Source organism: Natronohydrobacter thiooxidans (genome assembly GCF_001884735.1).
GTDB lineage: Bacteria > Pseudomonadota > Alphaproteobacteria > Rhodobacterales > Rhodobacteraceae > Roseinatronobacter > Roseinatronobacter thiooxidans_A.
Genome location: NZ_MJAP01000012.1, coordinates 225,361 through 310,855, shown reverse-complemented (window position 1 = coordinate 310,855; position 85,495 = coordinate 225,361). Strand labels below are relative to the sequence as shown.

At 61.7% G+C, this 85,495-nt stretch carries 82 protein-coding genes and 1 riboswitch (1 of these 83 cut by a window edge); of the genes, 41 read left to right on the top strand and 41 right to left on the bottom strand.

Annotation, left to right across the window (positions count from 1 at the left end; genetic code table 11):
* Nucleotides 1-46 precede the first annotated feature (46 nt).
* Both BG457_RS09285 and BG457_RS09280 read right to left on the bottom strand, forming a co-directional pair.
* Nucleotides 47-373 (bottom strand): hypothetical protein, encoded by a 327-nt coding sequence (locus BG457_RS09285; RefSeq protein ID WP_071796878.1) that lies wholly within the window; start codon nucleotides 371-373, stop codon nucleotides 47-49.
* A gap of 301 nt (nucleotides 374-674) precedes the next feature.
* On the bottom strand, nucleotides 675-1,661 hold the full coding sequence (locus BG457_RS09280) for a LysR family transcriptional regulator (protein ID WP_245770965.1): 987 nt from the start codon (nucleotides 1,659-1,661) through the stop codon (nucleotides 675-677).
* 45 nt (nucleotides 1,662-1,706) lie between these two features.
* Here BG457_RS09280 and BG457_RS09275 point away from each other — a divergent pair, with 45 nt between their 5' ends.
* The 3 genes from BG457_RS09275 to BG457_RS09265 all read left to right on the top strand — a co-directional run bounded on the left by BG457_RS09275 (nucleotide 1,707) and on the right by BG457_RS09265 (nucleotide 5,075).
* Complete coding sequence (locus tag BG457_RS09275; RefSeq protein WP_071796839.1) at nucleotides 1,707-2,648, top strand: ring-cleaving dioxygenase; 942 nt, start codon at nucleotides 1,707-1,709, stop codon at nucleotides 2,646-2,648.
* A gap of 106 nt (nucleotides 2,649-2,754) precedes the next feature.
* Nucleotides 2,755-4,533: a monovalent cation:proton antiporter-2 (CPA2) family protein gene (locus tag BG457_RS09270; RefSeq protein ID WP_071796838.1), complete on the top strand. Its 1,779-nt coding sequence runs from the start codon at nucleotides 2,755-2,757 to the stop codon at nucleotides 4,531-4,533.
* The gene (locus BG457_RS09265) at nucleotides 4,533-5,075 is read left to right on the top strand and encodes an NADPH-dependent FMN reductase (protein ID WP_071796837.1); all 543 of its coding nucleotides are present in this window, start codon (nucleotides 4,533-4,535) and stop codon (nucleotides 5,073-5,075) included. The genes BG457_RS09270 and BG457_RS09265 overlap by 1 nt, the downstream gene beginning before the upstream one ends.
* A 61-nt stretch (nucleotides 5,076-5,136) precedes the next feature.
* Here the strand turns inward: BG457_RS09265 and BG457_RS09260 are convergent, their stop codons facing one another.
* Nucleotides 5,137-6,669, bottom strand: coding sequence for a VOC family protein (locus BG457_RS09260; RefSeq protein WP_071796836.1), 1,533 nt, complete (start codon nucleotides 6,667-6,669; stop codon nucleotides 5,137-5,139).
* A gap of 177 nt (nucleotides 6,670-6,846) precedes the next feature.
* Here BG457_RS09260 and BG457_RS09255 point away from each other — a divergent pair, with 177 nt between their 5' ends.
* Nucleotides 6,847-7,779, top strand: a complete 933-nt coding sequence (locus BG457_RS09255) for a pirin family protein (RefSeq protein ID WP_071796835.1) — start codon at nucleotides 6,847-6,849, stop codon at nucleotides 7,777-7,779.
* A 120-nt stretch (nucleotides 7,780-7,899) separates the two neighbouring features.
* On the opposite strand, the gene BG457_RS09250 is transcribed toward BG457_RS09255, so the two are convergent.
* The 5 genes from BG457_RS09250 to BG457_RS09230 all read right to left on the bottom strand — a co-directional run bounded on the left by BG457_RS09250 (nucleotide 7,900) and on the right by BG457_RS09230 (nucleotide 13,192).
* On the bottom strand, nucleotides 7,900-9,573 hold the full coding sequence (locus BG457_RS09250; RefSeq protein WP_071796834.1) for an ABC transporter permease: 1,674 nt from the start codon (nucleotides 9,571-9,573) through the stop codon (nucleotides 7,900-7,902).
* Between the two features lie 67 nt (nucleotides 9,574-9,640).
* A complete protein-coding gene (locus BG457_RS09245; RefSeq protein WP_071796833.1) occupies nucleotides 9,641-10,600 on the bottom strand; it encodes an ABC transporter substrate-binding protein in 960 nt (319 codons plus the stop codon).
* A gap of 24 nt (nucleotides 10,601-10,624) precedes the next feature.
* A complete protein-coding gene (locus tag BG457_RS09240) occupies nucleotides 10,625-11,698 on the bottom strand; it encodes an ABC transporter ATP-binding protein (protein ID WP_071796832.1) in 1,074 nt (357 codons plus the stop codon).
* Between the two features lie 355 nt (nucleotides 11,699-12,053).
* The gene (locus BG457_RS09235; protein ID WP_071796831.1) at nucleotides 12,054-12,563 is read right to left on the bottom strand and encodes a ferritin-like domain-containing protein; all 510 of its coding nucleotides are present in this window, start codon (nucleotides 12,561-12,563) and stop codon (nucleotides 12,054-12,056) included.
* A gap of 119 nt (nucleotides 12,564-12,682) precedes the next feature.
* Nucleotides 12,683-13,192, bottom strand: a complete 510-nt coding sequence (locus BG457_RS09230; protein ID WP_084657565.1) for a DUF421 domain-containing protein — start codon at nucleotides 13,190-13,192, stop codon at nucleotides 12,683-12,685.
* A gap of 319 nt (nucleotides 13,193-13,511) precedes the next feature.
* On the opposite strand from BG457_RS09230, the gene BG457_RS09225 reads away from it, so the two are divergent.
* The 4 genes from BG457_RS09225 to BG457_RS09205 all read left to right on the top strand — a co-directional run bounded on the left by BG457_RS09225 (nucleotide 13,512) and on the right by BG457_RS09205 (nucleotide 16,956).
* On the top strand, nucleotides 13,512-13,862 hold the full coding sequence (locus BG457_RS09225) for a hypothetical protein (RefSeq protein ID WP_071796830.1): 351 nt from the start codon (nucleotides 13,512-13,514) through the stop codon (nucleotides 13,860-13,862).
* Nucleotides 13,863-14,070: 208 nt separating this feature from the next.
* Nucleotides 14,071-15,195, top strand: a complete 1,125-nt coding sequence (locus BG457_RS09220) for a baeRF3 domain-containing protein (protein WP_071796829.1) — start codon at nucleotides 14,071-14,073, stop codon at nucleotides 15,193-15,195.
* A 188-nt stretch (nucleotides 15,196-15,383) separates the two neighbouring features.
* The gene (locus tag BG457_RS09215) at nucleotides 15,384-15,569 is read left to right on the top strand and encodes a hypothetical protein (RefSeq protein ID WP_071796828.1); all 186 of its coding nucleotides are present in this window, start codon (nucleotides 15,384-15,386) and stop codon (nucleotides 15,567-15,569) included.
* 286 nt (nucleotides 15,570-15,855) lie between these two features.
* Nucleotides 15,856-16,956, top strand: coding sequence for a PRC-barrel domain-containing protein (locus BG457_RS09205; protein ID WP_139257633.1), 1,101 nt, complete (start codon nucleotides 15,856-15,858; stop codon nucleotides 16,954-16,956).
* Between the two features lie 389 nt (nucleotides 16,957-17,345).
* Here BG457_RS09205 and BG457_RS09200 read toward each other — a convergent pair whose 3' ends face one another.
* Nucleotides 17,346-17,963 carry a hypothetical protein gene (locus tag BG457_RS09200; RefSeq protein WP_071796823.1) on the bottom strand — a complete coding sequence of 206 codons (618 nt, stop codon included), beginning with the start codon at nucleotides 17,961-17,963 and terminating at the stop codon, nucleotides 17,346-17,348.
* 482 nt (nucleotides 17,964-18,445) lie between these two features.
* Between BG457_RS09200 and BG457_RS09195 the strand changes: the two genes are divergently transcribed.
* The 4 genes from BG457_RS09195 (at nucleotide 18,446) to BG457_RS09180 (ending at nucleotide 22,502) form a co-directional block, all read left to right on the top strand.
* Nucleotides 18,446-18,985 carry a sigma-70 family RNA polymerase sigma factor gene (locus tag BG457_RS09195; RefSeq protein ID WP_071796875.1) on the top strand — a complete coding sequence of 180 codons (540 nt, stop codon included), beginning with the start codon at nucleotides 18,446-18,448 and terminating at the stop codon, nucleotides 18,983-18,985.
* Nucleotides 18,986-19,067: 82 nt separating this feature from the next.
* Nucleotides 19,068-20,561 (top strand): NAD(P)H-dependent oxidoreductase, encoded by a 1,494-nt coding sequence (locus BG457_RS20640; RefSeq protein WP_071796822.1) that lies wholly within the window; start codon nucleotides 19,068-19,070, stop codon nucleotides 20,559-20,561.
* A 132-nt stretch (nucleotides 20,562-20,693) separates the two neighbouring features.
* A complete protein-coding gene (locus BG457_RS09185; protein ID WP_071796821.1) occupies nucleotides 20,694-21,092 on the top strand; it encodes a PRC-barrel domain-containing protein in 399 nt (132 codons plus the stop codon).
* A 66-nt stretch (nucleotides 21,093-21,158) separates the two neighbouring features.
* Nucleotides 21,159-22,502 carry a cytochrome P450 gene (locus tag BG457_RS09180; RefSeq protein WP_071796819.1) on the top strand — a complete coding sequence of 448 codons (1,344 nt, stop codon included), beginning with the start codon at nucleotides 21,159-21,161 and terminating at the stop codon, nucleotides 22,500-22,502.
* 20 nt (nucleotides 22,503-22,522) lie between these two features.
* On the opposite strand, the gene BG457_RS09175 is transcribed toward BG457_RS09180, so the two are convergent.
* Nucleotides 22,523-24,637 (bottom strand): catalase, encoded by a 2,115-nt coding sequence (locus tag BG457_RS09175; protein ID WP_071796818.1) that lies wholly within the window; start codon nucleotides 24,635-24,637, stop codon nucleotides 22,523-22,525.
* An 87-nt stretch (nucleotides 24,638-24,724) separates the two neighbouring features.
* Nucleotides 24,725-25,234, bottom strand: a complete 510-nt coding sequence (locus BG457_RS09170) for a superoxide dismutase family protein (protein WP_071796816.1) — start codon at nucleotides 25,232-25,234, stop codon at nucleotides 24,725-24,727.
* A gap of 75 nt (nucleotides 25,235-25,309) precedes the next feature.
* Between BG457_RS09170 and BG457_RS19965 the strand changes: the two genes are divergently transcribed.
* The 3 genes from BG457_RS19965 (at nucleotide 25,310) to BG457_RS09155 (ending at nucleotide 27,232) form a co-directional block, all read left to right on the top strand.
* Nucleotides 25,310-25,705: a hypothetical protein gene (locus BG457_RS19965; RefSeq protein WP_139257631.1), complete on the top strand. Its 396-nt coding sequence runs from the start codon at nucleotides 25,310-25,312 to the stop codon at nucleotides 25,703-25,705.
* 584 nt (nucleotides 25,706-26,289) lie between these two features.
* Entirely contained in the window at nucleotides 26,290-26,916 is a 627-nt protein-coding gene (locus BG457_RS09160; RefSeq protein WP_071796874.1) for an exopolysaccharide biosynthesis protein, read from the top strand.
* 58 nt (nucleotides 26,917-26,974) lie between these two features.
* Nucleotides 26,975-27,232, top strand: a complete 258-nt coding sequence (locus BG457_RS09155; protein ID WP_071796812.1) for a hypothetical protein — start codon at nucleotides 26,975-26,977, stop codon at nucleotides 27,230-27,232.
* 37 nt (nucleotides 27,233-27,269) lie between these two features.
* On the opposite strand, the gene BG457_RS09150 is transcribed toward BG457_RS09155, so the two are convergent.
* On the bottom strand, nucleotides 27,270-27,485 hold the full coding sequence (locus BG457_RS09150; RefSeq protein ID WP_425434917.1) for a hypothetical protein: 216 nt from the start codon (nucleotides 27,483-27,485) through the stop codon (nucleotides 27,270-27,272).
* Nucleotides 27,486-27,867: 382 nt separating this feature from the next.
* On the opposite strand from BG457_RS09150, the gene BG457_RS09145 reads away from it, so the two are divergent.
* Entirely contained in the window at nucleotides 27,868-28,752 is an 885-nt protein-coding gene (locus BG457_RS09145; RefSeq protein ID WP_071796872.1) for an SDR family oxidoreductase, read from the top strand.
* A 316-nt stretch (nucleotides 28,753-29,068) separates the two neighbouring features.
* On the opposite strand, the gene BG457_RS09140 is transcribed toward BG457_RS09145, so the two are convergent.
* Complete coding sequence (locus BG457_RS09140; RefSeq protein ID WP_071796871.1) at nucleotides 29,069-29,377, bottom strand: plasmid stabilization protein; 309 nt, start codon at nucleotides 29,375-29,377, stop codon at nucleotides 29,069-29,071.
* Nucleotides 29,378-29,868: 491 nt separating this feature from the next.
* Entirely contained in the window at nucleotides 29,869-30,081 is a 213-nt protein-coding gene (locus BG457_RS09130; protein ID WP_071796808.1) for a hypothetical protein, read from the bottom strand.
* 199 nt (nucleotides 30,082-30,280) lie between these two features.
* Between BG457_RS09130 and thpD the strand changes: the two genes are divergently transcribed.
* Nucleotides 30,281-31,225, top strand: coding sequence for an ectoine hydroxylase (gene thpD / locus BG457_RS09125; RefSeq protein ID WP_071796806.1), 945 nt, complete (start codon nucleotides 30,281-30,283; stop codon nucleotides 31,223-31,225).
* 5 nt (nucleotides 31,226-31,230) lie between these two features.
* On the opposite strand, the gene BG457_RS09120 is transcribed toward thpD, so the two are convergent.
* The 3 genes from BG457_RS09120 to BG457_RS09110 all read right to left on the bottom strand — a co-directional run bounded on the left by BG457_RS09120 (nucleotide 31,231) and on the right by BG457_RS09110 (nucleotide 32,687).
* A complete protein-coding gene (locus BG457_RS09120; protein ID WP_245770967.1) occupies nucleotides 31,231-31,560 on the bottom strand; it encodes a DUF983 domain-containing protein in 330 nt (109 codons plus the stop codon).
* Between the two features lie 127 nt (nucleotides 31,561-31,687).
* On the bottom strand, nucleotides 31,688-32,059 hold the full coding sequence (locus BG457_RS09115) for a DUF1622 domain-containing protein (RefSeq protein ID WP_071796803.1): 372 nt from the start codon (nucleotides 32,057-32,059) through the stop codon (nucleotides 31,688-31,690).
* 106 nt (nucleotides 32,060-32,165) lie between these two features.
* Nucleotides 32,166-32,687, bottom strand: a complete 522-nt coding sequence (locus tag BG457_RS09110) for a collagen-like triple helix repeat-containing protein (RefSeq protein WP_071796801.1) — start codon at nucleotides 32,685-32,687, stop codon at nucleotides 32,166-32,168.
* 249 nt (nucleotides 32,688-32,936) lie between these two features.
* Between BG457_RS09110 and BG457_RS09105 the strand changes: the two genes are divergently transcribed.
* Together BG457_RS09105 and BG457_RS09100 are read left to right on the top strand one after the other, a co-directional pair.
* The gene (locus tag BG457_RS09105; protein ID WP_071796799.1) at nucleotides 32,937-34,514 is read left to right on the top strand and encodes a sodium:solute symporter family transporter; all 1,578 of its coding nucleotides are present in this window, start codon (nucleotides 32,937-32,939) and stop codon (nucleotides 34,512-34,514) included.
* A 22-nt stretch (nucleotides 34,515-34,536) separates the two neighbouring features.
* A complete protein-coding gene (locus tag BG457_RS09100; RefSeq protein WP_071796797.1) occupies nucleotides 34,537-35,577 on the top strand; it encodes a mechanosensitive ion channel family protein in 1,041 nt (346 codons plus the stop codon).
* Here BG457_RS09100 and BG457_RS09095 read toward each other — a convergent pair.
* Nucleotides 35,517-35,921, bottom strand: a complete 405-nt coding sequence (locus BG457_RS09095) for a hypothetical protein (protein ID WP_139257629.1) — start codon at nucleotides 35,919-35,921, stop codon at nucleotides 35,517-35,519. The genes BG457_RS09100 and BG457_RS09095 overlap by 61 nt on opposite strands.
* A 405-nt stretch (nucleotides 35,922-36,326) precedes the next feature.
* On the opposite strand from BG457_RS09095, the gene BG457_RS09085 reads away from it, so the two are divergent.
* The 4 genes from BG457_RS09085 to BG457_RS09070 all read left to right on the top strand — a co-directional run bounded on the left by BG457_RS09085 (nucleotide 36,327) and on the right by BG457_RS09070 (nucleotide 40,305).
* Nucleotides 36,327-36,524, top strand: coding sequence for a hypothetical protein (locus tag BG457_RS09085; RefSeq protein WP_071796791.1), 198 nt, complete (start codon nucleotides 36,327-36,329; stop codon nucleotides 36,522-36,524).
* Between the two features lie 335 nt (nucleotides 36,525-36,859).
* Nucleotides 36,860-38,233: a cytochrome c gene (locus BG457_RS09080; protein WP_071796789.1), complete on the top strand. Its 1,374-nt coding sequence runs from the start codon at nucleotides 36,860-36,862 to the stop codon at nucleotides 38,231-38,233.
* A 4-nt stretch (nucleotides 38,234-38,237) separates the two neighbouring features.
* A complete protein-coding gene (locus tag BG457_RS09075) occupies nucleotides 38,238-39,839 on the top strand; it encodes a flavin monoamine oxidase family protein (RefSeq protein WP_071796787.1) in 1,602 nt (533 codons plus the stop codon).
* A 1-nt stretch (nucleotide 39,840) separates the two neighbouring features.
* Complete coding sequence (locus BG457_RS09070; RefSeq protein WP_071796785.1) at nucleotides 39,841-40,305, top strand: c-type cytochrome; 465 nt, start codon at nucleotides 39,841-39,843, stop codon at nucleotides 40,303-40,305.
* 4 nt (nucleotides 40,306-40,309) lie between these two features.
* On the opposite strand, the gene BG457_RS09065 is transcribed toward BG457_RS09070, so the two are convergent.
* The 3 genes from BG457_RS09065 to BG457_RS09055 all read right to left on the bottom strand — a co-directional run bounded on the left by BG457_RS09065 (nucleotide 40,310) and on the right by BG457_RS09055 (nucleotide 41,368).
* The gene (locus BG457_RS09065) at nucleotides 40,310-40,675 is read right to left on the bottom strand and encodes a hypothetical protein (RefSeq protein WP_071796783.1); all 366 of its coding nucleotides are present in this window, start codon (nucleotides 40,673-40,675) and stop codon (nucleotides 40,310-40,312) included.
* On the bottom strand, nucleotides 40,675-41,088 hold the full coding sequence (locus BG457_RS09060) for a DUF883 family protein (RefSeq protein ID WP_071796781.1): 414 nt from the start codon (nucleotides 41,086-41,088) through the stop codon (nucleotides 40,675-40,677). The genes BG457_RS09065 and BG457_RS09060 overlap by 1 nt, the downstream gene beginning before the upstream one ends.
* A gap of 82 nt (nucleotides 41,089-41,170) precedes the next feature.
* The gene (locus BG457_RS09055; RefSeq protein ID WP_071796778.1) at nucleotides 41,171-41,368 is read right to left on the bottom strand and encodes a CsbD family protein; all 198 of its coding nucleotides are present in this window, start codon (nucleotides 41,366-41,368) and stop codon (nucleotides 41,171-41,173) included.
* A gap of 247 nt (nucleotides 41,369-41,615) precedes the next feature.
* Between BG457_RS09055 and BG457_RS09050 the strand changes: the two genes are divergently transcribed.
* Genes BG457_RS09050 through BG457_RS09030 form a run of 5 tightly spaced genes read left to right on the top strand, consistent with a single transcriptional unit; the run spans nucleotide 41,616 to nucleotide 47,157 of the window.
* Nucleotides 41,616-41,849 (top strand): hypothetical protein, encoded by a 234-nt coding sequence (locus tag BG457_RS09050; protein WP_071796776.1) that lies wholly within the window; start codon nucleotides 41,616-41,618, stop codon nucleotides 41,847-41,849.
* Nucleotides 41,846-45,037 (top strand): formate dehydrogenase, encoded by a 3,192-nt coding sequence (fdh, locus tag BG457_RS09045; RefSeq protein ID WP_071796774.1) that lies wholly within the window; start codon nucleotides 41,846-41,848, stop codon nucleotides 45,035-45,037. The genes BG457_RS09050 and fdh overlap by 4 nt, the downstream gene beginning before the upstream one ends.
* Complete coding sequence (locus tag BG457_RS09040; protein ID WP_071796772.1) at nucleotides 45,034-45,873, top strand: 4Fe-4S dicluster domain-containing protein; 840 nt, start codon at nucleotides 45,034-45,036, stop codon at nucleotides 45,871-45,873. The genes fdh and BG457_RS09040 overlap by 4 nt, the downstream gene beginning before the upstream one ends.
* Nucleotides 45,870-46,850: an NrfD/PsrC family molybdoenzyme membrane anchor subunit gene (nrfD, locus tag BG457_RS09035; protein ID WP_071796771.1), complete on the top strand. Its 981-nt coding sequence runs from the start codon at nucleotides 45,870-45,872 to the stop codon at nucleotides 46,848-46,850. Before BG457_RS09040 ends, nrfD begins: the two co-directional genes overlap by 4 nt.
* Nucleotides 46,840-47,157, top strand: a complete 318-nt coding sequence (locus BG457_RS09030; protein ID WP_139257625.1) for a hypothetical protein — start codon at nucleotides 46,840-46,842, stop codon at nucleotides 47,155-47,157. Before nrfD ends, BG457_RS09030 begins: the two co-directional genes overlap by 11 nt.
* Nucleotides 47,158-47,277: 120 nt before the next feature.
* On the opposite strand, the gene BG457_RS09025 is transcribed toward BG457_RS09030, so the two are convergent.
* The 3 genes from BG457_RS09025 to BG457_RS09015 all read right to left on the bottom strand — a co-directional run bounded on the left by BG457_RS09025 (nucleotide 47,278) and on the right by BG457_RS09015 (nucleotide 50,290).
* Complete coding sequence (locus tag BG457_RS09025; protein WP_175546772.1) at nucleotides 47,278-48,078, bottom strand: formate/nitrite transporter family protein; 801 nt, start codon at nucleotides 48,076-48,078, stop codon at nucleotides 47,278-47,280.
* A 210-nt stretch (nucleotides 48,079-48,288) separates the two neighbouring features.
* Nucleotides 48,289-49,476 (bottom strand): PQQ-dependent sugar dehydrogenase, encoded by a 1,188-nt coding sequence (locus BG457_RS09020; RefSeq protein WP_084657560.1) that lies wholly within the window; start codon nucleotides 49,474-49,476, stop codon nucleotides 48,289-48,291.
* A gap of 442 nt (nucleotides 49,477-49,918) precedes the next feature.
* A complete protein-coding gene (locus BG457_RS09015) occupies nucleotides 49,919-50,290 on the bottom strand; it encodes a hypothetical protein (protein ID WP_071796763.1) in 372 nt (123 codons plus the stop codon).
* 503 nt (nucleotides 50,291-50,793) lie between these two features.
* On the opposite strand from BG457_RS09015, the gene BG457_RS09010 reads away from it, so the two are divergent.
* Nucleotides 50,794-52,992, top strand: a complete 2,199-nt coding sequence (locus tag BG457_RS09010; RefSeq protein ID WP_084657559.1) for an OmpA family protein — start codon at nucleotides 50,794-50,796, stop codon at nucleotides 52,990-52,992.
* Nucleotides 52,993-53,129: 137 nt separating this feature from the next.
* Here BG457_RS09010 and thiC read toward each other — a convergent pair whose 3' ends face one another.
* Both thiC and BG457_RS09000 read right to left on the bottom strand, forming a co-directional pair.
* Complete coding sequence (gene thiC / locus BG457_RS09005; protein WP_071796870.1) at nucleotides 53,130-54,896, bottom strand: phosphomethylpyrimidine synthase ThiC; 1,767 nt, start codon at nucleotides 54,894-54,896, stop codon at nucleotides 53,130-53,132.
* Nucleotides 54,897-54,984: 88 nt separating this feature from the next.
* Nucleotides 54,985-55,104: riboswitch (TPP riboswitch) on the bottom strand.
* 156 nt (nucleotides 55,105-55,260) lie between these two features.
* On the bottom strand, nucleotides 55,261-55,827 hold the full coding sequence (locus BG457_RS09000) for an Lrp/AsnC ligand binding domain-containing protein (protein ID WP_245770964.1): 567 nt from the start codon (nucleotides 55,825-55,827) through the stop codon (nucleotides 55,261-55,263).
* A 46-nt stretch (nucleotides 55,828-55,873) separates the two neighbouring features.
* Here BG457_RS09000 and BG457_RS08995 point away from each other — a divergent pair, with 46 nt between their 5' ends.
* On the top strand, nucleotides 55,874-56,893 hold the full coding sequence (locus tag BG457_RS08995; RefSeq protein WP_071796758.1) for a 1-aminocyclopropane-1-carboxylate deaminase: 1,020 nt from the start codon (nucleotides 55,874-55,876) through the stop codon (nucleotides 56,891-56,893).
* 106 nt (nucleotides 56,894-56,999) lie between these two features.
* Here BG457_RS08995 and BG457_RS08990 read toward each other — a convergent pair whose 3' ends face one another.
* The 5 genes from BG457_RS08990 to BG457_RS08970 all read right to left on the bottom strand — a co-directional run bounded on the left by BG457_RS08990 (nucleotide 57,000) and on the right by BG457_RS08970 (nucleotide 61,906).
* On the bottom strand, nucleotides 57,000-57,971 hold the full coding sequence (locus BG457_RS08990; protein ID WP_071796756.1) for a DctP family TRAP transporter solute-binding subunit: 972 nt from the start codon (nucleotides 57,969-57,971) through the stop codon (nucleotides 57,000-57,002).
* Between the two features lie 20 nt (nucleotides 57,972-57,991).
* Nucleotides 57,992-59,272: a TRAP transporter large permease subunit gene (locus BG457_RS08985; protein ID WP_071796754.1), complete on the bottom strand. Its 1,281-nt coding sequence runs from the start codon at nucleotides 59,270-59,272 to the stop codon at nucleotides 57,992-57,994.
* On the bottom strand, nucleotides 59,269-59,763 hold the full coding sequence (locus BG457_RS08980) for a TRAP transporter small permease (RefSeq protein ID WP_071796752.1): 495 nt from the start codon (nucleotides 59,761-59,763) through the stop codon (nucleotides 59,269-59,271). The genes BG457_RS08985 and BG457_RS08980 overlap by 4 nt, the downstream gene beginning before the upstream one ends.
* Nucleotides 59,764-59,921: 158 nt before the next feature.
* A complete protein-coding gene (locus BG457_RS08975; RefSeq protein WP_071796750.1) occupies nucleotides 59,922-60,959 on the bottom strand; it encodes an L-idonate 5-dehydrogenase in 1,038 nt (345 codons plus the stop codon).
* On the bottom strand, nucleotides 60,956-61,906 hold the full coding sequence (locus tag BG457_RS08970; protein ID WP_071796748.1) for a 2-hydroxyacid dehydrogenase: 951 nt from the start codon (nucleotides 61,904-61,906) through the stop codon (nucleotides 60,956-60,958). Before BG457_RS08970 ends, BG457_RS08975 begins: the two co-directional genes overlap by 4 nt.
* Nucleotides 61,907-62,027: 121 nt before the next feature.
* Between BG457_RS08970 and BG457_RS08965 the strand changes: the two genes are divergently transcribed.
* From BG457_RS08965 to BG457_RS08930, 8 genes are all read left to right on the top strand, one after another.
* Entirely contained in the window at nucleotides 62,028-62,783 is a 756-nt protein-coding gene (locus BG457_RS08965) for an SDR family oxidoreductase (RefSeq protein WP_071796745.1), read from the top strand.
* A gap of 17 nt (nucleotides 62,784-62,800) precedes the next feature.
* Nucleotides 62,801-63,703 carry an NAD(P)-dependent oxidoreductase gene (locus BG457_RS08960; protein WP_071796743.1) on the top strand — a complete coding sequence of 301 codons (903 nt, stop codon included), beginning with the start codon at nucleotides 62,801-62,803 and terminating at the stop codon, nucleotides 63,701-63,703.
* A 34-nt stretch (nucleotides 63,704-63,737) separates the two neighbouring features.
* Complete coding sequence (locus BG457_RS08955; protein ID WP_071796741.1) at nucleotides 63,738-64,754, top strand: LacI family DNA-binding transcriptional regulator; 1,017 nt, start codon at nucleotides 63,738-63,740, stop codon at nucleotides 64,752-64,754.
* Between the two features lie 95 nt (nucleotides 64,755-64,849).
* Nucleotides 64,850-65,227, top strand: coding sequence for a hypothetical protein (locus tag BG457_RS08950; protein ID WP_071796740.1), 378 nt, complete (start codon nucleotides 64,850-64,852; stop codon nucleotides 65,225-65,227).
* Entirely contained in the window at nucleotides 65,224-65,970 is a 747-nt protein-coding gene (locus BG457_RS08945) for an SDR family oxidoreductase (RefSeq protein WP_071796737.1), read from the top strand. Before BG457_RS08950 ends, BG457_RS08945 begins: the two co-directional genes overlap by 4 nt.
* A gap of 1,019 nt (nucleotides 65,971-66,989) precedes the next feature.
* The gene (gene repA, locus BG457_RS08940) at nucleotides 66,990-68,177 is read left to right on the top strand and encodes a plasmid partitioning protein RepA (protein WP_071796736.1); all 1,188 of its coding nucleotides are present in this window, start codon (nucleotides 66,990-66,992) and stop codon (nucleotides 68,175-68,177) included.
* On the top strand, nucleotides 68,167-69,081 hold the full coding sequence (gene repB / locus BG457_RS08935) for a plasmid partitioning protein RepB (protein ID WP_071796734.1): 915 nt from the start codon (nucleotides 68,167-68,169) through the stop codon (nucleotides 69,079-69,081). Before repA ends, repB begins: the two co-directional genes overlap by 11 nt.
* A gap of 225 nt (nucleotides 69,082-69,306) precedes the next feature.
* Nucleotides 69,307-70,455: a helix-turn-helix domain-containing protein gene (locus BG457_RS08930; protein WP_084657557.1), complete on the top strand. Its 1,149-nt coding sequence runs from the start codon at nucleotides 69,307-69,309 to the stop codon at nucleotides 70,453-70,455.
* A 1,043-nt stretch (nucleotides 70,456-71,498) separates the two neighbouring features.
* On the opposite strand, the gene BG457_RS08925 is transcribed toward BG457_RS08930, so the two are convergent.
* From BG457_RS08925 to BG457_RS08895, 7 genes are all read right to left on the bottom strand, one after another.
* Nucleotides 71,499-72,332: an ABC transporter ATP-binding protein gene (locus tag BG457_RS08925; protein ID WP_084657556.1), complete on the bottom strand. Its 834-nt coding sequence runs from the start codon at nucleotides 72,330-72,332 to the stop codon at nucleotides 71,499-71,501.
* Nucleotides 72,329-73,369: a FecCD family ABC transporter permease gene (locus BG457_RS08920; RefSeq protein WP_071796730.1), complete on the bottom strand. Its 1,041-nt coding sequence runs from the start codon at nucleotides 73,367-73,369 to the stop codon at nucleotides 72,329-72,331. The genes BG457_RS08925 and BG457_RS08920 overlap by 4 nt, the downstream gene beginning before the upstream one ends.
* The gene (locus tag BG457_RS08915; protein WP_071796728.1) at nucleotides 73,366-74,400 is read right to left on the bottom strand and encodes an ABC transporter substrate-binding protein; all 1,035 of its coding nucleotides are present in this window, start codon (nucleotides 74,398-74,400) and stop codon (nucleotides 73,366-73,368) included. The genes BG457_RS08920 and BG457_RS08915 overlap by 4 nt, the downstream gene beginning before the upstream one ends.
* Nucleotides 74,401-74,725: 325 nt before the next feature.
* Nucleotides 74,726-76,168: an ABC transporter ATP-binding protein gene (locus BG457_RS08910; RefSeq protein ID WP_071796726.1), complete on the bottom strand. Its 1,443-nt coding sequence runs from the start codon at nucleotides 76,166-76,168 to the stop codon at nucleotides 74,726-74,728.
* A complete protein-coding gene (locus tag BG457_RS08905) occupies nucleotides 76,165-76,971 on the bottom strand; it encodes an ABC transporter permease (RefSeq protein WP_071796724.1) in 807 nt (268 codons plus the stop codon). Before BG457_RS08905 ends, BG457_RS08910 begins: the two co-directional genes overlap by 4 nt.
* Nucleotides 76,968-77,897, bottom strand: coding sequence for an ABC transporter permease (locus BG457_RS08900; protein WP_071796723.1), 930 nt, complete (start codon nucleotides 77,895-77,897; stop codon nucleotides 76,968-76,970). The genes BG457_RS08905 and BG457_RS08900 overlap by 4 nt, the downstream gene beginning before the upstream one ends.
* Nucleotides 77,894-79,399, bottom strand: coding sequence for an ABC transporter substrate-binding protein (locus tag BG457_RS08895; protein WP_071796722.1), 1,506 nt, complete (start codon nucleotides 79,397-79,399; stop codon nucleotides 77,894-77,896). Before BG457_RS08895 ends, BG457_RS08900 begins: the two co-directional genes overlap by 4 nt.
* A gap of 321 nt (nucleotides 79,400-79,720) precedes the next feature.
* Here BG457_RS08895 and BG457_RS08890 point away from each other — a divergent pair, with 321 nt between their 5' ends.
* Complete coding sequence (locus BG457_RS08890) at nucleotides 79,721-80,512, top strand: hypothetical protein (protein ID WP_071796721.1); 792 nt, start codon at nucleotides 79,721-79,723, stop codon at nucleotides 80,510-80,512.
* Nucleotides 80,439-80,918 (top strand): DUF11 domain-containing protein, encoded by a 480-nt coding sequence (locus BG457_RS08885; RefSeq protein ID WP_071796720.1) that lies wholly within the window; start codon nucleotides 80,439-80,441, stop codon nucleotides 80,916-80,918. The genes BG457_RS08890 and BG457_RS08885 overlap by 74 nt, the downstream gene beginning before the upstream one ends.
* Before the next feature lie 185 nt (nucleotides 80,919-81,103).
* Here BG457_RS08885 and BG457_RS08880 read toward each other — a convergent pair whose 3' ends face one another.
* On the bottom strand, nucleotides 81,104-82,141 hold the full coding sequence (locus tag BG457_RS08880) for an AbrB family transcriptional regulator (RefSeq protein WP_071796719.1): 1,038 nt from the start codon (nucleotides 82,139-82,141) through the stop codon (nucleotides 81,104-81,106).
* Nucleotides 82,142-82,229: 88 nt separating this feature from the next.
* Between BG457_RS08880 and BG457_RS08875 the strand changes: the two genes are divergently transcribed.
* Nucleotides 82,230-82,934 carry a GntR family transcriptional regulator gene (locus tag BG457_RS08875; RefSeq protein ID WP_071796718.1) on the top strand — a complete coding sequence of 235 codons (705 nt, stop codon included), beginning with the start codon at nucleotides 82,230-82,232 and terminating at the stop codon, nucleotides 82,932-82,934.
* Between the two features lie 262 nt (nucleotides 82,935-83,196).
* On the opposite strand, the gene BG457_RS08870 is transcribed toward BG457_RS08875, so the two are convergent.
* Both BG457_RS08870 and BG457_RS08865 read right to left on the bottom strand, forming a co-directional pair.
* Complete coding sequence (locus BG457_RS08870) at nucleotides 83,197-84,294, bottom strand: 4-oxalomesaconate tautomerase (RefSeq protein WP_071796717.1); 1,098 nt, start codon at nucleotides 84,292-84,294, stop codon at nucleotides 83,197-83,199.
* A 9-nt stretch (nucleotides 84,295-84,303) separates the two neighbouring features.
* Nucleotides 84,304-85,495, bottom strand: the 3' portion of a protein-coding gene (locus tag BG457_RS08865) for a tripartite tricarboxylate transporter permease (RefSeq protein ID WP_071796716.1). Its footprint extends 815 nt past the window's final position; 1,192 of the gene's 2,007 nt are visible here — the last part of the coding sequence; its start codon lies off the right edge, out of view; its stop codon occupies nucleotides 84,304-84,306.

Genomic DNA, 85,495 nt, shown 5'->3' with positions numbered 1-85,495 from the left:
GGGGTGGAACCGGGCCGCCCGACTTCCTGACGCAGAGGGTGCCTGCTCAATCCTGTCGCAGAAACCATCGGGATGCGGGCGCTTGATCGCTGCGCGGATTGACCTCGATCCAGTTGGTGCCGCCCGCAACGACGCAGGAAATGCTGTCGGGACGGGTAACAAGGATGGTCCAGCTGTCGGTCTCTGCCGCCACCCAAAGCTCAAGTACCCGGTCCTGCCCGATCATCCCGACTGCGGATCGGCTCTCGCCGAAGCTGGTCATCAACCAGTTGGTGATCGCCGGTCGCGGCCCGCAGATCATTTGCGCCGCCGCAGGGGGCGCAAGCGCGGCCATGCCGAATACCAGTGCCGAGGTAAGAATTCGTTTGAACATATCAGCCTCCGTCGCATGACGCGCGGGGCTTTTCTGGGACGCATCCAGCGCACGGGCACCCCGCGCGGTTGGTTCAGGGCGCTTGCGGACGCAATCGCCTGATCTGAATATAATCATCGCAGCCGCCTGCTGCCAGCAGATTGCCGACAATTTCGCGTCATGATCAGGGCCTGTCCGATAGGAAAAACGCGCTGTTGTCCTGATCTCTGCGCGGCCTCTGGCGCCGGTGCAATGCAATCTGGACACCGACAGGCGGTCCCCGCAAGTGAAGCCGCCGGCTGCCCCGCAACGTTCAGCACATCTATTCCGCCCAAGGACGACCGCCCGCCAGCTCCTGCGCCAGATGATCGACAAGGGCGCGCAATTTCGCGGGCATGGGAGAAATCGGCGGCCATAGCGCAAGGACCGGCATTTTCCGCGTCGCGTAGCCCGGCAACACGGGTTCCAGCCTGCCTGCCGCGATGGGCGACGCCACCAGAAAGCCGGGCAACATGGCCAACCCGATACCTGCCAGAGCAAAATCGCGCATGGCCTCGCCATTGTTCAGGGTCAGGCAACTGCGGACGGGGGCCGAGGTCAATTTCCCGCCTTTCGCAAACTGCCACAGATGCCCATCCGGCAAGTGGCTGTAGCTGAGCACCTGATGGCCCGCCAGATCGGCGGGTGTCGCGGGATGGCCATGACGGGCCAGATAGTCAGGACTGGCACAGGCGACCATCTGGTCGGTGCACAGGGTCCGGCTGATCAGGGCGCTGTCGCGGGCCTCGCCGATGCGCAGAGCCAGATCGAACCCGTCGCGGACCAGATCGCGGGCGCGATCATCATAGTCGATCCGCAATTCCAGCTGCGGGTGCTCAAGCGCGAAGCGCGCAAGGATCGGGCTCAGGAAAAGCGTTCCGAAACTCATGGGCGCGGTGATGGACAGCCGCCCGCGCAGGGGTGCGGCGCCATCCATCCCCCAGGATGCGCTGTCGGTGGCCGCTGTCAGGGCGGCGAGCGCCGGGCGCAATTGTTCCGCCAGCCGCTGCGCCGCTTCGGTCGGAGTGACACGGCCTGCATTGCGCAGAAACAACGCGGCTTGCAGCGCACGCTCCAGATCGGAGATGCGTTTGCTGATCACGGATTTCGACAGGTTCATATGCGCGGCGGCAGCGGTGACTGTGCCAAGTTCCATCACCGTCAGGAAGGTTTCGATTTCGTCTAACGTATAGCGCATTGCCAGAGGGTATACCGCCCCTTGTCGTTCGGCAATCGCGAACACCGGGTTGGTACTGAAAGGGCTGCGCATTCGCGCCGTCTCGTGCCATGTTAAGACAAGAGAAAGGAGGCCCGCATGGACCTGACCGGAATTCACCACCTGACTGCGATTACCGCTGACGCGCCCGGCAACAATCGCTTTTACACTGAAACCCTGGGGCTGAGGCGCGTCAAGAAGACCGTCAATCAGGACGACACATCCGCCTATCACCTGTTTTTCGCCGATGGCGCGGGCAGTCCCGGCACGGATCTGACGTTTTTCGACTGGCCTGTCGGGCGCGAACGGCGCGGCACCCATTCGATCAGCCGCACCGGGTTGCGCGTGGCCGAAGGCAGTCTTGACTATTGGGCTGGCCGCCTGCGCGATGCCGGACTGAGCCGCGGCGTCATCGGACAGACCGATGGCCGCGCCACGCTGGATTTCGAAGACCCGGAAGGCCAGCGCTTTCGTCTGACGGCGGAGGCGCCGGGCGCCGCGCATCCCTGGGCGCGCAGCCCTGTTCCGGCCGAGCACCAGATCCGGGGTCTGGGACCAATCACCATCTCCGTGCCGCAACTGGCCCCGACCGACGCGGTTCTGACCCGCCTGATGAACATGCGGGCCGCGCGCGACTATGCCAGCCCCGATGGGCTGGGCCAGGTGCATGTCTATGAGATGGGCGCGGGCGGGCCAGCCGCCGAAGTACATGTGGCGGTTCAGCCGGACCTGCCCGTGGCGCAGCAGGGCGCGGGTGCGGTGCATCATGTCGCGTTCAGAGTGCCTGACAAAGCCGCCCTCAGCCAATGGGCGGCGCGGTTGAACAGCTTGCGCATGCCCAGTTCCGGCGAAGTGGAGCGCTACTATTTCCGCAGCCTGTATTTTCGGGAATCCGGCGGCAATCTGTTCGAACTGGCGACGGATGGGCCGGGATTCGCGGTGGATGAACCCTTCGAGACGATGGGCGAGGCGTTGTCTCTGCCGCCCTTTCTTGAACCCCGCCGTGCCGCAATCGAAGCCGGGCTGAAACCGCTGGACTAGGCGAACAATCGCCCGCCGCCGGGATGATTTGGCGGCGGGCACCACGATTTTACGCAAGAACTGTCGCTGAGAAACATGGACGGTTCAGTTTGAAGGGGGCAGGCCAATGGCTGTAGAAGGGTTGGGGCCGGTCATTGGCCCGGTCGTGGTGCTGATGGGCGCGGCGGTGGTTGCGGTGCCGCTGTTCCGGCGCCTGGGTCTTGGCTCGGTACTCGGGTATTTTGCCGCCGGGGCGCTGGTCGGGCCATCGGTGCTGGGCCTGTTCACGGATCCTGACACGATCCTGCATTTTGCGGAACTGGGCGTTGTGATGTTTCTGTTCGTCATCGGGCTGGAACTGCGCCCGCAAAAGCTCTGGGCGCTGCGCGGACAGATTTTCGGGCTGGGGCTGGCACAGGTCAGCCTGGCGATTGCCTTGCTGTCGGTGGCGGGGATGGTGGTCTTTGGTCTTTCCCCCGTCACAGCCTTCATCGCAGGGGCCGGTTTCGTGCTGTCCTCAACCGCCGTGATCATGTCCACCTTGCAGGAACGGGGTGAAATCGCCAGCACCGAGGGGCAGAAATCCGTCTCGATCCTGTTATTCGAGGATCTGCTGATCGTGCCTTTGCTGGCGGTTGTGGCTTTCCTGTCGCCCCTCGGACAGGGCGAGGGCGGGCTGGGGGCCGTGGCGCTGGCGCTGGCCGGGCTGGTGACGCTGCTGGTGGCGGGACGCTGGCTGCTCGATCCGTTCTTCGCGCTTCTGGCGCGGGCGCGCACCCGCGAGGTGCTCAGTGCCGGCGCGCTGCTGGTGGTATTGGGCGCGGCGCTTCTGATGGAAGCCGTGGGCCTGTCGATGGCGATGGGGGCGTTTCTGGCCGGGGTCATGCTCTCGGGCTCCAGCTATCGCCACCAGATCGAAAGCGATATCGAGCCATTCAAGGGCCTTCTGATGGGTCTGTTCTTTCTGGCGGTCGGCATGTCACTCAATCTGGGCGTGGTAGCCGCCGAATGGCCGCTGCTCCTGGCCATGCTGGTGGTCTATGTTCTGGTCAAGGCCGCGGCCATCTATGCCATTGCACGGGCCTTTGGCAGTGCCAATCTGACAGCGCTTCGTCGTACCGCCATGTTCGCGCAAGGCGGCGAGTTTGCCTTTGTCCTGTACACCGCCGCGCTGGCGGGCGGGGTGATTGATGCACGTGAGAATGCGATTTTCTCAACGGTCGTGATCCTGTCGATGGCGATTACGCCGCTGATCCTGATTGCGGCCGACCGGTTGCTGCGCGATCCGGGGGCAGCATTGGACGGAGTTGACGCGGCGAAGGGCTTGCGCGGACAGGTGCTGGTGATCGGCTTCGGGCGGTTTGGTCAGATCGCGTTGCAGGTGTTGCTCGCACGCGGCGCAGATGTTTCTGTTATTGACCACAATCCCGACCGCATCCGCGAGGCGGCGCGCTTTGGCTTCAAGGTATTTTACGGCGATGGCACGCGGCTGGATATCCTGCACGCCTCGGGCGCGGCACAGGCGCAGGTGATCATGATATGTGTCGATGACCGCCGCGCCGTCAGCGCCATTGCCGAACTTGTCCAGCATGAATTCCCGCATGCAGCAGTGCTGGCGCGCAGCTATGACCGGGGCCATTCGATGGAACTGATCCGCGCAGGTGTGGGTTTTGAGATACGCGAGACAGTTGCATCAGCCTTGCTGATGGGGGCCGAAGGCTTGCGCAGTCTTGGCTGCGATGAGGCTTCGGTGAGTGAGGCGCTGGAAGAGACCCGCCGCCGCGATGCCCAACGCCTGACCGAGCAGGTACAGGGTGACATCATGTCCGGACGCGACAAGATGCTGACCGAACCCGTGCCTGAACCCCTGACTGCGGCGAAACCAATGTCGAAAGGAGATATCTGATGACGAAAACCATCCTTGGCCTGAGCGGTAGCCTCCGGCGGGCCTCTTTCAATGCAGGCCTGCTGCGCGCGGCGGCAGAACTGGTGCCCGAGGGTACAGGGATCGAGATCGGATCAATCCGTGACGTGCCGCTTTACGATGGCGATCTGGAAAAATCGTCAGGTCTGCCGCCCGCCGTGCAAACGCTGCAAGCCCAGCTACAGGCCGCAGACGGGGTGCTTCTGGTGACGCCTGAATACAATAATGGCATTCCCGGCGTGTTCAAGAATGCCATCGACTGGATGTCACGCGGGCCGGGATTGAAGATGTGGGCGGGCAAGCCTGTCGCCGTGATCGGCGCCTCGCCCGGCGGGTTCGGCACAATGCTGGCGCAAGCCCAGTGGCTGCCGGTGCTGCGCACGCTCAAGGCAGATCTCTGGGCCGATGGGCGGCTGATGGTATCGCGCGCGGGTGATCTGTTTGACAGCGACGGGAACCTGACCGATACCGCCAGCCGCGACCGGCTGGCGGGGTTCATGGACGGGTTTGCCAAAGCGATCTGAGGCGCCATGACGGTCCCCCGCTCCGAGCATGCCGATGCAGGGGGCCGTCATCGCTTTCCCCTCAATCCGCGATGCGCTGGCCCAGCCATGCTTTTGTCACCTCCAGATCCGCCGCGCCAATGTCATGGCCTGCGGGCAGGGTCTGCGCATCAAGGCTGGCACCCGCAGCGCGCAAGGCGGCTTCGAGCGCCGGGGCCATGCGGGCAAAAGGATCATGCGCGCCCGAGAGCAGCAAGACCTCGGTCCCGGCAAGATCGGGGGATGGCGGCTCCTCCAGCGCGGCGATGCCGCGCAGCAGGATCGCGCGCTGCACCAGACCGGGATGCAACAGCATCACCGCGCCCAGAAGGTTCGCGCCGTTGGAATAGCCCAGATAGCTGATGCGCCCGGCATCCAGCCCGTAGCTTTGGACGGCGCTGTCCATGAACCCCTTGAACGCCGCAGCCTCTGACCGGATATCGGCCTGATCATAGGTCACGGCATCGAAACGTCGAAACCAGCGGTTGATGCCTTCCTCATTGGACCGCCCACGCACGCCCAGCAGGGTCGCGCGGGGTGCGATGCGATGGGCGAGTGGCATCAGGTCGGCCTCGTTTCCGCCCGTGCCGTGCAGCAGCACGATGACCGATCCATCAGGATCGTCCGGTCTGTGAAAACGGTGGATGAAGGGCAAATCACGCATCGGAGTCCTTTCTGCGCCGGGGCGGGCGAATTGTGGCAGCATCACACGCAAGTCCTGCGCGCGGGCCGCGTCATGTGGTGGGAAAAACAGCGTCTCCCCAAGGGATTGGTGCGGCTCGTCAATGGCAAATCCGGGACCGTCGGTGGCATATTCGATCAGATGACCGGCAGGGTCACGGACATAGAGGGACAGAAAATAGCGCCGGTCATGCACTTCGGTCAGCCCCTGCGCAGTGCCAAGCGCGCGTCGCATGGCGCGCAGGGCATCCGCATCCGGGGCGCGAAAGGCCACATGGTCGATCATCCCGGTGCCGGGAATGGCCGGCACGAATCCGCTACCATCGCGCAGGTCGATCACATCGCGCTCGGAGACCATGCGTTGCACAGCCCCTTCCGCAGGGCCAGCGCGATACCCGAACTGCGCAAGGAAATCCGCGCTTGCATCGCGTTGGTCACTCAGAAGGGTGACAGCCCGCAGGCGCGTTGGGGCAATGGGATCGGGCAGCGGGGCGGTTGCGGGTAGATCGGCCCCCACCAGCTTGACAATAATCCCGTCGGGATCGCGCAGGCGCAGGACCGGTTCGCCGAATTCGCGCGCAGGCCCGTCGACAGGGATTTGCGCATGCAGGGCGCGGGCCAGCCAGTCGCCGATGCTGGCAGGCGGCACGGCAAGCGCGATCTCGAATACCTGCCCGTGCCCGCTACGGCCACGCGCGCCCGCTTCCCAGACCAGGAAACTGATCAGGCTGCCGGGGCTGCCAGCTGCGTCGCCGTAGAACAGATGCAACTGCTCGCCATCGGCAAAACCGGCGGTCTGCTTGACCAGCCGCAAGCCCAGAAAGCCCGCATAGAAATCGACATTGGCCTGCACCCGCGCAGTGATGGCGGTCACATGGTGAAGTCCGGATGGCATGGGAAATCCTCCGTGCTTAGACGCGAATGCGCCTTGGGGTCGCCTGTCATATAGGAGTCATGGGAATGTATCACGACCGATGCAAGGACGAATGCCGTGTTCGGCGCAGGCGAACAGGCTTTGCTTGCCGGGTGTGCCATGCCGTCCTAAGCTGACATGGAAACAGGAGGATGCACCATGAGCTGGAACCCGACCCTGGACCCCGGTTGCCCCGATGATGTGGGCATTGACGCCATTGAAACGCTGATCGTGCCAAGGGCGCGCGACATTGGCGGGTTCGAGGTGCGCCGCGCCCTGCCCGCCCCCAAGCGGCAGATGGTCGGGCCGTTCATATTCTTTGATCAGGCCGGGCCTGCGGAATTCCTGACCGGCAAAGGGGTCGATGTGCGCCCGCATCCGCATATCGGGCTGGGGACTGTCACTTACCTCTATCAGGGCGAGTTTCATCATCTGGACAGCACCGGCGCCGATCAGGTCATCCGCCCCGGCGCACTGAACTGGATGATGGCGGGCAAAGGCGTCACCCATTCCGAGCGCACACCGCAGGCGACGCGCCAAGGTCCGTCCAGCCTGTTCGGCATCCAGACCTGGATCGCCCTGCCCGAGGATCACGAGGATGACGCGCCGTTTTTCGAGCATCATGGCGCGGAAGCCTTGCCCGAAATCCTGGATACCGGGATCACGGCCCGTCTGATCCTGGGCACGGCTTACGGAGCAAAAGCGCCCGCAACCATGTATTCGGACACATTCTATCTGGACGTTGTGCTGGAGGCTGGCGCGCGTTTTCCGCTGCCGGATGATCACGAGGACAGGGGTCTCTACATCACATCCGGCACGGTCGAGATCGCGGGAGAGGTCTTCGAGGCAGGGCGCATGATGGTGTTCCGGCCCGGCGACAGGATTACTGTGCGCGCGGGCGAACAGGGTGCGCGGCTGATGGCATTGGGCGGCGCCACGCTGAACGGGCCGCGCCATATCTGGTGGAATTTCGTCGCGTCATCGCGCGACCGGATTGAGGCCGCGAAAGAAGAATGGCGCGCCGCCAGATGGGGGCAAGGGCTGTTCGACCTGCCGCCACAGGACCGGGATGAGCATATTCCCTTGCCATAGGGTGCTGCAGAAGGGGCCGCTTCGGCATTCAATCACGGAACTTCTCTGCGATGCAGGAATGGCCGGATCAGGCAAGGGCGCCCAAGCCATCGTCACGCCGAGGCGATCCGTCCTGCGTGCTCAGCCCGAGAATGCGCTGCTGCCCTGACGTGCCAGCCACAGGTTGACCGCCAGCAAGATGCCCGAGGTGATGGCGATTGCGATCACGCTCATGGCCATTCCGGTCTGCACCGAGCCTTGTTCGAACTGGGAAAAGACGAAAGTGCCCACGGTGCGCATGCCTGCCGGTGCCAACATGATCGAGGCCACCAATTCGCGCGAGGCAATCGCAAAGACGAGCATCATTGCCGCGATCAGTGAGGGTGCCATCAGCGGCAGCGTCACATGGCGCAGCGCCTGCATCTGGCCCGCGCCCGCGACCCGCGCGGCATCGTCGAGCGCGCCGGAGATTTGCCGCAAACGCGCCACCGCATAGCGGATCGGATAGGGCAACAGGATGCCGATATAGGCGATCAGCAGTATCGCGGCGGTGCCATAAAGCGAAACGGGCTGATAGGGTGAATTCCAGAACAGGATGATGCCCACCGCCAGCACAATGGCGGGAATCGCATTTGGCAGCACCGAGAGCCCATCCATCACCGCCCTGCCCCGCCCGGTGCCGCGTACCACGATATAGGCAACCAGCCCGCCGATTGCGGCGGTGGCGAAGGCCGTCAGCACCGCAAGCCAGCCAGAGGTGATCAGCGCCTGCCAGGCACGGCTGCCACTTCGGAAAATCGGCTCATAGTGGCGCAGGTCGAAATTCGACCAGCTCAGCCCGCCGGAGATGGTGCCCATGACGGATGTGACTGCAATTGCTGCCAGCGGGATCAGCACGCCGATAATCGCCACCAGCGCGAACACCGCCAGCGCGGGCCAGCGCCATGGCCCCAGATCGGCCTTTTCCAGATCTGCGGGCTTGCCGGTCTGGCTGACATAGGACCGCCGCGTGGCGATCCAGTTTTGCAGCGTGAAAGCTGCCAGCACCATCGCCATCAGCAGGACCGAGCCAAGCGCCGCGCCTGACAGGTCAATCGGCCAGTCCGACAGGCGCGTGTAAATGCCCGTCACCAGAACCTCGAACCCCGTGCGCGAGGCCAGGGCCGCGGGCGTGCCGAATTCCTCGATCGACATGGCGAAGACGATCAGCAGGCTTGCGGCAATCGCCGGGATCGACAGCGGCAGGGTGATCAGGAAAAACGCCTGCAATGGTCGCGCCCCATGCACGCGCGCCGCCGAAGCAAAGCGGCCGCCCACCATCTCCAGCGCGCGCGATACGGCGAAATAGACCAGCGGGAACAGGTTCAATGTCATGACAAAGGCCACGCCAGTGAAGCTGAACAGGAAGCGGCTCATGTCGAAACCGACAAGCTGGAACAGATAGCCGCGCGGCTGCAGCGTCATCATCCAGGCGATGGCGGCGATGAAGGGCGGGATCAGGAAGGGGATCAGGAACACGACATCCCAGACCCGCGCGCCCGGCACGTGAAACAGCCCGCGCAAGATGCCGATGGGCAGGCCGAAGATCAGGCAGCCGATCATCACCGACATTGCCAGCAGCACTGTATTGCGCGCCTGCATCATCAGCCGGTCATTCTCGGTCAGGATGACGAGCTTGGAGAAGGGGGCGGCGAGCGAGCCCCGCGCAAATTCGGGGAAGACGGCCTGCAACAGGATGAACAGCACAGGCAGGCCGACCAGCAGGATCAGCGCTGCGGCGGCCAGCGTGGTCAGAACGGATTGCGCGCGCAACATGTCGGGTCTTTCGGAAAGACCTATGGCCCCGAGCGTTTCGGGGCCATAGGCTGGAATGCATCAAGGATTAACGGTTGCTTACGGTCTCATTGAAGCGCGCGATGATCTCGTCGCGGCGGGCAGAAGCAGCGTCCTCATCGACCTCGATCACGTTCAGATCGGTGATGCCAGGACGCAGCCCTTCGACATCGGCGCGGGCGGGCATCATCCAGGTATCGGCGACGAGTGCCTGACCGGCTTCCGAGAGTACGAAATCTACGAATGCCTTTGCCGCGTCCGCGTTCGAGGTCGACTCCAAAATGAACATCGGACGCGGAGCAATCACGGTGCCGCTTTCGGGCACGATCACCTCTACGCTTTCGCCATCGGCTGCGCGCGCGTAGGAAATGTAGTCGACAGCGCCAAAGACGGCTGCCGCAGCGCCTTGCAAAACGGGGTTGAGTGCCGCGGCATTCGGGCCGGGCACAATCATGCCGTTATCAGCCAGCGCACCAAGCAGGTCCCACGCCGCATCGCCCATCGCGGTTTCAAGCCCGGCAATCAGGTCAAAGGCAGAACCAGACTGCGCCGGATCGGGCATGGTGACGAGGTCGCGGTAATCCTCACTGGCCAGATCGGTCCATTCAGCAGGGCGCGGGGTGCCGCTCTGGGTGTTCCACGCAATCGCAAGCGCCGAAATGCCCTGCGCGACATAATGGCTGTGCTTGAGGAAGTCCGGCACGTTCTCGGCATGGGGCGAGGTGTATTCCATCAAGAGCCCGCGCTCGTGCAGGTCCACGGCAGAGCCCCAGCTTGCCGAGACCACGACATCGGCCTGCGGGTTGGCTTCTTCGGCCTCCAGCCGCGCCATGACCTGCCCGGTGGTGCCTTGGAACACATTGACCGTGATACCGGTCTCGGCCTGAAAGGCTTCGGCCAGCGCATCGGCCAACTCGCCGGGACCAGCGGTGTAGAATGTGAGTGTGTCGGCCTGTGCAAGCGTGCCCATCAGGCCCAGTGATGCAGCGAGAGCGGTCGTGCGGAACATATAGGGATTTCCTTCAGCTTTGGTTCAGAGCGGGAAGACGCGCAGGCGATCAGCATCAATCGCCAGCGGCACTTGACTGTTCACGGGGGCGGGCAGATCCGCCGGGCAGACAAGGCCAGTGCTTTGGCCATCAAGTCCCAGATGCAGCAGATACCGGTCGCCCTGAAACTGGCAGCGCAGCACCTGCGCCGTCAGCGCGCCCTGCGGGTCAGGCCGGATGGCCGTGCGGGGGATCAGGATGCGCGCAGGCCCTTCAGGCGCCCTGCCCGCGAGGGAGGGAAGGCTGAGTTGGGAACGCGTGCAGGTAAAGCCAGTCGAGGCACATAGACGACCATCGACCAGCGCACCGATGTTCAGAAACTGCGCAACCGCAACGGATGCGGGCGCGGTGAACAATGTCTCAGGGCTGTCAATCTGAGCGATCCTGCCGCCCAGCATGACCGCAACGCGGTCGGCGATGGTGAAGGCTTCGGACTGGTCATGCGTCACATAGATTGCCGACAGGCCCAGTTCGCGCAGGAGCGTGCCGATTTCCAGTGCCAGCCCCTCGCGCAATTCACGGTCGAGGTTTGACAATGGCTCGTCGAAAAGCACCAGCGGCGGCTCGGCGACTATCGCGCGCGCCAATGCGACGCGCTGCTGTTGTCCACCCGACAAAGTGCCGGGAAAACGGTCTGCCAGATGCGCCAGTCCCACCCGGTCCAGCGCGCGCCGCGCGCGTGTTTCGCGCTCATTCCGGCCCAGTTTGCGCATGCGCAACGGGAAGGCCACATTGTCCAGCACGCTCAGATGCGGCCAGATGGCATAGTCCTGAAACACCATGCCGATGCCACGCGCCTCTGGCGGCGCATTGAACCCGCTGCCATCGACCACGCGCTGGCCTGCAATCTGCATCTGGCCCGAACTCGCCGAAAGCAGACCTGCGGCAATGCGCAGAAGCGTGGTCTTGCCACACCCCGACGGGCCAAGGAGCGCCACCACTTCGCCCAGACCCAGGCCAAGATCGATATTGCGGAGAACCTGAGTATCGCCAAAGGACTTGGCGATTTGCGTCGCGCACAAGGCGATACGGTCGAGACCTGTCGGGACATCTTTCATAGAGGCCCGATAGCAGTTTCATGTAACAGTTTCTTGTCGGATTGCGGGATTGTGGCCTTTGTTCTGCCAGAGGCCAGCCGCTGCGCGGCGGATCAGGGCGAGATCCGCGCCCCAAGCCTCTGCAGATCCGCGGCGGTCTCGGCCAACTCGTTGGAAAACCCATGACCGGTCAAGGTTTCGGCGATCTTCTGAGACGTGGTGTCACAAGCTCATTGCGCAGCTGGTTGATGATTTCGGTGGGATAAAAACCAAGGCACGAAGATATCCTTGTCGGCATCGTGCATGAAACCACGTGTGGCGGACAGGACCGGGGCTGTGGATATGGCGTCCCGTCCGCCACTGTGAGATCTTGAGACTACCGCTTTGCGACCGCATCTTCGGATTCCACACGTCCGAGAAATGCGGTCGTAATGTTGTGGGTATGCTCTTTCAGCCAGTCGGCCATCGCCTCTTCTTCCTTGCAAAGTTCTTTGCACAGATCAGCGGTCTCATGGTCGCCTTCGGCGGCAGCGGCCTCGGACAAAATGCGGTAGGAGGCAATTTCCATGGACTCGAATGCATAGCTTGCAAGTAATGCCTTGACCACTTCATCCCCCGCAAACACCCCGCTCAGGTTCTGCATCATGGCCGTGAATTGCGCTGAGGCATCTTTTATTCCAGAGGTCGAGATGCCGCGGCGCTCCAGACAGGCTTCAAGGCGCTCGCGCTGGCTTTCGGTTTCCTTCAAATGCGCCTTCATACGCTCGGATAGCTCAGGGTAGTGCTCCAGCCGGTCGATTTGACCTTGGAGAATGGTTTCAGCCTGCTTTTCCATCGCATGCGCGTCACGCAACCACTGGTCGACATATTTCTTTGCATCGGGCATTTTGAATCTCCGTGAAAACTTGGGTTATTCCGACGCTCACCGAACCTGAAAAACGTCGCATTTGTTCCGGTCTGTGCCCGACTGTCTGCATATTCCTGCTATGTGGCGAGGATCGCGCGCTAGTCGCTCTGCAGGATGACGCTGATCTCTCCGTTTCGTTCGAGGCGCGCTTCCTTGACCTTGTTCCAGTCTGAAATCCGCGCCTTGAGGCGCAGGGCCTCACGCAGATCATTCTCGCTGATATTGCCACTTTTCATTTCCGACCAATCCACCTTTCCATCCGAAACAAGAACACGCGAGCGGCCCTTCACCAGCGTACCGAAGCCCTCCCAGCGCACTGCCAGCTGCGAAATAAACCAGTGGAGCGCGAGGATAACGACCACTGCGGTCAGTGTCGGGAAGAAGGGCGACTGTCCGGTAATGGCGCGGCTGATCGTGGATCCAAGCAGGACGCCAAGGATCAGGTCAAAGGCCGTATTTTCGCCAATGAAGCGTTTCTTTCCAAGCCTTACGACCACAATCGAGAAGATGAACACCACCACGGCACGCAGAGCCATGTGGCGGGCTTCAAGCTCGTCTTCATCCAGCCCCAGCCACCCGCGCGCTTCCATCAAGAGATCATCCACCATTTCGTTCAACCGACAGAGAAAAACCAAAGCTCGGTGACGGCATTCCGGCTCTTCTGCTGGCCACACGCCATGCCGCCGCACCTAAATGCGGCGCGAGCCAAAAGCCGAGCATCGTCCGGGCGAAACCGCGAAGGGAAGCATATGTTCCCCACAGCATCAGCGTCAGTGCCTCCCAGCCAGATCCTTGCCGTGGCGCCGTGCGGCCTTGCAGCCTGCGGTCTCGCTGCGCGAGATAGGTCGGGTATTGTTTCGATATCGCGCAGGGCGGGAACAAGTTTTCTGCGCTGTAGTTCGGTTTCCAGACCGGAAGGAACGGACAATGCGCAAGAACCAACAATCTTCCAAGACGCCCTCAAGGCTCCGGCGCGACATTGACGCTGGAGAAGGGCGCGACAAGATCGCCTTTCCTGATCCTGCCGCAGCGCCCCTGGGAACAGATGATGAAGCAGCCGGAGCCCCGGTGACCGACAGGCAGGCGCGGATAGCGCATCAGCACGAAATACAAGATCGTTCTGATCGGGATTTGGGCGAGGCCCAGAGTACCCACTTGGGGCCGCCTGCCCGTCAGGGCCGTGGCAGCAAGCTGCTTCAGCCCCGGCTTGGGCCATTACTTCTCGCGTTGGCCTTGGTCATTGCGATCCTTTTTGTTGTTGTTCTTGTGTTCATGTAGGAAAGCTCGCGTTTTGGCGTGCTCACATCGCTCGACGGTGGTGTCAGCGCATTTGCCGCGCGCAGGAGCGTCTTTCTGGCGAGGAACCTGAACAGGGGGCACAGGCTTATTCTCAGAGGAAAGTTAGAGGTGAGACATGCAAAGACTCAATACAAGCCTGCTTCGGGATCTCGCGGCCTGCGACGCGCCAATTTGTGTCAGCCTTTACATGGAAATGGCCGCAGGTGGCGGTGAGCACGATCACATCCGCATCGCGCTCAAGAATGCCAAATCGCAAGCCCAGAAAGCGATCGCGACGGTCGCCGCAGATGCAGCGGCAATTGCTTCGGTAGAACAGCGCTTGCGGGCTTTGAGCTATGACGATGTTGCTGGCGGGAGTGAACGTCGCGTGGCGGTGTTCATCGCCCCTGATGTGACGCGGGTGGTGGATGCGCGCTTCACCGAAACCAGCGTTCATGTCGGCCCGCGCTTTCGGCTGCTACCTTTGTTGGAGGACCTGAAACAGACACCCGATCACGCGATCCTTGTGGCCAGCCGTGAGCGCGCCTGCCTTTACCGCGCCGTCGGCGGGATACTGAGCGAAGAAAAGATCCCTGATCTGCCCGGCTCTTTGGCCGCAATCAGCAAGTTCACCAATCAGCAAGAGAAAGGCAACATCCACGGACGCGAGGATTCCGGTATCCCCGCGTCATACCGGGGTGGGCTGATGAGCCCGGCAGGGCCAGCAGGGCCGTCAGGTGTTCCGCATCACAGCATGGGCGGGCATGACTGGCGCGAAGACCATGAAGAGGATATGCGCAGTTACGCCAATCTGATCATTAATGCCGTAGCTCAATATCTGAGCGGCACGAACACGCCTCTTGTCCTGATCGCGGATGAGCGATTGTACGGTATGCTGCGCGCAAGCACGGAATATCCGTTTCTTGTTGACAAGGGGATCACGCAGCATCCCGACACACTCGACCAGACAGAAATGCGCGACGCGGCATCACAATGCCTGCAGAGCGCGGTAGAAAAACGCCGCTCTGAAACCTGGGACAAACTGGCGATGTCGCTAGGGCGCGGGGACCGCGAAGCAAGCAAAGATCCTGTCGAGATTGTCACGGCGGCGGCAACGGGTCGCGTGTCACATCTCTTTGTTGACAGTGGACACACTCTCTACGGGCATTTCGACGCCACTAAGCTGACTGCAGAACCTGCCGAGGACGGTGCGGATGACCTGATCGACTGCGCCGTGGTCGAGACACTCAGGAACGGCGGCGATGTCTTCCCATTGGAGGGGCGCGGCAGTGTGGAAACGTGCATCGCGGCGAGCTTCCGCTATCCGGTGTGACGAAAGGGCCTGCGCACGGGCAGATCGTTTTGCGCAGCAGGTCTGATCTTGAGGCGGCTTTCTTACGAAGGCCCGACGTCATCATCGCGGCGTGACCCCAAGCGCGCGCGCTCCGGAATGCATCAGATTCCCAGGGAACAACAGGTGTGGTTTATGCGTTAAGTGGGTGATGAGCTAAGGAATCCCGGATGGCCAAGAAACCCGACAAGAAGCCGAAAGCGTCGCGTGGTATGCCCCGCAGTCTGATCTATGCAATGATTCCAGGGGGTTTCCTGTTGCTGGTGCTGATCCTGGTCCTTGCTGGCCAGACGAGAGAGGACGCCGCAGAAGAGCCGCCCACTGTGGTTGAGCAACCGGCCCAACCTCAGCAATAGCCCCGGCACCCGCTGCTCGACTTATGGCGCGTAGCGCTGGAATGGCTGCGACCTGCCGCCCGAAGGACATCACCTCAGAAATTGCAGAGCCGACATCTGGACCATGCTGGCAGTCGTGCGCGGGCATATGTCTAAGCGGAATTCAGCTTCGCTGCCGAGTGTGACGGGGGTGAATATGTGGCTCGGAGAGGAACAATCTGTCGGATCGGCTGTTTGGGAGGCACTGGGACCGCTTCCGAGCTTTGAGGAGGCGGGACATCAAAAAGTTGAATCAGGAGGTTCAAGAATGAAACGACTTATCACGACCACAGCGCTCGCGCTCATTATGGCCGGACCCGCGCTCGCACAGACAGCCGACGGCACGCAACAGGGCGCGCAGGCAGGGCAACAAGGCGCCCAGCCCGGGAGTGGTACTCATACGGGCCAAATGCAACATAGCGACATTCTTGCCAGCGAACTGATGGATGCGCAGGTATTCGCTCCCGCTCAGGGTCAGCAAGCCCCGCAAGGGCTGGAGGACCGGCCAGGGATGCAGGAACAGCAAGGGTTGCAGGACCAGCCGGACCAGCAAGGACTGCAGGACCAGGCAGGTCAGCAAGGTCTGCAGGACCAGCAAGGCATGCAGGATCAGGCAGGTCAGCAAGGATTGCAGGGCCAGCCAGGCCAACAAGGGATGCAGGGCCAGCAGGTCGGACGCTGGGGGCAGCCAGTGGGCGCCGAACAGCTTGACGGCATGGAAAACATCGGCAATGTCAACGACCTGTTGCTTGATGAGCGTGGCAACGTCCAGGCTATTCTGGTCGATGTGGGCGGATTCCTTGGCATGGGCGCCCGTCAAGTTGCCATCGGTCTGGATCAGGTTCACTTTTCAACCGACACGAACGATCCCTCGCAGGTCTATGTCATAACGATGATGGGCGCCGATATGCTGGAGTCCGCGCCAGAGTTCGACGCGACAGCACAGCAGGATCGTGGCATGCAGTTGCAAGAAGGCATGCAACAGGATCCTGGTCAGCAACAAGCCGCGCAACAGCAGGATGATTGGCTCGGAGGCCGCGATGGTCTGATGCCGCCAGATATCCAGCGTGAGGGCTACCAGCAAGCGGAGGCCAACGAGATCTCGGCCGATGACCTGCTGAATGCCAATCTCTATGACGTCAATGATGACAATGTCGGCAACGTGACCGATGTCGTGCTGGGGCCTGAGGGCGAAGCACAATATATCGTTGCTGACGTTGGCGGATTCCTTGGCCTTGGCGCGCATACCGTCGCCATCGGCTTTGACGAACTGTCGGTGCTGCGCGACGAGGGCCTGACGGATCTGCGCATCTATGTCGATGTTACAGAGGACACGCTGCGCACGATGCCGGAATATGGTGTCAACTGAGTCAGGAGCTGTTTGATCCATTTTGAATGTCCGGCGGCACCTTCGCTTCCCTCCCTCGTGGGTGTCGCGCGTGATATCACAGCTCCCGATGTGCCGGGCGGTCAGATGGCCGCCCGGCATCATTTCATTTGCAATCCGCGATATGCCTTGCCAGCGTAACAGTCCGGCAAGAACCTGTTGTCTCGGCGCAGGAGCATTCGTTGCTGGCAAAACCCTTGGCGTGAATGCGGGCGCATGCGCCACCCGGAAGCAGCGACAAGACGACAAAAGCTCTGGTTGTTTCAGTTCCCGCACTGTCCACGGACTGGCATGAATCCCCGTTCCTTCCGCTATGCCGCCGCGCGCCCTATGGCACGTCCGCGACATTTACCCGGTGCGGAGTTTCCGCATTACTCCTCTGACTGATCATTCATCAGATCGCTGAAAGCAGTTCGTGCACGCCGCGGTCGGATCTGATGTGTGAGCACACTTTGCGGAACAAAGTGGCTGCGGCCGTTCAGGTATTTCGCGTCAAAGGTCTTGCTGGCTCCGACGACCCGCTCCGCCTGGCCCGAGATGGCAATGACCGTGACCTTTACTTGAACCAGTCCATCAATGGACCACCGCTGCCCCAGCCTGATCCATGCGCGATTGAGCACATCTGCCAGTGAACCTACATCAATCGTCTGTCCAGGTTGCAGAGTTCCGCGATTGGTCCGCGCCAAGGGATCCTCCAGATCAGTCTGATCAATTTCCTCGCGTTCGGTGATGGTCACACGCGTGGAACTCTCGTCCCCAAGCAGGTCTGCGACCATCCCCTGCACATAGAGCGGGTTTGAACTCAGGTTGGTGACAAGGCAGCGGGAGCGCTCTCCATCCGCTGCCCCGATATCGATATGGATTACGCTGCGGGCCTGGCGCAAATGGCTGACCAGAAATATCTGAAGATATACTGCCCATATCAGTACCAGCAGCCCGTTCAGGAAGGCGTTCAGTATCTCGATATTCTGGGCGAGGAAATCGTGCATTTGCGGGTGTGAGCCTCGTTGCCGCGCGGTCTGGAAAATTGTGCCTCGCGGCCTTGCGACCACTCCGCAATCAGTGCTCGCTGATCTGAATGCCGCGCGCACCAAGGAGCAGAAGCCTTGCCGCTGTCCCTCTGCAATGCTCCAACACCTGATCTTTGAAGATGTTCCCTGCCCGCCTGCTTTCAGGGTCGGCAAGCAAAGCAGATCCAAGAAACACTCGACTGTCTGTTTCTCCGCCGCGAGACTATCGAGAGCCACGGAAATTGCCGCGCCCGACCGAAGAAAGCCCTGCCCCGTCACAGCCGCGCCCTCGGATGTTCTGACCCCTCGGCGGAAACACGCTCAGATTGAGTGCTCGTGCGTGAGTGCTTCCGCAACGTGGAACCGCCTCCCGCATGACGGGTTGATTGGTGACGGCACAAGAAAATTCTCATTCGCACGGGAGGACCAGGCATATGCCTTTTGAACGGTCGGAAACCAGCATGGCATCCACCGAAGATGACGTGGTGGCCTTGATTCCTGCGCTGCGCGCGTTCGCCCGCACCTTCTATATGAACCAGAGTGATGCGGATGACCTCGTACAGGAAACGCTGAGCAAGGCCCTGAGCAAGATTCATCAGTACACGCCAGGTACGCGGCTCAAATCCTGGCTCTTCACGATCATGCGCAATACATATTATACAAGATACAAGATCGCGACGCGCGAACCGACCGGCAGGAAGCAATGCGTCGCGAGCAATGTCGGCAGCCTGCCGCAGCAGGAATGGTCGCAGCGCAAGCGCGAGCTTATGGAAGCGATACACCGACTTCCACGGTCTCAACGTGAAGTGATCATGATGATCGGTGTGTTGGGCATGAGTTACAAAGAAACCGCATCTGCCTGCGACTGTGAAATCGGCACCGTGAAAAGCCGCCTCTACCGCGCGCGTCTGCGGCTGCTGGAGGACTTGGGCGAGCAGACAGCCGAAGGCTGCACGAAAGATGTCTCTGCGGCCGTCTCTTCGGAAATTCCACTTCTTTGACGAGGGCGATGCGCCAGAGAAATTCCAGCGACGAAAAGCAGCGCGTGACAGCGCAGCGTGATGCCAATTCAATGAGGATTTCATGAACGTGCTCGTAATTCTTGGACATCCACGGAATGAAAGTCTGTGTGGCGCGCTGGCAGAGGCCTATCACGCCGGGGCACTCAGGGCGGGCTGCGCGGTTCGGTCCCTCAAGCTCGGAGAGATGGCTTTTGACACCGATGTGGTCCCACCCTCGCCCGCAGATCAGCCGTTGGAGCCGGATCTCGAACAGGCGCGCGATCTGGTCGACTGGGCGGATCATCTGGTTTTCGTTTTTCCCAACTGGTGGGGGATGATGCCTGCGCGGCTGAAGGGCTTTCTCGACCGCGTGCTGTATCCGGGCTTCGCCTTTCGCGAGGAGGGCGGCCACTATTATGGCCTGCTCGCCCCGCGCACGGCCGAGTTGCTGATCACCATGGATGTCCCGCCGCCGGTCTATCGCTGGGTACAGGGCGCTCCGGGCAAGCGCGCCATGACGCGCGCAACCTTGGGGCTGTGCGGAATCAAGACGCTTGGCGTGCATCACTTCTCACCGCCCAGTCATTCCGACCCAGAGACGCGCGGGCGATGGGTAAAGCAGGCGCGCGCCTTGGGTGAAGGACTGAGTGAGGGGCCGCGCGGACCTTTGCGCAGCCGCCTTCACCTGCTGGGACAATGGTTGCTTGCGGTGCGACCGCAATTCTTTCCGATGAGCGTGCTTGCCTATACGCTCGGTGCATTGCTCCTGCCGCAGCCGCTGAATGCTCTCGCCTTTGGGGCGGGGCTTGTGGCGATGGTCGCGCTCAAGGCCGCGACCGTGCTGACCAATGACATCTTTGATCGTGAAAGTGACGCAGCAAACCAGAATTGGGGGCCGTTCAACGGCGGGGGACGCAGCCTGCACGAGGGCGTACTTTCGCTGCGCGATCTTTGGCGCGGGGTCTGGATGGCGCTGTCGCTCTGCGCCTCGGCAGCTTTGGTGCTTCTCCTCGCGGTGCCCAATCCCGGCGCGGTGGCGCTGGTCCTGGGTATCTTGGCGGTGCTGGCTCTAGCCTATACAGTACCCCCCATCAAGCTCTCCCATCGGGGCATGGGCGAGCTGGATGTGGCGCTGACTCATGGTCCGGGCGTCCTGCTGCTTGGGTTCGTCGCGCAAGGCGGTGATCCGCTGGCGGCCGCGCCATGGGCGCTGGGGCTGACGATCGGTCTGTCGGTGCTGCCTGCCATCCTGCTTGCGGGAATTCCCGACCTTTCCGCAGATAGAATGGCGGGCAAGATAACGCTTGCGGTGCGCTTGGGCGCTGAACGCACCACGCGACTGGCGCAGGGGGTGACGGGGTTGTCGGCCCTCGCGGCCTTGATGCTGGCACTGCTGGTTGCCCCGGTCGGTATCGCGCTGCCGATCGTGGCGATACCCTATGCGGCGCTTCAAATCTGGATGCTGGAGCGCTTCCTGCGCAGAGGCGCCCCCGAAGAGCGCATCGATCTCTTGCTCGTGGTCGCGCTGACCTATGTCGCGTTGTTCGTGCTGCTTCCGCTGATCTCTGTTTGGTAGCGCCGGGGCCTGACAGGCGCTCCCGCGCGGCGCAATCAGCCACAAGCGTCGTTTGCGCGAAATCGCCGGGCATGTCTGGAACACCTGCTTCTTTGGCTGGTTAGGGTGGACATCAACCATAGGGGTAAGACCATGATCGACGACACAAGAGCATCTGAAATCACAGAACATGATCCGGAGATTGACGAAACGCAGCGCCTGATTTCCTCAAGGAAGGTCGAGGGCACCCATGTCTACAACCTTGAAGGCGAACATATCGGAAGCGTCGACAGCTTCATGGTCGACAAGCTCTCGGGCCAGGTATCATATGCAGTGATGTCCTTTGGCGGTTTCCTCGGGATCGGAGAGCGGTATCATGCCCTGCCATGGGATGCCTTGACATTCGACACCAGTGCGGGCGGCTATGTCGTCAATATCACGCGCGAACAGCTGGAGGGTGGACCCAGCTTTGCCCACGGCGACGATCCGTGGACGGACCCTGAATATGGTCGTCTGATTCACAGCCATTACGGGCTGCCTTACCGCATGTGATCCGTTTCCCCGTGGCGGCACCCGAAATGTGTCGCCACGGGGCATTTTTCTGTTGCGAGAGTTGAGATGATTACAAAGAACGACGATCTGCGCGGGCTTGCACGCGGTGGCGTCACGGATCTGCTGGCCCTGGTCTGGGATGTGACCTTGCCAACGCTGTCCAAGGGCGTGTTGCGCCGACGCCCAAGTGTTGTAGGCTTTCTGGAAAGCGCTGGGACGGAAACGCGAGGCATTCGCCGTCTCCAGGCATTGCGGAAAAAGTTCTCCGGCCAGGCCGTGCTGGTCTCGGCATTCGGGCGCAGACATCTGATCCTGACCGAGCCGGCACAAATGCAACATGTGCTGCAGCAAACCCCGGCCTTGTTCCAGAGCAGCAGCAGCGAAAAAGATTCGGCTCTGGCCCATTTCGAACCGGGCGTATCGCTTGTCTCTGACGGGGGCAAGCGAGAGATCCGGCGCGAGTTCAATGCCGAAGTTCTCGACGAGGGCTGCCCGATGCACAGCCTGTCGGACCAGATCCGGCAGGTTGTGAAGCATGAAATCGGCAGCTTGTTGGAGATGTTGCAGGGCGATGATGACCCTGTGCTGACATGGAGCGACTTCGAGCAAGCTTGGAACCGTACGATCCGCCAAATCCTGCTGGGCAAGCTCGCGCGCGATGACGAAGCGCTGACACAGATGCTCAACAAGTTGCGCGATGCAGGCAACTGGGCTTTTCTGCATCCGGGACGCAAGCGCCTGCGGCGCAAATTCCATGCTGCACTTCAGGCGCATCTGGACAATGCTGATCCCACCAGCCTGGCCGGGCGCGCCGCACAGTTTTCTGACCGGAACAAGACGCGGCCATCAGATCAATTCGCCCATTACATGTTCGCTTTCGATCCCGGCGGCATGGCGACCTTCCGCGCCCTCGCGCTTCTGGCCGCACATCCGCGCAGCATGCAGCTTGTCCGCAGGCAGCTTGCTTCAGGTGAAGACCAAGCCGGTCCGCTGTTGCGGGCCACTTTGCTGGAGAGCCTTCGCCTGTGGTCCACCACCCCGGTGATCCTGCGGCAGGCCAGAGAAGATATCGACTGGGCGGGCGATACAGTGCCGGCCAAAACGCAGGTGGTGATCTATGCGCCTTTCTTTCATCGTGACGATCAGACAGTTGCCGAGGCCGACAGTTTTGCCCCCGGCCTGTGGCCCGAAGGCCGTGTGTTGCGCGACACACGTTTTGTTCCGTTCAGCGATGGCGACGGTATTTGCCCTGCCCGCGATCTGGTGCTGATGACCGGCGCAATGGTACTGGGAGAGCTTCTCGCGACGCGTTGCGCGACACTGCATGATCCGGCGCGGCTTGATGCCGCCCGCCCGCTGCCGCCGACACTGGACAATTACTCCCTTGCGTTCCGTCTGACCGAGGCGTGAAGGCGCGGGCGCCTTCACTCTCAGCCGCCCAGACGTTCCCAGCACCGCAACGCGCCACACGCCTCAAGAAAAGCGGGCGCGTCCTGAGGCCCGGACAAGATGTGAATGCCTTGCGCGGTCGGCTCACGGCCCGGAGCATTCAACAGCGACACGGCCTCTGCACTCAGTGCAATGAATTTCCCATGCGCCAGCGCATCGGCGGCAAAGCATCGCGCCGGGTGCATCCCGCCAAGCTCTGCGGCCCCTGCGTCATCGGCAAGAATTGCCACTGCATCAAACAGCACCGAGGGCGCGCCATCGATCTTCTCGTACGCGGCGATGTGCCTGCCCGCTATGGTGGTGATCCCGCCGACCGCGGGCGCGATCAGCACGACCTTGCCGCCCGCCTCTTCGGTTGCGGCGATGAGCGCGTCCAGAAGCGTGTCTTCAATCCTGTCGGTCATCACGACACCCAGAACGCGCCCGCGAAAGCTGCCTGGCCCCTTTCTGATGATCGACAACGCGTCAGAGGGCGGCAGCTCCGTTTTTGGGGCCATGGCTGGCGCATGCGCAGGGGGCATGCTTTGCATCCCCAGCCCATCGGCAACTTTCCGGGCCAGATCCTGATCAATATTGGGCAGATGCGCGACAACCCGTTCGCGGATCGCTATTGCCTCGACCTTGGACAATTCAAAAACCAGCGCATCGGCCAGATGCGCCTGCTCGACGGAAGTCTGGCTGATATAGAACTGGCGTGCCTGACTGTAATGGTCGGCAAAGCTTTCCGGACGGAGTTTGCGCTTGCTGCCCTCGATGGGTTCGGGGAAGCTGCGGTGGCCGCGCGTTGCATCGGCCCGCGGACCACCCTTTGCCCAGCTATTCGGCTCGTAATTCGCGCGCCCCTTGGGGCCGTGCATCTGCATATGCCCGTCCTGCTGGAAATGGTGCATCGGGCAGCGCGGCGCATTGATCGGGATATGCGTGAAATTCGGCCCGCCCAGCCGTTTGAGTTGGGTGTCCAGATAAGAGAAGTTACGCCCCTGCAGGAGCGGGTCATTGGTGAAATCGACGCCTGGAACGATGTTCTGCGTGCAAAAGGCAACCTGCTCGGTTTCGGCAAAGAAGTTATCCACATTGCGGTTCAACACCAGCCTGCCCACCACGCGCAGCGGCACCTCTTCCTCGGGGATGATCTTGGTCGGATCAAGTATGTCGAAATCAAAGCTGTCGGCGAAATCGTCATCGAACAGTTGTACCGCAAGATCCCACTCGGGGTAGTCGCCGGTCTCGATGGCTTTCCACAGATCGCGGCGGTGGTAATCGGGATCGGCGCCGTTGATCTTCACCGCTTCGTCCCAGAGCACCGATTGCAGCCCCTGACGTGGTTTCCAATGGAATTTGACGAAGGTGCTTTTGCCTTCGGCATTAATGAAGCGGAAACTGTGGACGCCAAAACCTTCCATGAACCGGAAGGATCGCGGGATCGTGCGGTCCGACATCTGCCACATCACCATATGCATGGATTCCGGCATCAGCGAGATGAAATCCCAGAAATTGTCATGCGCTGATTGTGCTTGCGGAAAGCCACGATCAGGCTCGTCCTTGACGGAATGGATCAGATCGGGGAACTTGATCGGATCCTGAATGAAGAAGACAGGGATGTTGTTGCCGACGATGTCCCAGTTACCCTCTTCGGTATAGAGCTTGACGGCAAAGCCACGCACATCGCGGGCCAGGTCTGCTGACCCTTTGTTGCCAGCCACCGTGGAGAAGCGCACGAAAGCGGGCACCCGCGTGCCCGCTTTCTGGAACAGATGGGCAGATGTAATTTCTGCCAGCGCATCGGTCACTTCAAAATATCCATGCGCGCCATAGCCGCGGGCATGCACGACCCGTTCCGGTATGCGTTCATGGTCAAAATGAAAGATTTTTTCGCGCATGGCGAAATCTTCCATCAAGGCCGGGCCACGCGCTCCTGCGCGCAAGGTGTTCTGATTGTCCGAGATCGGCGCGCCCTGGGCCGTCGTCAGCGACACGGCCTCCTCGGCCTGCTGGTGCGTTTCTCCGCCAACGCCGCGTTTTGTGTAGCGATCTGTCGTGTCATGGCCGGACTGGGTGTCGGCTGTAGGGCGATAGAGGGGGGTGTCATCAGGCATCGAGGCCTCCGTTTCAGCAGGGGGGAGCGGGTCACGCAGGGCCCCGCAGCAGGCGCTGCGAAGGCGCGTGACGCGCGCGTTCTTAGCTCATTCGATCACGGCACAGGCGATGCGATCGCCCGCGTCCCCGGACGGCTGGCTGGTGTAATCATCAGGCTCCGCATGGAGCATCAGAGTCCGGCCGCGAATATCGGTTTCGCCACCGTTCAGCGTAACCATTGCGTTCAGCACCTGCGCACGCAAGATGCCATCCGCGGGAACATACTGGTTCGGCATGTCACCTTCATGGGGTCCGCCTTCGATCAGGAACCCGTGTTCAGCGCCCGCGACTGCGAAATGTTCACCTGCGCTCTCATGATCATCAGCGGGATCGCATTCCCCGTGCTCGTGGATATGAAAGGCGATCCAGCTTTCTGGTGGCAAGTTCGCGACTTCCAGATCAATCAGCACCCCCGAATTGGTTTGAGTGAGGGTGGCGGTGCCCATCGCGCTTCCGTCCTGGTCAAGGAAAGCAGCAGTGGCGGTCTCGCCCAACTGCGCCGCGACGGTGCTGGCGAAAAAGACGAAGGGGACGGCGGTAGCGAGCTTTGGTGTCATTTCTCAGGCTCCAGTCTTAGTGCAGGGGCCCGACCAAAACTGCGTTGGCGCCAGAATGTTCCGCAGGCGCATCCGGTGAGCAATCTCCTGCTTGCAGGGCGGCCCAGCCAGTGCCGGGCTTCTGAGATCGTGATCAAAGATCTGAACAAGCCATGCTGGAGAATAGCGCAAGATTATTGTCTTGAGGCGCCAGTTCTGACACTCTGGCGAGAAAAATCCCCGCCCCGAGGTGATCCGGACTTTTCACGTAAACGTAGAAAGTCTAACGGCAACAATATGACTGACTCAGAGGATTCTCGAATGCACGGCGGGCACGATGGCGGCGATGAATACGCCTCACTTGAGGAGCAGATGAAAAATCTGCTCAAGAAGATCGAGCGGGAGACAGTGCCCGATGAGTTGCAAGATTTGGCACGAGAATTGAACGCAGCGCTTCAACGCCGCCGCAAGTCCTCAGACTCGCAGGAGTAATCCAAACCACCGCGATGCCTATATGCCTTTCCCCTTCCATCAAGGGAGAAAGGTGCTGTCCGTGAAGCCTGCATCTGCGGCGCCCGGCTCGAAAGGTCAGCCACCGAGGGCATGGCTGGGGCGCATATCAGCCGACATGCGCGGCTGTTCGGTGCTCCGATGCCTGGTCTGCAGCCTCAGGGCGACCTGTAGCTGCATCGCGGAAAGCACAAGCTTCGTCGGCGCTGCGGCCGGTACGAGCATCCCGAGACAAAACTGCGGCGCTCCAGACAGATCCTCTGCGCTTCGCGAGAGGGCCAGTTCTGCAAACAGAGCATTTTCAGCGGCGCGAGTCATTCTCAAACTCCTGGTTCTTGTATCGCCCGGCTTGGCACGCCAGCATCGGGCACAGCCCCCCGACCGAGGGGCGACGTGATGCGAACGGAACTTTCTTGCAGCGAAGATGTTCTAAGCCCGTCAGGAAAATTCGCGGAGCGGTAGATGTTGTGTCTTGAAAGCCACAGTCCGTCAGGGGCCTTCGCGACTGACGGCAGCGCGCCGCGCCGCGCACAGAATGTAGCCTGTTCGTTATGGGTCGCCGCATCATGACCGGACCCGACAAGACAGACTCCGACGCCAATAATGAGATCGGCGAAATTGTTGACCAGCTGCGCGAGGTCGATCAGAAGAAGACTCCGAGTGTGCAAGATTTTGTCGAAGAACTGGGCTCGGCCTCGTTCGGGGCGATGCTGTTGGTCCCGTCATTGATTGTCGCGAGCCCGGCAAGTGGCATCCCCGGCCTGCCAACGGTCGCAGGGCTGATCATTGCATTGATTTCCATCCAGATGGTCTTCGGGCGTGATCACGTCTGGCTGCCTGACTGGATCATGCGGCGCAAGCTGGACGGCGACAGGCTCAATCGTGCTCTCGATGTCATGCGTCGTCCTCTGGATTGGATTGACCATCTGACCCGGCCAAGGCTGACATGGCTGCTGCGCCGACCGACGCTCGTACCGCTGCAACTGCTATGCGTGTTCTGCGGTCTGGCTATGCCCGTCATGGAAATGTTGCCTCTGACAGCTTCGATCGCGGCAGTTGCGGTCTTTCTGATAGCGTTGGGGATCATTGCTGATGACGGGTTGCTAGCGCTGGCCGGGGTTGGTGTTGCCTTGGCCGGCGGTGCGACATTTCTGAAACTGGCGGGCAGCGTCCTTTCGGGACTGTTCGGCTGAGGGCGCGCATGGCTGCGCGCCCTCTTGCTCTCGCCAAACCATTAAGGAGCCATCCCACATGACAGAACAATCTCCCCAGCAGCTTGAAGGGCGGCTGAATGCGCAACATGAAATCCTGGCGATGCTTGTGGCCTGGGCCATCCCTCAGCCGGGTGGTGAGGATCTGCTTCGCGCACTTTCGGAGCGGCTGGCGGTGCAGGACCATGAAGAAGATCCCGGCGTGATCGCGGACACGGCTTTCGCCATTGAAGCTGCCGCTGCCCGTGAAACGCTTTTGTTGCTTGAACGCGCGAAGGCGATCCGTGGCCGCGCCTGAACAACAGTTGCAGATGCTCGCAGGGTGAACTCGTCATCTAGTAGTTGCCCGGCGGATCGCTGGCCGGAAAGGATTCATCGCCGCGCTCGTCCACCATATCCCAGTCTTTGGGCGGCGCCTTCATTTCGCGGCGTCCTGCGTCGCGGATTTTCGTGCGCGCTCCTGCACTGCCGGTCTGGCCAAGGTGGGAAAGAGTGCATTGAACAAGGTAGCCTGCCGCGATCAATAAGGCGATATTTCTGAGCAGCATCATTCTTACTCCATCGGTTTGTCGGGGCATCGGACCCAACTGTATCTCCAAAGCGGAACACCGCCTGGACGGGTTTGTTCCAAACCGGGAAACAGAGCGAAGCCTGCGTCGCGCAAACCCTCGCTGATGCCCCAGGCCTGCGGAACATTCGCTGTGGGCGGCGATTAGGTCACCGCAGTCGAAACAAGGAGTCGCAGAAATGACGTCACCGAAAAACTTCTCACCGCCCGATGATCAGGCGACGATGCCCTCGAATGAAGCTTTGCGCAGAGCGGATCCGCGCGTGGTTGATCAGCGCCAGCAACAGATCGATCCGGCAGGCAAGCATCGCCGCGATGTGAATGCAGGCGCGGGCGAAACAATGAAACAACCCGGAGATGCCGAAATGCGTCAGAAGACTACGCGTTGGTACCCAGAGGGATTCCCGCATCCCCCATTCCCTGAACAGACACAGGAGTTGCCTGGCACTCTGGCGAAGATGGACCCGCAGCCTGATCATGGCGAAGAAACCTGGGACGGGCTTGGCCGTTTGCGCGGTGCCTCTGCGCTTGTCACCGGGGGCGACAGCGGCATCGGCCGCGCTGTGGCTATCGCCTATGCTCGCGAAGGCGCGGATGTCGCGATCTCTTTTCTGGATGAAACCGAAGATGCGAAGGACACTGCACGCCATATCGAAGCCTGTGGCCAGCGCTGCCTGTTGCTGCCGGGCGATATTTCGGACCCGAAGCATTGCCGTCATATTGTTGAAACCGTGGCGGCGGAATTCGGGCGGCTGGATATCTTGGTCAACAACGCCGCCCACCAGCAGACCTTCGGGGAGCTTGACGAAATCGCGGACGAAGAATGGCAACGCACTTTCGCGATCAACATTCATTCGATGTTCTATCTGTCCAAGGCGGCTGTCGGTCAGATGGGCAAGGGGGCATCGATCATCAATACGGCGTCGGTCAATTCCGACATGCCCAATCCCTCGCTGCTGGCCTATGCAACCACGAAAGGCGCGATTCAGAACTTCACCGCCGGATTGGCACAAATGCTGGCAGAAAAAGGCATTCGTGTGAATTGCGTCGCACCCGGCCCGGTCTGGACTCCGCTGATCCCTGGCAGCATGGATGGCGAAACGGTGGCGCAGTTCGGGGCCAACTATCCGATGAAGCGCCCCGCGCAGCCGGTGGAACTGGCCTCAAGCTATGTCATGCTTGCGGACCCGGCGTCGAGCTATGTCTCGGGGGCGACGATCGCAGTGACAGGTGGTAAACCGATGATCTGAAGCGCTGCGGCCTGCAATGCGTAGCACTCTGCGGCTGCAGGCCGCACCATAGCAATCTGGGGTCGCATCGCGACAATGCACCAAGTCTTCCGCCCTATTGAGCGGCAGAGGGCATTTCGCAAGACGTTCTGCCTGCTTCATGCAATATCTTGCCCCTGAATGAGGCAGTTCCCGGTTCGACGGAGCAATATGAAGCGCAGATCGCGCGTGTCGGGGGCGGGCTGGCGCGTCCACTAATTGACGGCTATCGCCGCGCCTCTTTGGGACGAGGAATCTTTCCATTTCGACTTCTTGCCGCGCCAGAAAGCGCGATGCGTCAGGTCTCGCCCTCGTTCTTCTTGCGCGTTTCTGCGGCCTTTTGTGCAGATTTCGAGCGTTCCTCGGCGGGTCGTGAGGCCGCAGCCGCGCCGCCCTTCCTGCCGCCTTTTTTCGCGGCGGGATTGCCGGTATGTGTGCCACGGCCCGAGCCGCTCTTGTTGCCCCCGCCATCATCCTTGTTCACAGTGGCCCAGGCACGTTCCTTGGCCACTTTCGGATCCACACCGCGCTCTTCGTAGCTTTCCGCGATGTGCTCGGCCTTGCGTTTCTGCTTGTCGGTATACTTGTCTTTGTCTCCACGCGGCATTCGCTCCTCCTGTCCGGGGTTGTCGGCAAGAAGCCTGATGAAATCCACCGTGAAATTGCAGAGCGCGTCCAATCGGAGCGTGCTGCAAATTGGTGGAACTCAGGCTTTTTGCAGGTCTCGCTCTATCCAAACAGCCCAAGCAGCAGCCATAGAACCAGAATGGCCACAAGGACACCGATTGCCCAGCGTGCCACCTTCCCAGTCCCCGCACCGGCGGCGGGCTCGGGTGTGCTCCGGTGAGGTGCGGGTCTCTGCGGATTGGTCGTATCTGACACCGGAGGCCGGACACCCGGCGCGGGGCCAATGGCGTGCACTTTTCCGTCGCCTTCCCTGCTGAGAGGTTCCTGGTCGAAGGCACTGTCAGTCGGCTTGTTCTCGGTCTCCAAGTCTGAGGATACCGCCTCATGCTTGCGCCGCTCTTCATTCTCTGCGCGAAGCGCGGCCTCCACGTCTTTCTTGCTATTCCGGTCTTGCATATCAAGGCTCCTCGCTCAGGCTGCAGCTTGCTGCGCGCAATGATCGCAACAATAGGTGGTTCCAGCAGCATCGGTTCCGTGCCCGATCACCTTGCAGCCACAGTGACCGCATTCAGGCGCTAGCTTCTGGATCGCGCATTCGAAACTGTCGAAAGTATAGGTGGCCCCGGCCATCGTGACTTCGAAAGCGTGCGCATAGTCATTTCCGCATTGTGCACATTGGGTCATCTGCCATCTCCTTTCTGACTTACGCCCTTCAAACCTCCTGCCGCGCGGTTTGTTCCCCACCCGCTGCTGAGAGCAGATTGAACTCGTCTTCAACAGCGGCCGGGAACCTTGTCTGTTTTTCATATGTTACGCGAACAGGTGCCCGCACTTGCAGGGCACAGGAGATGCAACATGCAATGATATATGACAGGAGGTTTTGATGAATATCACGCAGCGAACTGAGCAGTTCACCGGAAGGGATAACTACCCTACGCGGCTGAAAGATGCAGAGCGTGTTACCCCGCGTGCAGACCCGGTCCTGTGGCGGGACTGGTCCGACACTGCGCCGATTTCGCAAGCGCAGGCCAGAGATTACGACAGCAACGGGTATCTGATCTGCAACGACCTGTTCAGCAAAGGCGAGATTGACCGGCTGATCGAAGTCTCGGCGGATTTGCGCGCCAATGGTCAGCATATTCGCACCGAGGACGTGGTAACAGAGCCCGGCTCTGATGCAGTACGCACCATTTTCCGGCTGGACGAGCATAGCCCGCTTTTCGCCCGTCTGGCAGCTGACACGCGGCTCATCGATGTCGCGCGCTTCTTGCTGGATGACGAGGTCTATCTGCATCAAAGTCGGCTGAACTATAAGCCCGGCTTTATCGGCAAAGAGTTCTACTGGCATTCGGATTTTGAAACCTGGCACGCGGAAGACGGCCTGCCACGGATGCGTGCGGTATCGGCCTCGATCTTGCTGACAGACAACAGCGCGTTAAACGGCCCGCTACTGCTCATCCCCGGATCGCACCGGCATTTCATCGCCTGTCAGGGCGAAACCCCCGATGCCAATCACAAGACCAGCCTGAAACAGCAGAAAGTCGGCGTGCCTTCGGAGGCAGTGCTGGAACGGCTTACGAAGGAGGCCGGGCTGGAAGCTGCCACCGGACCAGCGGGCACAGTGGTGTTCTTCGAATGCAATACGCTGCATGCCTCGAACAGCAATGTGACACCCTTTCCGCGCTCCAACGCGTTTTTCGTCTATAACGCCATGTCCAACCAACCGGTTGCGCCATTCGCCGCACGCGCTCCACGCCCGGCGTTTCTGGCAAGTCGCGGTGCACCACAGCCCATTGCCCCCGTTCGGGGTGATCTGACCGAGGCGTGAATGCGCTACTGCTCATCCTTGCGAAGATTGTTCAATCCTAGTGTCCAGAGGTAGCCCAGCATGGCGCCCTTGACGACACGAAGCAACAGCAGCGCAAGGATGGTCAGTACCACGATACCAACCAGCGCCAGCGCAAGACTGTCGGGAGGAAAGACCGTCCCTGCGACCCATAGCAGCGGCCCGATGATCAGCCCCAGTAGCGCGACGGTCATGAACGCCGGACCTGCCGCCGGGGCGTGCGCATGAAGGTTCTGATCACAATATGCGCAAGCGGGGCACAGTGTCAGATAACCTTGGAAAATTTGGCCCACCCCGCAATTGGGACACCGGCCCATCGCACCACGACGCAGCGCTGTACCGATGTCGCGTGACTGTTTTCCAGGCATGGAGTCTGTCCTTCTCTCTTTGAACGCTCGTCCCTGATTGCAGAGCGAGGGTTGGCCGCGCCGCGTTTGCGCCCGGCTAGTCATCGTCGTGTCGATTGCGCCCGCGTTGCCACGGCCACCGGCCTTCGATTTCGGCTTCCAGAGTGAAGCTCAGAAAGGTTCGGATCAGCACGATCACCGCCAAGACCCCAAGACTTTCCATTGTGGGATCGATGATCACGGTGCCGACGATATCTGCGGCGATCAGGAACTCCACACCGATCAGGATGCTACGTGCCAGTCTGGTGCGAAAAAGGTCAAAGCTCTTCTCAGCCTCCATCCGCTCGATCAGGTTGCGCGCGGCCTCCACCAACGCAACAGCGGTGCCTGCCACGATCGCCAGCACGCCCATGGTTTCAAGCAGTTGGGCCGCGATTTCAAAATAGGAATTGAGCAGTTCCTGCGCCATTTGGCTAAGCCTTCATACGCCGGGCACGATGCATATGCAAAATACGCAAATGCCCGGGCAGGCGAAAGTGCCTGCCCGGGTTGATGCAAAGGTCGCGCGATCAAGGTTACAGCGTGTCTACGATCTCGCAGAGTTCGGTCATCTCTGGCGCGGTCCCGGCTGTGTCCATTTCACCAAGGGCGCCAGGCTCGTCTGCTGCACCGGGCTCTGCGGGTGCACCAAGATCATCTGCTGCGCCAGGCTCTGCGGGTGCACCAAGATCATCTGTTGCGCCGGGCTCCGCAGGTGCGCCAAGCTCACCAGCGGGTTCAGTCGGAGCGATTTCAGCACCGTCCGTCTGGTCCAGACCATCCAGCCCGGGGGTACCAGTCACGCCATCGCAGTACTGACGCACGATGTCCTGTTGTTCGGGGGACAGGTCTTGCCAGTTTTCCGAAATTTCATCTTCGTCACGCAGTTCGCCTGTCTCGGGCGCGCTGAAAAATGCGTTCACGACATCATCGTCCCAGTCGAACGGAATGGTGGCAAGGCTGAAATCTGTCTCTGCATCCATCTGGGCCTCCTGCGCGATGACCGCGGTGCTGGCACCAAGGGCAAAGACAAGGGGGACTAGGAATTTGGGTGTCATTGGTGATTCTCCTGTTTGTTAGGGCCTCGCAGAGGCTGTAGACCCCCCAAACCGTTTTCGCGGACGGATGTTCCAGCGAAATTATTGGCGCCAAATTCGCCGACTGCGGCGCGGCTGCCGTGAGGCATAACGCATATGGATTCGGGTTCGAATGAACCTCAGCTCGTCTAACGCGCTCACGAAATCCGGAACAAAACGGAGCGTCTGTGTGTTCGCAATCCGAATCTGTCTGCCTCGGGAGCTCTTGTCATGCCTGACTTCGATGTTTCTGGTATCGATTTCTCGATAGCTGGTCTTTACATCATCATAGTCGTGGCAATCGGAATCTGGGTGAGCCGCTCTCACAGCGATTCCAGCAGCTTCCTGAGCGGGCGCGGGGCAATCTGGCCAGTGATCGGCATTTCGATGATGTCGGCCAATCTTTCGGGCACATCCTTTGTCGGGCTTTCCGGTGCGGGCTACGAACATGGGATTGCCGTGTGGAACTACGAGTGGACCGCCACGCTGGTGCTGATCTTCTTCTCGCTGTTCGTGCTTCCCTTTTACCTGCGCTCCAAGGTCAGCACGATGCCAGAGTTTCTGGAGAAGCGGTATGACTGGCGGGCGCGCAAAGTCTTCGCGGCGTTCTCGGTCTTCACGGCAATCGTAATCGACAGTGCGGGCGCGCTCTTCGCGGGCTCGCTGACGCTCAAGCTGCTCTTCCCGGATGTTCCGATGTGGACATTGATCGCGGTGATTGCCTTCCTCGGCGGGGCCTATGTGATCCTTGGGGGGCTGAAAGCAGTCATGATCACCGACTCGATCCAGGGCGTGCTGCTCATCCTGATCGGCACGATCATCTTTTTCATGACCTTTGCACAGATCGGATCGTGGGAGGGTGTGCGGGAGGCCGCGCCCGAGGGCGGCTTCACCATCGCGCCCCCGGCGGATGACGATTTCTTTCCATGGCCCGGCATCATAACCGGGGCCATCTGGCTGAGCTTCTACTACTGGACAACCAATCAGGCGGTCGTGCAGAAGGTTCTGGCCGCCAAGAACATCGACCACGGGCGCTGGGGTCTGCTGCTGGCAGGCGCCATGCAGCTTCCGTTCCTGTTCATACTGATAATGCCGGGCCTGATGGGGCGCGAGATATTCCCCGATCTTCAGGACAGTGACCAGATCTGGCCCGCGCTGGTCTTCGAGCTGCTGCCACAGGGCCTGCGCGGGCTGGCGCTCGCAGCGCTGGTGGCGGCGCTGATGTCCACCGTTGACTCCGTTCTGAACGCCAGTGCCTCGCTGGTGGTGAATGATTTCATCAGGCCGCGCAAAAAGAAGATGAGCGAAGAGCGCATGCTGCTGATCAGCCGCGTGCTGGTCGGCATCTTCATGGTTCTCGCCGCGCTCTGGGCACCGCTGATCGGGACGTTTGGCGGCATCGTCGAGTACTTTCAGTCCTTCCTGGGGTATGTCACAATGCCGGTTGTTGTGGTCTTTCTGGGCGGAGTATTCTGGGTTCGACCGCCACGGCACGCAGCTTTCTGGACCCTCTCCATCGGCATTCCCATCGGGATCATCTGCTTCACGGCATTCGAGGTGCTGGAACTGATCGGTCTGCAGTTCCTTTATGGCACCGGCCTGATGCTGCTCGTCAACCTCGGGGTTTTCCTGACGGTCACCCTGCGGTCGGACGCGCCGGATTCGGACGCAGAAGAGCTGACCTGGAGCCGCGAAAGCTGGCGCAAGGATCGCGAGGAACTGGCAGAGAAACCGCTGTGGAAGTCGCATCACATGTGGTCTGCAGTCTTGGTTGTGGTGACGCTTGCGATGGTCGTGATGTTCATCTGATCCATACGGGACGGGACCAACCATGATGCCTTGGACAATCACACTGGCATTATTCGCCGCTGCAGTGCTCGCAGCATGGCTGGTACACGCGGCTTTGCACTGGTTCTTGATGCGGGTTTTGTCGCAGCGCGAGGACTTCTGGCGCGCGCTCATCCGCCGGGGCACCGGCCCGGCCAGACTGACACTGACGATCATCGCTATGGCCTTCGCCATCATCCTGGCCCCGCTGACCGAGGAGCAAGAGGCCGTGGCGCTGCATGCCTTGTTGGTGGTCTTTCTCTTCTCCATGATCTGGGTGATCCGCACCGCGCTGGATATCTGGCTGACCCTGTATCTGCGCAAATTCCGCGTGGATGTTGAAGATAACCTGATCGCGCGCAAACACGTCACCCAGTCCCGCATATTGCAACGTGTTGCGAATATCATCGTGCTGATGCTTGGGGGTGGCGCGATTATCATGACATTCGAGGGCGCGCGTCAGGTCGGGATCAGCTTGCTTGCCTCGGCCGGTGTGGCAGGGATTGTGCTGGGTCTTGCGCTCCAGCCGATCATGCGCAATCTTTTTGCAGGGATCCAGCTTGCCCTCACGCAACCGATCCGCATAGACGATGCCGTGATCATCGAGGGTGAATGGGGCAATATCGAAGAGATTACAGCAACCTATGTCGTGGTCAGAATATGGGACAAACGGCGGCTGGTGGTGCCGCTGACCTACTTCATCGAGGAGCCCTTCCAGAACTGGACGCGCGAAGATGCTGCGCTGATCGGCATAGTGATCATTTATCTCGACTACACGGTGCCGGTAGAGAAAATCCGCCAAAGCGTGGCGGGCTTCCTGGTAGATAGCCCCCTATGGGATCGTGACGTTTTCGCAGTGCAAGTGACCGATTTCCGCGAATTCGTCATGGAAGTGAGGATACTCGCCAGCGCCGCGAATGCGCCCAAAGCTTTTGATCTGCGTTGCGGAATTCGTGAACATCTGGCAAACTTCCTGCAGACGAATTACCCCGAGGCCTTGCCGAGATTGCGTGGCGTATTGGATGCACCCGCCGCAGCCGGGTAAGCAGTATGGCGCACCTTCAGCCGCGCCTTTTCGCGGATACCGAATGGATCACACAGGATATGGGAAAGCAGTCCTCTGCCGGGCCCGCTGCCCCCGGTCTCATCCCTGCGTAAATTCATCACCGCCACGCCTGTCGCCATGGTGCCGAAATAGAGTCCGCCCTTGATGAAGAACAGCGCCATCAGGCCCACACCCTCCTGCCGTGCGAGAAGCGAGCCGATCCCGCCCACGTCGTACCAGATCACCATCAGGGCACATGCCCATCCCAGCCCCATGCCGATAGCGAAATGCCGGATCATGAACCTGATCAGTCGTGGAAGTTCCTGCCAGTATCGCCCTAGCATGATGACCTCCTACCATCTTGCATTTGATGGTCCGAACAATCGCAATGGTGAGATGTTCCTGTGCGTGGCACACAAATACACGGCCGGAAAGCCCGCGCTGGCCCCACGGATGAAGGCGATCCGTGATATGCCCATCCGTCACGCCGCTTCCTTCATGGCGCCATCGCTATGCGCCAGGGCAGTCTGATAGCGCAGTAATCTGACCTTGGCGGCGGGCGATGTTCGCTTCGGGCGCCGCCAGAATGAAGCTCTCGCGGATAAATGGCTTGGCGTGTACGATTCCCAGAGACAACCCTATGCGCGTGGGCTGGAATTCGGCGCCACACGACCGAAACCGGCGCTCGCCGGGAACAATATATACGTTCCGGACGTTCTGGTCCCACATAATCCGTGGGGAGCATGAGAATGGACGAGTCCAAAGACCGCAGCCAATCCGAAGACAGAAAAAATCGACAGCGCAGCGATCAGCCTCTGAAGCGGGTGAACGATGACGCGGAGGACGAGAAAGAGCCCGCCCGTGATCGCCAGAAGCCGCAGGAAAAACAATGCGAGAGCGGCGACGAGCCGCCCTATCCCACCGGCCGCAAGCCCATTCCCGGTTGATACAGGCAATGGCGGAGGGGCAGAAGACGCCCGCAAGAAGTAGCGGAACCCTGCAGATCGCTGTTCAACAATGGATTCCGCGCAGCAATCTGGCTCGCCCCTAGGTGGCATTTTCTCAGGCGCGCGGAACATAGAGTGCGCTGTGACGTTGGTTGAACTGTTGGTGAGCGGAGCGCTTTTGGCTTCGCGCAGCGGTGAGCCAGCCCCGATTTGAGGCGCAATCTAGGTTTCGGTGTCCTGTTTTGGAGAGAGACTTGTCGAATAGCCCGTGCAGCATAACCGAAGGGAGAAGCCTGCGGGCTTGCGTACACACAGGTGCGGCCCTTGCGACATTCATGCTGGCGGGCCCCGGTTTCGCCGAGACGGCGCGGGATGCTGCTTCTTATATCGAGCATGGGGAATATGTCGCGCGTGCATCGGGCTGCATGTCATGCCACCGAGAAGATCTGTCAGGTGGCTATCAGGTCGAAACGCCGATGGGCACCATTGTCGCGACCAATATCAGCCCATCACTGGAATATGGCATCGGCAACTATAGCCGGGACGATCTGGCCGATGTTCTGCGCCGTGGCGTTGCCCCCGACCGCAGGCTTTATCCCGCCATGCCCTATGCCTCGTACCGGGGCATGACGGACGCGGATATCGACGCCCTGTATCTGTGGCTGCAGGATCAGGAACCGGTGCATTCGCGCCCCGAAGAGGAGACGGACCTGCCCTTCCCCTTCAACATCCGCAGCGGGGTACTGGCATGGAACTGGCTGTACCTCAACGAGCGCGACCTGCCCCAGCATGATGACCCCGTGCTGCGCCGCGGTGCGTATCTGGTCAATCATCTGGGCCATTGCGGCGAATGCCACACGCCGCGCAACGATCTCTTCGCCATGCAGGACGACCTCTATCTGGCGGGCGAAGTGCTGGATGGCTGGCTGGCGCCAAACCTGACACCGGACCCGGTCACCGGCCTCGGGGAATGGTCAGAGCGGGACATTGCCGATTATCTGAGCAAGGGTCATGCGGACAATGTCGTGCAAGCCGCCGGGCCCATGGCAGATTTCGTTCGACATGCCAGCAGCCATCTGGAGGAAGACGACCTGGCGGCGATTGCGGCCTATCTCAAGGCTATCCCGCCCATTCAGACCGGCCTTCATGACATGTCGGCAATCCCTCCGGAGGGAGAGCGCGTTCGACCGGAGCACGCCTATCACCAGATCCGCGCCGAGATGGCCGAAGCAATGACGGTCGAAGCGCCGACAGCCCCTGAACGCCTGTTTCTTGAGCATTGCGCCGCCTGCCACGGTGTTACCGGGCAGGGCCAGCCACAGGCCTATTATCCGCCGCTCCAGCAGAATGCCGCTTTGCGTCGGGAAGAGACCACCAATCTTCTGCAGGTGCTGCTTTATGGCGTGCCCGCTGGCAAGCTGCCCCGCGCGCCCGCGATGCCCGGTTTTGCGGATGAATTGAACGATGAAGAGATTGCGATGCTCGCCAATTTCACCCGCACGACTTACGGCGGGCGGCAGGACAGCGACCTGACCGCCGAAAACGTCACCCGCATCCGCGAGCATGAAGAAGAAATGCCAGCGCCCCTGCGCATGTTGCAACTGGCTGCATGGGCCGGGCTGATCGGTGTGAGCGCGCTGATTGTGGCGGGAGGCTTGATCTACTGGTGGCGCGCCCGGCAGCGCGGAATGAAACGTCAGGAGAGTTGAAACCATGGCCATGACTCCCTTCCACCCGAGCCGACGGCAATTGCTCGCGATGATCGGGCAGGTTGCCGGGGCAGCCGCAATGTATCAGGCCATGACCAGCCTCGGCTTTGCCGCCGAGTCCGGCTATAGCGGCGAACCGGATCTGCAAGGCCCGCGCGGGCGCCGCCGCGTGCTGATCCTCGGCGCCGGGGTTGCGGGCATGTTGGCCGCTTATGAGCTGCGCCGCGCGGGTTATGCGGTGAAGATCCTTGAGTATCAGGACCGGATCGGCGGGCGCTGTCTGACCCTGCGCGGCGGTGATCGGTACACAGAAATGGGCGGGCATGAAATAACCTGCGACTTTGAAGGCGACGGGTATCTCAACCCTGGCCCGTGGCGACTGCCGGTGCATCACCGCGCAGTGTTCGACTATTGTCGCAGACTGGGGGTGCCGATGCAGCCTTTCATCAACAAGAACAACAAGGCCTATTTGCATTCCGCCACAGCCTTTGGCGGCCAGCCCCAGCGCGTCGGCCATGTCGAGAAGGATATGCGCGGCCATGTCTCTGAATTGCTGGCCAAATCGCTGAATCAGGGCGATCTGGATGAAACCGTCAGCGTTGAGGACCGCGAGAAACTGCTGGAGGGGCTGAAAGAATGGGGGGTTCTGGACAGCAATTACCGCTACCGTGTCAGCGACGAACTGGGCGATGTGCGTGGGTGGGAGATCCGCCCCGGTGGCGGGCTCATGCCGGACAAGAAGCCCTCACAGCCCATCGATCTTTCACCACTGCTGCATTCGGGGCTTTGGGACCAGTTGTTCAACTTCCACGACTATCTGTTTGAGCCGCCAATGTTCGAGCCCGTCGGGGGCATGGACAGGATTTCGGATGCCTTCGCGCGCGAGGTGGCCGACGTGATCCAACTGAATGCCCGCGTGATCAGGATTGCGCAGAATGAAAACAGCGTGACCGTCAGCTACGAAGATGGCGGGCGCGGCGGAACAGTCCATCAGGAAACCGCAGACTGGTGCATCTGCACGATACCATTGTCAGTCCTCGTACAGCTTGAGGTGGATTGCTCGGACGCAATGCGCAAGGCAATCGCCGCTGTTCCTTACGCTTCTGCCTTCAAGGTCGGACTGGAATTCAGGCGCCGCTTCTGGGAACAGGATGACTGGATCATGGGCGGGATCAGCTATACTGACCTGCCCTTGGTGCAGATCGCCTATCCGAATTACGGGTTTCTGTCTGATGGCCCGGCGGTTTTGCAAGCGGCCTATGACACATCTACGGCAGGGCGTACTTTCACCTATTCATGGTCCACCATGACGCCTCAGGAGCGCATTGATGCGGCCTTGGCACTTGGCCGCCGGATCCACCCGCAATATGATACGGAGTTCATGTCGGGCACCTCTTGGGTCTGGCACCGCGTGGACTGGTCCTTGGGTTGTTATGGCGAATGGACGGACGATCTGCGCGATGCACATTACAAGACATTGTGCGAAATCGACCACAGGCTGGTTCTGGCGGGCGAGCATTGCTCGCATATTCCGGCATGGCTCGAAGGATCCTTCCTCTCGGCACTTGATGCAATCAGACGTCTGGATGAAAGGGAGAATGCCTGAGATGCTGACCCGAAGCTTATCCTACGCAGTTGTTGCGCTGATTGTCATGACAGGCGGAGTCTCGGCCCAACAATCCGCCGATCCACAGGTTACGCAGGGCGAAGAGACTGACAGTGAGAACCTGTTGGAACGCTTTTCCGAAGAGTCCGAGAGATTCACGCAATCAGAGGGAGAAGCGCTTTACCGGACCACCTGCCAGGCCTGCCATATGGAAGACGGTGAGGGCAGTGCGGGCGCAGGCGCGCATCCGCCCCTGGCCAATAATCCCAAGATGAACTCGAAACACTTCGTCGCTGGTGTCATCCTGATCGGCTATCATGGGATGCCGGGTTTCAGTGGCATGATGTCGGACGAGCAGGTCGCCGCGGTGACCAATTATGTGCGCACCCGTTTCGGCAATGACTACCCCGACCCGATCGCCCCTGAACAGGTCGAAGCCCTGCGCCCGCCCGACGATTCTGACTGAGCGGCTACTTGCGCCCTCTGCGTACCTCTCGATAGACGCTGACCCCGAACAACAAAGCTTCGAGCAACGCCGGATGGGCGAGGGTTCTGAGCAATCTGCCATCAGCCTGCGCGCGCTCCTCAAGTGAAGGCGCTTCAGGCTTTGGCCGCGCTCCGCGCAATGCCAATACGACAAGCCCCGCGCCGAAGAACAGAGCCGCACATACCAGGGTCGCGATCACAGGCGAAAACTCTGCCGCGAGAACGAGCCAGATCGCAGCGACCAGAAACGCGGCACCTATCTTTAGCATGACGAGACCTGCGACGCCCAACAGCAAGCGCCGCTTGTGCCAGTCCAGCCGTGCTTTGGCTTGCTGAACAGGAAAAAGCATCAGCGCCGTGACAGTGCAGTGGCCAGCAGGAACCCGGCGCCGGCGGCCAGCGCCAGCGCGACAGTAGGGCGTTCCTGAGCAAAGACCTCGGCGTCGTCCAGCATGCTCTCGACACGATCTGCAGCATGCTCCATCTGGTCGTTCGCGTGGTCCACTGCTTTTCGACCGGTCTTGCGCAGGCGCTCGACAGTGTCGCGTGCCGAATGCTCTCCGACCCTGAGAATGGCTGCTGAAAGCTCGGCGATATCGTGTTTCAGAACGTCGATCTGTGCTTTCATATCCTCGTAAGAGGCCTTGGCCGCTCGGGCTGCCTCATTCGCGGTATGATCTGCGTCCTGTCTTAGCTCTTCGGCGCGCTCTTTCACGTCTTGCGCCGCGCTGTCTTTCTTTGCGTTCGCTGCTTGATCTGCCATGTCAACTCCTTCGGCGCATCTGGTTGCGCTGTTCACTATCAACAAGGATGGCGCGGCCACAGGTCCGCGCGAATAGCTATTGTCAGACGCTGGTGGCCCAGTCGTCATACTGTTTTTCGGCCTCTTCCTTGGCGATGCCGTATCTTTCCTGAATCTTACCGACGAGCTTGTCGCGCTTGCCTTCGGCCTGATCCAGATCATCGTCTGTCAGAGCCCCCCACCGTTCTTTCGCAGAGCCTTTGAGCTGCTTCCATTTGCCGGCAATTTTGTCATTGGCCATAATACGCCCCTTTTCAGAGTTTTCAGGATACGCTGCTAACCACAGAAGCGGGCCTCATGTTCCCCACGACCGTGGAAAAAAGCGTCGGCCCCAGCGTCGGGGCGCTCTGACCCTGCGAACCCAGCGCCAAAGCGCCGCATAGGCCCTGCCTGCTGTGCCCGGTCTGCTGTGAAATTCGGGAACATTTTTGCTGAACAGGGTGTTTAGACGGCACTCAGAAAGAAATTTCACGACAGCGGGGTGCGCCATGGAACAGGTTCTAGGTATCGTGACAATTGTACAGGAGGGGCGTTTTCGTCTGACAAAACCGGATGGGGGCGCGCTCCATTTCTCGCTTGCACACCCGGCGCAGACCGCCGCGCAGGATCTCGCGGCCCTCTGTACCCGGCTGGCGCATGTGCGCGTCGCCTATGAGAAGGTCGACGGGCGCAGCGCTCTTGTGGCGCATGAAATCAGCGAACTTGGCGTGTATAAGCCATGACACGCGCCAAGCAGTCGCCGCAGCGCAGGTTGGCACATTTTCTGCGCAACTGGTCACTGCCGCGGCAGGTGCGCGGTGCCGATCACCGCAGCAGCGCGGCCAGAAGCGAGATGTCGGAGGCTTTGCGCCCCCGGTTTGAGCAGGCTGAAATGGTCGGGACCAGCGTCTGTCCCTTTTGTGCCGTTGGCTGTTCCACACGGCTTTATGTGCGCAACGGACAACTGATCAATGTCGAAGGCAATCCCGACAGTCCGGTCAATCAGGGGACACTCTGCCCCAAGGGCGCGGCGCTTCTGAGCGTTCACACCGCCCCTTCCCGGCTGAAGAAAGTCAAGTATCGCGCACCTTTTTCGACCGAATGGGAGGAGAAGCCACTTGACTGGGCGATGGACAGAATTGCCGCCCTGACAAAGAAAACCCGCGACGAAACCTTTGTCCGGACGCTGCCTGACGGGACGATCGTCAACCACACGCTCGGAGTGGCATCGCTTGGCGGCGCGACGCTCGACAATGAAGAAAATTACCTCATCAAGAAGATCTTCGGCGGGGGGCTGGGGATGGTCTGGATCGAAAATCAGGCGCGGGTCTGCCATTCCAACTCTGTCCCCGGCCTTGGCGCCGCCTACGGGCGGGGCGCCGCAACCATGGCGCAATGGGATCTGGCCAATTCGGACTGTATCTTGGTGATGGGCTCGAACATGGCCGAGGCGCACCCGATCGCCTTCAGGTTCGTCATGCAGGCAAAAGAGCGCGGTGCAAAGCTGATCCATGTCGATCCGCGTTTTACGCGCACCTCTGCACTGGCCGATATTCATGCCCCGATCCGCACGGGGACCGACATCGCCTTTCTGGGCGGGATCATACGCTACCTGCTGGAAAACGATCTGTGGTTTCGCGACTATGCTCTGGCCTACACCAACCTCGCGACGATCATCGAGAAGGATTTCCGCAGCCCTTCCGAGGATCCTTCAAACCTGTTTTCCGGTTGGAATGACAGAAAAAAATCCTATGATCAGGAGAGCTGGCAATATGTCGGCTTTACCATCCCGTCGGCGCTGGCAGAGCATTACATCGACACGGCCGAGTCCTTCTCCGAGTTGACCAGCCGATTGCACGATCACCCGCCGCGCGAAGATCCGACGCTTCAGCATCCGATGTGCGTCTACCAAATCCTGCGCCGCCATTACGCGCCCTATACCCCCGAAATGGTAGAGCAGGTTACGGGCTGCCCGAAGGAGGTTTTTGTCAGCATTGCGCAGGCGCTGGCCGAGAATTCTGGCCGCGAGAAGACCGGCGCGATCTGTTACGCAGTGGGTTGGAATCATCACACGACCGGCGTGCAGATGATCCGGGCCGGGGGCCTTGTACAGTCGCTTCTGGGCAATATCGGGCGGCCCGGAGGGGGCATACTTGCGCTGCGGGGGCATTGCTCGATCCAGGGTTCGACCGACATCCCGACACTTTACAACATGCTGCCAAGTTACCTGCCGCAGCCCAATGCCTTCAAGCCGCAGGCGCGGCACTACGACCAGTTTCTGGATGACGAGACCATTCCCACCGGCTGGTGGCACAACTTCCCGAAATACATGACCAGCCTGTTGCGTGCGTGGTATGGGGATGCCGTCGGGCCTCAGAATGAATGGGGCTACCAATGGCTACCCAAGCTTGTCGGCGACCATTCGCAGCTGGCCATGACACTTGCGATGAATGACGGGCTGATCAAGGGGCTGTTTCTGCTGGGTCAGAATGTGGTGGTCGGCGGGTCCAACAGCCGGATGGTTCAGCGCGGTCTCGCGCAGTTGGACTGGCTGGTTGTGCGCGATACCGAAACGGTCGAGAGTGCCAGCTTCTGGCAAAAGGGCCATCTTGTCCGCGATGGAGAGATGCGGCCCGAGGAGATCGGCACCGAGATATTCCTGATGCCCGCCGAGCTTGCCGGCGAGAAGGAAGGCAGCTTCACGAACACCCACCGCCTTGTGCAATGGCACGACAAGGTGATCGATGGACCGGGCGACAGCCGGTCAGAGCTGTGGTTCATGTATCACCTGGGCCAACGTCTGAAGGCGCTCTATGCGGACAGCAGTGACGAACAGGACGAACCGATCCGCAACCTGACGCTCGACTACCCGATCCGAAACGCGCGTGGCGATATCGAAGCCGAATCCGTCCTGCGCGAGATCAGTGGCTACACATGGCCCCAGCGCGAACAGCTTTCCAGCTTTCAGGCGCTCAAGGATGACGGCTCGACAGCTTGCGGGTCGTGGATCTATTGTGGCGCCTTTCCCGAGAATGACCGAAATCAGACACGCCGACGCAATGCAGATGGCCCTGACGGCCCTGGCACACATCTCGATTGGGCTTTTGCCTGGCCCGCCAATCGGCGCACACTTTACAACCGTGCGTCTGCAGACCCGGAGGGGCGGCCATGGTCCGAAGCCAAGCGGCTGATCTGGTGGGACGGCGAGGAAGAAAGCTGGGACGGCAATGACGCCATCGATTTTCCACCCGACAAGGCACCCAATTACCGCCCGGACTGGAGCAAGAAGCCTGAGGGCATGGAAGCGATCCGTGGCGACGAGCCATTCATCATGATGCCGGATGGGCGCGCGCATATCTACTCGCCCTCGGGCCTGAAGGACGGGCCGCTGCCGACGCATTATGAGCCGGTAGAAAGCCCCGGTGGCAACCTGCTTTATCCTGAGCAGCGCGAAAACCCGGTGGCCAAGAAATTCGAGCGCGAGATCAACCCGTTGCACGCGCCCGGTGATCCCGCCTATCCACATGTTCTGACGACCTACCGGCTGACCGAGCACCATTGCGCGGGCACGCCCACGCGCGCGACCCCATCGACCGCTGAATTGCAGCCCGAAGGGTTTGCCGAAATCCCGCCGCAACTGGCGCGTGAGATCGGCGTCTCGAACCTTGACTGGATAACGATTGCAACTGCGCGCGGTGCCGTCGAGACCCGCGCGCTTGTTACGGAGCGACTGCACCCCCTGCGGCTGGACGGGCGGCAGGTCTATCAGATCGGAATGCCCTGGCATTTCGGCTGGGAAGGGGAGGCCACTGGCGACATTGCCAATATGCTGACCGCTGCCATCGGCGACCCCAACACCTCCATGCATGAAAACAAGTCCCTGACCTGTGCCATCCGCGCGGGCAGATTGACGGAAAGGAGGCCCGAATGAGCTTCGATCTTCCGCGAACGCGCGAATCCGTACAAGGCGACGCCATCGAACCCGGTCGCGCCTATGGGTTTTTCACTGACACGACACTGTGTATCGGCTGCAAGGCCTGCGAAGTTGCCTGCAAGGAATGGAACCAGTTGCCTGCCGAGCAAGAGGCTATGTCGGGCATGAGCTATGACAACACGCGCGAGTTGTCTGCCACCACCTGGCGGCACGTCGCCTTTGTAGAGCAAATGGACGGCGCAGCGGGCAATGCTGACCCTCGCTGGCTGATGATGTCCGATGTCTGCAAGCATTGCGACCCCGCCCCCTGCCTGGAGGCTTGCCCGACCGGTGCCATCTTCCGCACTGAGTTTGACAGCGTCGTGGTTCAGCAGGATGTCTGCAACGGCTGCGGCTATTGCGTTCCCGCCTGCCCCTTTGGGGTCGTCGATGTCGACGAGGTGGATGGCAAGGCACATAAATGCACGCTCTGCTACGACCGGCTGAAGGGGGGCCGAGAGCCCGCCTGCGCACAGGTTTGCCCGACTGACTCGATCCAGTTCGGGCCACTGGACGAGTTGATTGATCGGGCGCATGAGCGGACGCGCGCCTTGCATGACCGCGGCGAAACCGATGCCTATCTTTACGGTGTTCCCGACAGCCCCGGCGCGACCGGTGGGATCGAGAAGCTCAACGCCTTCTTTCTGCTGTGTGATCGTCCCGAGATCTATAATCTGCCTGCCGCTCCGACATTACCATCACGCCGGATTGCACCGGCTTTCGGGGCAAGCCTTGCGGCCTTCGCAGGGCTCGCAATCGCCGCCGCAGCTCTGCTGGGAGGGGGGCGGAGATGACCCGACAAGACCGACATACCCTGCGCGACTGGCGGGGCGAGACATATTACGGCCAGCAGGCGCTGAAATATCCGCATTGGGACTGGAAAGTCAGCGGCTATATTGCTGTGGCGGGCACGGCGGGCGCGGCGCAAGCGCTCGCGACGCTGGGTTCTTTGCGCGACCCGGAAGGTTTGCGCGCCGCGCGCCGTGGCGCCAGGCTGATGGCACTGGCAGGCTCGACAGCCGGGGCCGCGATGCTGATCGCTGATCTGAAGACCCCGCAGCGCTTTCACAATATGCTGCGCATCTTGCGGCCGACTTCGCCCATGTCCTTCGGCACGTATATCTTTGGTGCCTTTGGGGGCGCGAGCCTTTTTTCAGCATTTGCCGAAGGACCAGCAGTGGGACGAAGGCACCTGTTGCGCTGGCTTGGCAAGGCCGCGCAACTTGTGTCCGGCTTCAGTGGCGCGGGTGTCGCGACCTATACCGCAGCCTTGGTATCGGCGACATCAAACCCCTATTGGGCCGCCGCACCCCGATCCCTTGGTGGACAATTTGCGGGGGTCGCAGTGGCCATGGGGGCCGCAGCATTGGCGCTTTGGGAACGGCTGGGGGGCAGGGACGCCACGGCACGACGGTTTGAAAAGGTCGCGGCCATAGCCACCCTTGCCCATGTCGGGGCCAGCACCGCAGTCAACAAACGGCTGAAAGAGTGCGGCGTGAGCCAACCGATCGAGCACAGCAAGCCGCAGCGGCGACTGAAAGCATCTTCGCTGATCATCGCGGGCGCGGCCCCCCTCGTAGGTTATGCGCTCAGTGCCGCCTTGGGCGGGCGCGCGGGCCGGAACGCCGCGATGGCGGGTTCTTGCGCGGCGCTTGCGGGCGGCATGTTGATGCGCCACGGCCTGCTCGAAGCAGGCAAGGCGGCACGCGAACAGCCTGAAAGCGGCTTTGCCTTGGCCCAGCCGATGAAGGGAGATGATGATGGACACTGAACTGCGCCGCCATGCCGCAGAGGCCATCTCGCGGCTCCGTGAGGCCATGAACAAGGGCGGCGATCTGCCGCATGCCGAGATGAGCCATGCCATCAGCCATGTCATCGCTTTGCGCAACCGCATGCTGGAAGCCTATCGCGACGGGGCGTTGGCGCGCGATCTGCTTGACCGTGCCAATGCATTGACAAGCCTCGCCTATGGCACCGAGTTCCCGCTCGCTGGCGTCCATGCCGATCGGATCGAACAGACCTGCCAGGCATTGAACGAGCTTCTTGAGGCCGCGAGTGCGCCCGCGACGCCGCGCTGAAAAAGCTGGTGCCGGGGTTGAGCAGGTGTAGGTTTTGTCTCCTATTTCTCTCGGAAGGTGCGCAGCCTGGCACTACCTGCCTCTCGTCATCCGCATAGACGCGCGCGCGGCAGAGAAACACTAGTCCTTTGCAAAAATATGCCCATAGGCCAGCGCGATGAGCGCTCCGCCGATCAGATTGCCGAGTGTCGCGCCCAACAGATTGGCTGCAATCCCCAAGAGCGTGATTTCCGTGGTCGATACCCCGGCTACGATCTGAACCAGATAGGCGTAGGGGAGCAGATACATATTGGCTACGGAATGCTCCAGCCCGGCCGCGACGAACGCGGCGATCGGCAGGACGAGGCCCATAAATTTCTGCGTGACTGTCTGCCCGCCCAAGGCCATCCACACCGCCAGACAAACCAGCATATTGGCCAGAATCCCGCTGGCAATCACAGTCCCAAAGGATTTTTCGACTTTCGTAATCCCAAGATCGAGCGCCGCCTGTCCCACAGCGCCTTCGCCGGCCACATGCACACCAGCACCGAGCACCACGACCGCCAATAGCACGGAGCCCGCGAAATTCGCTGCATACACAATCAGCAGGGCACGCGCGGCGGTGCCCGCCGCCAGTCCCTGGGCATAGATTGGCCCCGCCATCAGTGTATTTCCAGTGAACAGCTCGGCCCCGGCGATCAGCACCAACGCCAGACCAAGCGAAAAGACCAGCCCCGCGAGAATCTGTGCCACACCGAAAGGAAGCGCATCTGCCCCGGCAAGCGCGATGAGGGCGAACATTCCGCCGAAGCCCACATAGACCCCAGCCAGAAGGCCCATCACGATCATTGCGCCCGAGGCCAGTTTTGCCTTCTCGTGAACCTCCGAGAAGACCTTCTCTGTCAGCTCAGGTGGCTCTGGAAGCTTTGTGCCTTCAGACATGGCGTGCCTCCTCATATTGGCCGGTCGGACTGGCAGCGACGCGATTCACCATGTCATCCGCCAGAAGCCACTCTTGGTTCCGCCCTGCTTCGCATCGACTACGGGCCGACCCTACTGTTGCCCCGCGAGGGAATGCCGCTCCTTCGCGAGAGCAGAAACCCGCCAGTACTCCCGGCGGGAAGCAACCGGGACGCAACCCGCTCCGCATTGTCACCCCTCTGGCGCGAGCCGAAGGATCTCGCCATCCTCATGCTCGGTCAGCACCCAGATCGCACCGTCAGGGCCAACCTGCACGTCACGAATGCGGCGACCGATCTCAATGAACTCCTCATCCGCGACAGCCCCTTCTTCCAGCCGGACACGCACTATCCCTTCTGTGACAAGGCCACCGATCAACATGTCACCTGCCCAAGCGTCCAGTTCCGTGCCCTCTGGCACGAAGGTCAAGCCGGACGGGGCGACTGTCTCGTCGAAAATATGGACGGCGGGAGTCATCCCTTCCATCGCCGTACCAACTCCAAGTGGCGCACCGGAATAATCGCTGCCGCCGGTCGTAAGCGGCCAGCCATAGTTGTTGCCTGCCACGATCAGGTTGATTTCATCGCCCCCGAGCGGTCCGTGATCAGAAGTCCACAACTCTCCGGTGGTCATATGCACCGCCATTGCCTGAATGTTCCGGTTGCCGATGGAATAGAGGTAGGGATCGGGCTCACCAGGGTTTTCATCCTGCTCATCCGTTGCGAATTCGGGATTGTCTTGATGCGGCTCGCCGTCATCCGACATGCGCAGGACGGAACCGGCCTGATCCGTGGCATCCTGTGCGCGCGAGATATTGCGGCGTTCCCCGATGGACAAGAACAATGCGTTGTCGGAAGGATCGAATGCCATACGACCGCCAAAATGCAGCGCACTCGCATCCTGATCTTCCTCCTTCATAACAAAGATATCCTCGACATCCTCGATCTGGATGTCATCCCCATCGCCGGTAACCGTGCCACGTACCACCACCAGCGCTGCACCACGGTCAGTTTCCCGCGAGTAGCTGACATAGACCCAACCATTGTCTTCGAACTCCGGGTGCAGGACGATGTCAAATAGTCCTGCCTGAGTGCGCCCGGTTTCTCCCTCGGGACGGAACAGATCCTCGGCCTCCCAGACCACGTCAGAAAGGCCACCCTCAACGGTTCCTCTGCGGATGGTTCCGGGGTTGCGCTCGGTCACAAGATAGCGGTCATCCGAAATGAACGCGAAGCCCCATGGATGTTCCAACCCTTCGGCAATCGTCTGCACTTCGAGCGTGTAGTGATCCGTCTCGACTGGTCCATACTCGGCGAAGGCAGGGAAGCTCATGGCGATAGCAAGTGGGGAAACCAATGTTGCGCGCGTGATGGGTGTCATGGGATACCTCCTGGGAAAGAACCTGTGGTTCCCGCCCCAACCGTTCCATGCCGCAATTGTTCCGGGAGCCTTTCCCTTAAATGGCTTCTGCCGTGTGCGACGCGGCGGGAAGGGAGTATCGGAGTCAGAGCAGCATCGGGCCGGGTCCTGCGTACATCGCGCGCATGAGGGGCCGGAGATTCTCGATCTGGCCTTCGCATGACGGCTGCTTCAAGGGAGTTCTGCTGCGGCAAGAACCGGTGCAAATCCCACCCATCTGCCTGCGCAACGGACATGCCACTTTCTCTGGAAGGCCAAAGGATGTCTCATGAGATGCGTTTGGGCCCCCTGCTCCACGCTTCTATGCTCGCGGGGCAGCTGAGTTTGTCCTCGCAGATGCTCGGGACTTCACCCATTATCCGGCATGCCGGGGCGGATATCTGCGAAAAAGACCTCGCTGAAGTCATCTCTCGGGCAGATCATCGTCAGGGAGCACGCCGCCAGTGTCTGACGCATCTTCGTCCGAGAGGCGGATGTCCTCTGCGGTCTTGGGCTTGTTGGCCAGCTCAGGATCGGGGTGGGTCATTTCTTCCCCTTGGTCGCGCAGGGTAGGAAATTCCCCAAGGTTGCTCTGGATGGACGCTTCCTCGACGATCGGGCGCGCATCCTCCGCAGGCTTGCGCGTCGGAGGACCGACCTCTTCAAGCGCCACCAGTTCACGCGCCTGTTCGATGAATTTCTTATGCCCCCCGTCAGGACTACCGGCTTCGGACCACAAACGGGCCGCCCTGGCTTCTACGCGGGCCTCGAAAGCTTTGAATTCCTCACGATCCATGGGGCACCTTACTTCCATAAATAACAACTGATTCGGTAAGATAACGCGCCTCCCAGCCAAAATGTTCCGGCGATGTGCCGTGGTTTTCCCATTGCGTCCTTCTCGCAAACGCCAACGAAGCACAGGACGAGGGAGCAATCGACCTTGAACCAATTTTCTTTGCGTAGTGTGGTTCCTCATGCAGCGACGCAGCTTCCTCAAGCACAGCCCGCCCCGGCAACTGTCCGGCATCACTCTGGGCCGCGCATTCAGTAAAACTATGCGTTATCCGGGCGAAAAACGCTTGATCCCAGGGGCGCGCAAGGGAACTCTGCGGTTATGCGACAGGATACCCAGGAGGATCAGTTGGAACCTCAGCGGCTTCACAAGCGTTATCGCTTTGGAAATTCCCAGTGCCGGACCCGGCTGACATTCAGTAATGCCCATTTTGCGGGCATTGAACCGATGGTAATACGCTGTCAGCCCAGACCTGCGTCCGACAGGATTGATCGAAGGAGCACCAGATGACACGGCCCGGCCTTTACGCAACAACCGCCATCAGTCTGTATCTGTCATCGCATGCCGGCATGAGTATGGCGCAGATTTCCGAACTGACCTCGGACGAGCTTTCCGTTTTCGCGCCAGCGGTGCAGGAGTGTTTCGACTCTCCTGACGCTGCTGAAGCCTGCCTGCCGCTGCGTGCCCTGATCGCGGAATGCGCCATCGATCTCTCGGACGCAGAGTGCGACACTCTGCTTTCAGACAGTGCTGCGCTGAGCGATGATCCCGAGATGCAGGCGCGCGCGCAGCAGGCCCTGATGGAACTGGACGATACGCTGCAGTTTCTGGAGGCTGATCTTCAGCCTGACCTGGCCGAGGGCGTTGACCCGGCCGGGGCTGAAGAACCCGTTTCAGAGGCCGGGCAACCCGATGACGAGGCGGAGGAACCGGAAGCAGCGCCGGAGGAACTGCCCGAGCCTGAAGTCGAGGCAGAGTCCGAAGCTGCGGATCCGGAAACGACGGACGAAGGCGAGACGGTCGCTGATGAAGAAGACACAGCGCTTGACCGGCTGGGCCGCGCACTTGAGGAAATGACGCAGGAGGAGGAGCCGGACGCTGAACCTTCGTCAGAGGAAGCGCGGGATGCGCCGGATGAGGAGGTGGTGCCTGCGCCGGAAGAACTGACCGAGCATGAAGACGCAACAGTGTCGGAACCTGCCGACCCGGAAACCACCGATGGCGAGACCGCACCGGATGAAGAAGGCACAGTGCTTGACCGTCTGGGTCGCGCACTTGAGGAAATTACCCGGGCAGAGGAACCTGCCCCCGCTGAATCGCCCGCGGCAGAGGATGAAACCGCCGAACCGAGTGCCGAAGAGATCGAGGCAGAGCGCGCCATGGAAGAAGAGCGCCAGCGCATGATCCGCGAGGCCGAGGAGATGGCGGATGAAGCCCCGGAACTGATTGTCGAGGATGTGCCGGAAGAAGAGGTTGTTGCCCCGGCTGAAGCGCCGCGCGAATTGGATCCAGCGCAGCAGGCCGCGATCGAGGAGTTGATGCAGTCCCCTGATGTCTCCTCTGCAATAGGTGTTCTGGGGGCAATGCTGGGTGTTTCGCCGGAAACCACGACCCCCGAAGACGAGGTTGACACCCGCCCGCTCGCCGCGCGCCTGCCGGATGACGCGGACGAGGACAGCCCGCAGGTGGAAAGCGATGATGTGATCGAGGAGCAGATCACGCGCGACCAGGTCCGGACCAGCCGCGATGATTTCGACTCACGCCTGACGCTGGATGCCGATGCCGATGCCCAGGCACGCGCGGACCGGCGCGCGCGCGACCGGCGCGATCTTGAACGCGCAGGGCTGGCGGCACTGGGTGCGCTGGCTGTCGGTATGGTCATCAATCAGAACCGCGTGGTTGCGCGCTCGGACGAGCGCGTGGTGGTCGATCAGGGAGACGGTGCGCTGGACCTGTGGCGCGACGATGATGCGATCCTGTTGCAGGATGGCTCGACCCGCCGGATCGAACGCTATGACGATGGCTCCACCCGGACGCGCTGGATGCGCACCGATGGCACCGAAACCATCACCATCCGCGACGCCACCGGCCGCGTCCTGCGCCGCGAGCGTGTGCTCGCCGACGGCACCATTGTGCTACTGCTGGACGATACGCGACCGGTCGAGGTGATCGATGTGTCGGTCCTTCCGCCTCCGCGCACGCGTGAATTGCGCATCAGCCCGCGCTCGGACCCGGAACTGGCACTCGCCATGTTGCGCGAGGCCGAGGCCGAGGCCCGCGCCCTGGATCGCCGCTTCTCGCTGCGCCAGATCCGCGAATCGCGCGAGGTGCGGGAACTCGTGCCCCTGCTGAGCCCCGACCTGATCACATTCGAGACCAACCGCGCCAATGTGCGACCCGAAGAAGCCGCGAAACTGCTGCAGGTCGGGCGCCTCATGGAGCGGCTGATCAGCGAGGATCCGCGCGAACTTTTCCTGATAGAAGGGCACACTGACGCAACAGGACCAGCGGCGTTCAATCTGGCCCTGTCCGACCGGCGTGCGGAATCGGTGGCCATTGCCCTGACCGAGTTCTTCGACATCCCGCCCGAGAACCTGATCGTGCAGGGCTATGGGAAACGGTATCTGCGAATCCCGACACTGGAGGCCGAAGTGCGCAATCGCAGAGTTGCAATTCGCCGGATCACGCCGCTTCTGTGGGAGTAGCGCATAGCGTCGGGCAGACCGCAGGCCGCCTCTCCTGACTGGATCCCGTCAGGAGAGGCGCGCCCTCGTTCATCGGATATCTGGTCCCCCAGCCTGATGGTGCGCCCTTTCAATGGACTGAAAGGGCGCACTCTCTCTCAGCGGTGTTCTGTCGTTTCAACCGCCTGCGCTTGGCTGTGGGCAGCGTCACGAATGTCATGGCTGATCTTCATCGAGCAGAATTTCGGCCCGCACATGGAGCAGAAATGCGCAAGCTTGTGGGCCTCTTTGGGAAGGGTCTGATCATGAAAGGATCGCGCGGTGTCGGGATCAAGCGACAGATTGAACTGATCCTCCCAGCGGAACTCAAAACGGGCGCGCGACAGCGCATCATCCCGGATTCTGGCGGCAGGGTGGCCTTTTGCCAGATCGGCGGCATGCGCCGCGATCTTGTAAGTGATCACACCGGTTTTCACGTCGTCCCGGTCAGGAAGGCCCAGATGCTCCTTGGGGGTGACGTAGCACAGCATCGCCGTGCCGAACCAACCGATCATTGCCGCGCCGATGCCCGAGGTGATGTGATCATAGCCCGGCGCAATGTCTGTAGTTAGCGGCCCGAGCGTGTAGAATGGCGCTTCGCCACAGACCTCTAGCTGTTTGTCCATATTCTCCTTGATCTTGTGCATCGGCACATGGCCTGGGCCTTCGATCATGACCTGACAATCATGCTTCCAAGCGATTTGCGTCAGCTCGCCCAGCGTTTCCAGTTCCGCGAATTGCGCGGCGTCATTGGCATCGGCGATTGATCCCGGACGCAAACCATCGCCCAGACTGAAACTGACATCATAGGCCCGCATGATCTCGCAGATCTCGGTGAAATGCTCGTAAAGGAAGCTCTCGCGGTGGTGATGCAGGCACCATTTGGCCATGATCGAGCCGCCCCGGCTGACAATCCCGGTCACCCGGTCCACGGTCAGAGGGATATGCCGCAGCCGCACGCCCGCATGGATGGTGAAATAATCCACGCCTTGCTCCGCCTGTTCGATCAGCGTGTCGCGGAAGATCTCCCATGTCAGATCTTCGGCAACGCCGCCCACCTTTTCCAGCGCCTGATAGATCGGGACGGTGCCGATGGGGACAGGCGCGTTGCGGATGATCCATTCGCGGATATTGTGAATATTGCGCCCCGTCGACAGGTCCATGACCGTATCGGCGCCCCAACGGATCGCCCAGACCATTTTCTCGACCTCTTCCGCCATCGAGGAGGTGACTGCGGAATTGCCGATATTGGCATTGATCTTGACCAGAAAATTCCGCCCGATGGCCATGGGTTCCAGTTCGGGGTGGTTGATATTGGCCGGGATGACCGCGCGCCCGCACGCCACCTCATCGCGCACGAATTCCGGGGTCACGAAATCGGGTATGGCCGCGCCGAAGCTCTCGCCGTCGCGCACCAGCTTTTCCCGGATGGCCTTGCGGCCAAGGTTTTCGCGGATCGCCACGAATTCCATCTCCGGCGTGATGATCCCGGCGCGGGCATAGGCAATCTGGCTGACCGATTTTCCCGGTTTTGCCCGCAGCGGGCGATGTTGGGCGGGGAATTCCGGTGTCAGCCTGTCTGCCGAGACGAACCCGTTATCCGCCGGTTGCACCGGGCGGGGCGCGCAGATTTCGGTATCGCCGCGCGCCGCCAGCCAGCTTTCGCGCAGACGCGGCAAGCCGCGCTCGATGGCGATTTCGGCATTGTCATCCGTGTAAGGGCCGGAAGAGTCGTAGACCGTAACCGGCGGTTCCCCGGCACTTGGATGCAGGGCGATCTCGCGCATCGGCACGCGCAGGTCGGGATATAGCGCGCCGGAACGGAACACTTTGGTCGATGCGGGCAGCGGTCCGGTCGTGACTTTGGGTGTGGGTGTATCTTTCATGTCAGGCTCCTTGCCTTGCGAGCAGTGGAGACCCAGCATGCTGGAAGGGGGAATGAATGCGCACCGAAAGCTTGACTATTGGCCGTCCGGCAGAGCATCCGCACCGTCCCTACGCCAGTATGAACTGGATCAGGTTCATAGGGTCCCTGCGCTGCCTTGCGGCCCAGCAGTATCTCAGCTCCTTGACGGAACCCCCCTGGTGGAATGGTCATTCTGCGGGCAAGGTTTGCAGATGTCAACGGAAGCGGAACAGTCAGGTGATCAGCGGGCCCCGCAGCGCTGAGTGGGACGCAGGATGGTTCCCAGAGGGGCATATATGCGCCCCCCCCTGCCCTTCCGACCGAGACCAAAGCCCGGTCGCATGTCAGAACTTCAGCGGGGCATTTTCCTTGATCTCCTTGAGCACGAAAAAGGTTCTGATCTGGCGCACGCCAGGCAGCGCGATCAGCATCTTGGTGTGCATCTTGTTGAAATCCTTCATCTCCTTGACGCGGATTTTCAGAAGATAGTCGAAATCCCCGGCGACAAGGTGGCAATCAAGCAGCTCTGTCATCCCGTCCACGGCTTTCTCAAAGGCCGCGAAGCTTTCGGGTGTTGAACGGTCAAGCACGACACCGACCATGACCAGAGTGCCCAAATCCACCGAAGCGGGGTTCACTTGTCCCCTTACCGTGGTGATGTGACCCGCCTCGAACAGCGCCTGCGTGCGGCGATGGCAGGTTGCAGGGCTTACATTCACGGCTTTCGCAAGCTCTGCATTCGTCAGGCGGCCATCTTCCTGAAGATGGCGCAGGATGTTGCGGTCGATTCGGCTCAGGTCGGTCATGGAAGATTCTTTCATTTTTCTGCATGATATGTCTGAAATTCCAAACATCAACGCTACCGGATCGTGCAAACCGGAAATATGCACAACAGGTTTGAAAACACCCATCACAGCTTTGCTGCTAGCATCCCGGTGGCAACACAGGAGACGGCCCATGTCATTGCTCGACAAATTTGAACGCTACCCGCTGACTTTCGGCAAGACCGCCATTGAACATCTGCCCCGGCTGACAGAGGCGGTGGGCGCTGGCGTCGAGTTCTACGCCAAGCGCGAGGATTGCAATTCCGGGCTGGCCTTTGGCGGCAACAAGCTGCGCAAGCTGGAATATATTGTGCCCGATGCCATTGCCTCCGGGGCGGATACGCTGGTGTCCATCGGCGGAGTGCAGTCCAACCACACGCGGATGGTTGCAGCGACAGCGGCCAAGATCGGCATGAAAGCTGTGGTGATTCAGGAAAAATGGGTGCCGCATTACGATGCCGTCTATGACCGCGTCGGCAACATCATGTTGACCCGCCTGATGGGGGCAGACAGCCGCCTTGTCGAAGAGGGGTTTGACATCGGTATCCGCAAGAGCTGGGAAGATGCGATCCAGTCGGTCAAGAACGCAGGCGGCAAGCCTTATGCAATTCCGGCGGGCGCATCGGTGCATAAATTTGGCGGGCTTGGCTATGTCGGCTTTGCCGAAGAAGTGGCCGAGCAGGAGGCGGAGCTTGGTTTCAAGTTCGACTATATCGTGGTTTGCGTTGTCACCGGGTCGACTCAGGGCGGGATGATCGTCGGCTTTGCCGCGCAGGATCGCGCCGACCGGGTGATCGGGATCGACGCCTCGGGCACGGTCGAGCAGACCCGCGCGCAGCTGCGCGAGATCGTGGACAATACAGCCGATCTCGTGGGGCTTGGCCGCAAGATCCGCGAGGATGAGATCCACATCAACCCGGACTATGCCTATCCGGCCTATGGTGTGCCCTCGGAAGAAACCAATGACGCGATCCGCCTTGCTGCGAAGACCGAGGCGATGATCACCGATCCGGTTTATGAGGGCAAATCCATGCAGGGGATGATTGATCTGGCCAAAAAGGGTTTCTTCCCGAAAGGGTCGCGGGTGCTCTATGCCCATCTGGGCGGGGCGCCCGCGCTGAACGGCTACAGCTACTATTACAAGGACGGCTGAATCATCGGGTCCGGGCAACCCCGCCACTGCCACCACGCTCGCGCCAAAACAAAACCCCCGGCCAATGGCCGGGAGTTCCGCGTCAGTGACACAGGGCCGCGCGCGACTATTGCAGCGCGAGGATCGCCTTCACTTCGGCATCGCCATTATCCGCGATGAAGGCGTCCCAGACCGAGGTCACAGCCGCCTGAAAGGCCGCCGCGTCGATGTCGGAATTGACCTCCATGCCGCGCGCTTCCAGCTCTGCGACCATCGCGGCCTCATTGTCGGCGGCCAGCGCGCGCTGCATGGCAACGGCCTCGGCAGCGGCTTCCATGATTGCGGTCTGCTCGCTCTCGCTCAATCCATTGAAGCGGTTCGCGTTCATCATGAAGCCAAGCGCCGAATAGGCGTGGTTGGTCAGCGTCAGATAGCGCTGCACCTCGTCATAGCGGAAGGACAGCACAATCGCGACCGGGTGATCCTGCGCATTGACGACGCCGGTTTCCAGCGCGGTATACAGCTCGGCAATCGGCAGTTGCAGCGGATTGGCACCAAGGGCTGCAAACATGTCATTGAGCGCGCGCGAATTGTTGGTGCGCATGTTGATGCCCGACAGATCATCCGGCACCCGGATCGGGCCACGGCTGTTGGTCATCGTGCGGAAGCCGTTTTCGGGAAAGCCCAGTACCTTCAGCCCATGTTCCGAGAACCGTTCAGCGACGCCCTGACCAACCTCGCCATCGAGCGCGGCATAGGCATCGGCGCGGCTGGGGAACATGAAGGGCAGTTCAAACACGCCCGCAACCGGCACCAGACCGGTGAAGTTGTTCAGCCCCACCAGCACGATATCGACGATCCCCGAGCGCGTGCCATCGATCATGGCGCCGTCATTGCCAAGCTGGCCCTGCGGAAAGATCTGCACATTGACCGAGCCGCCGGTACGCTCGGCGACCTGATCGGCGAAGAATGTGGCCATCTGGTGTTGCAGATCGCCCTCGGGCACAGGATGCGCGAAACGCAGAGTTGTTTGCGCCTGCGCCGACAGCGCGGCCAGTGCAAAGGCCGAAGCAAGCCCCAGTGTTTTCATCAGTTTCATGGTGGTTCCTCCCAGTTATGTTAGCCGCCGAGAATCCGGGCGGGGGTCGTGATGATCTGTGGAAATGCGATGAACAGGCCCAGAAGCCCGACATAGGCCAGGATGAAGGGCGCAACGCCTTTCACGGCGACGCTCAGTTTGACCCGGCTGACGCCGCAGACAACATTCAGCACCGTGCCCACAGGTGGCGTGAGCAGCCCGATGGAACAGTTCAGAATGAACATCAGCCCGAAATAGACCGGATCGATCCCCGCCATCAGGACGACGGGCATCAGAAGCGGCGTCAGGATCAGCACGGTCGGGGCCAGATCCATGACCATGCCGACCAGCAGAACCAGAATCATGATCGTCAGCATCAACAGGCGCGGGCTGGCCACCAGCGGACCCAGCAGAACGGCCAGTTGCTGCGGAAGCTGTGCGATCGTGATCATCCAGGCCGCAACCATGGCCGCGCCGACAAGGAACATCACCATCGCGGTGGCGCGCGCGGCGGCGACCAGCGCATGATAGAGTTCGCGCAGGCTGAGTTCGCGGTAAATGACGGTCGAGACGAGGATGGCATAGACAGCGGCGACCACGGCAGCCTCGGTCGGCGTGAAGGCCCCGGTGCGGATACCGCCGATGATGATGACGGGCATCAGCAGCGCCCAGACACCTTCTTTCAGGGCCGTGCGACGTTCCGCCTTGCTGGCTTTGGGCAGGGTTTCCAGATCCTCGCCCCGGATCACCAGCGACCAGACCACCATCAGCGTCAGCCCCATCACGAGACCGGGAAAGATGCCCGCGAGAAACAGCTTCGCAATCGAGATATTGCCCGCCACCCCGATCAGGATCAGCGGCAGCGAGGGCGGGATAATCGGCGCGATGATGCCCCCCGACGCCAGCAGGCCAAGGCTGCGGCCCTCGGGATAGCCAGCATTGCGCATCATCGGATAGAGAATCGAGACCAGCGCCGCCGCATCGGCCACGGCGGAACCGGACAGACCTGCAAGCAGGATCGCCGTCAGGATCGCGACATAGCCCAGGCCCCCGCGTTTATGGCCGACCAGCGCCATTGCGAGGCGCACAATGCGTTTCGAGAGGCCGCCGCGCGACATGACCTCGCCCGCGACCAGAAAGAACGGAATCGCCAGAAGCGGGAAGCTGTCCACGCCATTGATCAACGCCTGCGCCAGAATGTCGGAGCTGAAGAAATTCAGCTGCACCATCAGCGCAACCGCCGCCAGGAGCAGCGCAAAAGCCACGGGCAGCCCTGCAAGAATGGCGATCATCAGCACAGCGAGGAAGAGCAAGAGCGTCACAGCCGGTCCTCATCGATATCCAGCCAGCGGCTGACCCCCATCGGATTTATCAGCCGGATGACCGCAATCACGCCCATCAGCCCGGCAGAGATCGTGCCCGCCAGATAGAACAGCGCGGAGGGCAGACCGGTCAGTTGCGAGATATTGTTCCAGTTCGCATTGGTCTGTTTCAACGCGCCCTGAAAAAGCATGATCACGGCGCCGATCACGATGAGCCAGCACAGGCGACGCAACCACGGCACCGCGCGCGGGAAAAGCGCCTCGGAAAACTCGGTCAGGGCCAGATGCTCGCCCCGGCGCAGGGTCACAGCCGCACCCAGCATCACCACCCAGACGAACCAGAGCCGCGCCAGCTCGACCGATTGGCGAATGCTTGAAGCAAAGCCGTAGCGCAGCACGACATTGGTAAAGACCAGCACGATCATTGCCGCCAGAAGCAGCGCCATGAGCGCATCGATACTTTTCCAGAATATCCGGACAAGCCGCAACATTCCTGCTTTCCTCCCCAGAAGCGCAATGTGCTGTGGTGTCATTCGAGGCGATGATATGATAACGATAACATCGCCGCAAGAAAAAACTTCACCCGCCTATGACTACGCCCCTTCTGCCAGTGTTACCGACCCGAGCCGATCCGGTGGATCAGCGCATTTCAGTCTTGCGCGAAGATGATCTGCGCCTTCATCGCGCGGCTGCGGTCAGAGGCGATGCGAAACGCTGCCTCGGCCTCAGACAGCGGCAGGCTTTGCGTGATCAGCGGCGCCACATCGATCAGCCCCTTGCGCATCAGCTCGACCCCGGTCGCAAATTCCGCGTGGAACCGGAACGATCCGCGCAGCTCCAGTTCCTTGGCAGTGATCGCGGTCATGGGCAGGGTCATGTCCCCGCCAAGCCCAAGCTGCAGGATCACACCGCGCGGGCGCAGCGCGGCAATCCCCTGCCCCAGCGCGCTGGCCACGCCGGTGCATTCATAGAGCACATCGAAATACCCTTTCTGACCGGCATATTCCGCCAGCCCGTCGGGCTCATCCGCCATATTCACCACCCGGTCCGCGCCGCAAAGCTGCGCCATCGACAGGGTGAAATCCGACAGGTCGGTTGCGACAATCTCTGCCGCGCCCGCGCGCCGGGCGCACAGGATGGCCAGCGCCCCGATCGGCCCGCATCCCGTGACCAGCACGCGCTTGCCCATCATCTGCCCTGCCCGGCTTGTGGCATGCAGAACGACGGCCAGCGGCTCTGCCATCGCAGCCACGCCCGGCGCAAGCCCGGTCGCATCGACGCATTGCGCCGCGTCTGCGATCAGTTCCTCGCGAAAGGCGCCCTGAATATGCGGGAAAGGCATGGCCGAGCCATAGAAACGCATGTTCAGACAGTGATTTGGCAGTCCCTCCTGACAATAGCGACACGCCCCGCAGGGCCGGCTGGGCGAGACCGCGACCAATTGGCCCTCGGTAAAGCCGGTCACACCGGGGCCCAGTTCGACCACATGGGCAGAGACCTCATGCCCAAGGATCATCGGCTCGCGCAGCCGCACCGCGCCAAAGCCGCCATGGGTGTAGTAATGCAGATCCGAACCGCAAATGCCGCCCCGCGCCAGCCGCAACCGGATCTCGCCATAGCCCAAAACCTCGGGCGCGACGTCTTCCAGACGCAGATCCCCTGCGGCGTGAATGACCAGCGCCCTCATGCGATCACCGGGGTCAGAAGCGGCTGACCTGCAAAATGCGCGGCCAGATTGTCGCGCATCAACTGGCCCATCGCGCGCCGGGTCTCATAGGTGCCGCTGGCATGATGCGGCTGCAACAGGACATTGCGCAGCTTCGTGAAGCGCGGGTCGAGCGCGGGCTCGCCTTCGAACACATCCAGCGCCGCGCCGCGCAGCCGCCCTTGTTCCAGCGCATCGAGGAGCGCGTCCTCGTCGATATTCTGCGCACGCGAGATATTGATCAGCAGCCCTTCGGACCCCAGCGCCCTGAGCACATCCGCATTGACGATATGCCGGGTCTCGGCGGTCGCGGCGAGGGTCACGAACAGCACATCGGACCATTCGGCGAGTTCTGCGGCATCGGGGATATAGGTCCAGTTCTCACAACCTTCGCGCGGGCTACGCGCGGAATAGGCAATCTGCATGCCGAAGCCTTCCAACCGCCGCGCAACACCCATGCCGATCCGGCCCAGCCCCAGCACACCCGCGCGTTTGCCACTGGCGCGGTGCGTCAGCGCAAAGCCGCCCTTGGTGGCCCAGTCGCCCGAGCGTGCCCAGGCTTCGGCCCCCACAATCCCGCGCGACAGCGCCAGCCACATCCCGAGCGCCAGATCGGCGCAATCATCGGTCAGCACATCCGGCGTGTTGGTCACGGCAATCCCACGCGCCTTGCAAGCCGCGATATCAACCGCGTCATACCCGACCCCATAGACCGAAATCACTTCCAATGCCGGGCAGGCGGCAATTATCTGCGCATTCGCGCCCAGATCGCCGCGCGTGGCAATGGCGCGCACGCCCGGCCCGACCTCGGCCAGAAACGCAGCCTTGTCCTGCGCCTCGAAATAGCGATGCATTGTATAGGCCGCGCGCAGCGGGGTTTCATCCCATTCGGGCAGCGCGCCCATTTGCAGTACCTGCGGCTGTGTCATGCCTCCCCCGGCCTCCGTTTCACCACCATTGGGTGTTGACTTATATGATAACGTTAACATACACAGGCAAATGACAGCTTGTCCAGCCGAAAACAAGCACCATCCCATATTGGAGGCGCGAATGGCGTATCCCCATTTTAATCTTGACGGAAAGCGCGCGCTGATCACCGGCTCATCGCAGGGGATCGGCATGGCGCTGGCGCAGGGTCTGGCTGCGGCCGGGGCGCAGATCGTGCTGAACGGGCGCGACCCTTTGAAGCTCGATGCCGCAAGGGCACAGATCCCCGGCGCGCGGACGCTGGCATTCGATGTCACCGATCATCAGGCCGCGCGCACGGCGATTGACGGTTTCGAGGGCACAGAAGGCGCCATCGACATTCTGGTCAATAATGCAGGCATGCAATACCGCACCCCGCTAGAGGATTACCCCGCCGCGATGTTCGAGCAGCTGTTGCAGACCAATATCGCGAGTGTCTTTCATGTCGGGCAGGCCGTGGCGCGCCATATGATCGCGCGGCGGCGCGGGCGCATCATCAATATTGCCAGTGTCCAGACTCTGCTGGCCCGCCCCGGCATTGCCCCCTACACTGCCACCAAAGGCGCTGTCGCCAATCTGACCAAGGGCATGGCGACGGACTGGGCACAATACGGGCTGAACTGCAACGCGATCGCACCGGGATATTTCGACACGCCGCTGAACGCAGCCCTTGTCGCCGATCCCGAATTCTCGCGCTGGCTGGAGAAACGCACCCCTGCCGGGCGCTGGGGCAAGGTCGAGGAATTGCAGGGGGCCTGCATTTTCCTGGCGTCGGATGCCGCCAGCTTCGTCAACGGCCACACGCTTTTCGTGGATGGTGGCATCACCGCAGCGCTCTAGATCAATTGGGGGGTAACATGTCGGAACAGGTGGCGCTTATTGGGGCTGGCGCGATGGGCGGGGCCATCGGCCTGCGGCTGCTGGACACTGGCACAAAGCTGACGGTCTTCGATCTTGATGAGGCAAAGGTTTCCGCCCTTGTCGCGCGTGGCGCGCGAGCGGCGCGCAGCGCCGCAGATGCAGCGCGGGGGGCAACAGCGATTATCCTCAGCCTCAACTCTGCGCGCATTGTCGAGACCGCCGTTTTCGGCCCTGACGGCGTGGCACAGGGCGCAGCCGCAGGTACTGTGATCATCGACATGTCCTCGATTGACCCGGTTGCCACCCGCGCGCTTGCCGAGAAGGCCCAGGCACAGGATCTTGGCTGGGTGGACAGCCCGCTCTCAGGCGGGATTCCCAAAGCCGCGACTGGAGAGCTGACCCTGATGCAAGGTGGCGCAGAGGCGGATGTTTCCACTGCACAGCGCATCCTGTCGCAGGTGGCGGCGAACCAGACGCATATGGGGCCTGTCGGTGCAGGCCAGACCACCAAGCTGATCAATCAGGTCCTCTGCGGTCTGGGTTTTCTGGCCGTCGCCGAAGCCACCGCTCTGGCCGAGGCCGCAGGGGTGGACGCAACCCGCATCCCGCAGGCGCTGCGCGGAGGGCGGGCGGATTCGGCGCTGCTTCAGGAATATATGCCCCGTTTTGCCGCGCGCGATTACCGGCCTACTGGACGCATTGACAATATGGTCAAGGATCTTGACGGCGCGATAGATATTGCCCGGCTTGGCCAGGTCTCGATGCCGATGACGGCGCTCTGCGCCGAAATCCACCGCATGCTGACAGCCGCCGGGCTCGGCGGCGAAGATCAGGCCGCAGTCATGGAGTATTTCTCTGGCGCCGGTCAGGCGAACCGCAGAGGATCACGGCTGAAATAGTGGAGTTCACATAGTTCTGTGTTTAGGTAGGTGCATGGCGAATCTTCGTAAAGCCCCGACCATGCTGGATGTTGCCCGCGCTGCGGGGGTCTCACCCATGACCGTCAGCCGCGCCTTCAAACCCGGTGCAATGGTCAACGATCAGACCCGCGCGCGCATCCTCGCAGCGGCAGATGAACTGGGCTATGTCTTTGACAGCACTGCATCAAGCCTCAGGTCGCAGAAAACTGATTTTGTCGCCGTCACCATCCCCTCACTCAACAACGCCAATTTCGCCGATACTGTCGGCGCCCTGACCGAAGGGCTCAAGCCGCGCGGTTTGCAGATTCTTCTGGGCTACACCAATTACGATATCATCGAGGAAGAGCGCCTGATCGCGCAATTCATGCGCCGCAAGCCGCAGGCGGTCATCGTCACGGGGGGCCAGCACACGCCGCGCACGCGCGATCTGCTCAGAAACGCCGCGATCCCGATCATCGAGACCTGGGATCTGCCGCAGGATCCGCTGGGCCATGTCGTCGGCTTCTCCAACGCGCAGGCGGTACAGGCGATGGTCGATCATTTCGTAAGCTGCGGGATGACGCGGATCGCGTTTATCGGCGGCGATGCGGATCGCGACACGCGCGGGCTGGATCGGCGGCGCGGCTTCATGGCCGCGATGCAGCGCCACGGGCTGGATGACACGCGCCTGATCGCGGCAGGTCCGCCGCCGATCTCCATGCGCGAAGGTGCCGATTCCATGTGCCAGTTGCTGGACAATGCGCCCGATACGCAGGCCGTGATCTGCGTATCCGACCTGTCGGCTTTCGGCGCGCTCAGCGCCTGCCAGAGACGGGGCGTCGCGGTGCCGGGGCAGATTTCGATTGCAGGCTTTGGAAATTACGAGGTCGGCGATATCTGCGTGCCGTCGATCACGACCATCGACCCGTCACCGCGCCGGATCGGGGAATTATCGGCAGAGCTGCTCAGCGCCGCGCTCGACGGGCGGCTGACGGAGCCTGTATGCCATGAAATCAGTCCCCGGATTTTGCTGCGCGAATCCTCTGTCTGACGGGTTACACCGGCGCGCGTGGTCATCAGACTTGACGAACTGATATCGTTACCATAGGCTTCGTGAAAAGCCCCCCCGGATCAGGACATCGCCCGATGTATATTCGTTGCGCCTTCTTTCAGGGCCATGTCAAACCCGGCATGAAGACGGCCTTCGACACGCATATCCAGACAACGCTACGCGCGCTCTGGGCGCAATTCCCGCAGGCCGAGGAAGTCCGGCTGTTGCGCGAAGTCGAAAGCGACCGTCCCGACACGCATCTGGAACTGGTGATCATGATGCGTTTCCCCGACCGCGCCGCGCTGGATGGCGCGCTTGCGTCAGATGTCCGTTACGCAAGCCGTGCGGCATCGCAGCCCCTGTTGGACATGTTCGATGGCCATGTCTTCCACACTGTTTTCGACGCAGACGCCCTGGCGCTGCCTGCAAATCCCGGCCAGCCTGAGCCGGACACTAGCGGAGTGAGATCATGACCGAACCCAGAATTGTCCTCGTCACCGGCGCCAGCAAAGGCATAGGCCGCGCCTGCGCGCGCGCCTTCCTGAACGCGGGCGACAAGGTTGTTCTCGCGGCCCGCAGCGCAGAAGAGCTTGCCGGGCTTGCGGCCCATGCACCTGATCGCGCGCTTGCCTATCCCTGCGATGTGTCTCAGCCCGAGCAGGTCGACGGGCTATTTGAGGCGATTGCCAAAAGCTTCGGGCGTCTGGATGTGGTGTTCAACAATGCAGGCATCAGCCTGCCCGCCACCGAGATTGCCGATATCGCTTGGGAGGATTGGCGCCGCGTGGTCGCTGTCAATCTCGACGGGGCATTCCTGATCGCGCGCGGCGCATTCGCCATGATGCGCGCCCAGTCGCCCAAAGGCGGGCGCATCATCAATAACGGCTCGATATCGGCGCAGGTTCCGCGCGTCGGCTCTGTCCCTTATACTGTGACAAAGACTGCGATCACCGGCCTGACCCGCACCCTGTCGCTTGACGGGCGCAAGCATGATATTGCGTGTGGACAGATCGACATCGGAAATGCCGCCTCGGACATGGCGCGCGCCATGACCGAGGGCGTGCCGCAGGCCGATGGCAGTATACGGGCCGAACCGGTGATGGATGTGACCCATGTCGCCAATGCCGTGGTGAGCATGGCGCAGCTGCCGCTGGAGGCCAATGTGCAGTTCATGACGATAATGGCGACAAAGATGCCGTTCATCGGCCGCGGCTGAAAGAAAGCCACTGCGCTACGCCTCACGGGGAATGCCGCGATGTATTGCGCAAAAGCCGCGGAACCGACGGATTTCAAGTCCGCAATTCGGCTTTGACCTCAATTGGCGTAGGTAAGTAAGTACAGACATCACCAGCAACCGACACCCCTGCCAGGTGCAATCCACCCGCCGGTTTCACGGCAGCGCAACACGCGCTTGGCAAGCAATGCTGGCGACGGTTACGCGCACCACCGCTGGCATGCAGCCTATGAATCAGTATGAATGCTGGCCCGTCGACACATGACGGCGGTTATCTACCAAATTTATGCCGTAACCGCCGCCACCTGCCCTTCACCATAATGTCCAGTAAGTTTGCATTATCGGGCGCAAAGAGATGGCCTACAGGTCAGGCTCAAAATTACCGGATTTTCGGGGAAGAGTGTCGCCAGAACACGCGAAATCGATCTCAGGGCCCATGGGCACGACGAGAGCGCGCAATACAAAAGGCGATACCATTGCCCTGCCCGCACATGTCGCGGAGTCAGGCACTCTCGACCGGTTGGTCGATACCACCTGCGGTCACGCTCGCGCGGGCGCTGTGCGACAACACGCTCAAAGCTAACGCCAAGGATTGGGCACATTATGCGTGCTGGTGCTAGATGCGCGGAGCAGACCCCCTGCCCCAGTCGCAGGCCCTGAAATCCTTGAGGAACGCGGGACCGGACCGGATGGCTGGCGACGCCGTGGGGGAATCAGAATCGAGTCGGGGTCGACCGAGACCCGCAGGAAAGGCAAGCACATCTTGTATATTCGGCGTCAGGGTTGTCATATATCATGCGACAGCCCCCAGATGATGACGCGTGCAAGGCAAGGTTAAACTTCAGAAAAGGCCCGGAACCTGTTGATTTAGTTATGTTTAGTTGTCGTCAAAAATATCGACGTCGACGCGATACCGGCCCCACGTCAGGTTTTTCTGGAAAACCGCCCCGATGCTGTTGTATAGAACATGAAAATGAATATCCCAAAAAGGGAAACGAGGCATGAGCATCAAGGGTTCACGACGGTTTCAGGGCCTGTCGTCACGGCTGACCAAGCGGCTTCAGGAGCATACGGAGGAGAGCTTTCCACCGGACGCGCGGAAGACCCTGCGGCGCTTTGCGATGCGGGAAGTCGCGGATCTGCTCCGGATCAATCAAAACACCTTCCGGCATTATGTCTCCAGCATGTCCGACCGGCTCCCGACCGGGGAGCTGGACAAAAGCAACCGTCGGTATTTCACTGCGGAGGAGATGATCGAGATCCAGCGGATACTCTTTGATGAGGGCAAGCTGGATGATGCGCACCGCCCAAGGCGACGGGCCGGGGAGCGCTGTCAGGTCATCACCTGCTTTAACCTCAAAGGGGGCTCAAGCAAGACCAGTTCGGTAGTACATCTCGGCTCACTGATGGGGCTGAGGGGATACCGGGTGCTTCTGGTCGACCTGGACAGCCAGGCGAGCCTGACGAACATGTTCGGGGTCACGCCGGAGCTGGACCCGGATATGCTCAGCTCATACGATTTGATCCGGTACAAGGAGCCGGTCCCGGTGCGTCAGGTCATCCGGAAGACCTATTACCCCACGATCGACCTGATCCCGGCCTCAATGAACATCATGGAGTTTGAGTTCGAGACCGCCCTCTCCTTCCGAAACCCTGGAGGCTCCGGGGGGTTTCATCGTCGTATCGCCGACGCGCTCGACCCGGTCCGGGACGATTACGACCTGATTCTGTTCGACACCCCGCCGCAGCTGAGTTTCGCAGTAATCTCCGCCCTCTTCGCCTCGAACGGGGTTCTCATCCCGCTCAACGCCTCCATGCTGGACGTGATGTCTCTGGCGACCTTCCTCGGCATGGCCTCAAACCTCATGGAGGTGGTCGAGAGGCACGCCCCGGATCACGGGTTCGACTTCGTCAAGATGCTCATTACGCGCTATGAGGGGACGGACCAGCCGCAAGTCCAGATGGCCAGCTTCCTCCGGACCGTCACCGGAAATTCGGTCATGGCCGCGGAGTTCGTCAAATCCACCGCGATCGGGGACGCGGCGAACACCAAGCAATCCGTATTCGAAGTTGAGCCCCGGGAGGTGAACAAGAAGACCTACGACCGGGTGATCGAATCGGTCTACCGGATAGCGGATGAGATTGAGCAGGAAATGCACCGGTCTTGGGGGCGGATCGATGGCTCGTAAGATTTTCGGGAAATCCCTTGAGCGGGCCATGGACGAGGGTCTCGATTATCTCGATGATCTGGACGGCGAAGAGGCGCCCTCCCCGTCGCACCAGAGTCCGACCGTATCGCGGGCGATAGATGCGCTGCGGGATGAGGACCGCCACAGTACCCGCATGATCAGCCCATCCTTGATCCGCATGTCCCCGATCATGGATCGCCTGGACCCGTCCGAGGATCTGGAGGGACTTATCGCCTCGATCCAGGAGGAAGGTCAGAAAGTCCCTATCCTGGTCCGACGGCTCCCGAACGGGGAACTGGAGGTCGTCTTCGGCCGCAGGCGTCTTCTCGCCTGCCGGGCGCTTGGGAGGGACGTGCGGGCCACCGTGATGGAGATGACGGATGAGGAGTCGGTCATTGCGCAGGGCGTCGAGAATAATGAACGCCTCGACACCAGCTTCATCGAACGGGCCCTCTTCGTCGCCCGGATCCTCGACGCCGGTTTCAAGGCAGTCGTGGTGACCCGGGCGACCGGAATTGACAAGACCAGCATCTCCCTGATGAAAGGCATCGTCGAGGGGATCCCGGAAGAACTGATCCGCCATATCGGCCCCGCGCATGGGGCCGGGCGACGCCAGTGGGATCAACTGCGATCAAACCTGAAGGACCAGATGCCAACAGACATCTCGGGGGTTCTCGCCGAAATACCTCGGGCCCGCCCGAGCCCGGAGCGGCTCGCCGAGGCGATCCGGCTTACGCAGGCCAAACCCAAGCCGCAAGCGGAGCCGCCCTCCCCGTCTGGCATAACCGCGAGAGTGAGCGGTTCCCGTCTTACGATTTCAGCCGGGTCAAAGACCGACCGGGGCTTTCTGAAGCATCTGGAAAGCCGTCTTCCGGAGCTATTCGAGGAATGGAGGAAATCATGATTATCAATTAATATCAACGACTTACCAGATACATCCCGAAAAGTTTGCCGCGGCAAACTTTCAACCCGAACATGGAGGCAGACCAAGCATAAACGAAAAGACCCCCCGAAAGCGGAGCTTCCGAAGGGCCTCGATTAGTCTTGACACCTGATTGATACCCCAACGGATAAATTATTTCAACACCGATTTCGGTGAACGGTCTCGTTTTGCCGTCTAAAATCGACAATGAAACACGAAAATCCGGCGACGCTTTATTGCGTCGCAACCGGGGCCATGTCCTGTGACCAAAAGGACGCCCCCGGCTTCGCCCCGACATCACGCGGACAAATCCTGCCTATCCTCAGGGTGGTCCGGCGACAGCTTGGCTTATCGACCGGGGACCTGCTGGTTCTGAACGCCCTTCTGAGTCACCTGCCCTGCCGTGACCCGAAAACCGGCACAGATAGACCGATTACCCCGGATATGCTGCTGGTGATCTTCGCCGGGAACCGCGCCTTGTGTGACCGCGCCAACGGGATGGATGAACGGGTGCTGCGTCGGCATATCTCACGGCTGACCGAGGCGGGCCTGGTGGTCCGGCGATCTTCCGCATCCGGGAAGAGATTCCCTCTGAAACGTAAAGGGGCAATCGTGGACGCATTCGGCATTGACCTCACCCCGCTTTTCAAACGCATGGCGGAACTTCGCGAGATGGCCGAGCGCGAGACGGAAATTCAGGACGAGATCAAGAACCTCCGGGCGCGCGCCATGGCCATCCGGGCACGGCGCGCCACGGGCGCTGTGGAACCGGAAGAGCGCGAAAGGCTTGCAGATCTCGGCAGGGTCCTGCGGCGCACTGGCCTGACCCTGCAGGATCTCAGACAGATCATCGCAGAGATTGAGACGAGCCCTGACGCAGCGGGCGACAGTGCTGAAGTAAACCAGTTTGCCGCGGTAAACAAAGCGGATAACAGTCCTGAAGAACCCCAGGTATCGGACCCCCTCCGCGAACCGGTCATGCCTCGGATGGCCCCCAAAATGTCCGGCTCGGGCGGTCAAAATGTCCGGCTAGAAGAGTCCCAAAACATTGAAGATAAAAAAAGCGTCGATCCGGACCCCGAGGAAAGTTGGCACCGATGCGCTGAACTCAAGTCCTTCTATCCTGACATCAACCCGACACCGGACGGGATAATCCGAGTAATTTATGATTTTGGAAGAATGCTGAACGTGAATGAACACGCACTCATCAAAGCCTGTCAATTGATGGGAGTTGGCAGAATGCTGAGAGCCATGGATTATCTGGCCAGAAACGCTGCTCGCATCTCCCGGCCTGAAAGATATCTGGAACGCATGATACGGGATGTGGAGGCAGGAGTGCGTGTTGGATGGGCGTGAACGAACAAGCTCCCCTTGCGAAGTTTGCCGCGGCAAACAAAGCCCATCGGCCGGGCCATGACTTTGTTCAACCTCTTCTTTCCGCTTCTACAGCAGCGCAGCGAGGGTTGTGCGCCATCAGTATCCATGATCTCATCAAGAGAACCAGCACCGGGCTCTGCTCGCCCTGCAGCGCCTCCGGGGCATCACGGCAGGCATGTCTCTTGAGGGTTTCGCGCGGCGCAGCTAGCCACAGGGTTTGCGCATGCACGTCCTCTTGAATGACGATGGCACCGCAAACAGGATGTACGAAACCCCTGCGGGCAGTCCGCGGTTTCACGCACAGGCGTGGCTGATACAGCAGAAGCAGCTCGTGAAGACTGACCCGGACAGAATGACATCCCCTAAGTGATCAATGCGCCTTTGGGAACTGGACCCCAGACTGGAATCGACTGGGGCGCGGGCATAGGCCATCGCGACCCGTGACCGCTCAGACATGCTGTCAGTTCACCGCGGTTATGTTCAGAGCGCGCATGGGCCAATATTCCATTCTGGAAAATGCTCAAGCCTCTGGAGGATCTTACGTCTTCCATTGCCGCTCTGATCCGGCGCCACCGTGCAGAGCCGCAGGGCAGGGGGCGCATATCGGATCTAAACTTTGAAAAGTGTCAGCTATGCTGACCTTCATGCTTTCCTGACCGATGATTTGCCGGATCTTGCCAGGGCGGTGATGGCTGCCGCAGGTAACGCAGGCGGAAGGCGGTGAAACCTGCCTTCATCTCACATATATTGTAACAATATCAATAGGATGCATTGAACTTCTCGCATTCAGGATGAAGAATCATGTCCGCAACAGTCTTTCTCAACAAAGCCCATTCGGGGGGCGCCAACGCATTTTTCATTGCTCACCCTATGCGCAAAACCGTTTCCCACTTTTGCGCGGACGTACTCCGTAGCGTCGCGCATCTTCCCAAGAAAGAACCGCCCGCAATGCATACCAGGAGTATCGCAGCCTTGAGATCATCAGCGAGAACAGCGGCGATAGGGCAGGGGGCATGCGCCGCTCACCCTGGTAGCGCGCGAAATCCCTGACCAGATGGCTCATCGTCCCATTGCCGAACTGTGGGTCCGCTGCCGAACTCCTGTCCTGGGCAGAAGACGATATGCGGTCGCTCGGCGCCGTTCACCTTGGCCTCGACCCGGAAAACCTCGCGCAACAGGCTCTCGGTCAACACGGTCCGGGGCGTGCCGAACGCCACGGTGGCGCCCTCTCTCAACACCAGAATGCGGTCGCAGAACATGGCGGCCAGGTTCAGGTCATGCAGGGCGATGATGCTGGTCAGGTCCAGCCTGCGCACAAGGCGCAGGATCTCGATCTGGTGATGGATATCCAGATGGTTGGTCGGTTCATCCAGAAACATCACCTGCGGCGACTGGGCCAGCGCCCGCGCGATATGAACACGCTGCCGCTCACCGCCTGAGAGGGTCTGCCAGGACTGCCCGCGATGGCTGATCATATCGACCCGCTCCAGCGCCATCGTCACCGCCTGCTCATCCGCCGCCGTCCAGCCTGACAGGGCCGAGCGATGCGGCGTCCGTCCCAGCCGCACCACATCGCGGACGGTGACATTGGTATCGGTCGCAGAATCCTGCCGGACAAAGGCCATCTCGCGCGCCAGCGCCCGGCGCGGCACACGCGCAATGTCACGCCCGTTGATCTCTACCCCGCCGGATTGCGGCTGCCTCAGCCCCGCCAGCAGCCGCAGGAGCGACGACTTGCCCGACCCGTTCGGCCCGATCAGGCCCAGTGTTTCGCCCGGCGCAACAGAAAGCGACACGTCGGAGACGATGGTGCGCCCGCGTACGCCCCATGTCAGGTTACGGGCTATGATACTCATGTCCGGGGCCGTCCGCGATAGAGAATGATGGCGAAGAAGGGGACGCCGACCAAAGCCGTGACCACGCCGATCGGGATTGTCTGCTGGGGCACGATCACGCGCGAGACGATATCGGCAAGCACCATGAACACTGCCCCGATCACCGCACAGGCGGGCAGCAGGCGCAAATGCATCGGACCCACGACATAGCGTGCCACATGGGGCACCACGAGGCCCACGAAGCCGATTGCGCCGACCATGCTGACAATCGCCGCCGTCATCAATGCGGTCAGTCCGAACAACAGCAGGCGCACGCGCGCGACCGGCACGCCAAGGGCGGCCGCATCCTCGTCGCCAAAGGTGAAGGCATCGAGCGACCGCGCTATCCACAGGCAGAGCGCCAGCCCCAGGGTGACGACGACCAGAAGCAGGTAGAAATCGGGCCAGCGCACGCCGCCGAAGCTGCCAAGCAGCCAGAACATCACATCTCGCGCCTGCTGCGCACTTCCCGAGGTGGTGACGATGTACGAGGTCAGCGCATTGAACAGCTGCGAGGCTGCGACCCCGGCCAGAATTGTGTGATTGGGCCCGCTGGTCGCCCCGTTCGACAGAAGCGCGACCAGCGCGAAGGCGGCGAAGGCACCGGCAAAGGCCCCCATCGACAGCGACAGCCCGCCCGCGCCAATGCCCAGAATGATGACTGCCACCGCCCCGGTCGAAGCCCCGGCCGACACGCCCAGCACAAAGGGCTCGGCCAGCGGGTTGCGCAGGAGCGCCTGAAGGATCGCGCCGCACAGCGCCAGCCCCGCCCCGGCCAGCGCTGCCACCAGCGCCCGGCTCAGGCGCATGTCCCAGACGATGCTGGATTCGATGCGCGGGATCTCGATGGTCGAAAGGCCCAGCCCGTTGGTCACGGCATGAAGGACCGTGAGCAGCGGAATCCGGTAATCCCCAATCGCGGTCGCAAGGGCGACCGCGAAGCTCAGGACGACAAGTCCGAGGGCGAGGGCGAGCAAAACCCCGAACCCCCCGCCCTCGCGAATATGCGCGGGTTTCACGGCAGCTCGATGCTCCTGAGCTGCGCGGCCAGTTCTTCGGCGCCGTAAATGGTGCGAATGCTGGGGTTCATCGCGGCCCCGCTCATCGCCACGATCCGCCCGGCCTGAACGGCCTCCATCTGGCTGACGGTGGGGTCGGTGGTCAGGAATTCGATCTTGGTTTCGGCATTGTCCAGCGCCCAGCGGTCGCGATCCACCTGCGCCACCACCATCACGGTGGGATCGGCGGCCATGATGCCCTCCCAGCCCAGTGCGGGCCATTCCGCTTCGGTCTTGACCGCGTTCGAGCCGCCAAGAAGGTCGGCGATATAGCCCGAGGGTCCGTTGCCACCGGCCAGATAGGCGTCATCCGAAGGCGAGGGGCTGGAGAACCAGAAGAGGAAAGTCAGGTCTTCGCGGGTTTCGAACTCCGCCCGAAGCGCCGCCTCGCGTGCCTGCAGTTCGGCGATCAGCGCCTCGCCGCGATCAGCCACGTCGAAGATGCGCGCCAGGTCGTCGATTTCCTGATAGAGCAGGTCCATCGACCACAGGTTTTCGCGCAGCCCGTAGACACTGTTTGCGGCGCTGCTACTGACATTCCCGGTATCGGCCGTCGTCGTGCAGGCACTGGGCGACAGATAGGTCGGAATCCCCAGCGCGTGGAAATCCTCGCGCTTGGCCACGCGGCTGTCGGGGCCCAAGAGCGTGACCAGCATCGCCGCCACGAAGTCCGGCTGCACCGACAGGACCGATTCCAGCGTGGGGAACTCGACGGAGAGCAACCGGACCCGGGCACTGGCTTCGGCCAGTTCGGGCAGAACCGAGTTGGGCCAGAAGGCGCTGGCGCCCATGCGATCCTCAAGCCCCAGCAGCAACATGATCTCGGCGCTGTTCTGACCCAGCGCGGCGGCGTTCTGCGGCGCGCGCTCAAAGACGACCGTCTCGCCGCAATTCTCGATGGTCAGGGGATAGACGGTCGGCTCGGCCTGCATTGCGTTGCCGGACAAGGCAACAACAGCACCGCCAAGCACCGCAAGAAACTGGGTCTTCATGATTCTTTCCGTTTTCCGACAAAAACTATCAGGTTCCATTGCCGGAGCTTCACACCGAAGTCAACCGGATTGTCGCGGCGGGTGGAAGCAAGCGCTTTCGGCGGCATGTCAGCTATCTGGTCTGTACTGCTTCAACTGCCGCCATGCGCTGTCCGCAGGCGCGACTCGTCGCCCCGAACCTGCGGGTCGCGCCGGGCATTGCTTGCCCGGCCCTATGATCGTCTGCTGTTGCGTGGCGCCAGAATGGGACTCCACGAACGCGTTTCACGGCCGCAATCCGCAGCAGATATCAGAACGCGTTCGGGCAGGTCTTTGGCCGAAACAACTAGGCTGGCACGGGCTGAACCTCGGCCAGTGGCACCGCAGCGGGGTGCGCCATCGGCAAGCTGCGCCTGTCATCGGCGGTTCTGGCAATAAGCACAGGGTCATGGCTGACCAGCGCAATGGCTAGCCCGTCCGTCCGGGTCAGATCGGACAGAAGCCCGATCACCTCGCGCTGGGTGATCGGGTCAAGGCGGGACGTGGGCTCATCGGCGAACAGGAAGCGGGGGCGGGCGAGCATGGCGCGCAGAAGCGCGAGCCGCTGCAACTCGCCGCCCGAAACCGCGCCGGGGCGGCGGGTCAGCAGCACCGGATCCAGCCGCAGCCGCGCCAGAAGCGTGTCGATCCGGTCCCATGGCGCCCGGTGCAGCCGCGCCACGTCGCGCAGGGTCTGACCCAGCGTCCGGGTTCGAGGGAAGGCGGCGACGGGATCCTGATATAGTTTCTGAAATGCCGTCGGCGCCAGCCCTGCAGCCCTGTGCACCTGCCCCTGCGCGGGCGGCACAAGACCCAGCAGCGCGTCGCCCAAACTTGACTTGCCGCAGCCCGAAGGACCGGTGATCCCCAGAATGCGCCCGGCGCCCAGGGTCAGTGACAGACCCTCGACCAGAACATGCCCACCGCGCGATACTGCCAGATCCTCGACCTGCAGCACGGCTTTCGTCGTGTCGGGTTGCGGCGCGCGCGCAGGCCAGTTTTCAGGATCAGCGGCGATCAGATCGCGCGTGTAGGCGGCTGTCGGCCGGGCGAAAACCTCGGCCGTGGCGCCGGATTCCACCACCGCGCCGTCGCGCAACACGATCACCCGCCCGCCGATCCTGCGCGCCAGTGCAAGGTCATGAGTGATGACCATCAGCCCGCCGCCCGAGGCCAGCGCGCCCAGCAGCAGCGCCGCGACATCATCGCGTCGCGTGGCATCCAGCCCCTTCGTTGGCTCATCGGCGACGACGATGGGCGCACCACCCGCCCGCGCTGCTGCGATTGCCACGCGTTGCGCCATGCCGCCAGAAAGCTGATGCGGATAGCGCGCTGCGGCCCCTTCCAGCCCCAGCGCCGCCAGATCGGCCCCGGCCTGCAAGCGGGCTTCGGGGGCGGGCCGTCCGGCGACCAGCCGATGCGCCTCGGTCACCTGCGGGGCGGCGCGCATCAGGGGATCAAGCGACAGCCAAGGCTCTTGCGGCAGCACGGCGATTTGCCGCCCCCATAGCCCGCGAAAGGCGGCCCTGTCCCCGGCCCGCAACTCGTGCTTGCCAATACGGACCTGACCCGTGGCGCGCAGGGATTCGGGCAAGGTGCCCATGATCGCCTGCGCAAGCAGGCTCTTGCCCGATCCGGTCTCGCCCAGGATCACCAGCGGCTCGCCGGGGTTCAGCGCCAGCGAGACCGGATCGACCAGCCGCTGCGCCCCGGCATGGACCGCGATCTCGGTTGCGGAAAGAAGCGTCATGGCTTGTGCCCTCCGGCCAGAAGCGTGAGGCCCAGAAGCAGGGCGAAAGTGGCGATCACCGGGGTCAGCAGCGCCATCGGCGCCTCGCGCCAATAAGGCAGCAGCTCGACCATCATCAGCCCCAGTTCCGGTGTGGGCGCGCGCATACCGACGCTCACGAAACCCAGCGCGGCGATCGCCATGATCGCGGTCGCAGTGCCAAAGGCGGCGGCAGTCAGCATCAGCGGCGCGATCTCGGGCCACAGATGCGTGCGGAAGATATAGGACCAGCCGAAGCCCAGCAACTTTGCTGCCTGAACGGCGGGCGAGGCCAGCGTGGCGCGCGCGGTGGCGCGGGTCAAGCGGAAGAACTCGACCCACAGGACCAGCGACAGGCCGGCCCAGAAGCCGGTGGCGGTGCCGGGCATGATCGCCAGAACGATCAGCACCATGAGCAGCCCCGGCAATGCCAGCAGCGCATCGGCCAGGATCACCAGCACCCGCTCGGTCCAGCCGCCCCTGAGCGCGGCCAGCATACCCAGCACCAACCCCGCCGAGGCCGCCGTGGCGACAGCCGCCAGCGCGATCAGGGGCGAGAGACGCAACGCATAGGCCAGCCGGTGGAACAGCGAGCGGCCCAGATGGTCATGGCCGAAGGGAGCGGCGGCGTCCGGTCCCGCAAGGGACTTCATCAGCGATTGCGCGAAGGGGTCGCCGGGCACCAGAACCGGCCCCAGCAGGGCGAAACCGGCGATCACGGCCAGAATGGCAGCCCCGATGATCCGGCCCATGGGCTGGGGGCGCGACAATATGGCGGTTCTCATTGCACCCCCCTCGGGTCAATACGGGCGGCCAGCAGGTCGATCAGCGCGTTGACCAGAACGAAGCCCAGCCCCAGCAGCAGCGCCGTCCCCTGCACCATCGGCACATCGCGGGCAAAGACCGCATGGACCAGCGCATGCCCGATCCCCGGCCAGCCGACGATGGATTCGATCACCACCACCCCCTCGACCAGCAGCACGAATTGCAACCCCAGATAGGTCAGCAGCGGCACCGAGACATTACGCAGCCCGTGCCGCCACAGAACCTGCGTGCGGCTCAGGCCCTTCCACTGGGCAAAGGCGTAAAAGGGCTGGGCGGCGACGCTGGCCATGGCGTCGCGGGTAATGCGGGCGTTGACCGCGGCCAGTCCCAGCGCCAGCGCCAGTGCAGGCAGGATGAAATGGCGCGGCTGGCCATAGCCAGCGGCGGGCAGCCAGCCCAGTTGCACCGACAGAAGCAGGATCAGGATCAGCGCCATCAGGAATTGCGGCACCGCCTTGAGTGCGGTCGAAACCACCAGAAGCGCCCGGTCGAACAGCCCCCCCGGCCTGAGCCCGGCAATGATGCCCAGAGGCGGGCCGATCAGCAGCGACAGCCCCACCGCCGCCAGCGCCAGCCAGAGCGAGGCGCCCAACTGATGCGCGATCTCATGGATCACCGGCTGGCCCGAGACCAGCGACACCCCGAAATCCAGCCGGAACAGATTGCCCATCCATTGCAGGAAGGCCGGGAACCAGTGCCCGCCAAGGCCAAGCTCGGACCGCACCGCCTCGGCCGCTGCAGCGTTCACATTGTCATAACCATAACGCCCCGCCGCGATGCGCCATGCGGCGTCGCCCGGCAGATTGCGCATCATCGCGAAGGTGGCCGCCCCCACAAGAACGGCCACTGTTGCTGCCTGCACCAGGCGCGAAAGCAGGATGTTCATTCGGCGAACCGCAACCCGGCCAGACCGAAATTGCGCTCCCACGGGTCGATCACCGCGCCTTCAAGCCCCGCGCGCACCGCGAGCGTCTGCTGATACCAGGCAATCGGGATCACCGGCAGTTCGTCTTGCAAGATGGCGCTGATCCGCGCGCGGTCCTTGTCATCACCCTCGCCGCGCGCAAGGGATTGGGCAAGCGCGACGATCTCGGCATTCTGCCAGCCCATGGCGCCCCAGTCACCGCCAGGCGCGTAATCCGACAGGACAGTGCCAATGGGATCGGGGATCAGCGCCAGATTGCGGGCGATCAGGCCAAGTTCCAGCGTGCCGGCCTGATGCCCGGCCGGGATTTCCGAGGAATTGGTCGAATTGATCGCAAGTTCAATCCCGACCGCGCGGAACTGCTGTTCCAGAACGGCGGCGACCAACGGCAGTTCGGGCCGGTCAGGATAAGTGGTCAGGCTCAGCGCGAAACGCTGCCCGTCACGGGTCAGGATGCCGTCCGATCCGGCCGCCCAGCCAAGGTTCTCCAGCATCACCCGCGCGGCTTCGGGGTCATGGGCCAGCGGCTCCAGCGCGCGGTTGTGCCAGGCACCGATGGCAGGCGGAAACAACTGGTCCGCCCCCTCGGGGTAGCGCAGCACCGCCTGCGCCAGCCCAGCCCGGTCGATGGCAAGGCTCAGCGCGCGGCGGGCATCGGCATCCTCCAGAAAGGGATGGGCGGCGTTCACCTTCAACAGCAGCACGCGCGGGATGGCGACCGAATGCACCTGCAGGGCGTCTGAGCGCGACAGGCGCGTGACCGTGGCCGGGTCAAGGTTGAAGACGAAATCCGCATCCCCCGATTCCGCCATCAGGGCCCGCGTCTCGGCGCGGCTGACGGCGGTATAGGTGACATCGGGAACATGCGGCGCGTCGCCCCAATAGTCGGCAAATTCGGTGGCGCGCATCGACAGGGGCGGGGTCAGCGCGGTCACGCGGTAGGGGCCGGTGCCGATCACGGCCAGCCCCTGCCCATCCGCGCCATAGGCCGCAGGGGCGAGGATCTGGCTGCGGGATTCGGCGAGATAGGCCGGAAGTGCCGCGCGCGGCTCGGTCAGGGTGATGACCACGGCGCCCGCCTCGGGTGTGATCGCGACAATGGGCAATCCCGCCAGAGGGCCGGGCTTGGCGCGCGCGATCTCCAGTGCATTCACCACCGCCTCGGGTGTCATGGCGCTGCCATCGTGGAACGAAACCGCCTCGCGCAGGATAAAGTGCCAGGTCAGCCCATCATCAGACACCGCCCATTCCGTCGCCAGCCCCGGCAGCAGACGGCCCTGCGGATCGGCATCCACCAGCGTCTCGGCAATGCCCATGCGGGTGAAGATATGGCCGGTGGTCGAGGGCTCGGCGGACTGGATCTCGAAAGGGGCCGCCACATTGATCGCGGACTCGGCAAAAGCGGGCAGGGCGAGGCACAGGCCGACAAGGGCCCCGGCAAGGGAACGAACGGGGATCAGCATGGAAGAACGTCTTTCGCGCTTGTGTAGGTTAAGCACCACGGCGGCTGGGGCAGCATGGCCGGAACAGACCTGCTGCGACCCTGACACCGGGTGGGTTCGGCTGTTGTTATGTTATCACCTAACTCACCGCAAGCCCATCTTTGCGCATCGCGCCTTTCCCGAGATACTTGCGGCCCCGCGTCAGAACGGGACCATCCGTGTCAACTCTTTCGACAGATTGGACAGGCAGCGCGCCTTCGGCCCGGGCTGCGTGATCGAGGTCAAGGCATTGATCCCGCGATTAGGTCCATATGCGGATGAGCTTTGATCCAAGGTGTTGCCATGCCTGATCATCATAGGGTCGCGCGCAGCCAGCCGCAGATCACGATGCGCCTGACCAATCCTTCGGGCATCCCGACCCGCCCCGGCACCCAGGTCACCGTGACGATAGAGCAGCCTTTCGGCTTCGCGCCCACGGGGCCTGTGCGGCGATCGCAACCCGCCTCTGCGCGCGCGCCGCAAAGTCGCGTTACGGTAAGCGTGCAGCAGGGCGGACTCATCATGGTCACGCTGGCGCCCATGCTGGAAGGGGGCACCGCGCGCCTCTCGATCCCCGCCACCGGGCGCGATCTCAGCCTGCGCGTGCCGATCTCGGTCGCCAATCGTCCCCGGGTGCTGGTCGGTCTGGCCGAGCGCATGCTCGCGCATAAACATGTGTGCGAGCATATGCGCTGCGAGGGCGAGATCGGCAATGCGCTCTCGGGCCGCGTGGCCCGGTTTGCCGAAGGGGAGATCCGCGGCGAATGGTTGCTGACGCTGCGATATGACAGCGCGCAGGAGCGCGATGCTTTCTACGGTATCGACCCGGATGCTGATTACATCGTCTATGGCGACCGCTCCACGCACGGCAATGCCGCGCAAAGCCGCTTTCCGCTCTATCTGCGGCTGCGCAAGGAAGGCGCGGAATTCCTGATCGGCGATTTCAACACCAATCTGAACCCAGGCGGTATTTCGATCAATCAGCAGATGACTGAGCGATGTCGATACCGCCACCATCACCTTGCAAGGAATTGCGGTTCTGGCGGCCAGCAAGTCTGTCCTGATATTCTCCGAGGATGGCGCCGGTTGCGATGATCTCAATGCCAGCCCGCCCGAAGAACCGGCCCTTCCTGCTGCCATTCCCGGTGCCTGCATCCAGTACATGATCAGCCTGGAGAACACGGGCCCGATTGCGGCCCAGAATGTCACGCTGGTTGATGAATTGCCCCCACCGCTGATCCTCCAAGCGGGCGAACTGGGTGAGAACCGGGGCGAGGATACTGCGCTGACCACGCCCGGCTGCCCCGGTTCAGATTGCAAGCTGCGAATCGAAGATGGCGTCATCGGCGCCGGAGAGAGCGCCATACTTGTCATCCGCGCCACGATCGACTGCCCCTGTCTGGCCATCGCCCCGATATTTCGCATCCCGGTGGCGGGTATCAGCGGGTTGTCCTGGACCTTACCGGAATCCTGCCCCATCCGAAATCGCCGCGTCGTCTGACAGGTGCGCGCAGCGGGTCGGCGTGACTAGCACTGTTCCTGATCAGCTTGCGCTACAGCCCACTGTCACGCCCCCCTGACTTCATCTTGCCCGAAAATACTCTCGCCGAAGGCCGCGGGCCGCAAGGCCCGTCCCCCGTCAACAGCGCCTGCGGCGCAGCCGATTCAAATTGGTCAAAATGCACTCTAGGATCGATCCGCTTTCCCCCAGATCAACCGCGCCATGATCGGGGCGCCCGTGATGACAACGATCAGCCGCATCAGGTGGTGAATGACGATAAAGCCCAGATCCGCCCCGGCGACAATCGCGAGTACAGTCATTTCAGCCTGCCCTCCGGGGGCAAAGGACAGGAACGCCTCCAGCATCGGGACATTGCCGATCTTATGTGCCAGCAGGGTGAATCCCCCGGCCAGTATCGCCAGAATCACCGCGAAAGCCGCGCCTGCTGCAACATCATGGCGCAATTCGCCAAAAGTGACGCCGCGAAACTGCATCCCGATTCCCATGCCGATGAAGAATTGCGCCGCCATGATCGCTTCGGCCGGAGGGCGGTGATGAATAATATCCCCCAGTGACAGGGCCGCAGCCAGAATCAACGGCCCCAGAATCGCCGCCCCGAACAGCCCGATGCGCTCCCCACCTTTCCAGCCAATCAGGGCAACCACCACCATGATGACCATTTCCAGCATTGGCACATCGCGCGCGGGCGCACCGATCGGCTGGTCAAGGCTCAGATTGAAAGGCCCGGTCAGCAGGATCGGCACCAGTGTCACGATCACCAGAACCCGTGTCGCATGGATCAGCGACAGCGCGCGCGGATTGGCACCGGCCTCTTGCCCAAACAGCACCATGTCCTGAAACCCGCCCGGCATGGCGGCGTAATAGCTCGTCACCCGGTCAAACCCGCAGATGCGCTGAAAGAAGGGCACGCCGATCAATCCTATGATCGCGATATAGACCGGTATCATCGCCAGAGTAACCGCCATCAACGGCACCTGACCAAGGATCGCAGGCGTGATCGAAGCCCCGACAGCCACGCCCAGCACCGTGCGCGCCGCCACCGAGATCTGTCCGGCCCCTTGCATCCTGACCCCCGCCAGCGCGGCCCCGAGACAGGCAAACATCGGCCCGAACAGAAACGGCAACGGCAGATCAAGGGCATGGAACACCGCGACCCCAAGGATGGCGATGGCAAAGGTCAGCAGGCGGGCGCGTGTCAGCATGGCGTAACTCTCGTTCGACGGGACTTGAATACTACTGTATCCAAGTGTATGCAATAACAATCAACCTCCTGCACCGAAAGAGGCAGATATGCGCAATTCGTCCGAAGCCACCTCCAACCTGCCGCAAGGGCAGAGCGCCTACGAACGATTGCTGGAAGATATCCGTCTCGGGGCGCTTCCTCCCGGCGCGCGGCTGCGGGAGGTTGAACTCGCCGCAAGGCTTGGCCTTTCCAGAACCCCGGTCCGCGAGGCGATCCGGCGTCTGGAAGCGGATGGTCTGGTCGAGCATCTGCCGCGTCAAGGCGCCAGTCTGCGCCGTCTGAGCTATGCCGAGGTGATGGAGCTTTACGAGATGCGCGCCGTGCTGGAAGGCACCGCTGCGCGGCTTGCGGCGCGTGCAGCCTCGGATCTGGAACTGCGTGAACTGGCCGAAATCAACGCCGAGATGACCGCCAGCGCTGATGCCGCTGATACTGCACGGCTGAACCGCCAGTTTCATGCTGCCCTGATCAACGCCGCAAAGAACCGCTACCTCAAGCGCGCCATTGGCGCGATGGCGCGCACGCTGCTGATCCTCGGGCCGTCGACGCTCTTTGACCCGGCGCGCAGCAAGAGCGCTGCCAAAGAGCATGAGGGGTTGCTTCAGGCGCTGAACGCGCGCGATGGCGTGGAGGCGGAGACGCAGATGCGCGCCCATATCGAGGCCGCGCATCGTATCCGCCTGCGCCAGTTGCGGGACGCAGGGCTTATGGATCTGGGCGACCATGACGGGGGCAGCGATAACGCGCTATGATGCTGTCCTCATCGGGGGTGGCAATGCTGCCAAAGCCGCGCCGGATGTTGCGGCGCCTCGGGTCCGGGATACTGGTCCGGTGGAAGCCGGGCGTGGTGCTGTCCGGCATCGTTTGACCAAGGCAATACATAGGATCTACCGCATGGCAGCGCCGATGAAGCGCGGAGTGACCAGGCGTGGACGGTCCCGCTAGGCGTGTCGCTGCGCAGCCAAGTTCAGACCATCGCATGTGCCATTGAGAGTATCCCGCATCGCAGCCCTGTCACCGCTGGTCCGGGCCCCACACCCTGCGCGGCACCATCACCACCCCGCGCGCCAGCAATCTTGCCGTGCGCGTCAGGCCAGCCGCGCGGATCTCGACACGCTCACCAGTCACCGCGAAGTCCAGCAGCACATCCAGCGCGCCGGACGGATGCTCGATCTGCATCGCAGCGGGCCCTGTGGCAGGCGCAATGGCCAGCCCCTCCGCCACCGACCCCGGCAGCACGGCACAGGCCGCCAGACATTGCCCCCCTGTCACGGCCATCGAGGGATGGCAGGCCCAGGGCGTCAGATAGCGCGCGCGCAGCGACCCCCCGGCTGCAGGGGCCGAAATCAGCCCCACCTTGGGCGTGACCGACCCCGACACATCCGCGCCAAGACCCATCATCGGCCCGGCCTTGCAGCGGATCGCTTCCAGCCGTTCCAGAAGCGCTTTATTCTCGTCAATCTCCTCGCGCGTTTCATCCCCGCGCAGGCCCAGATCGGCGGCGCGCAAGATCATCATCGGCATGGCCACGTCGATCAGCGTGACCTCCACCCCGTCAATCACATCGCGCGCGCGGCCCGTGGGCAGCATCGCGCCACACATGGACCCAACCGTGCCCATGAAACTCAGTGTCACCGGTGCGGCGCTTCCCGGCACGCCATCCAGCCGGTAGTCGCCATCATAGCTGACCCGCCCGTCGGGCGTCTGCACCACCGCATCGACCAGCGCGCCGGTATTGACTGCGCGGATACGCACCGGAGTCTGGGGCCCCGCGACGGGAACCAGCCCCATCTCGATGGCCGCTGGACCGACGCCCGACAGGATATTGCCGCAAGTGGGGCGGAAATCGACCTCGGGCCTCATCGGATCGACCTGCGCGAAGAAGTAATCGACATCGACCCCTTCGACCTCGGATCGCGACAGCATCGCCACCTTGGTCGTCACCGTCGCGCCGCCCCCGATCCCGTCGATATTCAGCGGATGGCCAGAGCCAAGGACAGCGCGCAACACCGCCTCCAGGCTCTCGCGATCCGCAGGCAGATCGGCTGCGTTGAAATAGGGGCCGCGCGACGTGCCGCCTCGCATGAACAGGAAGGGGATTTCAGTCTGCATCTGTCCACCTTAGCTGAAAGGCCATGGCAGGCGATAGAGATCCTGCAGCAAGCCTCCGGGGAAGCGCATGTTCAGCGCCGAAGCCAGCGTCAGCACAAAGCCGGTGCAGCCTGCGGTCAGGATGGCGGTCATCAGCCAGCTTGCTTTCGCACGCAGGCGCAGGAAGGCGATGAAGAAGGCCACCAGCGCAATAATGAAACCCGCAAGCGCTGTCAGAGCCACGAGAAGCGCAACCCACAGAAGCGCACCGAATGTCGAGCGTAGCGGAATTCCCTCGCTCTGCGCTTCATGCTCGGTATCGCTTGAGACAACGTGATTGGGTTTGCCGACCACCAGAAGGACCAGCACAAGCGCGGTGAAGATCGCCCCCGCACTTGCCATGATCAGCGGAAAGACCTGCCCAAGGAAGCTCTGCTGCAAAGAGTCATGGATACCGACCGCGAAGAAGGCCAGCGCCACCAGCGCAAAGACGATCTGTGCCCCGCGCGCACGAATATTGGCGGCAGGCCCGGTGGCTGTGTCGCGCGCCTCGACCGCGAGGATCTCGGCGGGTGTCGCTTCAGAAACCCGTGCGCGCAGCCCCAGCCAGATCGACCCTGCCGTGATGCCCATGATGATCATCACACCGGTGCGGGTCAGGAACTCCCAGCCATAGAACTGAACCGCCTGATAGAGATAGGTTTCGGCCTGCGTGGCCAGCACGAAACCGATCAGCAGGGCAGGGCGCGGCCAGCCGAAGCGGCGCATATAGACGCCCAGCACACCTGTCGCCAGCAGCACGATCAGATCATCAAGCGAGCGTGTGGCCTGAAAGGCCGCGAAGCAGATGACCGCGATCATGAACGGTGCCAGCAGCTTGAACGGGATCAGCGTCAGCTTGGAAATCGGAATGGCCAGCAGGATGCACAGACCGGCACCCAGCACATTGGCCAGCGCCAGCGACCATACGATGGTATAGGTCAGGTCCAGATTGCTGCCGACCATGGACGGCCCCGGCTGGATCCCCAGCAGCACCATGCCACCCAGAAACACCGCCATCGCGCCGCCGCCGGGAATACCGAACAGCAGCGTGGGCAGCAGCCCGCCGCCCTCTTTCGCATTATTGGCCGATTCCGGCGCGATCACGCCGCGCACATCGCCCTTGCCGAATTGCGGGTCTTTCTTGACCGATTGCACCGCATGACCATAGGCAATCCAGTCA

Excerpts from the sequence above, each read along its gene's own strand:
- BG457_RS09285 (WP_071796878.1), bottom strand. The coding sequence starts at position 373 with ATGTTCAAACGAATTCTTACCTCGGCACTGGTATTCGGCATGGCCGCG.
- BG457_RS09280 (WP_245770965.1), bottom strand. The coding sequence starts at position 1,661 with ATGCGCAGCCCTTTCAGTACCAACCCGGTGTTCGCGATTGCCGAACGA.
- BG457_RS09275 (WP_071796839.1), top strand. The coding sequence starts at position 1,707 with ATGGACCTGACCGGAATTCACCACCTGACTGCGATTACCGCTGACGCG.
- BG457_RS09270 (WP_071796838.1), top strand. The coding sequence starts at position 2,755 with ATGGCTGTAGAAGGGTTGGGGCCGGTCATTGGCCCGGTCGTGGTGCTG.
- BG457_RS09265 (WP_071796837.1), top strand. The coding sequence starts at position 4,533 with ATGACGAAAACCATCCTTGGCCTGAGCGGTAGCCTCCGGCGGGCCTCT.
- BG457_RS09260 (WP_071796836.1), bottom strand. The coding sequence starts at position 6,669 with ATGCCATCCGGACTTCACCATGTGACCGCCATCACTGCGCGGGTGCAG.
- BG457_RS09255 (WP_071796835.1), top strand. The coding sequence starts at position 6,847 with ATGAGCTGGAACCCGACCCTGGACCCCGGTTGCCCCGATGATGTGGGC.
- BG457_RS09250 (WP_071796834.1), bottom strand. The coding sequence starts at position 9,573 with ATGTTGCGCGCGCAATCCGTTCTGACCACGCTGGCCGCCGCAGCGCTG.
- BG457_RS09245 (WP_071796833.1), bottom strand. The coding sequence starts at position 10,600 with ATGTTCCGCACGACCGCTCTCGCTGCATCACTGGGCCTGATGGGCACG.
- BG457_RS09240 (WP_071796832.1), bottom strand. The coding sequence starts at position 11,698 with ATGAAAGATGTCCCGACAGGTCTCGACCGTATCGCCTTGTGCGCGACG.
- BG457_RS09235 (WP_071796831.1), bottom strand. The coding sequence starts at position 12,563 with ATGCCCGATGCAAAGAAATATGTCGACCAGTGGTTGCGTGACGCGCAT.
- BG457_RS09230 (WP_084657565.1), bottom strand. The coding sequence starts at position 13,192 with ATGGTGGATGATCTCTTGATGGAAGCGCGCGGGTGGCTGGGGCTGGAT.
- BG457_RS09225 (WP_071796830.1), top strand. The coding sequence starts at position 13,512 with ATGCGCAAGAACCAACAATCTTCCAAGACGCCCTCAAGGCTCCGGCGC.
- BG457_RS09220 (WP_071796829.1), top strand. The coding sequence starts at position 14,071 with ATGGAAATGGCCGCAGGTGGCGGTGAGCACGATCACATCCGCATCGCG.
- BG457_RS09215 (WP_071796828.1), top strand. The coding sequence starts at position 15,384 with ATGGCCAAGAAACCCGACAAGAAGCCGAAAGCGTCGCGTGGTATGCCC.
- BG457_RS09205 (WP_139257633.1), top strand. The coding sequence starts at position 15,856 with ATGAAACGACTTATCACGACCACAGCGCTCGCGCTCATTATGGCCGGA.
- BG457_RS09200 (WP_071796823.1), bottom strand. The coding sequence starts at position 17,963 with ATGCACGATTTCCTCGCCCAGAATATCGAGATACTGAACGCCTTCCTG.
- BG457_RS09195 (WP_071796875.1), top strand. The coding sequence starts at position 18,446 with ATGGCATCCACCGAAGATGACGTGGTGGCCTTGATTCCTGCGCTGCGC.
- BG457_RS20640 (WP_071796822.1), top strand. The coding sequence starts at position 19,068 with ATGAACGTGCTCGTAATTCTTGGACATCCACGGAATGAAAGTCTGTGT.
- BG457_RS09185 (WP_071796821.1), top strand. The coding sequence starts at position 20,694 with ATGATCGACGACACAAGAGCATCTGAAATCACAGAACATGATCCGGAG.
- BG457_RS09180 (WP_071796819.1), top strand. The coding sequence starts at position 21,159 with ATGATTACAAAGAACGACGATCTGCGCGGGCTTGCACGCGGTGGCGTC.
- BG457_RS09175 (WP_071796818.1), bottom strand. The coding sequence starts at position 24,637 with ATGCCTGATGACACCCCCCTCTATCGCCCTACAGCCGACACCCAGTCC.
- BG457_RS09170 (WP_071796816.1), bottom strand. The coding sequence starts at position 25,234 with ATGACACCAAAGCTCGCTACCGCCGTCCCCTTCGTCTTTTTCGCCAGC.
- BG457_RS09160 (WP_071796874.1), top strand. The coding sequence starts at position 26,290 with ATGACCGGACCCGACAAGACAGACTCCGACGCCAATAATGAGATCGGC.
- BG457_RS09155 (WP_071796812.1), top strand. The coding sequence starts at position 26,975 with ATGACAGAACAATCTCCCCAGCAGCTTGAAGGGCGGCTGAATGCGCAA.
- BG457_RS09150 (WP_425434917.1), bottom strand. The coding sequence starts at position 27,485 with ATGATGCTGCTCAGAAATATCGCCTTATTGATCGCGGCAGGCTACCTT.
- BG457_RS09145 (WP_071796872.1), top strand. The coding sequence starts at position 27,868 with ATGCGTCAGAAGACTACGCGTTGGTACCCAGAGGGATTCCCGCATCCC.
- BG457_RS09140 (WP_071796871.1), bottom strand. The coding sequence starts at position 29,377 with ATGCCGCGTGGAGACAAAGACAAGTATACCGACAAGCAGAAACGCAAG.
- BG457_RS09130 (WP_071796808.1), bottom strand. The coding sequence starts at position 30,081 with ATGACCCAATGTGCACAATGCGGAAATGACTATGCGCACGCTTTCGAA.
- thpD (WP_071796806.1), top strand. The coding sequence starts at position 30,281 with ATGAATATCACGCAGCGAACTGAGCAGTTCACCGGAAGGGATAACTAC.
- BG457_RS09120 (WP_245770967.1), bottom strand. The coding sequence starts at position 31,560 with ATGGGCCGGTGTCCCAATTGCGGGGTGGGCCAAATTTTCCAAGGTTAT.
- BG457_RS09115 (WP_071796803.1), bottom strand. The coding sequence starts at position 32,059 with ATGGCGCAGGAACTGCTCAATTCCTATTTTGAAATCGCGGCCCAACTG.
- BG457_RS09110 (WP_071796801.1), bottom strand. The coding sequence starts at position 32,687 with ATGACACCCAAATTCCTAGTCCCCCTTGTCTTTGCCCTTGGTGCCAGC.
- BG457_RS09105 (WP_071796799.1), top strand. The coding sequence starts at position 32,937 with ATGCCTGACTTCGATGTTTCTGGTATCGATTTCTCGATAGCTGGTCTT.
- BG457_RS09100 (WP_071796797.1), top strand. The coding sequence starts at position 34,537 with ATGATGCCTTGGACAATCACACTGGCATTATTCGCCGCTGCAGTGCTC.
- BG457_RS09095 (WP_139257629.1), bottom strand. The coding sequence starts at position 35,921 with ATGCTAGGGCGATACTGGCAGGAACTTCCACGACTGATCAGGTTCATG.
- BG457_RS09085 (WP_071796791.1), top strand. The coding sequence starts at position 36,327 with ATGGACGAGTCCAAAGACCGCAGCCAATCCGAAGACAGAAAAAATCGA.
- BG457_RS09080 (WP_071796789.1), top strand. The coding sequence starts at position 36,860 with ATGCTGGCGGGCCCCGGTTTCGCCGAGACGGCGCGGGATGCTGCTTCT.
- BG457_RS09075 (WP_071796787.1), top strand. The coding sequence starts at position 38,238 with ATGGCCATGACTCCCTTCCACCCGAGCCGACGGCAATTGCTCGCGATG.
- BG457_RS09070 (WP_071796785.1), top strand. The coding sequence starts at position 39,841 with ATGCTGACCCGAAGCTTATCCTACGCAGTTGTTGCGCTGATTGTCATG.
- BG457_RS09065 (WP_071796783.1), bottom strand. The coding sequence starts at position 40,675 with ATGCTTTTTCCTGTTCAGCAAGCCAAAGCACGGCTGGACTGGCACAAG.
- BG457_RS09060 (WP_071796781.1), bottom strand. The coding sequence starts at position 41,088 with ATGGCAGATCAAGCAGCGAACGCAAAGAAAGACAGCGCGGCGCAAGAC.
- BG457_RS09055 (WP_071796778.1), bottom strand. The coding sequence starts at position 41,368 with ATGGCCAATGACAAAATTGCCGGCAAATGGAAGCAGCTCAAAGGCTCT.
- BG457_RS09050 (WP_071796776.1), top strand. The coding sequence starts at position 41,616 with ATGGAACAGGTTCTAGGTATCGTGACAATTGTACAGGAGGGGCGTTTT.
- fdh (WP_071796774.1), top strand. The coding sequence starts at position 41,846 with ATGACACGCGCCAAGCAGTCGCCGCAGCGCAGGTTGGCACATTTTCTG.
- BG457_RS09040 (WP_071796772.1), top strand. The coding sequence starts at position 45,034 with ATGAGCTTCGATCTTCCGCGAACGCGCGAATCCGTACAAGGCGACGCC.
- nrfD (WP_071796771.1), top strand. The coding sequence starts at position 45,870 with ATGACCCGACAAGACCGACATACCCTGCGCGACTGGCGGGGCGAGACA.
- BG457_RS09030 (WP_139257625.1), top strand. The coding sequence starts at position 46,840 with ATGGACACTGAACTGCGCCGCCATGCCGCAGAGGCCATCTCGCGGCTC.
- BG457_RS09025 (WP_175546772.1), bottom strand. The coding sequence starts at position 48,078 with ATGTCTGAAGGCACAAAGCTTCCAGAGCCACCTGAGCTGACAGAGAAG.
- BG457_RS09020 (WP_084657560.1), bottom strand. The coding sequence starts at position 49,476 with ATGACACCCATCACGCGCGCAACATTGGTTTCCCCACTTGCTATCGCC.
- BG457_RS09015 (WP_071796763.1), bottom strand. The coding sequence starts at position 50,290 with ATGGATCGTGAGGAATTCAAAGCTTTCGAGGCCCGCGTAGAAGCCAGG.
- BG457_RS09010 (WP_084657559.1), top strand. The coding sequence starts at position 50,794 with ATGACACGGCCCGGCCTTTACGCAACAACCGCCATCAGTCTGTATCTG.
- thiC (WP_071796870.1), bottom strand. The coding sequence starts at position 54,896 with ATGAAAGATACACCCACACCCAAAGTCACGACCGGACCGCTGCCCGCA.
- BG457_RS09000 (WP_245770964.1), bottom strand. The coding sequence starts at position 55,827 with ATGGGTGTTTTCAAACCTGTTGTGCATATTTCCGGTTTGCACGATCCG.
- BG457_RS08995 (WP_071796758.1), top strand. The coding sequence starts at position 55,874 with ATGTCATTGCTCGACAAATTTGAACGCTACCCGCTGACTTTCGGCAAG.
- BG457_RS08990 (WP_071796756.1), bottom strand. The coding sequence starts at position 57,971 with ATGAAACTGATGAAAACACTGGGGCTTGCTTCGGCCTTTGCACTGGCC.
- BG457_RS08980 (WP_071796752.1), bottom strand. The coding sequence starts at position 59,763 with ATGTTGCGGCTTGTCCGGATATTCTGGAAAAGTATCGATGCGCTCATG.
- BG457_RS08975 (WP_071796750.1), bottom strand. The coding sequence starts at position 60,959 with ATGAGGGCGCTGGTCATTCACGCCGCAGGGGATCTGCGTCTGGAAGAC.
- BG457_RS08970 (WP_071796748.1), bottom strand. The coding sequence starts at position 61,906 with ATGACACAGCCGCAGGTACTGCAAATGGGCGCGCTGCCCGAATGGGAT.
- BG457_RS08965 (WP_071796745.1), top strand. The coding sequence starts at position 62,028 with ATGGCGTATCCCCATTTTAATCTTGACGGAAAGCGCGCGCTGATCACC.
- BG457_RS08960 (WP_071796743.1), top strand. The coding sequence starts at position 62,801 with ATGTCGGAACAGGTGGCGCTTATTGGGGCTGGCGCGATGGGCGGGGCC.
- BG457_RS08955 (WP_071796741.1), top strand. The coding sequence starts at position 63,738 with ATGGCGAATCTTCGTAAAGCCCCGACCATGCTGGATGTTGCCCGCGCT.
- BG457_RS08950 (WP_071796740.1), top strand. The coding sequence starts at position 64,850 with ATGTATATTCGTTGCGCCTTCTTTCAGGGCCATGTCAAACCCGGCATG.
- BG457_RS08945 (WP_071796737.1), top strand. The coding sequence starts at position 65,224 with ATGACCGAACCCAGAATTGTCCTCGTCACCGGCGCCAGCAAAGGCATA.
- repA (WP_071796736.1), top strand. The coding sequence starts at position 66,990 with ATGAGCATCAAGGGTTCACGACGGTTTCAGGGCCTGTCGTCACGGCTG.
- repB (WP_071796734.1), top strand. The coding sequence starts at position 68,167 with ATGGCTCGTAAGATTTTCGGGAAATCCCTTGAGCGGGCCATGGACGAG.
- BG457_RS08930 (WP_084657557.1), top strand. The coding sequence starts at position 69,307 with ATGAAACACGAAAATCCGGCGACGCTTTATTGCGTCGCAACCGGGGCC.
- BG457_RS08925 (WP_084657556.1), bottom strand. The coding sequence starts at position 72,332 with ATGAGTATCATAGCCCGTAACCTGACATGGGGCGTACGCGGGCGCACC.
- BG457_RS08915 (WP_071796728.1), bottom strand. The coding sequence starts at position 74,400 with ATGAAGACCCAGTTTCTTGCGGTGCTTGGCGGTGCTGTTGTTGCCTTG.
- BG457_RS08910 (WP_071796726.1), bottom strand. The coding sequence starts at position 76,168 with ATGACGCTTCTTTCCGCAACCGAGATCGCGGTCCATGCCGGGGCGCAG.
- BG457_RS08905 (WP_071796724.1), bottom strand. The coding sequence starts at position 76,971 with ATGAGAACCGCCATATTGTCGCGCCCCCAGCCCATGGGCCGGATCATC.
- BG457_RS08900 (WP_071796723.1), bottom strand. The coding sequence starts at position 77,897 with ATGAACATCCTGCTTTCGCGCCTGGTGCAGGCAGCAACAGTGGCCGTT.
- BG457_RS08895 (WP_071796722.1), bottom strand. The coding sequence starts at position 79,399 with ATGCTGATCCCCGTTCGTTCCCTTGCCGGGGCCCTTGTCGGCCTGTGC.
- BG457_RS08890 (WP_071796721.1), top strand. The coding sequence starts at position 79,721 with ATGCCTGATCATCATAGGGTCGCGCGCAGCCAGCCGCAGATCACGATG.
- BG457_RS08880 (WP_071796719.1), bottom strand. The coding sequence starts at position 82,141 with ATGCTGACACGCGCCCGCCTGCTGACCTTTGCCATCGCCATCCTTGGG.
- BG457_RS08875 (WP_071796718.1), top strand. The coding sequence starts at position 82,230 with ATGCGCAATTCGTCCGAAGCCACCTCCAACCTGCCGCAAGGGCAGAGC.
- BG457_RS08870 (WP_071796717.1), bottom strand. The coding sequence starts at position 84,294 with ATGCAGACTGAAATCCCCTTCCTGTTCATGCGAGGCGGCACGTCGCGC.